This is a genomic window from Saprospiraceae bacterium (assembly GCA_016713025.1).
GTDB lineage: Bacteria > Bacteroidota > Bacteroidia > Chitinophagales > Saprospiraceae > OLB9.
In genome coordinates this window covers 576,713-681,478 of sequence record JADJPZ010000002.1, presented here as the reverse complement: position 1 = coordinate 681,478, position 104,766 = coordinate 576,713, and the positions used below count along the sequence as shown (strand labels likewise).

The following is a 104,766-nucleotide window of genomic DNA, read 5'->3' as shown; positions in this document are numbered from 1 at the left end:
CGTAGCTAAAGCAATTTTTTTATCTCGACCTGCTCGACCTGCTTCTTGAATAAAGCTTTCAAGCGAGCTGGAATAGTTCATATTTACAGTAAAACGAACATTAGGTTTGTCAATCCCCATTCCGAAGGCCTTTGTAGCAACCATTATTGGTAATTTGTTATCCCTAAATAATTCTAAATTTTCAAATGAAGCTCTGTCTATTTCGTCAGCATCTTCATCATCTCCACTTCCCATAAAAGTGCCAATCTTAGGAGTGTATTCTTTTAAAGAACTTGCATTTTCATTTACCGAAATGCCTGTATTGTTTTTATGAGGACAAAAAACTATGCCTGCTTGTTGATATTCATTACTCGTAGTGTAAAAGTCAATAGGAAAGTCAACCTTTAAATCCTTTAAATTTATTCCGTCATTATTTTCTTGTGTGTTTTGCCTTTCGTTGAATTGTGTTTTTACTCTTTTTATTGATGTTTCTGTTTGTAATTCATTTGCATACGAGGAAACTAAATAAACATATTTTTTTAAAAATTCCTTCTTGAAATTATATACAGCCCATTTATCGCTGATATTTACAGCTTTGCCTAAAGAAGTATCTAGCAAGCCATTTTTGTCGAAGAATTTGTCGGGTTCATATTCGATTGGTACTTTTTCAATCTTATATTGAAGTTCCAATCTGTTTGTATTTTCATATCTCACAATTGTATCAGAATCCAAAGCAAAAGCACCGTTACCTGACAATTCACGTTCAACATCAGCAAGTACGTCAAAGGAAGCTGTTGCAGTTAATCCAAACAATGTTAATCGCTTATCCTTGTTTTTAGGCAACACATAATTATATAGGTTACGCCCTAAATGTAAATATGAAAACGGAAATCGTGCCCCCCATTCTGAAACGCAATGAACTTCGTCTATAACTCCGTATGCGAAGTATACATTCATATCTCGCATTGTTTTCAATCGTTCACGAAACTTGTAAATACATAAACGTTCTGGCGAGAGAAAAACAAATTGCATTTGAGAAGATTCCATTTGCCTTTCTCGTTCGTCTTTTTCTTGCAGGGTCAACGTTGAGTTTATGAAAGCACAAGTATCGATTCCTATATTTACAAGGCCGTCATATTGGTCTTTCATCAATGACCTTAACGGGTCAATAATAAGCGTTACACCTGGTTGCAACATTGCAGCCAACTGATAAGTTAGAGATTTGCCACCGCCTGTTGGTAAAAGTCCAATTACACTCTTGTTTTGTAACGCTCTGTTTAAAATGGGAAGCTGACCTTGTCGAAAATCTTCTTTGCGAAAAAGTAATTGAACGAAGTACTTTAGGTGTAACTTGTTAGTTTCAATATCTTCATAATTACCTTGCGTATCTCTTGTAACTAATGGTTTATATTGAATTGTATCTGATGTATAAATATGCCTTTGATTTCTTCTTGTTTTTGCTGAGCGGATATTGAAATAACAATGATTTTTGCACTTGAACTCGCTAAAAGTCGGCTCTTTTTTATCTTCTATTATAGCTATTGAAATATCTATGACTAAATCATAAACTTTGCTTTTTTGTTGAGATGTCGCATTAGTAACGGGTTTTGTATTTAAGTGTAATGGTGAATTCAAATATTCCTGCGAACCAATTATTTCTAGGTTCACCTGTGGAAATTTCATTGTTTCAAAGTCAAGACTTAATGATGTTAGATTCTCGAACATTTGCTTTAAGTCTTCAAAAGCCATTGCGGCACAAGGAACATCATTTTCTTTAACTAGAACATTCCATTGACTTTGTTGAATATCTAATTTATCAGTAAGAATTGCTTCAATAATTGTTTTCTGAAGACGGGCAATTGCAATGGGCGATTGCGTTAATTGTAAATTGTTTGGGTCAACATTTTTGTTTTCAAAAATGATTGACCCAAAATCGTTATGTTGAAGTTGGTTACCAAAGCTCTGAAATTGATTTTCAATAAATGGGCTGGCTTTGGTAGGTAAACCCCTTGTAATAATATTGTTGAGAGCTGCTAAAATTGGATTAACATCTTCATAAACGCTTGCTCCAATGTCAAACGGTGCAGAAACTTCAAAGTCAGATAATAGGGATAAATTAGCCCGTTTGTCTTTAAAGCAATCTAAATAATATCCTGCGTGAAATTGTACCGCTGGATAATAGTCGATAGGAATATAGTAAATCTTGCCTTTTTCAAATTTGAAAACTTTTAGCTTTAGAGTATATTTTCTAAAAACATCTTTACCGTGTGCATCTTCGGCTAAAAGATTTAATTTGTTTTCACTTTGCTCAAAATCAGAAAATACTGGTGGCAAATCGAAATAATTGTAGAAAGCATCTAATCTGTGGCTTCGTCCTTCAATCAATGGACTTACACAGAAAAAATAATGTTCTCCGCTAACGTTTTCGCCTACAAGTTGAGCTAATTTCTTTAAGTCAATTTGCGGGACATCAAGAATATTTGAGAAAAAATGAATCGTAATTGATTGATTCGTTTCTATATCTGTTTTTTCAACATCGTCTAAGTATTTGTTTACGAGTTGAATTTTAGTTTCGTCTTTGATGTAAACGTTTGTGTGCAGTTTTGCTCGTTCTAACGCTTTTTCAGATGGCTCAATTAAAATAACTTTTTTTGTGTTGTTAGGTATTGCTTGACTTTTTAGAAAATCAAAAAAGCAAACAGTTGCCAAACCTTGGCCACAACCCCAATCTACAATGGCTATATCAGTATTAAAAACTTCCTTTGGATTGCGAATTGAAGATAAGGCCTTTTGGATTTTAGCTTCGTGCATATTTCCATATGAGAAAATATATTGACACATTAGTTCGTGTGAATCCAATAAATCAACTCCTTGATTTAGATTCTGCCAAAAACTATCTCTCTCACTTTTTGAAAAGTGCGACAATGCATCATTAGAAATTTTTCTAATTTGCTGAAAAGTCGGATTTTGTAATGACTTTATTTTATTTGCGTATTCTCTCATAAAGTCATTGCAACTTAATCACTCTAAAAGTTAGGTTTATTCTTTCGTTTACAACTTTACTTGTTTTAGGTACTTGGTGTTGCCAAAAGTGTTGCAGTTCTCCTTGCATTATTAAAAGACTTCCGTGTGTTAATTCAATTTCTAACTTTTCTTTGGTTTTAATGTGTCTTAGTTGAAACTTTCTTGTTGCTCCAAAATTTACAGAAGCAATAACTGGATTTATTCCAAGTTCCTTTTCAGCGTCAGTATGCCAAGAAATAGAATCGTTTCCACTTCTATAACGGTTAAGCAAAACGCTATTAAATTGAACTTTTGACAAAGGTTCAATCTTGTCTTTTATTTCAAGAAGCTCTCTTGTCCAAACTTTTGGTGCTAATGTTATACCTGAAAATGAATAAGGTTTGTCATTATCACCATACCACGCTGTCAAACGATGGAAGTTCACTTGTTTCCCATACATATTCATTGATTCTTGTTTCCAATCAATGTTTTCTTTTAGATTTTGTAAGTACAAATCACTTTCTTTTTTTGAAAAAAAATCTTGATAGAATAAGTATTCCCCGTTTTCAATCTTTGTTAAACCAGACTTTATTTTATCGTTAGTCAAAGAAGGTATAATATTGCCAAATAGGTCTCTTTGTTCCATATTCGTTATTGTTTTACTATGAGATTTGTGCGTTGGGGCAAAAGCAAATGTGCTGCATTGCGTTGGCTTTGTGCGTGGGGATGCAGCTCTTTTGATTTTGCTGAAGCGTTGGCATTTCGTCTTTCATTTTTTATGTTCGTTTATTGTTGGTCGTGTCGTTTTTTAGGGTGAGGCATAACGGTCAAGTATAAGCGTAGTGCGGGATTTCGGAGCAATTCACTGTCCGCCCACCACAAAGTTTCTTAGGAGCAAAAATGCTCAAATTTAGCAGTTCAGCCCGCATTACGCTTATACAATGTTGGCGGTAGTTTTTTTTATTCAATTCTCCTTAATACCCCCTTTAATTTTGCTTCAACTCCAAGATTATCAAAAAGTTTTTCAGTCAATGTTAATGTCTTCTTGAAAGCTGTTTTAATATCTGTCGGATCTAATTCTGATGTTGTCTCCTGAAATAACGAATACCAATCTGGGTCTATGTCTTTTTCCAAGCTTTTTGTTGGACTTTCCCAATGTTTGGTTTGGTATGTTTCAATTCTTATTAACCAAAGTAAATATTTTTGAACATTTGATAAGCTTTGGTAAGCGTGAGCAAATTCCTGTCGTTTAATTAAGTTGCTTGTTGTAAGTAAAACATTCAACAATGATTGGCTCAACCACAGGATATTTTCATTTGTTGTTCGATCAGGTACTTTAGTTTTTATTTCTTTGAGCGTGTTAGTCAATAAATCTTCTTTATCTACTAAAATCATCTTGTCAAAGTCGCTAAACTCTACCAAACCGTCCCACGATTTGATAACTTCCATTTGGTCGTTTGTCAAAAAATGAAACTCCCCCCTTATCATATTTTCAAAAATGGCAACTTCACTTCCATACTCGTTGGTAAAATATAATGCCAAAGGATGAATTTGGCTTACCCAATTTTCAGCGGAAAATTTTTCTTTATCCTTCAAGAAGATGTAGAATTCAATATCTGAATATTTGTCCCCTTCATTTTTGGTAAATGACCCGTACATAAATACGGCAGAAATATTTTTATCATTTTGAGCTATTGACTTTGTTTTGTCAATCATTTGTAACTGTGTCATTTTCTAATTTTTTAATATTAACAATCGCCCTTTCTACTTTGCGTATTAAAGGATATTTCAATTCTTATTCTATCTTACAGTTACTTATAGCTTCATTTTCTTGAATGTTTTTCGTTGTTAATTGTTTCTTCAAATTACCGCCAACTTATTAATCTGCGTCATAAAAATATATTTTTTTATCAAAACGAACTAATTTTTGTAATTTTTTATCTAAAAAGGTATAGCTACGCCCGCCAAATCTATGATTTGATGGTAGTAGCTCATGTCTTTTTTAAAAATTTTCTCCTGCTGTATTGACTCATATCTATATACTTGTCCGGCATATATGCCGTATGTCCTGTGCCACGCATACCACATGGGGCTTGATTAGGAAACAAAAAATATCATCAGCTTAGTATTGCCTCCTTCTTTGTCTATAGATATGTGGGTCTGACCCTGCTTTCAGGGCTTTTTTACAGATAGATTTAAACTATCTAAAGGGCTCTGCACATTGGCTACACTTTGTGTGGTGACATGAGTGTAGATCATGGTCGTTTTTATACTGGCATGCCCCAACAATGCCTGTATATAAGGTAACTGCACACCAGTGTCCATCAGGTGCGTCGCAAAACAGTGCCTCAGCGTGTGTGGACTTACTTTTTTAGTGATTCCCGCTTTTTTAAGAGCATTTTTTACAACATTTTGTACACTTCTGGAAGAATACTGTGTCCTTCTGTCCTGGCCTTCTATGAGCCACATTTGTGGCATATATTCATCGCAATATATACGCAATAGTTGTTTTAAGGTTTGGGAAAGCATCACGATCCTGTCTTTATCTCCCTTACCGCTACGTATGATGATTTGATTTCTATCCCACCACACATCATTCATTTGTATATAGAGCAACTCATTAAGCCGTACTCCGCCTCCATACAGTAAATAAAGTAAGCATATATGCTTGACATTTGCAAGACTTTGTAGGATGTTATTCGTTTCTTCAGTGCTTAGTATTTCGGGCAGATGAAATCCTTTTTTAGGTCTTACCAGTTGTTCTATCTTTAAGTCTTGACGGTATATGACCTTTTGATAATAATATTTGATGGCATTTATCGCTGTGTGGATAGTGCTTACAGCTATTTTTTTACCGGACAGGTGGCTTAGATATTGATTGATAGATGATTCATTTGCTTTTGCAATATTTTGTTCTCCGTGATATTTTGCAAATTTTACAATTTCAGGTGTGTATGTATAGATCGTGCTCCAGCTATTGTTTCTCCTGATCATGGCATCGGTATATTGTTGTAGCAATGTGGAGTATTCTTGAGGATATTTCGCTATCAGGCAAGATTGTTTTTCCTGATTACACAGATCCTTTTTTTTATATTTTTCCCATTTTTGATATAGACGATTGATCACTTTTACTCCTTTATTTGTATAATGGTTTTGTATCGACGAGATGAGTAATTCAGTATTTGGCAATAACCATCTTTTAAATTCCGGATCATAGCTGGTCTCTGGTATTTGAGTGATAAAATGAGTATCATTGGCATATCCCTTCAACTTTACACATATTTTGTCTTTGTATTCAGGGGTACTATATATTTCTATTATCTTGGGATCAGCAGTAGTCATTATAAGTCCATATATGTGTGTATAAGTATCAGGTGACCAATAGTTAAAGTAAGTTTGTAACTTACAAAGGTTTTCAGCGTTGCCACCGACACTCCACAGTTTTTGATTTTTGTTCCAATATGTACCTGAAAGAGATTTTACCAAAGCAATATCATCGATTTGATAGCGCATTTTGATCCAAAATCGTTGATTGCTATACCTTATCTCAACGGGATTGGCAGATAAAGTTTCTTTTTTTTCGGGTACTTCAGGTTTTTGATGATTGGAAGAAGAAGATACTTGTTGTATTACATCAAGATTCATTTGATTTCCTGAGGCATTAATATTTTTTGGTATACCACTTGATATAAAGGCCTTGTAAGCTTCATGTGTATAGGGTATATACCAGCATCGATGGGTTTTAGTATATTTCACTTCAGGCAATTGGCGAATGGCAGCATATATAGTGGCATCCCGTTCAAAATCGATACGTATTTTTTTTTCGCCTCTATGAATCAAAGGTGATAATGTGATCATATCTACATTAAATTTTGGGCAAAAGTCAGCACGTTATTTTCATTTATTCGTTTAATTAACGTGTATATACGTTTGTAGACGAATAATTTTATCCTATATATTGTTAACAATCATTTTTGAAATTCTTTTTTCAATTTTTACCTGAAGCCCAAAAATCTAATTAAAAAAAGTGGGCAGGTGGAAATAAAAACATTCGAATTATTGGACCATAACACAGGATGGTTGTCTTATGCCTTTTTGTCTTTAGCTTAAAAGTCACTGGAGACGGTAAAAATATAAGTGAGTGGTTTTGCATAGCAAAAAATGATTGAAAGATTTCAATCTTTATCAAAGGAACCGACCACCAATTTGGTCGGCATGAAAGCCGTATTTTTGAAAATGAAAATAGCAAATCTAAAATAACACATAAACATATTTAAAGCAATGATGTCTATGGCGAGCCTGCCTACGTAGTCAGGAAGGGGTAGCAAGGAAGAAAATTTGAATTTGTACAGTTTGTTATCCACATATAATCACAGTGTGTATAACAATTTGCACTTTTGTTGAAAAAAATTACTTGATAGCATTTGCCTCTACTACCCCCAACCCCTCAAGGGGTGAGCAGCGCTAATATTGAAAGCATTGGCGTGGGTCGTCCCTTCAGAGCCTGCCAAGCTATGCTTGGGAATGATGGTAGCGAGGGAATTTTAGTTATTTTGCAATTTGCTATCCACATATATTCACTAGTGTGTATAACAAATTGCACTTTTGTAAAAAAATTAACTAGTGGCATTTGCCTCTTCTTACCCCCAACCCCTTATATGTTTGCATTTTAAAAATTAATGGTTTCAAGATAAACAAATAATTTATAACTTGGCGGTTGAAGGGGAACACCCCTTGATACTTAGATATCGTCCTTTAGTGTCCCTTTCGCCAAGCTTAATCATGAGGTATAACTTGATACATTGATATCGTATAATATAAGGGAATGTAAGGCTGACATTTTTTAACACATTTTAAAGTAATTTATGTATGAAAGTTGGATTTGAGGACTGGACGCAAGTAAAGGTTATTGTGATTTCAGTTTAATTTCGAAGGGTAATGAATTTACTAATCGCAGGATGAATTTTATTGATAATCAATCCGGTCTTGATGAACTCAAAAAGTCTTATCACAGGCACTTTTGTCTATTGATAAAATTTATTTGGCTATTGAAAGTACCGGTGGGTATGAAAACAATTGGTATAATCAATTGGTAAGTTTTGATAAGCGAATCATCATGTTCAGGATTAATCCGTTGCGGACACATCATGAGTCAAAAAGAATATGCATCGCAATATTAATGACGCCATCAGTAGTGAAATTATAGCTAGGCATGTATCTGAAAATTATGAGGAACTAGAGAAAGCCAAGCCTAGATCCTTACATTTTTATACTGCGAAACAGATGCACAAAACTATACAAGGATTTATTAAACAAAAGACGAGAAATATCAACCAACTTGAGAAAGTAGTGTATAGTTGTATTCCTGGTCTTTTAACTTTTAGTAAAAATGGCATGCCAAAATACATGTATAAATTACTTCAAAAGTATCCATCAAAGGCAAAGATATTAAATGCGAAAACAGCTTCTTTGGCTAAAATCAAAGGGTTAACCATGGAGAAGGCTGAGGCCATCCAAAAAGCGGTGAAGCTAGATTCAGGGTCGGGTAATACGATACTTACTGAGCTAAATATTAAAACATTGGCCCAAACTATTAACTTATTCTCCACCCAGATCAAAGAACTTCAATCAGAACTTGCTAAACACGGAGCCAACGACTTAGCGGATTTATTAGTCACAATTCCTGGTTGCGGCATCGAGTCAGCAGTGTCATTAAGCATAGAAATAGAAGATATAAATCGATTTAACAGTGCCGCATCACTTTGTTGCTATTTTGGAGTACACCCAGAAAACCATACAAGTGGTGATATATCAAAGAAACCTAAAATGAGCAAAAAGGAAGTAGTTCATATAGGGGTACAATATACATGGTAGCTAAAAATGCGATTATGTATGACCCTTATTTTAAAGAGATATATTCAAATCAAAGAGCGAAAGGTAAGACCTATAACGATGCTTTAGGTGTAATAATGAACAAGTTAACAAGAGTGATCTATGGTATGCTTACAAACAAAGAGGCATACGATTCATCAAAACCTAAAACACAAAAAAACAAACCAGTAGACGCAGATCAGCAAATAGAGAAGTTGGAAAAAAGAAACCGCAGATTATAAGGCAGAGCTAGAAAAGATGCAAAACGCACCAGTTTCTCGAAGAGCAGAAAATAAAATAAAAAAGGCAATGGAAGAGTCTCAAAACTCAATTGAAGAGTTGCGCACGAGATCAAAACCATTACCAAGTGCAAACATATAAATTTGTTTGAACTTGGTAATAAAAAACACCGCCAAATATTATAAAATCAACGGTATAACTAAAGGGGAGACCAGCCCAATATTGAAAGAATTTGGCGTGGGTCGTCCCTTCAGAGCCTGCCAAGCTATGCTTGGGATTGAGGGTAAGGAGGGAATTTAAGTATTTGTGCAGTTTGTTATCCACATATATTCACTACCTCTCAGGGAGCTTCAAAAAAATAGTAGTACATTTGCAAATACTAATGCTCTAATCAATGAACGAAGCCCAAACATATATACCGACAAACAAAATTCGCATTGTTACAGCAGGTTCGCTCTTCGACGGGCATGACGCAGCGATCAATATCATGCGACGTGTCATGCAGCGATCAGGTGCTGAAATCATCCATCTTGGGCACAACCGTTCTGCTCAGGAAATAGTGGAGACAGCCATTCAGGAAGACGTGCAGGGCATAGCCATCACATCTTATCAGGGAGGTCACAATGAATTTTTTAAATATATCTATGACTTGCTGAAAGAAAGAAATTGCCGACACATCAAAATTTTTGGCGGTGGTGGCGGCACTATATTGCCGGATGAAATGAAAACATTACATCAGTACGGTATTACCAGAATTTACTCTCCTGACGATGGCCGATCTATGGGTTTGCAGGGTATGATCAATGATTTGCTCCAAAAATGTGATTTCCCTCTTGGTGAAAAACTGGACTTTGACATTTCTGACCTTAATACCAAAAATTACTTTTATACGGCCAGGATGATTTCCGCACTCGAAAATTATGCCGATAGCTATCAGGGGATAACAGACTCATTGTCACACTCCAATACCCATATACCTGTCATTGGCATCACAGGCACAGGAGGCGCAGGCAAGTCCAGCATGGTAGACGAGATAGTGAGACGATTTTTGCTTGACTTTCCGGACAAAACCCTGGGAATCATCTCTGTAGACCCTTCCAAAAGAAAAACAGGAGGAGCACTCCTGGGTGATCGCATACGTATGAACGCCATCAACAATGATCGGGTGTATATGCGGTCCTTAGCCACAAGACAATCCAATCTTGCCCTTTCCAAATATGTACAAGGTGCCGTAAATATCCTTAAAAAAGCCGGCTATGACCTGATCATCCTTGAAACATCAGGCATCGGCCAGTCGGATACAGAGATAGTGGACCATTCTGATTTGGCTATGTACATCATGACACCCGAGTACGGTGCGGCGAGTCAGCTTGAAAAGATTGATATGCTGGATTTTGCAGATATCATTGCTATCAATAAATTTGACAAAAAAGGAGCTTTGGATGCTATGAGAGATGTCCGTAAGCAATATCAGCGCAACCACAATCTTTGGGATGTTGATCCGGAAAAATTGCCTGTCTTCGGCACTATCGCATCTCAGTTTAATGACCCGGGTACCAACACACTTTATAAGGCATTAATAAAGATCATCAATAATAAAACAAATGCCGGCTTAAACTCCACCTTAGACTTGCTGGAAGGTGAAAGTGAAAAAGTATATATCATCCCACCCAACAGGATAAGGTATCTGTCCGAGATCACAGAAAACAATAAAGCTTACGACAGGACAGTTTCAGATCAAAGTGATGCAGCCTCAAAAGCATACAGCCTTAAATCTTCCGCAGACATCATCATAGAAGAAAGTACAAAAAAGGCGTTACAAGAGGCATATCAGGAAGTGTGGGATGACCTTACCGGCGAAAACAAACGTATCCTTGAAAATTGGGAAAATAAAAAAGGACAATACGCTGCTCAGGAATTTATCTTCAAAGTGAGAAACAAAGAAGTAAAAATAATCCCGTATACGGAATCACTGTCCAAAACCAGAATATCAAAAGTATGTCTGCCGCAATATAGAGATTGGGGAGACATCCTCAAGTGGAATCTTCAGGAAAATGTACCCGGAGAGTTTCCATATACGGCCGGCGTATTTCCTTTCAAAAGAGAGGGTGAAGATCCCACACGTATGTTTGCTGGAGAAGGTGGTCCCGAAAGGACCAATAAAAGATTTCATTACGTGTCTTTGGACTTGCCTGCTAAAAGATTGTCTACGGCATTTGACTCTGTGACATTGTACGGTGAAGACCCAGACTACAGACCTGACATCTATGGGAAAATCGGCAATTCGGGCGTGAGTATATGTTGTCTGGATGATGCCAAAATTCTGTACTCAGGTTTTGACCTTTGTAATCCCGCCACATCAGTATCCATGACGATCAATGGTCCGGCTGCAACCATTTGTGCATTTTTTATGAATGCAGCGATAGATCAGCAATGCGAAAAGTATATCAGATCACATGGTCTAGAACAGGTAGTAGATCAAAAACTCACAGAAAAATATGAATCAAAAGGTATCACAAGACCGGTTTACAAAGGAAAAACTCCTTTGGGCAATGATGGTTTGGGTACACTATTATTAGGTATAACAGGTGACGAAGTCCTTCCTGAAGATGTATATGCTGCCCTCAAAGCCAATGCACTGAGTGCTGTCAGGGGTACAGTGCAGGCTGATATACTCAAAGAAGACCAGGCTCAGAATACCTGTATCTTCAGTACAGAGTTTTCACTTCGCCTGATGGGTGATGTGCAGGAATATTTTATCCGGCATCAGGTTCGCAACTTTTATTCGGTATCCATATCCGGGTATCATATTGCAGAAGCAGGCGCTAATCCTATCTCACAACTTGCTTTTACACTTTCCAATGGATTTACATTTGTGGAGTATTACCTGAGTCGGGGCATGCATATTGATGACTTTGCCCCCAATCTTTCATTTTTCTTCAGCAATGGTATCGATCCTGAATACGCTGTAATAGGTCGTGTAGCCAGACGCATATGGGCCAAAGCCATGAAGTACAAGTATGGTGGCAACGCCCGGTCACAAATGCTGAAATATCACATTCAGACATCCGGACGTTCGCTTCACGCCCAGGAAATAGCCTTCAATGATATCAGGACTACTTTGCAGGCTTTGTACGCCATATACGACAACTGCAATTCTCTGCATACCAATGCCTATGACGAAGCCATCACTACCCCGACAGAAGAAAGTGTTCGTCGGGCTATGGCCATCCAGTTGATCATCAACAAAGAGCTGGGCCTTTCAAAAAATGAAAACCCATTGCAGGGATCATTTATCATTGAGGAGTTAACAGACCTGGTCGAGGAGGCTGTTTTGTCGGAGTTTGACCGCATTACAGAAAGAGGTGGCGTACTTGGTGCCATGGAAACCATGTATCAGCGATCAAAAATACAGGAAGAATCCCTCTACTATGAGACCCTAAAACACAACGGAGAGTACCCTATCATTGGAGTCAATACATTTTTGTCAAAAGATGGCTCGCCTACGATTTTACCAGGTGAAGTGATACGTGCCACAGAAGAAGAAAAAGTCGAGCAAATCCATACTGTCGGGAATGTTCACAAGACTAATGCACCAAATGCTTCAAAAGCGCTGGATCAACTAAAAAGAAAGGCCATTACCAATGACAATTTATTTGATAGCCTGATGGAAACCGTAAAAACCTGTACACTCGGGCAGATCACCAATGCGCTGTATGAAGTCGGAGGAAAGTATAGGAGGAATATGTAAGTTGATACTTTTAAATTTGTAACTACTCAGGTACAAAGTTAAGCATTAGCTAATACTTGGAGAACGTTTAGATTTCTTTTTATAGCAGTATCAATAACTGATCTTAGGACTGCATAATATGAAGCACCTTGGTCTGACCTAAACTGACCGCTAACCTTGAGTTTTACCTTTACGTTTCTGATGGCTTGTTCGCTAAAGTTGTTGTCTGGTGGTACTTCCATTACTTTTAGAAAAGTAAGTAGATATTGTTGGTGTTTGTTTAGTCTTTTTTGTAAAGTATGTAGTTTTTTATCTTTGGAATGTATCTCTTTATTCAGTATGTGGTTTAGTGTTTTTCAATTTGGTTGATTTGTGTTTCATAGTTGGCTTCAGCATTTGTAAGCATTATTTTTTTAGAGCCAAGGCTTTCCATATTAATTTAGTCAACTCGTAAGCCCATTTATTTCTCTTTTCAATAAAGTATTGTAATTCTCTAAGTATATGGCTTAGGCATATCTGACGTCCTTTGCCCCTATGATGAAGTGTGCCTTCCAGCAATCATGGACCAATATAGTATTAACAAATCCTTCGCCAAAGTACTTCTCAATAGTTTCAAAGCCTCTATTTGATGAAACTACTATAAAGGTGACTAATCTTGTTTGCCATGCCCACAACCATCGCAACTTACCGTTTACCTTGCCTCCTGTTTCATCTGTTCCCACACAGCTACTTTGTTGTACCTCTTTTTGTATTTCTTCATACTGTGGCATACATCTTTGTGCCAAAGACTTTATTTTATTGACAATTGTTCCTTCGCTGATGTTTAGATTGAATACGTCTGCAAACATCTCTCGTATTCTGGATACGCTCACATACTGTCTGGCTGAAAAGTATCCACATAATGTCTCAATGTTTCGACCATAACTTATCGGACTCTTTACATGGTCAGGAAAAGAACTGACACAACAAGCTCCACAACTACAACGTCTTTCGTACACCCTATGCTCATATGCTTGTATGGCAATGGGCGGTATGTCTAAGACTTGTCGCCTTTCTTTCAATGTTGGAACATCGATATAAATTGTTCCGCATACTGGACACGTCTGGTCAATGTGATCAATTACCTCGGGTTCAGAGTGAAATTCTAATGTAGTTCCTTCGTGACCAGTTTGGCCTCCTGTTTTCTTGCCACTTTTTGTCTGAGACTTTTTGTTGTTCTTTGTATATCCGTTGAGGGAGGAAGTGAACTGTTTGAGCTATTCTTTTTATGACTCAATTCTATTATCCTTGCCTTTAATTTTTCGTTATCTTCTTTGGTAAGACGTAATTCTTCTTTTACCTCGACCAATTCTTGGCGAAGCTGCTCAACTAAAACTAATATGGAAGATAAATTTTCGATATTTTCTTGATTTTAAATCAAGTTCTATATCAATACTTTAAGGTTGGTCGTACAAAGTTATAACTCTTTTTGTATTTTTACAACTTTATTTTTATGCTTTTATACCTGAGTAGTTACTTAAATTTGAATTAATATGAAAACATTTTTTGTGACAATTGCCACCATATTATCTGCTTTTTCAGGCATAATGTCTCAAAGTTTTGTACCCATCCTACCCACAGACAGTCATCAGGATATCATCACAAAAGCAGCCAATGTCACACCCTCACCCCGTCAGTTGAAATGGCAACAATTGGAGTTAACGGCTTTTTTCCATTTCGGCATCAATACCTTTACTGATCGCGAGTGGGGTCACGGGCACGAAGACAAAAACCTCTTTAATCCGAGTGAACTGGATGCTGATCAGTGGGTGAAGGTAGCAGGTGAGTCCGGAATTAAATTGGTCATCCTGACTGCTAAGCATCATGATGGATTCTGCTTGTGGCCTAGTAAATATACCGAACATTCAGTAAAAAACACTCCCTGGAAAGGAGGCAAAGGTGATGTGGTGAAAGAAGTGGCCGATGCTTGCCGCAAATACAAGATTGGCTTCGGAGTGTACTTATCACCTTGGGACAGGACCGAAGCTAGTTATGGTACCGACGCTTACAATGATTTTTTTATCCGGCAGCTTACAGAACTATTGACAGAATACGGGCAGGTAGATGAAGTCTGGTTTGATGGTGCCAATGGCGAAGGTCCCAATGGTAAAAGGCAAGTGTATGATTTTGAGCGGTACTATACATTGATACGGAAACTTCAGCCGGAAGCCACCATAGCCATCATGGGACCAGACGTGAGATGGGTAGGTACAGAATCGGGTTATGGCCGCGAAACGGAGTGGAGTGTCATGCCTGTAGATGCGAGAATACAGGAAAGTATTCAGAAAAACTCTCAGTCTGATGCTACATTTGCCCCGGTAGGTGATATGACAGAATCAGATTTGGCAAGCAGACCCAAGATTATGAATGCCAGTGGTTTGATTTGGTATCCGTCTGAGACCGATGTATCCATTCGTCCGGGATGGTTTTACCATAAAGAAGAAGACGACAGGGTCAAAACACCGGAAAAGCTCTTTGATATATACTTTAGTTCTATAGGTCGCAATGGTGTGCTACTGCTCAATATTCCACCCGACAAAAGAGGCTTAATCCATGAAAACGATGTAAAAAACCTGAAGGAATGGAAAAGACTCATCGACCTTACTTTTTCAATCAATCTCGCCAAAGACGCTTCTGTCACATCAAACAACGGTTTGGGTCAAAACAATATCCTGGATGGAAATAATAGTACTCACTTTATTACCAAATCGGCTGATACAACTACAACAGTAGAATTTCAACTCAAAGGGAAAAAGACCTTTGATGTCTTACTTTTACAGGAAAATATTCGTATTGGGCAGCGCATAGAGCATTTTGCACTCGATATATGGAAAGATAATCAATGGAAACAAATCACCAGCGGGACTACGGTAGGATACAAACGGCTGCTAAGATTTGAACCGGTGAGTTCAGCTAAAGTCAGATTGCGGATTCTTTCCTCAAGACTGAACCCAACAATAGCAGAATTTGGTCTGTTCAAACTTCCAAAAAATCTTCAGTTTAAACCAGATAAAGTGAAAGAACTCAGAAAGGGAGAAAATTGGCATAAAGCAACCGGAAAACAATCTTCCCTTACCACACCTCCTGACCCGAAATACAATAAATCCGGCAACAATGGATGGAACAACGGCATTTTTGGCAGTAATACAGCTTTCAATGACGGCGAATGGTTGGGTTGGAATGGTGCAGATTTTGAAGGCACTATAGATCTGGAACAAAAACAAAAAATAAGTTATGTTAGCCTTGACGTCATGAATCAGCCGCAAAGCTGGATATTTATGCCTTCGAAGGTTACTGTTTTCACCTCTGATGACAATATCAACTTCAAAGAAACAAGCAGCAAATCAAAATTTAACATCGGCGAAGATGGTGTCACCAGGATAGAGTTCAGGACAAATGTAAATGCCAGATATATCAGGATCAAAGCAAAAAATTTTGGCCAGATACCAAAAGGATACGCGGGAGCAGGATCACGGGCTTGGATTTTTGTAGATGAGGTGATAGTAAAATAATAAATAATATTACATTTGCAGCTTCCATCTTACAACAAGGATGGATCAACAATTTAAATGAAAATAGTTATAGCAGGGGCAGGAGGTATAGGTTTCCATCTTGCAAAGTTGCTCTCGTCTGCCCAACATGACATCATCATCATTGATTCTGACAGAGATGTTTTGGAATATGCTCAGAGTCACCTTGATGTACAGACAATCTATGGTGACGCTTCCAATATCGGTATCCTGAGTCAGATAAACCTTGACTTGGTTTCAATTTTTCTTGCTGTGACGACAAGAGAAAACGACAACCTGATGGCATGCAGCATTGCAAAAAAAATGGGAACCAAACAGACCATTGCCAGGATAAACAATATCGCCAATCTCGAAAAAAGAGCTAAAGGTATATTCAGAGAGCTGGGAGTTGATAAGGTAATATCCCCGTCTCTCCTGGCTGCTCAGGAGATTATGAGATTGCTTGAGTTCAGCCAGGTTACAGATAGTTTTGATTTTGAAAACGGAAGGGTTTCTTTAATTGGATTAAAAATAGAAGAGGACTCATTTTATAATGGACGGTCTGTTGAAGAAATTAAAAGGCTGAAAAATACAAATTACTCACCCGTAGCAGTGCTCAGAGGTCATGAAACTATCCTGCCAAGGGCAAGTACGGTACTCAGACGAGGAGACCATATATACTTTATCATAGAAAAAACAGAAGTAGATGGATTAATAGAGATGATCGGCAAATCGGCCCGAAAAATAAAAAGTATAATGATGGTCGGTGGTAATATCATTTCTATGACCGTCGCAAAACATCTTGAAAATGATTACAATATTTCTATTGTGGAGGCAGATGAAAATCAGTGTAAAAAACTACTGGACGAACTCAATAATACAATGGTAATAAAAGGAGACCCTTCCAATTTTGATCTTCTCAAAGAAGAGGGACTCGAAAGGATAGATGCATTTATTGCCGTAACTCCCAATAGCGAAACCAATATCATCACATCCCTGATGGCTGAAAACGCCGGCGTTTATAAGACCATTGCATTGGTTGAAAACCTGGATTATACCCATATTTCACAGAACATAGGTGTGGATACGATGATCAATAAAAAGATCATTGCTGCCAATAATATATTCCGGTATGTGAGAAAAGGTAGGGTTGAAGCCATTGCAAGCTTGCATGGAGTAGATGCAGAAATTATTGAGTACCTGATTCATAAGGAAGGGCGACTGACACGAACTCCGTTAAAAGATCTGAAACTTCCTTCTCAAGCAATTGTAGGCGCTGTAATCAGAGGCAAAGAAACTATCATCCCTACAGGAGAATTTATATTTCAGATCCATGATAAAGTCATCATTCTTTCATTACCGGGAGCCATTGGCAGAATAGAAGACATGTTCAGGTAACCATGCGAATAAATTATCAACCCATATCCAATGTCACAGGTGTATTGATGGTACTTCTTGGACTATCTATGTTTCTTACGGCCGCAGTATCGTACTATAATGCAGGTAGCGATTTTAAAGATTTTTTAATCTCCGGCGGGATCACAATTGTCACAGGTGCGTTATTATGGTTTTCAAAATTCAGCTCGAGTACTATAGTCAATAAAAGAGAAGGATACCTCATAGTAGCTATGGGATGGGTTTTTCTCGGGTTTTTCGGAGCCTTACCCTTTATGCTTTCCGGTGTGACCACCAATTTTGCTGATGCTTTTTTTGAATCGGTATCAGGATTTACAACTACAGGAGCTTCTATTTTTACCGACATTGAATCTTTGCCACCAGGCATATTATTTTGGAGAAGTATGACCCACTGGATCGGTGGCATGGGTATTATAGTGCTGACAGTGGCACTTTTTCCATTACTTGGAATAGCTGGTATAGAATTATTTGTTGCCGAATCTCCCGGTCCGACTGCCGATAAAGTGCATCCAAGAATAAAAGAGACCGCCAAAAGACTTTGGTTTATTTATTTTGGTCTGACCATGACACTCTTCTTTTTGCTATGGTGGCATGGCATGTCTCTTTTTGACGCTATCAACCACGCTTTCGCCACCATGGGAACCGGTGGTTTTTCCACCAAAAATGCGAGTATTGCCCATTTTACTTCACCAGGTATCCACTACACGATTATCTTATTTATGTTTATCGCAGGGTGCAATTATGCCGTATTATACTATCTTTTTAAAGGTAGATTCAGTAAAGTTTGGATCAATGAAGAGTTCAGATATTATACACTATTCATACTTTTAACATCATTAGTCTTAGGCCTTTGGATTAATTATATGACTGGCGGCTCATATGAAGAGAACTTCCGAAACGGACTCTTTATGTTGGTAAGTTTGATTACCACTACCGGTTTTGTTACAGCAGATTATACCCAATGGAGTCCCGGACTGACGATGTTTTTCTTCCTTACCCTGTTTTTGGGTGCATGTGCGGGAAGCACTGCCGGAGGAATTAAATTTATCAGGCATATGGTATTTGTAAAAAATATGTATCTGGAGTTTAAAAGAATCCTTCACCCAAGAGCGTTGATACGGATTAAAATCAACAAAGAGATAGTGGCACCGAGGATTCTGACTCATATCCTTGTATTTTTATTGGTATATCTGATGACATTTATTATGGGTTCACTTTTTATTACCCTCACAGGTATAGACTTCATAACAGCTATTGGTGGCTGCGCCACAACACTCGGCAATGTAGGTCCGGCTATAGGAAAATTAGGACCGGTGGACAATTTCGGATGGGTTCCGGATTCAGCCAAGTGGATTTTTTCTGTATTGATGTTATTGGGAAGGTTAGAACTTTTCACAATCCTGATCATTTTCACCCCTTTTTTCTGGAGATCCAATTGATGATCGGGAGTTTGTCGTTCGTTTGTACGACATTTACAAGTTACCGGGCCATAGAATACAAGTAATAATTCTCTTTTTTATAAATCATCTGTTGTCCAAAGTCTCTGACTTTTGGACTTTTATCTATCGGTCTCATGACCGGAGTAAATTGTCCACAACCGGTCAAAGACCGTAAGATAGGTTCCGTCAAAGTCAGGTAAGACTTTGACAAACGAAGTTGATGTTGCAGCTAATGAAGACATAATTTTTCTCAAAAAAAAAATCATCGGTATACAAGCTACCTGGCCATAGAATACAAGTAATAATTCTCTTTTTTATAATTCTCCTGATCAAACTTTTGCCATAATGTTGCAGAGGGAAACCTGTCTGCATCCAGAGGTTTTGGAGAGATAATAACTATGCCTCCCACACCTTTGAATTGAGCAAAAATCTTTAATTCTCCTTCTGTCGGCAGATAGATTTTGTCCACCCATCTGAAATAGCTGAATTCGACACCGTCCGGAAGTTCATAAAATTTTCTGCCTGCATATCCGATCACAGGAGTTGCCTCAAATTTATTGATGGCTACTACAGGTACTTTGGGCGGCACTTTTTCCTTTATAAATCGTCCCGCAGCCTCAGCATTGGTAAAGGGCAATCTCATGTCTTCTTTTGCCGCTTTGATATTATGGATGATTCCAAAAAGACAAAATACACCAATAATAACACCGGTTAACTTATCTTTTTTCCAGTCAAAGCCTCGAATACCAAGCAACGTAAATAAAAATAAAAAACCTACACCCCACTGTCGGACTCCACCTGTAAAAAAGAAAATACTGAAGACAAGCATCATCGCCAAAAAAGTAAAAAATGGGATTAGCAGCCTTTTTTGCCCATAAAAAATAAAAATCAAGCCAGCCAAAGCAAAAATGGAGAACGCCACACCAGCTATCGACCACCCATAGGCAAAAGTGTCCGGCGTAGACCCGATGAGATAGGTATTGCTGAGATTTCCTTGCAAAGAAGTCAATATATTGTCAACAAATGACATCTCCTTGCCACGGGTTTTGGCGACATGGCCTGCAGTCCTGGGAAAAACAGAGATAATAAAAAATAAGACACCCAAACCCAATCCTATGATATCACGAGAATTAGCCCTTTTGATCAGGTCTTTATGCTGTGATAACAACCACACTCCAATGGAAAGTGCAACAAAAACACCATATACTTCCGTTTGACAAAGAAAAAATAAGACAAAACCAAGTTGTGTTTTATTGAATGCCTCATGACTCAAAAGTGATGAAGCCCAAAATGAAAGTAAAACCACCAGGAAGTAACCACGATTGACAATGCCATATTCAAAAAACAGAAAGTAAGACAATGCTCCAAAAACACACAAAATCAATGGTAACCGGAGTTTGCAAAACAAAAAGTACAAACCACAGGCCACTGTAATCCAATGAGCAGTGTTTATCAGCATTTCAGGGCTTGAAATCCCGGAAAACAGGGTAAAAATTTTCAGATAAAGATACCATAGTGCAGGATGGCCTTCATAGTATAGAAATGAAAATATCTCAGAAATACTTTTATCTTTGGCTACAAACCAGGCCTGCCACTCATCTTTCCATAGCTCATGATGTGCCACTTTGAAATAGGCAATGATCATGATGAAAAGGAGCCAAACAAATAGTCTGAGTTTTTTTTCTGACATAACCAAAGTATTGGATCTTTTAAGTTTTGGATTTTACTACTTTGATCCGTATGGAATGGATACCTTCGAGATTTTCATTTCGGGAATACTGCTCAAAAGAAAGTGTATATGTTCCCGGTATTTTAAAGTATGCTCCAGATGACATTTCTATATCTGTGATACATTTTGATCCATCGCAATCTCCGGCCCAATCCCCTTTGTCGTCTGCCAGCTGAAGGGAAACAGGAGATATTGTCGCATGTCCATCAGGAAATATGGTCTTAGTATTGAGATACAAATTTTCAAAAGAAAAGCCTGAACTGTGTTCCAACGAGATGATCAGATCATATGCGATGGTCGTGTCAGAGATTTCATAAGTAAAATCTTTTTTGTCGTCATATTTCCATGGAGAAGGTACATCTTGTTTTTGATCGTAGATCACATCCTGATTACAAGATATCATGAGCAGACTCATGCAGACAAAAAAAGGTATAATTTTCAAAATCAAGATTTTTTAAAATGCAAAAGTAATGACAATTCCGGAAGAGTAGCCTTTTTATTATAAAGTACTTGTCTTTTAAGAAAAAAGACACTGAGATGTATCACTCTTCAAATTTGACTTGAGCTTTGATGATTTCTATTATTTCCGACTTAGTGCTACCATCTTTGCTTACGAATGTACCGTTTATCCACGTGTTGTCATATGGTTTTGGTCCTCCTCTTTAAAGGGAGACAATAAGAATTTTATAAAGATTAATTTAAAAAAACGGACACCCCGTTATTTTGACTTCACACCTTTACAATAATACCCTTTCTGTCTAAGATATATGCAAAGACCCATATCAGCATCACAAAGGATAAAGCAAACATAAACGACCCAAAATAGTCACCAAATACCGGTTGGAATACGGCAGAATAAAGCCATCCATACAGCTTCTGATCCCCGATTTTTATCAGCAGCATCGTTTTGACAAATAGTCCGGAAAGCGCATATGAAACTAAAGGATTCTGACCAAAAGCCTTAAAAACATAGGTCCATTTTTGAAATCCATGAATGTCAATGACCCAGATCATCAGTGCCAGAAACAACATCGCCAACCCACCGGTAAAGAGTACGTAACTGCTACTCCAGATAGGTTTGTTGATAGGAAATCCCATGATGGACCAAAGATACCCTGCAGCACCGCATACGATTCCAAAAATAAAAAGCCATTGGATTTTTTTATTAATATCAGGAGTGGAAAGCAGGTTTTTTCCGGTAATATATCCGAGAATCACTGTTCCGACCGCTGGTAGCGTACTCAGCAGTCCTTCAGGATCAAAAGGAATACCGTACCCTTTATAAATATGATTTTCGCCGAAAAGTGCCAGATCGATGGTCCTGACCAAGTTGCCTTCCAATGTTAATGCCTGGTCACCGGCACTCAGAAGAATAAGGTAGTAGGAGACCAGAATACTTCCCAAAAGTATCCACAGGTACTTACGTTGCACAAAACTTATTAGCACTCCTGCTATCAAAAATGACAAACCGATTCTTTGCAAAACTCCCCATAGTCTCAAATCCGCAATATTTTTAGTAAAAAAAGGAAACCAATTCAAAAGTAGTCCTATTAATATAATTTTCAGACCTCGTGTGATGGCCTTGTTGATCCAGTCTTTTTGTGGTCCACCTTCAAACTTGGCATAAGAGATAGCCATAGACACACCCACTATAAACATAAAAAACGGGAAAACCAGATCAGTGGGCGTACATCCGTCCCACTTGGCATGTAATAATGGTGCGTACACATAATTCCAGCTTCCGGGAGTATTGACGATGATCATAAAAAAGATCGTCATTCCCCTGAAGACATCGAGTGATAATAAACGCTGTTTCATTCCTTAAATTGATTTATGGGATAAATCTAAGAAATGATGCGCACGTTTAAATGATTTTTACAGTATTTTTGTTTTACAATGCCTTAGAGTATATTTTACAACCGGTCAGAGACCGTAAGATAGGTTCCGTCAAAGTCAGATAAGACTTTGACAAACGAAGATACTGTTTTATAGTCCCAAAGTCTCTGACATTGGACTATATCACCTTCGCTCGTCAAAGACGAGACCATTCAGTCACCTTATCTGAAATTAAATTTCCTCACTTTCGCTCAAACATAAAAATTTAAACATACTCCTAACTAAACAAATAATTGATATCATCCCTTGTCAGACTCTTGAAGAATGCGGTGTCTTCCTGAACGATTTCTTTGGAGATGAGTAATTTTTTTTCCTGGAGTTGGATGATTTTCTCTTCGACACTGTCTTTGCAGATCATCTTATATGCAAATATTTTGTTTTTCTGCCCAATTCGATGTGTACGGTCTATGGCTTGTTGTTCGACAGCTGGATTCCACCATGGATCAACGATATAGACATAGTCTGCTTCTGTGAGGTTAAGTCCCACACCACCGGCCTTGAGCGAGATCAGAAATACATTGATATCTTCTCTGGATTGGAACGTTTCTACTTGTTCTTGTCTTCCTATAGCAGAAGTGCTTCCATCCAGATAGCAATATTTGATTTTACTTTTATCCATTTCTTCTCTGATGAGGGCAAGCATTTCAGTAAACTGAGAAAACACAAGCATTTTGTGCTCTCCCATATTTTCTTCTATTTCTCTTACCAGCTCCAGAATTTTAATACCTTTGATTGTTATATCTTTATCTTTCAGCAATCGCGGATCGTCACATATTTGTCTGAGTCTCAGCAATCCTTCGAGGATATACATACCTGATTTTGCTATGCCTTCGGTCTCTATTTTTTGCATTAATGCATGCCGGTAGTAATCTTTATATTCGTCATAAATGACTTTTTGAGCTTTTTCCATCTGGCACCACAAGATCATTTCTGTTTTTTCAGGCAGATCGGGTGCAACTTCTGTTTTAGTTCTTCTCAGCATAAATGGTTTTATCAGCCTTCTTAACATTACTCCAGCGTCTTTGTCACCATCTTTATCTATGGGATTTGCAAATTCATGCCTGAAAAACTCCCGTCCTCCGAGCAATCCGGGATTTAGAAAGTTGAACTGGGCATATATGTCATAAGTATTGTTCTGAAGAGGTGTACCACTGAGGATAAACCTATTTCTGGCTTTAAGCAACTGTACCGCTTTGGTAGATATGGCATCAGGATTTTTTATGGCCTGACTTTCATCGAGAATGACGTATTCCCACTCAAAATTGAGTAAAGTCTCAATATCGTTGCGTACGATACCATACGATGAGATGACGATATCGTAGTCATTAAAATGTTCGTCACTGAAGGTTCTGCCCAGTCCATAAAACAGATGATACTTCAGGCCGGGTGCAAATTTTTTCAATTCATTTTCCCAGTTGTAGATCAATGAAGTTGGGCATATGATCAGGCTTGTAGGATTGTTGTACTTTTGTTTTATATAAGACAAAAACGTGATGGTCTGGAGGGTTTTGCCCAATCCCATATCATCCGCAAGACATCCTCCCCATGAAACTTCATCCAGGACCTGCATCCATTGATAGCCTGTCTCCTGATATGGCCTTAAGGTGGCATTGATATTGGAAGGAATGGGCGCTGCTTTAACATTTTCGATATGAAGAAGCTTTCGTTTTTTTTCTTCAATCTCATCAATGATATCCTGATCATCAATCTGATCAAAGAGCATTTCTACAATATTGAAGTGCTTTTTACTAATCTTCAATCCCGATTTTTCGTCTACAGCAAACTTAAACAGACTGCTGTATTTTTTGAGCCACTCTTCAGGTAACATGCCGAAAGATCCATCACCAAGAACGACAAAATCCTGACCGTTCATGATGGCTTTTTTAATATCGCGGAAACTGATCTCCTGATCTCCCCAGGAAGCAGATACCTGAACATCAAACCAGTCGATACCGCTGGATACTTTCATATCCCACTTTGGAGTGGACGTGTTATACTTAAATTTTTTAAGGTCATTGAATCCCACCATTTTGATATCTTCGGCCATCAATTGTTTTGAGAACTGTAAAAACCATTGGTTTTTCATCACTTCATCAAAAGATAGGAGAAAATATGGCTGAAAATTCTGATTTTTGAATTGAGGGTGCATAGAACGGATATATTCAACAAATCCTGTCTCTTCGGGTATGTTTCTGATCAACAGTTGTTGATCGGCTCCTTCCTTAAAATAATGATCCGCGGAATCATTCATATCGATCGTAAGATCGTCATAACAAAACTTGGGACCAACCTGAAGGAACTTATCCTGAAACTCTTTGAGATGAATCGAAGGAATCATTGTAGCTTCTCTCACCTGCAGTCTGAACATATCCGGAATCTCGATTCCAAACTTCTGAGAAAGCGGAAAAAGAACATTTTTTACAACTTTGTCGGCGATATGTACCGGAAAGACAAGCTTTCCCTGAGGCATTGATTCCAGAAAAGGTACGAGATCTTTGCGTCTGTTGAGGTACAAAACACCTTTTGAAAGTATTACATTACCGAAATATATCTCACAACCTTCCTCATCACCAATGACGATTCTACCTTCCTCATCACGAAAAATAGTTTGTACCGTTATGAACTTTTCATTAGAACTCACCTTCAAGTCGGCATACACCGGTTGTGGGGATAGTTGAATATCTTTCAGATTGGATTTAGAAAAATTTTCATTGTCCGTAATCATTTTTACGTGATTCCATCGACAAAGTTGCTGCCAGTGATCTTCGAGTTTAGAGTTGAAATATTTAAGATATTGCCTTCGTGTGGCATCGTATGGTTGAGTAGAAAAAATATTGTAACTACTTGTATAATATCCTGAACCTAAAAGGTCTTTATAATTGATATAACTGAAATCCATGAGCATGCCGTACTTATCATCATCAAGCACTGAGAGCAAAGGAATGTTTTCTTCTTTATTGATGATAATACGGGAAAGCTTATCTTCCCCTTTTTTGGATGGCTCTATCTTAAGGGCTTCTATCCTTAGCGGAATATTGGACTGCAATGAGTGAGACAACTGAAACAGAAGTCCGATATCATGCATATCTCTGGCTACTCTGAATTTTTTAGTTTTTTCCTGAGAGACTATCAGGCTGCTTATCTTCAAAAGCTTACCGGCACTCACAAAATGAGGCGGTACATATGATAATGATAATCTACCTGAAAAATCACTGGCAAATCGGAACTCTGCCGCCTCAGGGTCATTTAATGTCAGCCCATAATCAGCAAGTATTATATTTTTTTCTTTATCCTGATTGCAGAATGGCACAAACAAAAAGTAATTGCCTATGTCAGAAAGATAGGAGATGCTGTCTAGTGCATGTGAGCATATATTGTTTTCATAAGTCTGACTACAAGTGCACTTTACTTCCAGGTCATTATTTTTGTTTACCCGGAAGGAAATGGTCTTTCGATCAGTATGAAACTGATAAGCAATATCTATCCCATTGCCAGATGTAGTTAACTTTTTAAAGATTTTATTTCGTCGCGAAACATTTTTTAAATCCGGTATGGCTGATGCCAAGCGATAAAAATTGAAATCTTTGGCATCTTTTATTACGTACGGTTTTGATGGGTCTCCCGGATTTTTATCCACAGATTTTAAATAATGGCCTTCACTCAAAGACGAACCCATATGTACAATTTTATTAAGACGGCTCAATAAATTCTTTTTGGTTTGGATTTCTTTGGATTTATTTTTTTCGTTTTCCTCTTCTATTTTTCTATTATGTTCTTCTCTACGCAGCGCTTCTATTTTTTTAAAATTTTCTTCCTGAAAGCATTGGTTTTTTGCTGAAATAAGAACTTTAGCGATATGAAGGCATTTTCCACTGTGGTTGTAAGTATTACAGTCGCACTGTATAGCATAGGGACTTTTTCCTTTATTGACCATCACGGAGTGTGTGTCATTGCCATCAGTGACAAGGTAGGTGATATAGTTGCCCAGGATTCGTCTGGGATACATATTTTCTGAGGATAATTCTAACGACCCAATAACCGGATTTACGTAATCCTCAAATAATTCTTGTATCTGATCTGCAACCAGATGGTCAGAAATGATGATTTTATTGGACTGATTGTCGATACTCAATGTTAGTTAAAATTAAACCAAACCGCAAAAGTCAGGATTTAATCATACTTTGAATAATTTCGGGCAGTTTTTTTGTTTCGTTTTGATTTATAATATAGTATTTAGAATCATTTTTGATTACATCGGCGATATATTCCTGTTCTGTCTGTCCGGGAGTAGGTATCAAAATGGCTTTTATGTCCAAATGATGGATGTCCATTATTGTTGAGTACCCTGATCTGGAAATCAGTAATTTTGATGTATTTAATAAAGATTCTATCTGTAAGGAGGTCATTACATCTGAACAAAGAATATGATCTTCAAACCGAACACCTAAGTATTTATTGATTGTTCCTCTTACAAAACTTATTTTAAAAGACGTCATTAAATTTAAAACAGGAACCAGTAATGTTTCGATTTTTGATCTTTGGGGTTCCGGCCCTGATAAAACGATACAAATGTCAGTTGTTTTAGGTAAATTCAAATGTCTTATACGGGTTAATGGGCCGAGATATTCAGCTTTTAGATTTTTACCGAATGACAATGCAGGACAAATGGCCCTTTTCCCTTTATAATCGGGCACAAAACAAGTATCAAATTTTCTGATATACCATTGGTGGAGGGCAGAACCCAGAGATGCTATTAGTTTGTTTGTATGGGGAATGTTGATCTGATGGGTGATGTAATAATTGCGTAGATTCTTTGTTCTGCATCCGAGTCTATTGTCAGAAAGAATTACATTGGCGTTATATTTTTGAGATAACTTTTTTACTTTCGACTTTTCTTTGCTGATAGCACGAATCATAGAAGGTAAAGCCATCAGCATGTTTACTACAATATTTTCATACTTATATCTGATATTGTAACCAGGACATGATTCAAATGTCAATTGAGGAAATTCCTTTTTCAACAGTTCCAAAGATTCGCCATCTGATGCCACAATGACTTGTGCACAATGTTGGGTCAACCAATGTATGACCGGAACACACCTTGAAGCATGACCCAAACCCCAATTAAGCGCCGCGACAATGACGATATCCTCATTTTGAAAATAATTTTTTAAAATTTTCTGAGCCTCAGTCGAAAATTCATTCATTTTTTTATTGTTTCCGGAGGTTGAAAATCTGAAATTTCAGCGACGATGAGCCATTCAGGGATCAGATTATTATTTATCAAGGCATCAAGGATTTGCTGCTGAGCACTATAAGAAATCCTGCCATCTTCATCCCATATCTCCGGACTGCAGAGACAACCTAATGATGGTGTACATGGATAAAACTTTTGGCCACGATAAAACTCAGGATCTATAGTGGTGCCGTGTGCAATAATTTCAGACCTCCCCAATTTTCCGGCGTAAAAAGCTTCGTACAAAGCATCTACCTTACTGAGCTTTTCCCCCAACAAGGTTTTGTAATACACCTCATAATCTTTGCTTCCCTGAAAAAACTGATGATCATTTTCAAAAGGCAACACCATCTGAATATTGGTAGTGGGTCCTATCCATTTATTCTCAGATATATCAGTACCGGTGACCCTAAACAGTCCTTGTGGTGTATTACCGTTAGTAAGGTAATATGGTAAATTGGAAATTGAGCGGGCAAGTTGCGGGATTTTTACCGGGAGATTATTAATGTCGGTAAGCCAGGTACCATCTTGCTTCCTGATCATAGCATATCCCGGAGTATTTCTGTCAGATGACTGAAAGCTGCAGATGATTACTTTGCCGGGCAAAAAAGTAAAATCTTTAAAGTCTTTTTCCATTACTTCCACTGAAGTGATTTTATTCCTTCTGTTGATGTAAGATTCGTACCATCCGGTTTGGAAGATTTTATCAGTTCTTTTAATGTTGGGTTGGATGCTATTTAGTGCAAGATATTCCAAAGCCATAGCCTGATTTTTAGCATTGCTGAGTCTCCTCCATTCCTTGTTTATATTTTTTTTAAAATCATTGGGGTATAGTGTATAGAGCATTTCGAGAAAGCTTCTTTGATATTCATCACTTCCGGATGATAAGTTTTGTATAAAAGAAGGTATCAATTTAAGGAATTTTTCAGGCTTGTACAGCATCAGCTGCATCGCCCAAAAGGCACCTTGCCAAGATGCACTATCCTGAGATGGATCAACTTTTGTTTCTATAAGGCTATCTATGGTGTTTTTTAAATAAGTTGCTTTCAACGATCTTTCTGGTGTGGAATCAAATAAAAATTGCTTTTTGTCCAGCGAAAAATCATTACTTAGCTGCCCGTCAGCATATGTTACCCTCAGTAATAAAATAATAAAACCGATGTAAAAGCCACATTTTTTTCTCATCATAGAGGATTGAAATGACAAATATAGCTTAATTTATAACTACTATAATTTTATCAGAATCAAATAAAATAAATATGTCATCATAATAAAGTAAAGACGATGTGATACATATATCTATATGTTTTTGCAATGATTGATGCTCATGACCTTTAATGTGCTGAGTTTTGCTACCTCCTTAATCAGTATGATGATCAGGTATTCAATATAGTCTGGTATAACTTTTTGGTTTCCGGTAGTGGTTTGACTCCCATCTCTTCATCGAGTACTTTTTCGCAGACGCGATAAGTTTTGATAGCCATAGGCCGGTTGCCCTTGGCAAAAAATGCTGCCATCTGTAACCTGTAAGCGTCCTCCCAGGTGATGTCAGTAAGTAATGCATCCTGGCACAACTGAATACATTCTGTCGGATTGGATACTAGCACCAGTTCTGCTAGCGCTGTGCTTGCATTCAGAAAAGAAAGCTGTAATCTTTCTCTTTCGTCAGCTGACCAGTCTTCATAGATTCTGTCAGGGAGAAAAACTCCCGAATATAATATGATCGCTTCCCTGAGCAATTGTTCGGCATGCGCAGGATCAGTATGAATCATCCGGTTGCCCGAGGCGATGAGCGCATCAAAAGTATAAACATCCACCCAAATATCATCAGTAATCAAGGAGTAAGTATGCGTATTTCTCTCAATATAGGCAGAAGTGGCATGACTCTTCTTATCGGGCTCTATGACTTTACTGATACCATGAAGCGCCACTTTAAATCCCTGATCATCCATCTCGTCTTCCCAAAGCCGATCGATGATTTGCTCCTTATGCAATGCCTTTCGATGGCATGCGATGATCATAAACTGAAATAATTGAAGGGATTTATCGCGTTTCCATGCTTGTGCCTGTATTTTTTGACCGTCGACATATACTTCAAATTTGCCCATAGTATATACCTGTAATTTGGCGGTATATTTTTTTTGGGTGATATCCTGAAGCGTCGGTGGATTCATGTTAGTTATCTGTAATTACTTCCTTTTGAACATTGCTTGTTCAGGATTTATTAGTTTTTTTTGATGGTGTTAAGTTTGTCCAGTTTTTTTTCTATCGCTTCAAGCCTTTTGTTGAGTAAGTCCAGCTTTTCGACGATTTCGGCTTTGGATGCGGGCAGAATATTGTCTAGTTCTATTTTGGATCCTATGGTGTTCTCTATTTTCTGGCCTATGGCATCTGATATGTGATGGATTTGTTCCTGTATCTGATCCTGGATGTTTTCTGCTTGTTTTTTGGGGTCTTTTATGGAGTCCATCACCAATTTTGGGGTAGCAGAAGCTACTTTTTTCCAGAATTCAAAACTCTGTGCCAATATGCCTTTTTGTGTATCATCGGGTTTGTCCTCCACAGCCTTAATGGTCATGGAAGTGATGATATTCTGAACAAATGACTTTGCATCTTCAAAATTGGTAAACCGTGCTTCTTCACCGGACTGCACATGACGGATATTGCCTCGCCACTCCACCTGGTGGTCACCATCTTCTTTTTCAAAAATCTTCTGTGATAATCTCAATACAAATGATGCCGTTTCTTCTTTTTTATTTGCCATATTCAATCATTTATGCTTACTATCTCTGCAGGGTTAGGGTAAAATTAGTCTTTTTTATTAACACCTGAAAACAAATTCTTAAAAATTATATCATGGTTTCAAAAATCGAATAGATAATAAAAAACAAAAATATACATTTTTATTATCCTGACAATTGAAAAAGACCGGAACAATTGCGGTTTTTTCAAAGCATTCTATATTACCTAAATATCTAAAATGAGATTCGTAGTGAGAGCTTCAAATATAATAAAATCAGCATTTTTAGCGACAAATCATAGTAACTCCTATGGTGCATGACTGAACGTTGCGACAGCAAAATTGAGTGGGAGCTCAATTTAGTGAAGGAACCGTCAGCACACCTGACGGCATGGTCATGTTGTTTCAAAGGTCATAATATAGTATTTGGAGGTCGTAATAGATTATCATTTTAGATTTTTAGGTATTACTAAAATGTGTTTCGAAAAATCATTTTATGGATATTCTGACTGATTTTCTGAGATTTTAATGTTGTGTGAGTAACCTATGTTACCTATAGGCACTTTCAGAACTTTGATCATACTTATATATGACAAAAGTCACTTTTTGAATAGATTATAGCACCTACTTTTGAGTCATAATCATATTTGAAGATGAAAAAAGTAGTAATAATCGGAGCAGGTACAGGAGGTACCATTATGGCTCAGCAACTCAACAAAGAGCTCGATAATAAAAATTGGAGTATCACTATCATAGATGAACGCAAAGAACATTATTATCAGCCTGGATTTTTGTTTTTGCCATTTGATCAGTACAAACCTGAAGATGTAGTCAAACCGATCAAAGATTTTATACCCAAAGGCGTTGATTTTCTCAATGTATCTGCTGCAAAGATTTTACCTGAAGACCATCAAGTCATCCTGTCTAATGGCAATACTTTGCAGTATGATATACTTATAGTAGCCACAGGAACAGAAGTAGCTCCGGAAGAAATAGAGGGTATGCAAAGTGACGAATGGGGCAAAAGTGTATTTACATTTTATACCTACGAAGGAGCTGTATCATTGAGAGATAAATTGCGCGACTGGAAAGGTGGAAAGCTGGTAGTACACATCACAGAAATGCCGATCAAATGCCCCGTTGCTCCACTGGAGTTTGCTTTCCTTGCAGATAGTTTTTTTAAGGATAAAAAGATGCGTGACAAAGTAGAAATCACCTATGTGACGCCATTGAGTGGTGCATTTACCAAACCAAAAGCAACCGAAACACTGGAATACTTGCTCAAAGAGAAAAATATTCATATCGAATCCGATTTTGCCATTGAATCTGTAGATAATGAAAATAAAACCATCAATGATTATGGTGGCAAATCTATTCCTTTTGACCTATTAGTTACTGTACCCACCAACAAAGGAAGAGAAGTAGTCGAAATATCGGGCATGGGAGATGACCTTAACTTTATACCTACAGACAAAGGTACATTACAGTCCAAAAAATATCCGGATGTCTTCGTCATAGGTGATGCTACCAATGTACCCACATCCAAAGCAGGCTCTGTAGTCCACTTTGAAGCAGAGATCCTAACGGAAAACATACTTAGTTATATCAAAGGTAAAGAAATGACAGAACAGTTTGATGGACATGCCAATTGCTTTATAGAAACAGGCGGTGGCAAAGCACTTCTGATTGATTTTAACTATGATCATGAACCGGTGACCGGAACATTTCCGATAGCTGGTATAGGACCACTCAGACTATTGAAAGAATCGCGATTCAATCATTTTGGAAAGCTGGCATTCAGGTGGGTTTACTGGAATATGTTGCTCAAAGCAAGGCCCATTCCATTTGTAACTGCCCGAATGAATGAAGCAGGAAAAGATTTTTAATTTTTTATAAAACAATAAATTTTTAACACAATATGGACAAATTATTAGCAGGCAAAACCGTCTCTGTAACAGAGGAAGGTTTTATGACTGAATTCAGTCAATGGGATAAAAGTATAGCAGATGCAATAGCTGCTGAAAATGATGTAACACTCTCAGCCAGACACTGGGAAGTGATCGATTATATCCAAACAGAATACAAAAATGAGGTACCTCTCAGCATCAGAAAAATCGGAAAAAGTGGTGTAGTAGATATCAAAGAATTTTACCAGCTATTTCCTGTTGCACCTCTGAAGACAGCAACAAAAATAGCAGGCATACCTAAACCTGTAAGCTGTATTTAATCAAATTCATTCACAATAAAAAGAAACAAAAATGGAAAATGATGGAAGAATAAATAAGATGATGATCATCTTGTCCAAAGCAACACTTGAAAATGTGTATGCATGTTTTGTTCTGGCCAATGGTGCAAGAATGGAAGGTATTCAGGCAGAAATATTTTTTACTTTCTTTGGCCTCGAAGCCATACATAACAAAAAACTGGACCACCTTCATATAGCCACAGTAGGAAACCCTGCCATGCATATGCCTACTATGCTCGGAGGTTTACCAGGTATGGAAGCACTGGCCACTTCCATGATGAAAAAAGAAATGGAAAAAATAGATATGCCGGATGTAAGAGAATTTCTCGAAATACTGACAGCCTCAGGTGTAAAACTTTGGGCATGTAAGCTTGCCATGGATATGTTTCATTACAAAGAAGAAGACATGTTTGAAGACCTTGATGGTGTCCTTACAGTTGGTGATTTTTACAAACAAGGATCAGGTGTAGGCACACATATGCTATTTATCTGATAAGTACATAAAGATATTTGAGTATTTGACTCACGGGAAAGATAGAAAAGTGTTCTTATAAGCTCTTATTTCTGATTTCTAAACCCTGAAAGGGTAGAATTCTTAACATGCTAATATTCAAACCTTTAAAGGTTGAGCATTTCTATTGATTGCGCTGTGGGTTGCACCCACAGCTATTCATATTGAGTTCTTTTTGACTGGTTTTTTTCTTGCCCACATCGGAGAAAGCTGGTAGTTTCCGCTTTTTAGAGTGGACTCATAGCTTCGCTACACACCTTGTACTCAGCGGCATGGATCTCAGGCAAGTACAAGAATATCTAGGCTTTACTCATAACTTGTCCCGTCTTTAGCGGGATCACCGATAGAATGAAATCCGAAACAAAAAGTCCAATAGACGACATGGATATTTGAAGAAAAGAGATTACATTTGTATCCGGGATATACGCCATTTGGCGTCAATCCTCTCGTTACTGATGATTAAAAAAAACGAATATGCCAATTATAACAGAAGATAAAGATAATCCGAATGTCAAACATGTACAATTCTCTGATGAAGAATTAGACGAAATGCCAGCAATTGCAGTAAACGACACTCCAATTATTAGGTATCTAACAATTCCAAAGTTACTCGGCATGCTTGTGAACAAGTCAATTTGGTTTGTGAGACCAGACAAGTTTTCTGATGAATATGAGGGATTCTCGGTAATCAATATAGATGATGAAAATGCGAAAGAAACAGCTGACTTTTTTAGAAAAACAGGATATGTAAATTGCTGGAACTGGTTTAGAAGGGAATCTTTTCACTTATGGCATATATATGGTGGACTAGACAAATATGGTTTAGCTATAACCTCGACAGTAGAAAAGTTTAAAAACTCAATTGTAGACGAGAACATAAAGTCTACTACTCATGCATGTGTAGTTAATTATGTTGAACCGTATCGAACATATGATGGAATAAACGGTCTAATTTGCAATACGAGGAAGAAAAATTGGTATGATTATGAAGAAGAAATTCGATTTATTAATTACCAAGGGTATGAGGTGCCAAATGCAGGTGAAAACGTTGAATTAGATATAGTGTCAATGATAGATAGTATAATCCTTTCGCCATATGTAGATAATTGGTTTATACCAGCTTTTAAAGATTTAATTCATAAATATGGATTGAATCCGGACATAGTGAAGAAATCAGAAATTAGAGACTCGATGCTAAATAAGTAACCATCAGTAACAATGTACACCATGACCATACTCCCTATCGGTAGTACGGCAGGTGTACCAACCGTTCTATGCCAGAAATAAATAAATGATAAAGCAAATTAAAAAAAAATGGTTCAATCTAAAATCTACTATCAAATATTGGATAGAATATGAATTGGTTAATTATTCAGCAATCGTATTTTTTCTTTTAGCTGCAATTTTTTTCTCTGTATTAATATTTTATTTAGACTTTAAAGATCCACAATTTTCGTGGCACGACATATTGGTTGAAGCTCATGGTCTGATCTTTGACTTATTAATATTTGGACTATTGTGGACTGTTTTTGAATTCAATAAAAGTAAGAAGGAAAAAATAAAAGCACTAACAGATGAAATTAATGATCTAATACAATTAAAAACAGAAGAAGCAAGAGTAGGTATCATATCTAAGATGAACTCTTTATACTATTTAGGAGTCTGTAAATTCTATATTAGTGGTGCTTTTTTAAAGAACGGAAGTCTGCAAGAAATGGATTTGACTGAGTCAATTATGGTTCTAATCAACTTCGAGAACGGTTCTTTTATACGATCAACTCTTAAGAATGTTGATTTAAGGGCATCAAATCTAAAGAATGTCTATTTTACTGATGCAGACCTTGAAAATGCCAAATTAAGTAGATCAAACCTTTCTAAAAGTAAATTCACCATTACTAATTTTACTAATTCCGATTTAACTGATTGTGATCTAGATGAAGCAGAATTTGCGGGATGTTCGTATGAAAATGCAAATTTTTCAGGGGTAAAATTAACAAATGTTTTAGTTGATAATAAAGATTGGTTTGGAGAATTAAAGAGCCAGAATGTAATTGGGATAGATGAACTTGAACAATTATATACTGTTTCAGAAAAACCGATTGAAAAACATGAAGGACTTAAGTTTTACATTATTAAAAAAAGAAAGAAAATTCCAGCATAGAACACAGGCTACCTCGGACATCTCGCCCTATCGGGACGAGACGTCGGGTAGCCAAACCGTTCTTTGCTCATGAAAAGAAGACAGTCAGTCAAATTAATTGAACATGAACATCTTATGATCCAAACACTATGAATCTATCAGAAATACCATCGGGAATTTACCACGTAGGAATCAACAACTATTTTACAAAGCTGATAAAGTTATAAATTTTCCAACGTGGTGAATATCTTTGTGGTCAGAGACCAGAGATTTAAGTACGTAGGATTTGATTTAATTCCAATAAATCTTCACTTTTGATATTTTGAATCCAACGTACTAAAGCTATTGAAGGAGTAAATATGGAAAAACAAAAAAATATTGATGTTTGGATAGATAAATTGACTAATAGTATTGTCAACACAATATCAGGCGACAGTTTGCCTACTGAAGTAATTGAGGTCACGGCACAAGACCTAAAATTAGTAACAAAATCTAGGGGTTGGAACTTCAATTGGAAAGGGGAACTGAAGAAAGTAGGAGCGGAAGTCTATAAGTTGACTGTTGTGAATAACACAGAAATCATTCAAGGTCTTATAAGCATAGAAGATAAAGGAGATCACATTTTCGTGAACCTAATAGAAAATGCCCCATTTAATATTGGCAAACAAAAACTATATGAAGGTGTTCCTGGAAATCTCTTCGCCTTTGCTTGTAAACTAAGCTGGGACAAAGGAAATCAAGGCTTCGTGTCCTTTGTTTCTAAAACAAAACTAATGGAACACTATAATAAAACATTGGGTGCAGTGAACGTATTTGATCAAAGAATGGTTATAGAACCTAGAGAAGCGTTAAAATTAATTAAGAAATATTTCCCATATTTAAAATAAGTAAAATCATGAAACTAGCCTTAGAGCCTAAAGGAATAGATTTGGTTGTAGAACCACATAAATATACAAAATCTGATGCTGAACTTATGACCAAAATAATAAGTCATTATAAAGAAACGGGTGAATTATTGAAACTAACCAAGCCTAAAGTAGTATCAAAAGCAAAGAAAAAGTTAATCACGAAGCCATAACAAGTGCTTTGACGCCAGTTTTGGTTATCGCAAAAAACCGTCGTAAAGCACAGCCGTTTCTTGCTCATGAAAAGAAGACAGTCAGTCAAATTAATTGAACATGAACATCTTATGATCCAAACACTATGAATCTATCAGAAATACCATCGGGAATTTACCACGTAGGAATCAACAACTATTTTACAAAGCTGATAAAGTTATAAATATTCCAACGTGGTGAATATCTTTGCGGTCGGAGACCAGAGATTTTAGTACGTAGGATTTGATATAATCCCAATAAATCTTCACTTTTGATATTTTGAATCCAACGTACTTAAGGTTTTGAAGGAGTAAAATGGAGTTACCAAGATATATAACACAAACAGGTAGAAGTCGAAAAGTTTATCAATTTATTAGTGAAGGCCCTAAAGGTAACATCACAAAAAGAGTATATTTTCAAGAAACAACCAGAGAAAACTATGTTAGTCTTTTAATGGGAGGTTATGATAAACAAACAGATGAAACTGATTTCTTTAATGTTTCAAATAATGGCGATAGAGACAAGGTGTTGGCTACGATAGTTGATATATGTTACAACTATTTTGAGTTATATCCAAATCATGTGATAACCTTTACGGGTGCTAATGATGCAAGAACGAGACTTTATCAAATGGCTATTAACACATATTTTGATGAATTATCTTTAGATTTCCATATTTATGGGGAACTTAATAAGGCTACAGAACCGTTTAGAAATAATATCAATTATTCAGCATTTTATATACTATTAAAATAAGTAAACATGCATACTCAGAATAACATCATGGAATTGGATTTAAAAAGGAATCCAATTATGATAATCAATGAAGAATTGGACAATGTCAAACCTACAAATATACCTCAAGTAAAAATCGATAGTTTTGAAAATGCAGTTAAGTATACCAACCTTCTTGAAGTCATTGAAAAAGTTAAAAGGGAAAGAATCACGAAGCCATAACAAGTGCTTTGACGACAGATTTGGCTATCGCCAAAAACCGATAACATTTGGAAATCTAAAAGTGCGAAAGACGACGAACTTCTGAAGAAGCTCGAAGATGACATTTGGGAAACCTAACGAAGTGGTTCGACAGAGTCAATTCAGAACTTTGTATAACAAAATTGCTTATCGATTATTTGCATTTTGGGATGAAACTGAAAAATCAATGATAATTGCAACCCATGGAATAGTTAAAAAAACAGGTAAGACACCAAAAAAAAGAGATTGAAAAAGCCAAACAATTGAGAGTCGAATATTATAAATCTAAAAAGAAATGAAACTATATACCCGTTGCGCAGTTAAGCAGCAAGAGCCGTTTTGAGTTTGTTTAATGATTTTTGTTTGGAAAAATTATTTAATTGTAGCGTAGCAACTGCTGCCACTTTACAAGTCAATCTAGCGATAAGCCCGTCTGATGTTTTGGCATAATTTCTTTTCACCATAAATTGATCATCTAGTTGGGAAATTTTCGTTTCTATCTTTTTCCTATGATACGCAGAAGCTTTCGTCCACATCGTTTGACCTTTCATGTTAGCTCTTAAAGGCGTAACTAATTGGATTGATTTTGTCTCAAATAAGGACAACTGAACGGACTCAGATATATAACCTTTATCTCCAAGTAGTTGACAATCAGATATATCTATGATTTCATCAAGTTTTAAAAAATCAATATCAGCTACATTGGCTGGTGTTATGGCTACTGTGACTGGTATACCTTCGACAGAAGAAATGATGTGCATTTTATATCCATAATAAAATGCTTTAGAAATAGCATGGTACCCGGTTGCAGGTAAGCAATTAGGGTCATCCATACAGATTGTTGATCTGTTTTTTCTTGCATTTTTAGATATTGGGAGCGGCATACTGTCAACAATAAACTTATCACATTTAGGGTTGATAATATTACAAACCTTTGTACCCATCAGAGAAATATAGCTAGATAATTTTTTTCGCCGTCTATTGTAATTTCTTCTATCAATAAGGACGAACAAATCGTCATGATATTCTTCTTTTAGCTTATTAAAGAGATGATTTTCAGAATCAATACTCAAGGACTCCGCTGTCAGAGACAAGGCAACTAATTGAATATCAGACATTTTAGGTTTATTCGGGTATTTAAAGAAGTTACCATCATCAATGATTTCATCATTAAAAATAGATTTGCATATGTCGAAAATAATATCGAAATTTGTCTTTATGTTGTGCATTGCGAAAAAGTTTGAATGTTTCCGCTAAGTTACTGAATTTCAGTAATATGCACAACATATTTTTTATTATATATTATGATTACTTAACTGAGCAACGGGTAGATATTTTGGAGCTAACCAAATTGACAGATTTGTCTAGAATCAAATGGGTTGGAGTTACTTATGCACGAATGCTTTATGATTTAGGTGTTGATAATGTAGAGAAGGTTTCAAAATCTGACCCGAAAGATTTGCATACAAGGATTAATCTGATTATAAAAGAAAAGAATATTTTCAAAGGGGCTATAGGACTAAATGACGTGAAAATATTGATTGAGTCGGCTAGTGAATTGCCTTTAGATATTGAGTTTTAACTTTTAAATAATTAGTAATGGAAATCAAAACATTAATATGTCAAAGTTGTGGTATGCCACTAGATAAAGACCCTCAAAAGGGAGGAACAAATTTTGATAAAAGTATAAGTGATAAATATTGTAGTTTTTGTTTTCAAGACGGTAAATTTGTTGATGATGGAATAACACTTGAACAAAAGATTGCAAAAAATATTCAAATGGCTGTTAATATGGGAATGACAAAGGATTATGCAAAACAAATATCAGAAAGCATATTACCAAAGCTTGAAAGATGGAAATAACACCAGTTACAACAGCGGGTCATAGCCAATTGCGGGTTTTGTGAGTTATTTAGCAGTTCGTCTCGCAGGTAGTTTCTACAAAAACGAAGGTTTTACATTATATTTGTGTGATTTACAAACAGGAAGAGTCCGCCAATGGCGGAGAGACTTTCACCCGCGGTTCTCCCACAAAGCGGGACAAGTTGTGAGAACTTAGGGGTGTATTTCCCTTTTCTGACTAGATTATCTGTGATAAAAAATAAAAATCATGAACAATAAACTGATTAAAACCTCTGACATATTGTTGCTGAAACTAATTGTTTGCTTTGTAGCATTGCAATCATGCAATCTTTTACTAAACGGTAAAACAGAGAAAATTTTATCGCTCGAAAATGAAGATGCCATATTTGCTGTATGGCAGAGAATGAAGGTAAAACATAACTATTTGGATAAAGCACATGAGGAAATGATGAAAAAGCATGCAGTAGATCCAAAAGATTATGATAAAGATTACTATATCTCACTTTTTCCGGATGGAAGAGGTTCGATTAGTTTCAGAACAGAACTCGATTCATTAGTTTGGGTATATAACAAAAGCGATCAGATCATTATGCCTACACCAGGAAAATCCAACTTTGGTGGAGAAACTATTCAACTCATTGAAAGTGAAAATGATACACTTCTCAAATTAATTGACAAATCCGGCGTAGAGGAAATGTATTTTGAAAAACGCTCCAATCTTACAACTAACTACAAAGAAGATCCAAACTATCCAATCAACAATTTATGGCGAATAAGAGCATATAACAATAGCAGTGATTCGCAGATCGAATTTAAGGTCAACAACTACTTAAAACATTACGAATTGCTTTTTAAAGCATCTTTGGATAAACAAAGCAAAAGAAGCTTCACAAATGCACATTCCATGGGGATCTTGAAGATTTATAAAAGTGCATTTGGTATTGTAAATAAAGATCAAATCAGTGAAGATTGGTATAGTTACTTTTATACAAAAGAAGAAGCACTTAAGGCGTATGAAATTTTGAAGAAAAAACTAAAGGGTAACCACAAAATAATAAAAAAGACTAAAAACTGGGTAAAAGACAACTATGACATTTTGCATAACTTGAATGAGGCTGTAAAATATTTTGTGTAAACAAAACTTCAAAGAATTATGGCTGAATCAAATTATCCTCAAAGATAATTAAAATTTCATTATGAGTAATATGCCAGTTATGAATTGGCATTGTCCATTTAACTTGAATTTGCTGAATAGCAAGATATACAGATTTCAAGGCTGCCTGATCATTTGGAAAAAGTGTTTTGGTTTTGGTAAATTTTCTGATGGCTCTGTTGAGGCCTTCAATGGTATTAGTGGTATACATAATTTTACGAATGTTAGTAGGATACTGAAACATGGGAGATAGATTTGACCAGTTTGCTTCCCAACTTTTAATGGCATAGGCATATTTAGACCCCCATTTTGCTTTAAAAGCTTCAAAAGCAATGAGAGCAGTTTCCATATTTAAAGCGGCATAAACAGTTTTTAAATCAGCCAGGAAGGCCCTTCTATCTTTCCATGGGACAAACTTCATAGAGTTTCTGATTTGATGAACGATACAAAGCTGGGATACGGTATCGGGGAAAGCAGTTTGAATGGCCTGAGTGAATCCTGTAAGATTGTCAGTGCATGCAATGAGCATCTTTTAACGCCCCTGTCTTTGAGCTCATTTAAGACAGAAAGCCAAAACGCGGCAGACTCGTTGGCGCTCATCCAGATGCCCAAAACTTCTTTGATCCCATTGGTTTTCAGTCCTATAACGATATAAATACTCTTGTTGATGATTTTATTATCCTGCCGGATTTTAAAACAAATACAATCCATCCAAACGATGTAATAAGTATTATCCAAAGGTCTGTTTTGCCATTCCTGGATAGCCGGAATCATTTTGTTTGTAATATCTGAAACAAAGGTTTTAGAAACGTCTAAGCCATAAATTTCCTGAATTTGAGCTGTTATGTCATCAGTGCTCATACCTCTACTGTAAAGAGATGTAATGACAGATTCTACTTTCTCAGTGGTAGTTTGGCCCTTGGGAACAATGATAGGCTCAAATTCACCGTTACGATCCCGTGGAATATCCAACTCTACCTGTCCTTGTGTAGTGCGTATCTTTTCTTATAAGACCCATTCCGGGAATTACCTGAATTAATCCCATCGGGCGAGTGTTTTGAATAGCCTAAATGATGACTTAGTTCAGCTTTTAAAAGTTCTTGAATGCCATCTTTGTAAAGACCATTCATAACATTGTCAAAATCATTAAGAGACTTGACATCCTGAAGAAATTCAGAGAGATTAAGATTAAATTTGTTACTTTGCATAACTATTAAATTTGTTAGGTTAAAAAATGTGTCTGTACTTGGTCGCACAAACATATTAAAAAATTTTCCATCTGTGGGGGGTACCCCCCACAGATGGAAGCCTAACTCCTTGATACTAGTTTACACAATCTTTCTTACACTCCCACTTGAATGAAACTAAAAACTAAAGAATGAAATTTCAAGCCGATCAAAATGTGTCTGATTTCTGTTTATTCATTCATCTTGAATACCACAAACTCGGTCCTGCGGTTCTTTTGTCTTCCTGCTTCAGTATCATTGGTATCAATCGGCATAGATTCTCCCTTTCCTTCCGCCTTTAGTTTTTCTTTCGGTATCCCTTTATTCACAAGTGCTGCTACTACTGCCTGGGCACGGGCCGTTGACAGTTTCAGGTTATCGGTATCGCTTCCTACATTGTCTGTATGACCTGTGATTCGGATACCTACTGTTGGATTTTTTAATAATAATTGATACAACAGATCGATTTCAGTGGATGACTCAGGTAAAAGTTCTGAAGACCCCGTCTTAAAAAATATATTCTGGAGTATCACCGGTTGGGTATCCGTCATTTTTGATTCAGGTGTCAGTTGAACATCCAGGATAAATGGTTCGGTAAAGTTGGTAATTTGCCTAAGATCAAAGTTTCGAGTATAATACCTGTAGCCTTCTTTTTGTACGATACATGCGTACATTTTTTTTGCCGAAACAGAAGTCAAAAACGTTCCGTCTATATCTGTTTTGAGCATAAATGTCTTTTCTCCGGAGACCATTTCGATGATGCTCACCAATCCATCTATTGCCGTACCGCTGATGGCATCCTTGATAGATCCTTTTACAAATACCGATGGTTGGGGCCGCGCTTTTTCATACAGGTCAAAACTGTAGATATCCAGATTTCCCGTACTTTTTCCGGTGTGGGGATCTATGTCTGATGCATAATAAGCTTTCTGGCCATCAAGAGAGACCACCAATCCTCCTTCCTGATTTTCAGTATTGATGGGATATCCTATATTGACAGGGGTTTGCCATTGACCTTTCAGACTGTCTTTTCTGCTATAGTAAATATCAAAACTACCCATACCGGGTCTGCCATCTGTCCTGAAGTAGAGAGTTTGGCCATCAGGATGCAAAAACGGGGTTTCATCATTTCCTTCAGTATTGATGTTTGGGCCGAGATTGACAGGCTTGACCCAGGCATTTTTTTCATCTCTCCATGTCATCCATATATCTGCTCCTCCGATATTCTCTTTTCGTTTGCTGGAAAAATACAGTGTTCTGCCGTCCGGTGTCAGTTGTGGTTGAGAGTCCCAGCCTGCATTATTGACCTTTTGTCCCATATTGACAGGTTTCGTCCATTTTCCATCCAGGATAGTAGCAGAATACAGATCACAACTTCCATAAGAATCTCTTCTGTCGCAAGCTGTGAATACCAAAAATTTTCCATCAGCAGACATGGTGTGAGCCCCTTCATTCTGTGTGGTGTTTAGTCCGATCAAGGGAGTTGACACCATGTACTTACCCACACTGTCTTTTTTGACAAAATAGAGATCTTCCTGCCCGTTGTTACGTGTAAATATCATACCACTATCATCCAGACTTAAGCTCGGCGAATACTCCGATTGTTTGGTGTTGATATTTTCGTCCAATCTTTTTGATATAAATGGAACAGGGTTTTTGTAGGCATATTCTCTGAACTTCAGCTCTTCACTGATAAATTTTGCTTTTTTTACCTTCAGTGGATTTTTTTTATCTTTCTCGATATAGCTTTCCAATTGATTGACGGCCTCGCTGTTCTTTTGCTGATCCCGTAAAACCATCGCTAATGAATAGTACATTTCTGAATCAAAATCCGGGGCTTTTTTGATAGCCTCCTTAAATAATGTCTCTGATTTCTTGTATTCCTTGACTGAATGATAATTTGTAGCAAGCCTGAGGATTCCTTCGATAAAAAAAGGGTTGGCTTTTAACAATTCCTCATATTTTTTATTGCTCTTATTTAATTCTCCTTTTAGGGTTAGTTTTTTAGCTTCTATGTACAGCTTATTATCTTTTGTACTTAGCTGACCTGAGGTTGTCACCTGACTATGCAGCATTTCAGCCGCTAAAAGCAGCAACAGGAGCAATGGATTGTACATTTTTTTGGTCATCGATGAACTAGTTTAAAGGCGCAGGGCGGTTTTTTACGACCAGTTGCCAACCACCACTTTTGAGGGCCATTTCCATCATCTTGATGTATTCTGACTTTTGTTTTTCTGCCTCAGCCAGCAGTGGAGTGTTTTTGGCTTTAGTAGCGATGAGCTGTTTGGCCCTTTTATTGATCATATTGTATTCATCTGCGGTAAAGGAATTGAAAGTACCTTGGCTGATATCATAGTAGTCGAGATCGTGATCTATGGAAAGTATTTCCGGAAGGGGCATTTCGTTGAGTGTGATTGTTTTTGTCAGGCTGTCAACAGTGAGATTGACTTTTTCAAAATCATAGCCCACAGAAACTTTTGCTGTCACCCTTAGTATGATTTTTTTGCTGAAAAGGTTAAAAAAGTCATATTCATACGATTCTTTATAGTTATACAACTCTGAAAACTGTCCTTCTACGGTGATAAGTTTGGTGACTGTTTTGATTTTTTCAAGTACCAATGTAGAACTTTCAGCCTCTTGTACTTTAAAGATATGATTTTTCATGTAGTACCACATGGCAAATCCCAGTCCTAATATTAGGAAGGCAGATATTAATATTTGTTTTATACCAGGTCTGATCATTTCACTTTATTTTACATTCAGTCTTTTATTTCAGAATCAAGATGATACTTCAACCCTTTGTATGACTTCAATACCGCTTTTACACTTCCTACCGATACCGGAGATTCTATCAGCAATGGGAGTTTATTGGCGTCATCAGAGATCCAGATGGTCATTTTGTCTCCGTCCTTAAACACGTTACCTGCCACCAGATCAGGGTGTATTTTTATGGTCTTAAACTGGCCGAGATCTTTTATATCCTTTTTCTCACTTCCGTGATATCTGATATTGATAGGATATATCTCCTTGTCAAAAAGCATCTTTACAGCCATTTTATCGCCTTTTTTCATTCCATCTGTATTGATGTTTCTCATGTAATAAATGTTTGATACAATATCCTGCATACATTGATCCAGCTGATGCACTCGCGGTTTTGCATCTTCTCTCTTAGTCCCGTGAAAACTTACCGCAACATTTCTGTTCTGGTCAAAAGCAATACTATCAAATATTCTGTAACTACCTTCTTCGATGATTCGAACGAAATTTTTAGGGAAAAGTGTCTCTTTGCTCACACTGGAACAAAAGTAGTCGTTCACCCTGAATATTTTGTCATAACTTTTGTACGTTTTTCCGATGGCTTTCATTTCATAGGTGGCTGGTTTTTCTTCTACCGTAAATACTACCTCTCCGGCAGGCATCCATATAAAGCCAAGGTTATAATACATTTTGTATACTAAATGTTCCCCTCCGGCAAAAGCTTCATTCTGAATGCTGCAATTAGCATTTGAAAATGACTTTGTACTTTCAGAAAAGGAAAAAAATATCGCTGACAATGTCACCAGCAATACTACCAAAGTTATAGTTCTGAATTGATTCATTTAAAATATTTTTTTACATCTGCAAAGTATAAAACGGCCAATCCCGCTAATGACGGCAATATAAGATTGATAATCCAAAGTGCAAATGTAGCTGCCAGAGCTATAGCACTACTGATACCCAAGCCTGACCAGACCAGAACGGCCAGTTCTCCACGTGCCATGATACTAAGAAATGCCGGCAAAGGTATTCCTGTTTGTATCATATAAATACCCGCTACATTTCCGGCAATATCCAAAAGATGCCCATCTGCATTCAAAAAGTAAATAATCATAATATATTGCAAAAAGTAAACCATATACCTCAAAAACGACAATCCCAGCACGCTGTGTAAAAGATTTGTTTTGTACATATCCAATGTTTTAAGTCTTGCACTGATTTTTGATACGATCTTGTAGGGCAACATTTTTTCTATCATATGAGCCAATGGTGGCAAATGATAATATAGCACTATCAATATGGCTATTTGTATCATCACTCCAGCTACAAACGCAAAAGTGTTGTAGTAAGTAACATTAAAAACAGATTTAAGAAAAAAATAACTAAACGACAATCCTCCGCCAATATTACAGATATTCTGGGCAATACTTCCAAGTAATGTGGCGGATATGACTTCTGTTTTATGTTCAGGATCAGTGGTGATCAGTCTTCCTGCGTATTCGCCGATTCTTCCCGGAGTAACGATGCCTGCAGCAAGCCCTCCGATGACCGATATTATTGATGCCTTAAGCGTAAGTGTGATATGGGGCGCCATCAGTTTTTGAAATTTCAGGGCTTCAAGATACCAGTTGACTGGCATCAGGCATATACATAACAATAAATATCCAGACCTTAACTCTTTCCTGTTATTTAACCATATTGACTTTATTGATGTTTGTCCCTCGCCTGTCGTAAGTTGATAATACATTAACGCCAGAATACTGGCGATGATAATCAACTTAATTACGGCTGAGTATCTGTAAAAATAGCCTGAAAACTTCAAATTACAATGTTTTCTTTCCACAAAGAAAATGATTTTCTAAGTGAAAAATCAGAAAGTGTACGATAAAAGGTAATTCGGTCAAATAATTCGGTAGTTCCGATATGAAAAATCTTTTCCAAGATATTTTTTGGCGAGGTGTTTTAATCTATCCTTTACTGAGATTTTGTTTCTGGAAATATCGTGAGAGAATCTCCAATTCAGTCTTTTTATTCTCTCTTGCATGACTTTGGGATGACTCCCTTTAAATACTTCCAACCTATCAATTTCTGAATAATCAAACTCATCTCCGGAAGAAACATGCTCCCTGACCCACTCATCATTATGCCACAATTTCTGAAAATATTTTTGTTTCAATTGCATATTGACCGGAGGTTTTACCCAACCATAATGATGAATAACAGCTTTTACGGGTTTTACATTCAGGACTTCATTATTGTTTTTTCTGAAACCCTGAGCATCCCTGTAAGAATATATGCTTTTGTTATTCCTAATGACGCGAACCTCATGTTTATACCAAGCCGAAGACGTGGCAATATAATCATATGAGCCATAAAAATGCAGGTAGTCAAATAAAAGACCGTCTACTCTGTCATCTTTAGCATACTGCTCCATAGCCGATTTTACACTATCGTGATACTTTTCGTGCAGCACTTCGTCTCCCTGAATATATATACACCAATCCGCTTTTTCAGAAATAGCCTGAAAAGCTTTATCCGTTTCGACTGCCAGCACCTTTCCTTCTTTGCGAAGTGTATCATCCCATATTGTTTGGATGATCTTAATCTTTTGATGATCCAAGCTTTCGATAAGTTGTAGAGTTTCATCATCCGAATTTCCTACAGCTACTACAAAGTCATCACACAATGGCAATATCGATTGTATCGCCTCTACGACGGGATAGTCATATTTGATAGCATTTCTTATAAAGCTAAATCCTGTTACATGCATGTTTTTGCAACACAATTTGAAAAAGGATTGTTGTAAAATACCATAACTAATTGGATTGACGCACAAATAATATACGAACATCATGAACTGGTCTTTAATAAATAAGTTTCTAAATATTGTCCTGATAGTTTTGGTAGTAGGATACATTATCAATTACTTCTATCGCCTCCCGAAGTACGAAAGTGGCGAAAAAGCGTTGGATTTTACATCTACCTTGCTTTCCGGAGACACTTTTACATTATCTCAGTTGAGAGGGTCATACGTTTTGTTGGACTTTTGGGGCTCGTGGTGTGGTCCATGCAGAAGAGAAAACCCTGAATTGGTAAGTTTGTACAATGAGATGAAAGAAAAAAAGTTTAATGTTGCCGGAAGTTTTCATATTGTAAGTGTAGGCATTGAAACCAAAAAAGCAAGTTGGGAGAAAGCAATTCAAAATGATGGCTTGATATGGCCATATCATATTGGTGAAATGGATCGGTTTTCCGGTAAAGTAGCCAAATTGTACGGTGTAAGAGAAATTCCAACCAAATATCTCATAAATCCGGAAGGTATGATACTATCAGTAAATGAAGATATTTCCGAAATAAGAAGCTATCTATTAGAACAGACTGAAAAATAAGTGCCATTTTTGCAGCGATTTTCTAATATTTCTGTCATTTTGACCCAAAAAACAAAATGGCAATAAAATTGATAACGTAGTTATTGTCACAATTGTATGATCAATAAAATTAAAGAATTTATGTCCAATCAGGTTGAAGAAGCTTCCGAAAAAAAATCCAAAAAGAAAAAGGAAGTTGAAAATATTGAATTGCAAAAAGAAATAGAAACACTAAAAGCCGAACTGGATGAGTCGAAGGATAAGTATCTCAGGCTTTTTGCAGAGTTTGACAACTTCAAAAAAAGAAGTGTCAAGGAGCGTTTTGAACTTATGAAGACCGCGGCTCAGGAGACCATCACGGCATTGCTTCCCGTCCTTGACGATTTTGACAGAGCCAAAAAGAGCGCCGAAAGTGGGGCAGAGACATTTAGTGAGGGTGTTCAGTTGGTATATCAAAAACTATACAGTACTCTCGAGCATAAAGGTCTGAAAAGTATGGAATCTACCGGTGCGGACTTTGATCCTGAGTGGCATGAAGCTATCACAGATATTCCGGCTCCAAGTGAAGAAATGAAGGGCAAGATCATCGATACCGTGGAGAAAGGATATGTGCTCAGTGATAAAATCATCAGATACGCAAAGGTCGTTGTGGCCAAGTAAACATCAAGAGAATGAAACACCCACGACCTGGTGCCGGACACAAAGGAGAATGATTATTGGGTGTTCCATCTGACATTAATAACAGGCACTCAGAGAGTGTAAAGCTAAAAATAAAGATGAAAAGGGATTATTACGAAATATTGGGTGTCGACAAAAACGCAGATGAAGGCACGATAAAAAAAGCATATCGCAAGGTCGCCATGCAATTCCATCCGGACAGAAATCCCGGAGATAAAGCCGCTGAAGACAAGTTTAAGGAAGCAGCAGAAGCTTACGAAGTGCTCAGCGATGCCAACAAAAAAGCCAGATATGACAGATATGGCCATGCCGGAGTAGAAAATATGGGTGGAGGATTTTCAGGTGGTAGCATGAATATGGAAGATATTTTTTCACATTTTGGCGATATATTTGGTGACGGAGGAAGCCCCTTTGAAGGATTTTTTGGTCAGGGAGGTAGCAGAAGCAGAAGTGGCGGCGGTCAAAAAGGTAGTAATCTCAGAATAAAAGTGGCACTCACCCTGGAAGAAATCGAGGCAGGAGTCACCAAAAAGATAAAAGTAAAAAAACAAGTCACCTGCAAATCTTGTAATGGTTCAGGAGCCAAAGATCGCAACAGTGTGTCTACTTGTGGTACCTGTCAGGGTTCAGGATATGTGAGACAAGTAAAAAATACATTTCTCGGTCAGATGCAGACCACAGTAGTCTGTCCTACTTGCAATGGAACAGGTAAAAAGATCACTTCAGTCTGTACTGTCTGTCGAGGTGATGGGCGTACCATGGACGAAGAACTCATAGAAATAGAAATACCGGCAGGCGTACAGGAAGGAATGCAGCTTTCTATGCGAGGAAAAGGCAATGCAGGTCAGGGTGGCGGTCCTGCCGGAGACCTTCTCATCAATATCGAAGAAAAAGCTCATGATCTCTTCAGCAGAGACAATATGAACATCGTATATGATCTGTTTTTAAATTTTGCTGATGCTGCCTTGGGTACCAATGCTGAAGTGCCCACTCTTTCAGGCAATGTAAAAGTAAAAATACCTGCAGGAACACAGGCTGGTAAAATCTTCAGGCTGAAAGGTAAGGGTTTGCCTTCATTACAACAATATGGCAAAGGTGATCAACTGATCAATGTAAATATCTGGACACCTAAGGTACTTACTCACGAAGAGACCCAGATCCTTGAAAAAATGAGAGAAATGCCCAATTTTAATCCTAAACCCAATAGTGGCGAAAAAGGATTTTTTGAGCGCATGAAAGAGTATTTTAATTAATTATTTCTTTTCAAAAGCAACTTTTTGGCACGTAAAAAGAAATCCATTTCTGATCTCCTGATCACGGGAATAGCAGACAAAGGAAAAGCTGTTGGCCGCACTGAAAGTGGCGAAGTTATATTTGTGGAAAACGCCGTCCCCGGTGATATCGTGGATGTACTGGTATACCGAAAGAAAAAATCCATGAGTCAGGCCGCAGTTACTGCTTATAAAAAGTATTCAGAAGATCGTATAGAAGCTGCCTGTACACACTTTGGTGTATGCGGTGGCTGCAAATGGCAACACCTGGGTTATCAGGCTCAATTAAAACACAAATTTCAAACAGTCAGAGACTCCATAAAACGTATCGCAAAACTGGACGATTCCATAGTACTTCCTATCATTGGGTGCGATGACAACTTTCACTACAGAAACAAACTAGAATATAGTTTCTCTTCCAAACGATGGATTACTGAAAAAGAAGCATCATCTGATCATGTTATAGAGCAAAATGGAGCGCTTGGCTTCCATAAGGCCGGATATTTTGAAAAAATAGTGGAAATCAATCAATGCTTGCTTCAAGATGATCTGACCAACAAAATCAGAAACTTTGTCCGTGATTTTACGATAAAGCACGAGTACAGATACTACGATTTTCGCACACATGAAGGTATCATGAGGAATATGATCGTACGCAATACAGCCGATGGTCAATGGATGGTGATCGTTTCGTTTTCTAAAAAAGATAAAACGAAGATCACAGCTTTGATGGATGCCTTAAAAAATGAATTTCCACAAATCACCAGTCTCAATTATGTAGTCAATACAAAACTGAACGATACCATATTTGATCTCGATATTGTAAATTATTGCGGAAATCCTTACATCGTTGAGTCACTCGGACCCGTAAAATACAAGATAGGCCAGAAGTCTTTTTTTCAGACCAATACCGGTCAAGCCATTAAATTGTTTGATATAGCGGCAAGGTTTGCTGATTTTTCTCCGGATGACAATGTGTATGATTTGTATACCGGACTTGGAAGTATAGCTCTCTATATTTCAAACTTAGTACGACATGTGACGGGAATAGAAGAAATCCCTGAAGCTATTGCAGATGCCAATATCAATAAAGAATTTAATGGTATCACCAATGCAACTTTTTATGCAGGTGATGTCAGGGATATACTCAATGATGATTTTGTAAAAAAACATGGTAAAGCGGATGTCGTAATCACAGACCCGCCACGTGCTGGTATGCACGAAGATGTCATCGACACATTATTGCAACTTGCAGTGCCTAAAATAGTTTATATCAGTTGTAATCCCGCTACTCAAGCCAGAGACCTGGCATTGTTATCAAAAAAATACGATGTTTTGGCTATCCAGCCGGTAGATATGTTTCCACATACCCATCATATAGAAAGTGTAGCAAAACTTTCCCTTAAATCAGATATATGAGCCAGATCGATAAATTTTTAGAGCTCGAAAAAGAGTTACAACCATACAAAAAGATATTGTCCCAGGCATCTGATGTCATCCTAAATGAAAATGTATCAAAATACCCGATTTTTGTGGTACATCAGCAGGAAGTTGAAATGGGGATTTCGCTGATTGAAGCCGGTTCCAAACTCAAATGGTCTGTCAATGCTTCTACTCTTGAAGAGTTTGTGAGTAAAGAGATTATTTTTATGGACAAAGCAAGGGAGTTTATTGAAACATATAAAGATCCGGAAACCCATCTTTGCCTTTTTATACTCAGTGAGTTGGGAGCACAGTTTGTTTTTATACCCCGGGAATGAAATAAAAAAAGCCGAAGGAACTAACTACTTCGGCTTTTTTAAGGTGTGTTCAAATTTTCATGTTTGAGAAAAAATTATGAAATTTTAAACATGTTCTAAATTGAAATATAGAATTACTCGATTCTTAACATCTTGATTACTTTACTCACTTCATTATTCTTAATCTTACAGTAAAAAATGCCTGTTTGATTTCCAAGGTGCTTTGATCCTATGATGATAGACTGATTTCCTGATGATAGATTTTCAACACCGCTATACACAGCACTACCTTTAGCATCGTAGATGGTGATTTGTGTCGTGGATGGTTTTTTGAGCGACATCTGAATCACTGTTTCACCTCTGAACGGGTTTGGTTGATTTTGATTGATAAATGCTTCATCAGGCACTTTGGTTGTGAAAGAAAATCCTATTGACTTCTCTTCCAAACCCTTGGTGATAGCCAACGCCGGGGTAATATCACCTGAAAACTTCAATAGACTGCTTAGATCTGCATTTTTATTGGCTACAAATACCAGATTAAAAAGCTCTTTCCTCGTAGTATTGTCTATATCATTGGTATGGTGATATGCGATGGTGATATATTGTTTTCCATTTTTTTCCAGAATTCCTATATTTTCATCTTTGACACCGTAAGCTGCTGCTTCCACACCTGTATATACCAATCCTGGTTTTACTTCCATGGTCCATTGTACACCTGAGAGTTGATCCATCATGTCACTATATACAGGTACTACTACTATTTCTCCTGTTGATACTCTCACATCTTCTATATTCATCAGCCATTTGTCTGCTGTACGGTTGGCTGTTTGTTGTGTTAGTTTCTCACTTATACTGCCATTGACATCTCCGATTTTAATTGCAATAAAATCTGATTTTTTCATATTTTGATCAAGATTATTATACTGCATTTTACTGGAAAATATCCAAGGCTCTTTTGTATCAGCAAATTTGTGTGCTGCATCTACAAACCTCCATGAGGTATTGAATCTAAATTCGCTTTCTACTCCAAGTACCACTTTGCGTAGCTCCACAAGATCAGCAGCGGTCACTGATTTAGAATTATTGATATCCGCTGCTATCAGTTTGTAAGGAGAATCCAGTGTTTTTAATCCTAAGATATGCCTCTGCATGATGACAAGGTCAAGAGTGGTTATGCCATCTAAATGACCTGTATTTTTTTCCGGTTTGATCTCATAATCATTGAGCTTTGCAAGATTACTAAAGGTATACTTTCCGGATTGATCCGTCATCACTTCTCTCTCGGTCTCTCCGCCATCTATTTTTACTTTTGTATCAGAAACAAATTTACCATTTTCAGTGTAAATCGATCCTGAGATATCTAATAAAGCTGTAGGGCCACATGTCTTATGGTTATCCTGGATATCTATAGTGGTGGCTGTTTGGGTTTGATTTCTAGCAAGATCTGTGACCCAAATGTGTACTGTTCTGGTACCAAGACTGTCACAGTTGAATATTCTGAGTGTATCATTTAAATCACGGGAATACGAAAACTTCAACTGTTGTGCCGGAGTACAATTGTCACTGCTGAAATTGTCAAAAAACTTCGCTTTTACAGAAACCATATTCATTACCGGCATCAAAGTGGTTGCAAGCCCTTTCATGACTACGGCATTTGGACCTTTACAATCTCTTACTTTTACTAAATAAGTAGTAGTAGCAGTATTTCCACATAAATCACGTACTTCCCAGATAAATTTATGATCACCTATGGGAAAGCTTCGCGTTATAATTTCATCTTTTCCTGAAAATTCAGGTGTACCTCCATCATTAAATAAATCAAGTTTATAAGACCAAAGTAATTGGTTATTAGGTGTACAATTATCTGTAGCCTGAGTTCTTCTAAATCCCATTGGAGCAGATATACACTCATCATTAGATGTACACAGTGTAAAATCAGGTAAATGGGAAGTGATTTGAGGCGCCACAGTATCCCTTATCACTATTATCTGGTCAAAGGTCCACTTTCCTGGACTGCCAGGAGTATTGGTCTTATACTGGCACCAGTCGATGACTGTCCATGTCCTGAGGATTGCTTTACAATATGCTGGATTATTGAATGGCTGATCCACAAAAGTTGCAGCAGCCTGACTGCATCTGTCATTTCTTAAGACAGGTGACTTGGTGACTGCTGTATCCGGTACTGCTCTCTGACAGTCATAATAATCCACTTGCGCCGGTGGCCATGTGATGTTGCTTTCATTAAACTTGTGAAAATCTACGATATAAATAAATTGAGTATCAGTTTCTATATTGTTTGCACCATCCAGGATATAAAAATTCCGCTCTATTCTTCCGATATTACACATATTGAGTCCTCTAGTTTCAACTAATTCAAACTGTCGTATATCCGGACAATTTTCATTGAATACCCCATTTTGATAAATGGTTGGTGATGAAGGATTGGATGGATCGGTAATCGTAATTGTTTTTCTGACCGAATCCTGATGTTCATATGTCCCAAATTGACTTAGGTTGCGGATATCATATGGATATTCACAACTGATGGTAACATCCGGTAATTTGTGAATGATCGTCGGTTTAACCAGATCCCTTACTATCACAGTATCCATACATTCTGTAAAATTACCTCTCAGATCACTCACTCTTACTACTACCATAATGGTATCATTGACGTCATCGCAGCAGAAATCGACTGTCGGGCCAAAATCATCATCTACATTGGATCCGCATATTTTACCCATCCTTCTTGCTTGGTAAGAAAGAGTACCACCACATTTATCAATTGCACTTGTGATGAAGGACTGTGCGGTTACTGTAGCCTGATTAGTACTTAAGGAAATGATACGTTTAGGTATACATACAATGTCCGGCCCCAGTTTATCTTTCGCTGTTACTAATGTGGTGCATACTGCAGTCAGACCGCTCGTATCGGTTACTGTAAAAATAAAGGTATGTACACTGTCATGTCTGGAAGGTATGACAGATCCTGCCAAAGGAGTTTGGGTGAGCGTTATGTTTCCACCACAATTATCACCGTATGTTACTTTTGGTCTCAGGTCAGGGACAGTCATATAACAACTATCATTGAGTCCTACACTATCTACTGCTATACAGGAAATGGTAGGATTAATCATATCCATCACTGTTATGGTAAATGAACATGTAGCAGAATTTCCTGATGGATCAGTCGCTGTATGGGTAATTGTATGTATTCCCACCGGAAATGATGAACCAGAAGCCATACCAGCCGTTCTTACTGGTGTGATCGGACCACAATTATCCATCGCTGTGACGTTATAATTGACCACTGATGCACAAGTTGCTCCTGAAGTACTTGCTGTTATATTGATAGGGCAATTGATGGTCGGTTTGATGGTATCTCTTACAGTTACAGTGGCAGTACAGGTAGCCATATTACCACATGTATCTCTTACTGTAATTGTGATGGGTACTCTTCCATTATTGACGGCAGCATGCGTACAATTAAAGTTTACTATATCAGGATGTGGGGTAATAATTCTGACTATTCCTCCACAGTTATCCGTAGTACTGGATACCAATGTCCACAAATGAAAACCTGCTACCGTGCCCGTGTTTCCCAAGTAAATTGTTGAATCTTTACAAATAAGGGTGGGTGGGATGGTATCACGGATAGAAATCACCTGATAGCAGGTATCTGCATTTCCGGAGGTATCTCTAATGGTATAGTGTCTTCTTATCAGTTTCCTATTAGCACAAGTACTGTCTCTGGTTTCATCTCGTACCCATCTGAATGACGTGGAGTCAAGTCTCACATCATCAGTAGCACTGCCTCCTGCTGCTCTGAAAGCCATAAAAGTGGAGTAAGGGGAAGGGAGTGGAGTAGGACATTGAACTTTTATGGTATCGGACGGACAAGTGATGACAGGTGGTACATTATCTATTACTGTTACTGTGTGACAACATTCTTTTGCTAAATTACCATATCTGTCTTTTGCTTTCCAACATACCATTGTTGTACCTAACGGAAAATTTGCTATCGTGTCGCTATTACCAGTATAATTATTAACAATATCGGAAATACTGAAACTGCAATTTTCAGTGACAGTTGGCGGTCCAAAATCTACCCTGACAGTCGGCATCCTTTGAGCAATTAATCTTCCGTTGAGATCTGTTCCTACAGTAATATTTCCAGGACAAGTCAAAACTGGAGGAGTAGTATCTCTGATCATAATTAGATGATTACAAATATTATTGGGAGTTTCACAATCATCTACCACCCATCTTATGATAAAAGTATCCACTGATCTTGGCCCTATATCAATAGTTAAAGGATAATTACCTCCTATGTCTGGGGTTACCACAATCTCTGGACCTCCATCAATTGTATATGCAAGTCGCGAAATCGGGCAACTTACAGGAGGAGGTGGTATACTTGCTGTTGGTCTATTTGCAATCACATTGACCGTACAATTACTTCCTACATAAAAAGTTTGTGTACTAGGACATGTAACTGCATCAGGAATGGTGAGGTCGACGTTTTTGGGATGGTTCCCCTCATTTGAAAATAAAATACTGTTCAGATTTAATAGGTTTGCTGTGGGAATCAGCAAAGAAGCCATACTCACAATATATGTCAGATGCTTCAGGAATACATGCTTTTGCTTCATAATAAAATGGTTTATTCAATGAAAAATGGTCACGTTTTTGGGAAGGGACCTTGAATAAATCAAATCTTACTTTTAACATAAAACAAAGATTGTGCCAGATTTATAAATAATGTATTTTAATAATGTGAGTTGATTTATCCTTTATATCGATAGTAATTTTATTTTGATAAAAATTATGTATTCACTAAGCTCAAAATCATAATGTTGTTTACACCATTTTTCACAAACCAATTTAGAATATGTTTAAAATTTTTCTTAGTTGTAAATCAAGAGATTATGGTTCTGGCAATAAAAATTTAAACATATTCTTAGTTTGGGCATAACTTTACATTACAAATTTTATAATACTTGCTGGATAAGAGCAATAAATCCAAAAAAGTGTTGAACTTTGTTACTCGCATAATACTTTATATATCTGCCTTTACTATTTGTGCAACTCGGATGCATCATACCAATTTTTATCCTTTATGATTACTGATACTATTATCGCTACTGACAACATAGACGACAAACAAATCCTCCGCAACTTCATACACATCAAAGGTGCGAGGTCCAATAATTTAAAAAACATAGAGCTAAATATTCCAAAAAATAAACTAGTAGTCGTTACCGGAGTTTCCGGCTCAGGTAAATCTTCTCTCATCATTGATACGCTCTATGCTGAAGGTCAAAGGCGCTATGTAGAGAGTCTATCATCATATGCCCGCCAGTTTCTCGATAGGATGAAAAAACCGGAAGTAGATTACATCAAAGGAATCTGCCCCGCCATAGCTGTAGAACAAAAAGTCAGTACATCCAATGCAAGGTCAACAGTGGGATCAATGACAGAAGTGTATGACTACTTGAGATTGTTGTATGCACGAATTGGTAAAACCATTTCGCCGGTCTCCGGAGACATTGTCAAAAAACACGATGTTACAGAAGTAGTTAACTATATCTGTTCATTGCCGCCAGACACAAAAGTACAGCTATTGATTCCTCTTCAGTATCGCCATGAACGAACTTTGGGTCAGGAATTGAATTTGTTACTTCAGAAGGGATACAGCCGATTGTTAAAAAAAGGTGAAATAATTTCCATTGAAGATGTGCTGTCTGATACATCGATAGACTTATCAAAATCCGTGTTAAACCAAGATAAAAGTGGTCTTAGAGTATTGATAGATCGATTTGTAGTTGATGATAAAGAAGATAACAAAAAACGAATTGCAGATTCGGTGCAGATCGCTTTTTCTGAATCTGAGGGTGAGTGTTTTATTTTTACACCCGATGCAGAAGAAAAATATTTCAACAACAGATTTGAGCTTGATGGCATAATCTTTCTTGAACCGACACACCAACTTTTCAATTTTAACAATCCGTATGGCGCATGTCCCAAATGTGAAGGTTATGGTAAAATGCTGGGTATTGATCCTGATAAAGTTATCCCTGATGAAGACTTGTCAATCTATCAGGAAGCCATTGCTTGCTGGAGAGGCGAAAAGGGAAAAATGTGGTGGAATCAATTGATCATGAATGCGGACAAATTTGTTTTTCCTGTACACAAAGCATATAAAGAACTCACAGACACTCAAAAAGATTTACTATGGAAAGGAAATGATTATTTTGATGGAATAGATGCATTTTTTCAGGAACTCGAAGATGGAGCATATAAAATTCAAAATCGGGTCATGTTGTCCAGATACAGAGGGAAAACAGTGTGCAATGTATGCAAGGGAGGTCGTTTGAGAAAAGAAGCCACTTATGTAAAAATAAATGATACTGATATTACGAAACTCATACATATACCGATAGATGACCTTCTATCTTTTATTGACTCGATAAAACTCAGTGATTATGATCAAAAGATCGCTGAAAGAATTCTTTCTGAAATAAAAAGCAGGCTGAATACAATGGTACAAATTGGATTGGGATACCTTACGCTTGACAGGCTTGCAGCCACTTTGAGTGGTGGTGAAACCCAACGTATCAACCTCACACGAACTTTAGGAAGTAACCTTACAAACTCTTTATACATACTTGACGAACCAAGTGTAGGACTTCATCCAAAGGATACTGAAAAGTTAGTAGCTGTTCTCAAGAAATTAAGGGATCTGGGCAATACTGTAGTGGTAATAGAACATGAAGAAGCTGTAATACGCAACGCTGATTACATCGTTGATATAGGCCCTGAAGCAGGAGTACATGGAGGTAATTTAGTCTATCCCGGCAATTATTCTGATTTTATCAAAGGCATTAAAGATAATCTTACATCGGACTATCTTACAGGTATCAGAAAGATATATGTACCTGAGGCGAAAAGAAAAATACTTCAGAAACTGATCATTAAAGGCGCACGGCAACATAATCTCAAAAACATTGATGTGACTATACCATTACAGACAATGACAGTTGTTACGGGTGTGTCTGGCTCAGGTAAAACAAGTTTGGTAAAACATATACTGTATCCGGGTCTTAAGTTACTTATAAATGATCCTGTCGCATATGCTCCTGGCAAACATGATCAAATATCCGGAGATGTCCGCAATATCAAAATGGTAGAGATGGTAAGCCAAAGTCCTATCGGGAAATCATCCAGATCCAATCCTGTAACCTACGTTAAGGCTTATGATGACATCAGAAAACTATACGCTGATCAACAGCTCTCCAAGATCAAAGGCTTTGAACCTAAACATTTTTCATTCAATGTAGAAGGTGGTAGGTGTGAAACATGCAAGGGAGACGGATATCTTACAGTAGAGATGCAGTTCCTGGCAGATGTCACTTTGACTTGTGATGAATGTGGTGGTAAAAGATTCAAAAGAGAAGTACTGGAAGTGACTTATCAGGAAAAGAATATTTTTGAATTGCTTGACATGACTATTGAAGAGTCATTGGATTTTTTCAAATCCAAAAAGAATATTTTAGCCCGGCTTCAACCGTTGTTTGATGTAGGACTGGGATATATTAAGTTAGGCCAATCAAGTAATACGCTCTCTGGTGGCGAGGCACAGAGGGTAAAACTAGCTAGTTTTCTTACGAAAGAATATTTGTCAAAGAATATATTTTTTATTTTCGATGAACCTACCACGGGTCTTCACTTTCACGATATCAATAAACTCATGGATGCCTTTAATTCATTGGTTGAAAATGGTCATACTGTACTCATAGTGGAGCACAATATGGAAGTCATCCGAGCTGCAGACTGGGTTATAGATTTGGGTCCTGAAGGAGGAAAAGGCGGAGGAAATCTGATTTTCGAAGGGAGACCTGAAGAACTCAAAAATATAGAAGGATCATATACCGGTCAGTTTTTATAGGATAATAGCCAGTTTATATTGTGTTTTTTCCAATATTTTATTGTAAAGTAGGTGCATCGGTTTCGATCAAATATAGACTGTTTCAGAGCATATTGTTAGGAGTTATTAAAATAATCTGTTTTTAAAAAGTTCTTTTCATCGTAGCGATTTTGAGTAAAGACTGAGCAAAGCTTGTTATGAAAAGATTTATAGTATCTTGTTGGTAAAATTAATGTTTCACGTGGAATATTGGAATTATGTTCCACGTGAAACATCCATCCAGTATACTGTATCATATAAATCACTTAACAGGGCAGTGAAGGACAGTTAAATTATTTCTATTAATTTAAAGAATATTTTATTATTCTAAATACAATGTTAATCCAAAAACATTTATATTTGCAACGATAAATAAGTTAGCAAAAAGGTAGGTGAGCAATCGCCTGCCTTTTTTTGTTTATATCTGACCTACTTCCAAAAATATTTTACTACATTCTCTTATCTCAGAAGTTTATTACTTTCATACCACTCCATTTTTAGATCTAATGCTATTCTGACTTTTTAACAAGTGAGAGCAATAAACCTTATGAATGGACAATAAAACGCAATTCTTGAAATTTAGGTATTCCAAAAAATAACATAATAAAACAATAAAAGGTAAGTTGTGATTAGAAGAACAATCCCTCAATAAGAAGTGTATATAACATTAACCTTAATAGACGATAAAAACGTGGTTGGATTGGGTGGATCGTCTCAAGCGTAGCTTGACAGGCTCTTTAGGGAATCAGGGTAGCGGGGAAGAAAATATGAACTTGTGAATTTATTATACGCACTAATAAGAATATTTTCTAAGAAATGATAGTAGCTTGTTTTTCGTTCACGACAAAAGTATCACTCTCTACTCTTTTTACAAACGATCCTAATGCCTTATTAAATGCATCCGGGCGTTCCATCATAGGGGCATGCCCACATTTGTCTACTTTAACCAATTCAGAATTTGGGATTAATTCGTTAAATTTTTCACCAACCCAAATAGGAGTAACATTATCCTGTATACCCCAAACCAAGAATGTAGGCACTTTAATATTATCCAATCTATCCTCCAGATTGTGTCTAACAGCAGATTTTGCAAGTGCCACAACACACATAGCTCTCTTTAAATCATTTACGGTTTCATATATTTGATCAACCAATTCCTTTGTAGCTATAGCAGGATCATAAAATACGCTCTCTGCCTTTTGTTTCATATATTCATAATTTCCTCTCTTGGGAAATGTGGTACCCATAGCACTTTCAAAAAGTCCACTGCTTCCAGTCAAAATCATACTCCTTACTCTATCAGGGTTCTTCAAAGTATAGAGTTGAGCGATATGACCACCTAAAGAATTACCAAGTAAATGCACTTCTTTGTAACCCTTATATTCTATAAATTCTTCCACGTACTCTACCAATTTCATGACAGACAAGCTTCTCAAGGAAATTTCAAAAATTGGAAGAATAGGTACTAATACATTATGGCTCTCAGAAAAGTGTTTAACTATACCATCAAAATTACTTAAAGCTCCTAATAATCCATGTAACAATATAAAAGGAGTACCACCTTTATCTCCCGATTCTGCATATCGGAATCTACCTTCTTCAATTATATTATGCGTTGCCATAGTCTATAAAATAATGCCCCAATATAAGTTGTATTTCTATAATTTTTTAATCCTAAGTACAAATATTGTAAAAACAGTTACAGTCATAAGACCTAAGGCACCAGCCTGATGCATTACACCCCAAGAAACAGGGATAGCACCTTTACTGTTGATAACTGTAAATATTCCAAGAAGTATTTGTAATAAAATCGCTCCTAAAATAAAATATGGGAGCCATTTTATATATGTATATCTTGATTCCGAACAGGTTTTATACAATTTAAAACTCAAATAAACTCCAAATAGTAAAATTAAATATGCTGTATTTCTATGCAAAAAATGAATCAATGCCGGCATAAAAGTATTCCTGTCATAATTGTAAAAATTACTTAGCTTCCATTCTACCTTACTAAAAAGAATATCAGGAAGGTATGAACCGTTCATATCCGGCCAAGTGGGATAAATGACGGCTGCTTTCATGCCTGAAAGTATTCCGCCAAGTAAAAGTTGAAAAAGAATTATTCCCAAAAATACATAGGATGTCCTCAAAATATTTGATCCTGTAAATACCATATCAGGATTTATGTCCAATACCTTCAAATACGTCCACAATAGTGCAACAAAAACACAAACTGCAATCAATAAGTGGATAGATAATTTATAAGCATTCACCCAAGGTCGATCTACCAAACCACTGGCCACCATAATCCAACCGAAAATAGCAGCAAGAAAAGCAAAAAATACAACAACGGCAAGATGACGAATCAGAGGTTTATCCATCATACCTTTGCTATAAAAATAAATAAATGGTATCAGAAAAACAAACCCCATGACTCTTGCCCACAATCTATGTATATACTCCCAGAAATATATGAATTTAAAATCATCTAAACTCATCCCTTCGTTTACTTCCAGATATTGAGGTGTTTGTTTATATTTCAAAAATTCATCATTCCATGTCCCCTCTGACAATGGCGGAAGTGTACCAGTCACTACTTCCCATTTGGTAATCGATAATCCTGACTCTGTCAATCGTGTTATTCCTCCGACGATAACCTGGATAAATACCATAACAATCCCTATAAAAAGCCAGATTTTAATACTCTTTGAATATTTCATATTTTGGGTTTCATTTGTATAGCAAACAAAAAATTGATTCCGAAAAATTTAAAATCATAATTATTTAATTTACAATATATTATGATTTAAATTAATTGCAGAATATTTTCTGTTCACTATAACTGTCAAATGATAAAACTATCAAATAACAGCAAATCTTACATCTCGTTCCCAATATTGGGCATCTAGATATCGATGCAAAGGTAGCTATACATTTTATGATTTTAAAAGTTAAAAAGTCATTGAGCCAAATTTACTATTAATAATTATTTTTTTAAGTTAAAAATAGAACTATCATTATAAGGCTTGTGGAAATGTTGATAATACATACTTTCAATAAAAATACATTCTTATTCACATGTTATAAACATATATTTGCAAATTAAATTATTGAATATTAATCAATTAACATTTTACCATTTTGAAATATAAACATACACACATTTATTTTGGAGTGTATATAATATGTTGATAGTATGGTTAAAATCTCATCATAAATGTACATATCTTTTTTTTTAAAATATATAGTTTTATTTTATGATAATGATATACTATTTTTACAATTATTTATACAAAATGTGTGTGGATAAACAATAATATAAAATATTATAAAATCAAATATTTATACATATTAAATTATTAAAATGTTAATAAGATATAATGAGAGTAGTCATACAGAGGGTTTTAAAAGCAAGCGTAACCATTGACGATACTATCCACTCAGAAATCAATAAAGGATTATTGGTTCTTTTGGGTATTGAAAAAGAAGATACATTAGATGATGCAACATGGCTGGCATTAAAATTGTCTGCTATGCGCATATTTAGTGATCAAGATGGTAAAATGAATCTATCTATAAGTGAAGTAGAAAATGGGGAATTTCTTGTTGTAAGTCAATTTACATTGTATGCAAGTACAAAAAAAGGTAACAGACCATCATTTATAAAGTCAGGTCATCCGGATATTGCAATACCTTTGTATGAATATTTTTGTAAAAAATTAAAAGATGTTGCTTCTGTAAATGTAAAAACTGGAGTTTTTGCAGCAGATATGAAAGTTTCTTTGATAAATGATGGTCCTGTGACTATTATTATGGATTCAAAAACAAGAGAATAGTGAATATAAAAAAGTACCAAAAGGATGTAGACCACTGGATCAATACTGTGGGAGTAAGATACTTTTCAGAACTGACAAATATGGCCATCCTTACCGAAGAGGTAGGAGAGGTAGCCAGATTGATGGCAAGAATATATGGTGAACAATCATTTAGAGATCAAATAAGTATCGAAGAGCAAAAGGACAAACTGGCAGATGAACTGGCGGATGTCATATGGGTTATCACTTGTCTTGCAAACCAAACAGGTATAGATTTGGAAGATAGTTTGATAAAAAATTTCGCGAAAAAAAATATGCGTGATTATGAAAGACATAAGGAAAATGATAAGCTAAAGTAAGAAAATATATTTATATAAAGGATACTATCAACTTCAATCATTTTTCACCACATAAAAGCTATTTATTTTCAATGCAATGGTTATAAAACAATATATAATTGAAAGAAATTGAACAATTTCATATTTTTTTTTAAAAATTCATATTATATTGAATTAAAAGATATATTTTTGTTACGTAGTTATGTATAAAATTATTCTTTAATATAAATTTTGGAATCTTAAAAAGCGAATTGCATGAAGTGGATTGTATTATTTAGTATTATCTGTAATATTTATGTGGTATTTCATCACGATGTAGTACAGTCGTTTTTATACAATAAAAATGATGATAATAGTAACAAGATCATTACCGTAACTAACATTATCACGGAAAAAAAACTGGAGGTCAAGGATGATTTAAAACCCTTTAAATCAGGTATTAAGCCAAAATTACACCAAAAACCTAAACAAGTAACACCTAAAGAAGTCAAACACTTTCTATCAACAAATAAAAATAGTAATGCTGATTTACTATCGGAAATTGTAAGAATTGAAGACAATACAGAACCTGAATATAATATAAAAGTAAAAGTCCGAACTATAGATTCATTTGATATGACAAATATGGAGGTTATTGACTTAACTTCATCAATGGAAAATAATAAACTAAATAGAGAAGCCACATCATTGACCAAAGTTTCAGAGGGAACCACTCAAACGGTAGATGCATCTGTTTCTATTGGATCAACGGATGAGTCGGATAATGGTGAATTGAAAAAAATTACAGAACTTGCAATATCGATCCCAACAATTGGAGTATCTGAGATTATCCATTCGGAAAATACTTCATCATCTGATGCATCACTCGAAAAACCAGATAAAGGTGTATTAAAAAAAGATGCAGAACTTGTAACACCGACATCATCAATTTCAGAAACAACCCAAGTTAGTGGCTCGTCAATTTCTGATAAAACAGTAAATGATGTGGAGCACCAAGTGGCTGTAAAAACGAATTTAGAGAACAAGGTTATTTCTGACGCAGAGAGCCAAATAAAAGAATTGTCTGAAGCTAATGCAGATGAAGACGATAAAAAAATTAAACAGTATGAAAAAAGCCTGACCATCAACAGAAACTTTGAAATGGCTCTGCAATATAATATGAATGGCAATCATACTAAGGCAATTCCTTTATATTTAAATATACTTGAAGTAGACCCAAACCATAAAGAAGCAAATTATAATCTTGCATTAACAAAAATAGAACTCAATGACCTAAAAGAAGGGTGTAAACTTCTTCAAAAATCATACAATCTCGGAATTAATCAAGCAAAGGAAATGATTGACCAACATTGCAGATGGTAAACCTCTAAATATTAATCATTTTATCACATCATTATGTGATTGGTTATACTCTGAAAATTTCGCAAAATCAACTTAGATTTGTGAAATGAAATATAAAATAAATCAAAAAGCTTTTTTATACCTCCTTGTATTATTGAGCATTCAAACCAATGCTTTCAATCAATCTCTTTCAAATGTAGTATGGTCAACTTATCATGGAGGTTCCGGAATGGATGCATTCAGAGACATGGTGATAGATGAACTTGGTTTCGTCTATGTAGTAGGAACCACATCAAGTACTTCAAATATATCTACGCCATCTGCATACAAAACAACAAATTCGGGACAGAATGATGTTTATCTGGCGAAATATACAACATCCGGACAAAAAGTTTGGTCTACATATTATGGTGGCTCGGGAGATGATATCGGACAAAGTATCGACTTAGATCCACAGGGCAATGTCGTCATCACAGGATTGACTTTTTCAGCTTCAGAAATAAGCAGTCCGGGCACTCATAAGGCAAATATATCTGCAAGTGGCGACATTTTTGTAGCAAAATTTACCAATTCAGGGATATTGATTTGGGGTACCTACTATGGAGGTGACCGTTTTGATTTTGCCAATGATATAGCCGCTGACAATAACGGAAATGTCATTATCACGGGATGGACAGAGTCAGGAAATGGTATTGCATCAACTGGAGCATACAAGTCTATCAAAAGTGATACTACAGATATTTGTATCGCAAAATTTTCTCCAAGTGGACAAATAATTTGGTCTACATATTATGGGCATAATGGTGCTGAATTAGGCTTACAGGTAGAAAGTGATGCACAAAATAATATTTATTTTTCAGGTTGGACATCGTCAACCGCTCAATTTGCTACAGTAGGAACGCACCAAAGCATATATGGAGGTGAATCTGCCGATGCATTTATAGGAAAATTTAATCCAAATGGTACCCTACTTTGGGTTACATATTTTGGAGGTTCTGGGAGGGATTATGCGGACGCCCTATTTGTCACACCTGCCGGAGATGTTTATGCCGGTGGGTATACTACATCTGACAATAATATATCAACTCCAGGGGTACATCAGACCACCAGAGGTGGTGATGCTGACGTATTTTTAACCAGATTTAATACCTTTGGTACCAGAATGTTTTCAACATACATGGGAGGAAACGGATTTGACGCAGCTTTCAGAATCGGACAAAATGCGGATGGTAATATCGTAGTGACTGGTCACACATTATCAACGACTAATATCTCTACAGTAAATGTATTTCAACCAAATAATAATGGTTCATCAGACGCGTTTGTATCTGTATTTACTCCTGCTGGATTACGGATTCAGTCGACTTATTTTGGTGGATCCGGTATAGAAGAAAGTAAAGCAATAGTCACAGACAGAAGTAATGCAATATACATCGCTGGAAAAACTACAAGTAGCAGTAATATTAGTTCAGGTAATCCTTCACAATCTAACTATGGCGGAGGACCAGAAGATGGGTTTATTACGAAATTTTTATGTACACCACCCGTAATAAACACCAATAACAGGAATATTTGCGAGGGTGCAACATTACAACTTTCCACAACCTCCGGCTCGAATTATGTGTGGGAAGGTCCCGGAGGTTTTACATCATCGATCCAAAATCCACAAACTACAAACCTAAATCAATCACATGCCGGTATTTACACGGTTACAGTGACTGATGTAAGCGGTTGCAGGGCTACAGATTCTATCCAAATTAATGTTTTGAATGCTCCAATTGTATTGCCGGGATCGAATAGCCCACTATGTCTTGGAGGAACTCTCACTCTTTCATCATCAGGAGGTGTATCATACCAATGGTCTGGCCCATCTGGTTTTTCATCATCACTACAAAATCCTGTGATCAACAATGTTTTAAGTACCAATACAGGAATTTATAAAGTTACCGTGACAGGATCCAATGGCTGTCTGAAAACAGATTCTGTCAATGTGAACGTGTCAGGACAACTAAATGCTGCAATCACATCAAATAGTCCGGTCTGCGACGGAGATACTATACGACTCTCGGTAACAGGAGGAAGTACAGTAATATGGTCTGGCCCTGCAGGATATACCTCAAACCAAAGATCAATAAAAATACCGGCGGCAGCGCAGGTGGCGGGTACTTATACTCTAACTGTAACAGATAATAGCGGATGTAGCCTCAGACGAGATACTATGATCAGTGTCATACCCAGACCATCTGCAAGAATTACTGGTAGGGATACAATATGTCAAAATGAAAATACAACGCTGACCGCTGTCGGTACAGGCAGTTATTTATGGAGTACAGGGGGTACAACGGGACAAATTACTGTAAATCCAACCCAAAATACTGTCTATTCTTTGCGACTTACACACAATGGGTGTAGTGATTCTGCAAGATACAATATTATAGTCAATAAAACACCACAAATCAACATATTGACTTCCGTTACGAATATAAGTCCTGACCAGATGCTAAATCTTACCGCTACAGGTGCAGATAGGTATTTTTGGTCTCCTGCAGCCATACTTTCATGTACAGACTGTCCAAATCCTGTAGCTAAACTGCAAAATACTACTGAAATCTGTGTTGCTGGATTTAATGGTTTTGGTTGTCGTGCAGAAAAATGTATAACAGTAGAAGTCAACGATCCATGTGACGTGACCTTACCCAATATTTTTTCTCCAAATGGAGACAGTAGAAATGATCATTGGTGCAGTCTCGCCAAAGATTGTATCAAGGAACAACATCTTACAATTTATGATAGATGGGGAAATAATATTTATTCATCTACGGGGACAGAAGTTTGCTGGAATCCGGAAAATGAATCTGTAAAACTGCAAAATCAGGTGTTTACATATATACTAATACTAAACTTGATTGATGGTATGGTAAAAACACTTACAGGAAGTATCACATTGATAAAATAAAAATCATTTTCTATCATTTGATTTGATCCAAATACACTTACCAAGGTCACTGACATGTTTACTATCGTATATAACAGATATTTTATCAATAATATCTAAGAAGTTTATGGTCAATAGTTCAAATATTTTGCAAATTCTTCAAATTATTGTCAAAAAAATCTAAATTTTCACATGATCATGTGATATGAGGCTTTAGTTTTTTGATTTTTTTCATTATAATTTTGTGCGGGAAACTTTTTTAACACAAAATACTTATAAAATGAAAAGAAAATACTTTTTACTACTGCTAATCATATTGATTTTGTTGGCACGAAATCAGTTGGTCATAAGTCAGTGCCCTACACTGAAAGTGTATGCTGTCAGTTATTTTTCCGGAGAGTGTGGTGGAAGAAATCATCAATCTCTGGTAGGTACCAATATACCAATCTATGGTAACAATGGACTATGGTACTTTACATCAGTATTGACAAATGACATACAAAAAACAGTATCAGCAGAAGATACATACACGACCGGCTTTGTAATATATCCCAATCCTGTCCTCTATGGATTGAACATAGAGTGGGAACATGAAGAAAGCGCAGAGGTAAGTATATGGAATCAACTGGGGCAAAAACTATTTAAAACAGAAATCTCACCGCATAGCCTAAGCACTGTGGATGTAAGTGAACTGAAAACAGGATACTACATCCTAAAAGCAAAAACCAAAGACAACAAACAATTTTATCAAAAATTTATAAAACAATAAAAATGAAAAAGTTAATACTGGCGACCATAATTATTTTGATTTCGCTAATGGTGAAATCTCAGAACCTCAATTACCAGACGGTGGTTAGAAATAGTAGTGGAGATATACAAAAAAATACAACGGTCTATCTTCGATTTACCATATTGGAGACAGAAACAAGTGGCGTATTGTATAGGGAGTCTCAGAGCCCCGTGACAGATCAATATGGTTGGTTGAGCACCACCGTAGGTAAAGGAACACCACTCAGTGGAGTATTTGCAAATATTAATTGGTCAAATCAAAGGTATCTGTTGGTAGAATGTTCAAATACCTCCGGAGGTACCTACCAACAAATAGGTATAAGCCCGATAAGCGGAGGATCTGCCGGTGCACAAGGCCCAAAAGGTGATCAAGGTATCCAAGGAGTAACTGGTCCTGCAGGACCCACCGGCCCAAAAGGCGATAAAGGTGATGCGGGCAGTGGTGTAAAAATTGTAGGTTCTCTTGCAAGCGCCACTGCGCTACCGTCAGCATATACAGGTGCCGTAGGCGATATGTACATCACACAAGATAATGGCAATGGTCACGTTTGGACAGGTGCTGCCTGGACAAATATTGGGCAAATCAGAGGTCCACAGGGTATAGAAGGTGAAGCTGGACCAACTGGGCCAGCAGGTGCTGCCGGACCAAAGGGAGATAAAGGAGATCGTGGAGATCAGGGACCTCAGGGAGTCGCAGGCCCTGCTGGCGCTGCCGGTCCAAAAGGTGATAAAGGTGATGCGGGCAGTGGTGTAAAAATAGTAGGTTCTCTTGCAAGTGCCTCTGCACTACCGTCTGCGTACACAGGTGCCGTAGGCGATATGTACATCACACAAGATAATGGCAATGGTCACGTTTGGACAGGTACCACCTGGACCAATGTAGGGCAAATCAGAGGTCCACAGGGGCCACAAGGTATAGAAGGTGTTGCTGGTCTAGCTGGACCAACTGGCCCAGCAGGTGCTGCGGGACCAAAAGGCGATCGTGGAGATCAGGGACCTCAGGGAGTCGCAGGCCCTGCTGGCGCTGCCGGTCCAAAAGGTGATAAAGGTGATGCGGGCAGTGGTGTAAAAATAGTAGGTTCTCTTGCAAGTGCCTCTGCACTACCGTCTGCGTACACAGGTGCCGTAGGCGATATGTACATCACACAAGATAATGGCAATGGTCACGTTTGGACAGGTACCACCTGGACCAATGTAGGGCAAATCAGAGGTCCACAGGGACCACAAGGTACAGAAGGTGCTGCTGGTGTAGCTGGACCAACTGGTCCAGCAGGTGCTGCCGGACCAAAGGGAGATAAAGGAGATCGTGGTGATGTGGGTCCAAAAGGAGACAAAGGAGATCCCAGTGATGGCTCCAACGGATGGTCTTTGACAGGTAACTCTGGCACCAATCCCAATACAAATTTTATCGGCACCACAGACAACCAGGCTCTGAATCTGAAGACAAACAACTCGACAAGAATTGAAGTAAAAGCCAATGGTTTGGTTGGTATCACGGGCACAGGAAATCTCACCGGGTTAGAGATAGGTAGCGGAAATACTGCTAAGCAAGTTGACAATGGAAAAATCCAATATGGTGGTTTCGGAGGTGGTAATCACGATTTAAATATCGTAGGTGGCGGTACAGCCGATGATGGTAGCGATCGTTATTTAAGAATTTTTTCTAACAGAGGAACGGAAATAGTTGGCCCGCTTGACGTCATTAACACTTTAAGAATAAGAGGAGGTTCGCCCGGAGCCGGTAAGGTGCTTACCTCTGATGCCAACGGTAATGCATCATGGCAGACACCGGGATCAGGTACCGCTGCCAATGCATGGTCATTGTCCGGTAATGCAGGTACAAATAGTGAAACTAATTTTATTGGTACAACGGATGATCGAGATCTGATATTGAAACGAAACAATGAAATAATTGGTGCACTAAAAGGGAACAGTATAGCATTCGGCACCAAAGCTTTAGAAAATAATACCAATTTGAGCACCGGGAATATAGGAATAGGAAATGGTGCATTAGAAAAAACTACTACTAATTCTAATAATGTAGGAATTGGGCACCTAGCACTTAATAAAAACAGAAACCATAACAATATTGCTGTTGGCGCATTTAGTTTGACAAATGATACTTCCGGAACCAATAATGTGGCTATAGGATTTGGCGCTATGTTCAATAAAGCAAATGGTGCCAATAACGTTGCCGTAGGTTATGAAGCTTTAAGAGCAAATAATATGCACAGCAATATAGCAATTGGAGCAGATGCATTAAAAAACAATATAGGTGGAGCTAATAATACCGCAATTGGCTTTAAATCATTAGAATTTAATAAAAACAATCACTCAAATGTTACTTTAGGAGCATTTACATTGACAAATGATACGATGGGAGCAAATAATGTCGCCATAGGTTATGGTGCTATGTATAATAAATATAGCGGAGATAACAATGTGGCTATAGGATATGATGCATTGTGGGACAATACACACGGTGTGGGAAATGTCGCTATCGGAACCTTTGCAGGAAGAAATAGCAAGTCATCAAACAAATTGTATATCGAAAATAGCAATGCAGACTCAACACGTGCCCTTATATACGGTGATTTTGCAGCAGATAGCCTCCTTCTGAATGGAAAAGTAGTTGTAAGAAATCTGCTTGGAATAAAAGGTAATGGTATTCCTTCAGGCATAAGCTTTGCATATGACAATAGCCAAAAAGCATCGGGCTCTGGTAAGATTCAATATGGAGGTTTCGATGGACAGGACCACACTTTAAACATTGTGGGAGGAGGTATAAATCCGGATGGTAGCGACAGAAAGGTTAAATTATGGTCACTTGGTGGTACTGAAATAGAAGGAAACCTGGATATGACAGGGTCATTGAGAATGAGAGGTGGTGCGCCAGGAGTAGGTAAAGTATTGACTTCTGATGCTAATGGGAATGGAACATGGCAAATACCGGTTGACAATTCAGTGACAAATGAAATTCAGACATTGTCACTCACAGGAAGTACGCTTTCTTTATCCAATGGAGGTGGAAGTGTCACTTTACCTTCATCTGGTGGTGGCGGAACGACTTATACTTCTGGTACAGGTATCAATATTAATGCTTCTAATCAGATCATCAACACAGGTGATACAAACGCATCTGATGATGTCACTACATCTACGATGGCAGGAGGCGATCTGACTGGAACATATCCCAATCCCCTCGTGGCAAATAATGCCATCTCCGGTGCAAAAATAGCTGATAATGCGGTGACAACATCTAAACTGGCAGACAATGCAGTAAATACATCAAAATTAGCAAGTTCTTCAGTCACAACTGATAAAATAGCAAATAACGCCATAACTATTGATAAACTCCCTTCCGGAGGCAGCAATACTACTTTTCTAAGAGGTGATGGTACATGGACATTACCGCCTTCAAATCTTAGTCAGTGGACAACCTCTGGAACAAATATATACAATAACAATAGCGGAACTGTCTCAATAGGTACGAGTAGTCCATCTACTCTGTATAAACTCGATGTAAGAGGAAATACAAGGATAACAGGAGATTTGATTATTGACGGTGAAGATGCCTTAAGCTATATTGGTATTAAAGGTTTTGGAGAAATTGGTTCTAGTATAAGTAACTCCAAATTAAATTTAATGAGCGCACCGGATCAAAAAGTAATGATCGGCAGTAGTACTCCAACTCAAAAATTAGATATTGATGGACAAATTCGTATCCGAGGGGGAAATCCTGCTTTAGGAAAGGTATTAACCTCTAGTGCTGATGGTACTGCAACCTGGGAACAAAAGGCATGGACAATAAGTAGTGGGCATATCATTGCAAATACTTCTGGTAATGTAGGTATAGGAAATATCAGTACAAGCGACAAACTTCTTGTAGCAGGCAATGCAAAATTTGAAGTTAATTCTACTACAACAAAACCAACTCTGGCACTGGTAGAGACAGAGGACGATTATTCTCGCTTAAGTTTTCAAAATAATATTAATGGCGGTCAATGGCACATCGCAGGACGTAGTTATGATGGAGCATCTGGTGCAAATAATTCAAGATTAAATTTCTATTTTCAAAACAACCAGGGAGCTGCTGATAGGATGACTATCCTAGGTAATGGCAATGTTGGGATTAATGACGCTAATCCAACTCATAAGCTTCAAGTCAATGGTTCCACCTACCTTAAAGGAGAGTTAAGAATTAGTGGGACAAACCCATTAGACGCTACAATTACGAATGGTTTTAATACCATGTTATTTACTGCACCAAGCCTGACAACAGATTTATATCAAATAGGATTTGCAGGAAACCAAGCCAGTGGACTTCCTCAAACAAGCTTTTATCCCCTTGGAAGTAATAAAATCGATCTTGGCAATGCCACAAATAGATGGAGGACTCTATTTTCTGTAAATCCTATTAATTCCTCTTCAGACATGCGATTAAAAAAGGATATAGCTGATATAAATAACTCATTGGATTTAGTAATGAAGATGAGACCTGTTTCTTATACCTGGAAAAATGGCGACCCTGACACACACCTTGGATTTATAGCACAAGAAATGGAAAAAGTTTTGCCAGAAGTGGTAAGCAAACCAACTTCTGAAAACGATCATTATGGCATGAAATATACCGAATTACTACCAGTACTGACCAAAGCTATTCAAGAACAACAAAGCATGATAGAAAATCAAAATAAAGAATTGGCAAATTTGAAATCAGAACTTGAACAATTAAAAAAATTGGTTTATAGTTATGCAGAGAATAAATAAATAGTAATTACATTGGTATATTCAAAACAACTCGTCTCGTCAAATTATTTTTTACTGAAACGAGTTGTTTTGATTTATTGAGATACTTGTAGGTCAATTGGCGGAGGAAAAAGCAGGGACATTTTTCTAGATTTACATTATTTTATTTCAAGAGTAAATATTAAACAAATGAACACATCTAAAATATCACTTATTATCCATTTCATCTTGGGCATTATTTCCATTGTTTTTGGATTAAAATACTTATTTAGTACGGAATTTTTACCCTATCATCGTGAGGCCATTCAAATGGATTGGACCGAGTTAGACTCAAATTTGCAGACCATATTGTTGGGCTTCATGAGGGCTACCGCTGGAGGATTATTATGCTCTGGAGTGCTGGTCATCGTATTGCAGTATAGATTTTACAAACAGAAATTATGTTGGCTACCCGTGCCTATTTTATTGGCAGGATTGATTACCTCATTGGGTGCAGTATATGCTACTGCCCTGGTAAAATTTAATACAACTGCTTCTCCACCATTTTTACTGTCTGTTTTAGTTGTATTGGTTTATATTTTGGGATACTTTACAAATAAAAGGTCAATAAATGAAAATAATTAATTTGCTAACTTGCCTGATATGCCTGCATATATACGTTTCGGGCCAAAACCCCTACTATGTTGGTCACAGCCTCATCAACCTCAATATACCTTTTATGGTCAAAGAGCTGAGGACAGCTGCCGGCCACTCAACCCAATACCGTAACCACATCAACAATGGAGCTTCCTTAAAAACCCAATGGTCAGATCCTACACACTGGAATTACAACCCTATCTGGACACCATCACTCGGTATGGATGTAGATCATGGTACCAATTTTATGTCTGCGCTGTCACCATCAGCAGCACTTAAATTTGATCATGTTATCATCACAGAGAGTGTTCCACTTTTGCACAATCCGGCCGACACCACCATCAAATATGGCAAACTATTTCATAATCTCGCATTAACTCACAAAAACCCCATTACTTCATCGATGATGCAAACATGGGAGTATGTGGCAGGGAGTAATTATGCTAATTGGCGTAATACTTTTAATACCTATATCACTCATTGGGAAAACAGGGTGAACGGGATTCAAAATAGTACATCGCAACAAATGAAGATCATACCTTGTGGTTTGGCATTGGCTGCGTTGTACGATACACTTCAGCTGGGCCCGATAGGCTCACTCACATCGATGTCACAACTATTCAGTGATGATATTCATCTCAATCATACAGGCAATGCATTTATGGCTTATATATTGTATGCCTGCATCTACAGGATGAGCCCGGATGGATTGCCGGCAGTAAAAGCCGGTCCTTATACCAATGATATGACTATCACGGATGCTACAGTAAGATCCAGGTTACAGAAAATAGCCTGGCGAGTAGCGAGTACATATCCTCATTCACCAGCTTACAGCATCCCGTTGGCAATCAGGGATGTCGGCTGTTTTGATGTACAAGAATTGAAATGGAATACAGTCAAAATCCACTTTTGCCTACAGCCAGGTTTTGAAGGGTCAGATATCAGGATTCAAAAGAGTAAAGATGGCACCAACTTTGTGGATGTTCAAACCATCAAAAACCCCAAATCGACATCTATACAGATTGTGGAAAATTGGATAGGTATTATTTATTACAGACTGGCTTCGGGTAGCAACTATTCAGAAGTTAAGACCCTAAATAGGAATAAAAAACAGATCACACCAAACATTGTAACAGAATACATCATGCTGGAAGGATTAAAAGGAGAGCATATCAGCTTGATCAACACATCAGGACAAGTGATGATGCACATTGTGCCACAATCAGATCAAATAGATGTAAGTGGTTTACCCTCAGGATTTTATTATGTGAAATTGGAAAATCAGACTATACCCTTTGTTAAGTTGTAAATTTCGGTAAAAAAATATTTATTGTTACATTTGATTACCACTATTGAAAATAAGTTTTAGCTGTGTGTATAACAAACTGCACAAATTCAAATTTCTTCCTCGCTACCCTCATTCCCTTAAGAGCCTGTCAAGCTACGCTTGAGACGACCTGCCCAATTCAACCACGTTTTTACCGTATATTAAAAAGAACACTGAAAAAGTGCAATTTGGTATACACATATGGGTTAGCTCGCATTTTGAGGAATCATTTCACCCCGGGCGTCCTCTCCAGAAACTCATCATAAAACAGCGTATGTCTGCTTTCCAAAGGTATTTTCCAGCCTTTTATAAACAAGTGGTCGATTTGTGATTTTGTCTCAAATGGATCACCTGTAGATACAAATAGATTAGCCACCTTGTTTTTTTCCAGACTACCGTACTTCGCTGTCACACCAAAAATTTCTGCAGGATGAATGGTTACCGCTTTGAGAGCCTCTTCCACTCCCATACCATAAGCTGCGGCAAAACCTGCGTTGAATGGCAAATTTCTGGTGTTTTCTGCGCCATCTGTACGAATAGCGACTTTAACTCCTGCTTTTGCCATTTTACCTGCATTCGCATAAGAAGCGTCATACCTGTCATTATCACGACCGGGAACAGCAAGAACGGGACCTGTTATAACCGGAATTTTGGCTTTGGCAATTTTATCCGCCACTCTCCATCCTTCTGATACACCGGTCAATACAGCTTTAATCTTTTTTTCTGATATCCATGTCAAGGCTCCTTCAATATCACCCATTGAATTGACTTCGATAAAAAGCGGGGCATTTCCCCTGTATATGGGCATTAGGGCGTCCATTTGTGGATTGTTGTTGAGCCATTTTTGATTTTCTACTTTTGCCAGTGAATCCATTTTATGATATTGAGCAACACTTTCCCAAACATCATTGATATTTTTCATGGCTTTTTCCGCGTCTTTTTTAATGTCCTCATCTGTTCTTCTATCCCATCGGCCCCTTCTTCCTGTAGATGGAAAATTCATGACCACATGCTCAGCACCTGTCGTCATTTGTTCAGGGCTGTAACCGAACAAGTCGATCAAAGCTCCTGTGCCCGGAAATGTACCACCTGATGGTTTGGCAAATACGGTAGTAACGCCATTTACACGGGTGACGGGTATAGCCACCGCATTGGGATTGACAGCTGTCAATGCCTTCATGTGTGGGATAAAATCTCCCAGTTCGCTGTAGTCATTAGTGACAGATACTGATGAAACTTCTGAAAGACCAACCCTGCTGCCGCCGTCTATCATCCCGGGATAAATGTGTTTACCTGTACAATCCACCACTTTATAATTTGGCGATACAGAAAGATCTTTACCAATATCCGATATCATGCCATCTTTCAGGAGTATATCTCCGATGAAAGTCCCGGAAGTGACAGTATGTATTGTACCGTTTTTGAGCAAAAACACACCTGACTCCGCTTTTTTTACCTGCTGAGCATAAACCGTTAAATTAAAGCAAATTAATATTAAAACCGTTGGGATGATATTAAATTTATACATTTTGTAATGATTATGGAGATTAATGGGAGTGATTTTGAGAATATTTAAATCGCATATATCTGGCATAGCTGTCAGAGAGCAGAATTTCAGAAATACCTCTGAGGCAGCTTTTGTCCTCTGAGTTGATATCGTTTTCATAAAATGATGAGTATTTTTCTGATGGATTGATATCTACCCGAACATCATCAGGATCTTTAGTGATATCAAATCTGACCTGACCATCAACAACAGTCATCTGAGGAATTGCGTAAACGGACAAAGGGTGACCTTTGAAAATAGCTATATCGGCATCTTTTCCTACTTCCAGAGATCCTGTTCTTTTGTCGATACCAAGCTGTATTGCGGGATTGATGGTGATCATGGCCAAAGCCTGATCATCGGTAAGATGGCCGTATTTTTGTGTTTTTGCGGCTTCGTGATAGAGGTGTCTTATCAGTTATTCTGAATCAGAGTTAATAGATGTGACCACGCCATTTTTTGCAAGAATAGCCGCATTATACGCTGTAGAATAATATACCTCAAATTTGTAGGCCCACCAATCAGCAAATACAGAAGCTGTTGCACCAAATGCTGCCAATTCAGGAGCTACTTTAAATCCTTCATTGACATGCTGAAAACAGATCTTATTGACACCAAAGTCTTTGAGTACACGCATGAGCATCAAAATCTCATCTGCCCGGTAAGAGTGGCAATGAATCAGGATATTTCCCCGTAAAATGTCAGCCACTGTTTCGTTTCTAAGGTTGTAAGACGGGGACGTTTTCCTTATTCCTTTTTTGTATTCGTCCCATTCTTTCATATATATCTGAGCTTCAGAAAAAGCATTTCTGAATACTTGTTCCACACCCATACGCGTATTGGGCATAATTCTGTTACCTTCACCATGTACCCGAATAGGATTTTCGCCCAAAGCAAATTTTATCGTGCGGGGAGCACCATCCATGCGGAGGTCGTCGGGATTGACCGTACCATATCGGTGTTTTATTGTTTCGCATTGCCCACCTATGGCATTGGCAGAGCCATGCATAGCATGTGAAACAGTAACACCACCCGCAAGAGCTCTGTAAATAGATACATCCAAAGGATCGAGCGCATCACCGACATTGACTTCGGCTGTGACGGGATTTGTAGCCTCATTGACTACATCAAGTGCAATATGCGAATGACAGTCGATGATACCAGGCATTACATAAAGCCCGGTTGCATCTACCACCTGAACACCTGTCGGTGCTATGATATTTTTATCTATTCGGGCGATTTTTCCATTGGTGATCAGGATGTCGGTATTTTCTTTTGTACCCTGAGTCACGGTCAACACCGTTCCGTTTTTAATTAATACATTTTGTGCCTGTGTTAATAATGACAGGAAGCACATCATGATAACTATATATTTTGTCATGGTTGTTTTTTTTTGATTAAATATTAAAGTTTTGGATCACTTTCGAGGTCGCCTTTTATAGGAAAAGAGCCGAATTGGCCAACAGAGACAGAACCTTTGTAGGATTTATCTTCGAATTCAAGGGCGAAATCTACTTTTACAGGCTGACCCAGGTTTGTCATAATGTTGAAGGACACCTTGGTTCCGTCTACATTTACATCAGACGCTGGATCATTTTTGTCAGGAGAAGAATCATCGGTGACAGTGATTTTGTATTCATCCTGATTTTTTGATATTTTGATTTTACCTTTCTGTACAGAGCCGGGTACTTCAACCGTATAGGACCAAAGGCCTGCAATTTTTGAGGATTCAGAAGATTTTGACTCTTGTTTTTTAGGTTTTTCAGAATAATCATACTTTTTACCATCTACAAAGACATATTTGATTACTGATTTTTCTTGAAAATATGGTTTATCAGATACAACTAAGTTTGCGATTTTTCCTTTCTCAACGGTACCAGAAAGGTTTGAAATTCCGAGCATCTGTGCAGGGTGGGTCGTCAGGGCAGCGAGAGCGTAATTTTCAGACAGACCATTTTCAATCAGACGCCTAAGGCTCTTTTTGATTTCTGATGGTTTTGCATTCAGAAAAGAGAAACTAAACTTAATTCCATTCTTTTCAAAAACGGAGCCTTGCGAGAGATACTCTTTAATAGATTCCAGCTTCTTTTTATCAAACTGATCTTTTTCCGGGTTTTGCTCTTTTTTGATTTCTTTTTTTACTTCTTTGGCAGCGGCTGTGTCTTTTTTGCTTTCAGCTTTTTCTTCCTCAGGAAGTTCAAGCGATAGAAGCACCTGAACATTGGATTTTTTTATTCTGTCTATATAATGCCAACCTTGTTTGACCTCCGTCAGGACCAAATCAAATCCCAGTTCATCTTTCAGAGAAAGAGCCTTGTGTACGTCTTTCGTACGGGGAGCGATAAAATGAAGGGGCATTTTTTTAACAGTCACAGGATAAAGCGAGGTCAATTCCTTTGCATAATTTGGTCTGGTGAGACCACCCGAAGGCATACTTTTAAATTTTTCTTCATGGGCGCCTGCGATAGCGGCATTTTTGTATAGATCCCGGAATTTTGCGATAGCCGCAATGGATGTGGAAGGATATACACCACGATTGACCTCAAGCTGAAAAGTCTGGGCAACCGGTGACTTCAGCAACATTTTATCATTGCTGCCATCTCCCAAAAGATAAATCCCGCTTTGACCAGGTAATAGAAGACCTCTGGGAGCCACATGTGATATGACAAAACCTGCAGCCCTCATATCGCTCACAGACTTATCTGAAGATTTAAATACATCCGAAGCCTGAATCTGGGGAGTGATACCGGCGACATCATTGGGTGGATTACCTGGGTCCTGAACTCTGGGTCTTTCTCCTCTACCTTCCGGTCTTGCATTTCCGGTTTCGAGTCTGGCTACGCCAACATTGGAATATGCATCGATAAATCCCGCATACACATAAAAAGAATCTGCTTTGATGATCTGGGCATCAAACGGTGGTTTTATAGCAGGGCCTATGTCCGCTACAATCCCATCTTTAATCAATACATGTTGATTAGAGAGAATTGTTCCCGGTTGTTTAACCACAAAACAATTCTGAAGGAAGTAAGTGTTGCTCAATAATTTTGGGGCATCACTGTTTTGGGCAAAGAGTGATTGCGGGCAAAAACTCAAAATAATTGCAGACAAAAGTGCCCAAAGGATTTTTAATTTCAGCATTTTAATGATTTAAAAATTATAAGTTGACTTCAGGAATTATTGACACTAAATATTACTATCCTGAAAAAGTGCACAAATTATAATTCTGTCAGAAATAATGGATATTTAGCAGGTAAAATCTTTTTTAGTTTTTGAATTTTGAAAGGTTCCCTTCTTGATTTATGTAAACACTGTATCCTTGTTCGATCAGGTGCTGCAATACTTTAGATTCAGGAGTGTATGGGTAAGCCAGATAATCATGATAAAACATAATTTCAATGTATGATTCAGTATTAAAAATTATAGCATTTTTGTCTTCAATTACATTTTTGATTTCTTTCACCCATGTTGATTTCTTTTTGACAGCATCAATGTCTAAAGCTAACTGGACTCTCTCAAAACTTCGTCTTAATGAAAGGGAAATAATTAAAATTAATATGAAAGTATTTAAACTTTTAATATGAATAGGATTTGCCTTCAGATGATACCAAAACATTGCAAGTATAATAAAGATCGCCGGAGCTGTGATAAGTGGATATGCCACCATCTTGGTAGCAACTAAAGAAAATATAATATATGGTATAAGTACCCAAAGAGCCAAAGTCAGCGTTTTAGACCTAAGTGGTTTGGTTTTTATACTGAACAAAAACCAGATAAAAGAAATAACTATCAACTCATTCCAGTATTTTGAAGCATACAAGATATGCCACCACCAAGCCCCGTCATGTCCTTCCAGTACTTCTGTGATATGCCTCCAGTTATAATCACTCTCCCATCTTGCTTCAGCTGGAAAATAACTAAAAATATACCATTGCCAGGGCATCACAATGATAGCTGCTATAAGTAATATCATGAAAGTATCAATGATTACTTTCCTAAAGCCTTGGATTGGAAATAAAAGTGTAATGAACAATGGCAAGACTATCAATGCAGTCAGCCATTTAGTCAATATAGCCATACCTAATGCCACACCTAAAAGCAATAAATACCATATATGCGATTTTTTGATGTAAATAATGATGATAAAAACACATAGCTCTACAAAAAACAGGAAAATAGTGTCAACATGATCTGTTGCCTGAGCGCCAAAAGTAAGTTCCAGCAATAATCCATTGATCGATTGAAAAAAAGCTGCTAAAAGAGCAATTTTTTTTTCACTGAAAAAGAGTGCGATCCTGAATGTCAGATAAATGGATATTGTAGAAAGAATTATTGATGGTAGCTTCACAGCAATTTCATTTGCACCAAAAGATTTTATACTCAAAGCCATAATCCAAAGGGCCATTGGCGGCTTGTGAAGCCATATATGATTGGATGCCCAATGTTCGATGTGATAAGGTAACGGAACTGTTTTGTACAAAAGCGGTAGCAGAGGGTTTTCAGCAAGATGTTTAGCAACCAACGCGTGATATCTTTCATCCCATTCATACAAATATGGATAAAAAAGTCCCAGGCATCGGAGCAGAAAACCAAAGGTCAATATTAAAATTAATGTTTTTGTTTCAATAAAATTTTTATAAAAATCCGAAATATTCAATATAAATTTGTTTTTGCATTAAATTGACCATAAACATACTCAAAATCACATTAATTCTGAAAATCATGGCAAAAAGATTTTTAATCATCAGCATCCTAATAGTCCAATTTGGTTGTGGAGTAAAAAAAGAATCAGCTAAAAAATACCATGTAGAAGGTATTACTGAAAATTTGAAATCCGGAGAAGTGGTATTGGAAAAGCTTGATCTGGTAACAAATGAAAGAGCTTTTGTCGCTAAAAAAAAGATTGTTGACGGACGGTTTTCTTTTACTGATACTTTGTCGGCCTGGGGATTACATTCGCTGGTCATTCATGATTCGGTCAGAATACCATTTTTTATTGAACCTGGCAAAATACATGTGAATATACCAGATCACAGATCCAATAAAGCTGATGTAAAGGCAGGTATCAATAATGACTTACTAAAAAAACACATGTTTGCTTTTAATAAGGCAGAAGGAGTCAAACTGATAGAAAAGTATCCGAATACCATTTTTGGTGCATTTACTACATACTATGTGATGATGAATAATACCTTTGAAGGAGACACACTGGAGCAACTGATCTCCAAATTATCCGGTGATGCCCTGGAATCGGTGTATATTCCACATATCAAAAAAGTATCAAAGGCAATAATATCTACAGCAATCGGGAAAAAAGCACCTGACTTTGCAGTATTGGATTCTGCGGGAAAAGAAATCAGACTTTATGACCTTAAAGGCAAATATGTATTATTGGATTTCTGGACATCGTGGTGTAAACCTTGCAGGGAAGCAAATCCTCAGTGGAAAATAATGTATGACAAGTATAAAAACAGTAATCTTGAATTTATGGGAGTTTCTTTTGATGTAAAATGTGAGTCATGGAAAAAAGCTTTAATAAAAGATGAGCTACCCTGGCCAAGTGGATGCAACTGTGCGGGTTGGGATGATATATCAGATATGTATGGAGTAAAGTCGGTACCTCAGACTTTTTTGATTCATCCCGACGGCACTATTTTGGACAAAAACATTAAACCAGCAGACTTTGAAATAATATTTAAAAAGCACCTAAAAAATTAGAAAGTTTTAAGACTGGTATAAAAAATCTCTAAAATGGTACCACTGTTGAAATGAAAGAATATATTTGCTAGACAAAGTGTTTAAATAATTTACTTTGAGTTCAATTTTATTATTAATATTCTGAAAATAAGACAAATAGCAAACTTTATGGAAATGCGAAAAATAAAATGTTTAATCGTATCAGTATGTATCTTATTTACATTGGTACTACCACAAGCTCAAAAAGTGATGATATATACTTCTGCGGGAAATATAGAAGTTGAATTGTATGGAGATAAAGCTCCGGTGACCACCACAAATTTTCTTCAGTATGTAAAAGATGGAGTTTATAATGGTGGCTCGTTTTATCGGGCAGTAAGACCGAACAATCAAAGGAAAGATCAACCACATATCGAGGTCATACAAGGGGGTATTGACGCAGATTCATTAAAAAGGAGAGCACCAATAGAGTTGGAACGCACTTCGGTCACAGGTTTAAAACATGAGCACGGTACAATATCAATGGGCAGAACAGGACCCAATAGTGCGTCCTCAGAATTTTTTATCTGTATCAATGCACAGCCCTCTCTTGATTTTGGGGGTAATCGAAATCCCGACGGACAGGGATTTGCTGCTTTTGGCAAAGTTACCAAAGGTATGAAAGTGGTCAGAAAAATTCAGCAAAGAAAAACTACATTGTATCCTGCATTAGGATTGAATCAAAGACTGGTCAACCCTGTAAAAATCATCAAAATTGAAATCATCAATTAATTTAATAATCTTAATAAAAAACAAGAAAGCATGAGGAGATTTTTTACTTTACTAATTTTTGGCGTATTACCTTTATTTATTTGGGCACAGAATCGGACGATTACGGGTACGGTAGTATCTTCTGCCACTGAACCACTAATCGGAGTTACCGTATTGGTGAAGGGTACAAATGTGGGTACTGTTACGGACATAGATGGGAATTATTCAGTAAATGTACCGGAAACGGCAAAATCGCTGGTATTTAGTTCAATAGGATATATAAGTACTGAAATACCTATCGGGTCAGGAAACAGACTGGATGTAATTATGAACGAGGATCAGATAAGTCTCAGTGAGATAGTCGTAACGGCTAATGCTATTGCCCGTGAAAAGAAAGAACTCGGCTATTCTGTTGCCACTTTAAAGGGAGATGAGTTTCTCAAAGCGAGAGAAACCAACATTGTCAACTCCATGGCAGGAAAGATAGCCGGCGTAAGGATTTCACAGCAATCCGGAACTGTCGGTGGGTCTTCAAGAGTAATGATCAGAGGAGCCAACTCGATATCATCTTCCAGCGAACCATTATTTGTAATCGATGGTGTTCCTATTTCCAATTCTTCTTTCAATAACTCGGAGACGGATATCGTCACAGGAGGTTTTGATGTAGGTAACAGAGCCGGAGACATCAATCCGGATGATATCGAAAGTATGTCTGTACTAAAAGGCGCTGCAGCATCAGCCTTATACGGATCAAGAGCCAGAAATGGCGTTATCGTTCTTACCACAAAAAGAGGAAAAGCAAATGCAGAACGAAAAACAAATATCACACTTAACTCTTCATTTCGTACAGATAACGTCTTCAGATTGCCTGAAATACAAAGTGAGTATGCTCAAGGCAATTTAGGTGTTTATAATCCGCAATTGGCCAATGGATGGGGTCCTAAAATCAGTAGTATGACCAGCGAGGTTACCGATTATAAAGGAGAGAAGGCCATACTCAAGAGTCATCCTGACAACTGGAAAGACTTTTATGTTAGAGGAAGCACTTATATCAATTCCATTTCTTTTGACGGGGCTAATGAAAAGACGGACTATAGAGTTAGTTTTACCAATCTTGCCCAGACAGGTATCATTCCTGAATCCAAAATGGGAAGAAATACATTGTCATTTAACGGGGGTACAAAAGTGACTGACAAACTTACATCCAGAATTTGGTTGAATTATGTCAGAACTACCAGTGATGGTCGTCCGGCTCAGGGTTCAAACACAACCAATATTATACCAACCATCATGACAAGCCTTCCGGCTACCATTGATATCAAGGAATTGAGAGACAACTTATTTGCACCTGCAACACAAGCTTTTCCGGCTGGTTTTACGGGAGATGTGGCTCGAGCCATCGATCTTAACGGGGTGCAAAACAATCCATACTTTGTTTTAAAGTACAATCGTTTTTCCAATGCCGTGGACAGAGTATATGGAGGAACAAGTTTAGGGTATGATGTCACACCATGGTTTAACATCATGGGTAGGGTAGGAACAGACTTCTTTACAGAAAACAGAAGGGCTGTAACCAGAAAAGGTACCAGAGGAAGGTTAAACGGACAGTTTGAGACTAACGATATGTTTGAGAAAGAACTCCAGACGGACTTGATCGGATCTTTTACATTTGATCTGACTGATGACATAGGACTGAAAGCTATTGTTGGACACCAGTTCAACCAAAGAACACTGAGAAGATCAAGGGTATTATCTGAAGGGTTGAACATAGATCAGTTATATACATTTGCCAATGCACAGTCCAATGTACCTTCCAACTTTACCAGCAGAAGAGAAATTTTTGGTGCTTATGGTGATATCAGCTTAAATTATAAAAATTATCTCTTTTTAAACGTTACGGGAAGAAATGACTGGAGTTCAACACTACCTGTTGAAAACAATTCATATTTTTATCCATCCACCAGTCTTTCATTTTTACTTACTGAGGCATTTCCTGATTTAAGGAAGAATGGTATATTAAATTATGCAAAAATCAGAGCCAATGTCGCCAATGTGGGTAGTGATGAGGATCCTTATCAGTTGTCATTCACTTACAACCCGTTGACTCAGGCGACTGATATCTATACATTCAACATCCTGTATCCGATAGGCGGAGCATCCGCTTTTGGTGCTACGAATGTTTTACCTCCTACCAATCTTTTACCTCAAAGACAAAACTCCTGGGAAGCGGGAGGAGAATTCAGCTTCTTTGATAGCAGGGTCAATCTTGATCTCACCTATTACAGGACTATAAATTATGACCAGATCATTTCTATTGCTATTCCACAGACTACAGGATATTCTGCGAGAAGACTTAATGTAGGTCAAATTTCTAATAGAGGTTTTGAAGCGTTATTGGCAGTTCAGCCTATCAGAACAAAATCAGGATTTAAGTGGGATGTAGCGTTCAATTTCAACAGAAATATAAACAGAGTAGACAAGCTGGCAGACAACCTTCAGGAATTTATTATCACTTCGGGTGATGGATTTGGAATCTTTATATCAGCAAGACCTGGAGAAACATTCAATATTCAAGGGGTAGGATGGCTCAGGGACGATAAAGGAAATTTAGTCATCAATCCTTCAACAGGGTTGAGAACTCCCGGACCAAGAAAACTTTTGGGAAATATTTATCCTGACTGGACAATGGGAATCAACAACTCTTTCTCCTTTAAAAATCTGAATTTCAGTTTCCTTATTGATATCAGAGAGGGTGGCGTCATCAATTCACAGACAGTAAGTATTTTGAGAGGCTCGGGTATGGCACTGGAGACAACAGAAAACAACAGAACACCGTTTGTGGACAAAGGGGTAAACAGAAATGCTGACGGTACTTTTACTGAAAATACGAAAGCTGTAGCTTCGGTACAACAATACTATGGCACCTTAGATAACTCTACCAGCCCGGAAGATAATACTTTTGATGCATCATATATCAAGTTGAGAGAGATAAGACTTTCATATACACTTCCGGACAAATTAATGGCAAAGACACCTTTTGGAGGAGCGTCTTTGGCTCTTGAGGGAAGAAACCTTGCTTTGTTAAAGTCTCATGTACCTCATATCGATCCTGAAAGTAATGTTTTGGGCCCGGGACTTATAGGCGAAGGCCTTGAAAGAGGTTCTGTACCGAGCAGCAGAACAATTGGAGTAAATTTACGTTTATCATTCTAAATCAACAATTTATCAATCTATTAAAAATTATTGAATCATGAAAAATTTAATTCTTTTAATCATCATTTCACTTTCCATTCCATCATGTTTTCAGGATAGTGATATCAATATTGATCCCAACAGATCTACGACGGTAGATCCGGCGTTATTATTTTCAGGAGCAGCAACACAGTTTTCATTGTTGAGAGTAGCTGAATTGACATGGCCTGTTGCCTTGGGTAGCCAAATGTGGGCTTCAGGTGGCAGATGGGGACTGCAACAAGCCCAATATGATCAAACCAGGGTAAGAAGTGCCTGGGGACGAACCTATACAGATGTCCTTAAAAATCTTAATGTAGCTTTGGATAACATACAGGCAAACCCAAATCCAAATAAAAATTCCATAGCTCAGATAAAAATTCTTATGGCTTTTGTCTATTCACAAACCAGCTTTTTGTGGGGAGATATACCGTTTTCAGAAGCTGCAACAGGAAAGGTGGACTTACCTAAGTTTGACCTTCAGAAAGATGTACTTGAAGGTTGTATCAAAATGCTTGATGAGTCCATCGCCAATTTAGATAATGCCGGCAAAGGTATACAGGCCCCTAGTGACCTTTATTATGGAGGAAACTTGGCTCGGTGGAAAAAATTCGCCAATTCTCTAAAACTGAGAATACTGTTCAGTATGGTAGACGCAGATCCTTCAAAAGGTGCGGAAATCGGTAAATTGATGGCGGTCAACAACTTTATCAGTTCTGTGGACGATGCCATGCAATTTAAATACTTTAATCAGCCGGGAAGACAAAACCCCAGATTTTCTTTCACTGCAATATTCCGTGGAGGAGTGCAGTCTGACTGGTATTGCTCCAAGCCCGTTTATGACCTTCTGGTAGAGTTGAAAGATCCGAGAATCCCGTTCTTTTTCCAAAAAGGAGTAGATGCTGCGCCAAATGAATTTATTGCTCTAAATTCTACCGAGACATTTAATACTAAATCAGCATTGGTCAATATGAATCTGCTGAGAGCTGATTTACCGGAAGTTTCATTTTCTTACAGTGAACAATTACTGTTTGAAGCCGAGGCGATTGCAAGAGGATTTGCGCCGGGAGGAATGGATGCTGCTACTGCAAGAATGAGAAAGGGCGTGGAAGAGTCTTTAAAATCTTTTGGTGTTGCAGCCGCCGATGCTACAAAATATGCCAATGATCTGCCAGCATTAACCAGTGCAAACTTTGTCAAACAATTGGCAGAACAACAATATCTTGACCTATTTATGCGTCCTGTGGAAGGCTGGACTCAAAACAGAAGATCAGGAGCTATTGGCAAGGAAATTCCTGCTTTAAAAACACCAGCAGCGGCACCGGTGCCAGGTTTGTTCAGAAGATTACTTTACAGAAGTGAAGAAATAAATTCCAATCCCAACACACCAAAAGGACTTAATATAGATAGTCCTATGTGGTTTGATAAATAAAGGGAATAATTTTTGAAACATATAATTTTAAGTCCTGCATCCTGAAAAAGTGCGGGACTTTTTTTAGTATTGCAGTCCATTAGGCTCATATGAACAGATATATCCTTTGCCTTTTTTATTTTTTTCCGCTTTTGGCATCCGGCCAAAATAGGCCTAATGTAATCATTATTTATACAGACGACATTGGGTACGGTGATTTATCCTGCTACGGAGCATCAAAGGTCCAAACTAAAAATATTGACAAACTTGCCGCCGAGGGCTTACGATTTACACAAGCTCATTGTCCTGCGGCTACCTGTACTCCATCAAGATATGCGCTTTTGACAGGCGAATATTCGTGGAGAAAACCGGGGACAGGTGTAGCTCGCGGAGATGCACCTATGATCATCACTCCTGAAAGATATACGCTTGCAGATATGTTTAAATCTGCCGGGTACACTACCGCCGTTACAGGCAAATGGCATCTGGGGTTAGGAGCAAAAGACCGGCAGGATTGGAATGGGTTGATGACACCGGGGCTAAGGGATATTGGGTTTGACTATTCTTACATCATGGCGGCCACCGGTGACAGAGTACCATGCGTGTTTATGGAAAATGACAAGATCAGAAATCTCGACCCCACAGACCCCATTCAAGTCAGTTATACTACACCATTTGAAGGACTTCCTACCGGAAAAAATAATCCCGAATTGTTAAAGGTACACCCAAGCCACGGGCATGATCAGGCTTTGATCAACGGGATATCAAGAATAGGGTATATGAAAGGAGGAAATAAAGCTTTATGGGTTGACGAAAATATAGCTGACTCGATCACGACAAAAGCTGTGAAATTCATCGAAAATAATCACAACAACCCCTTTTTCCTGTATTATGCGACTAACGATATTCACGTGCCGAGAGTACCGCATCCGAGATTTGTGGGCACTACAGATATGGGACCCCGAGGAGATGCTATAGTTCAGATGGATTGGTGTGTAGGACAGATTTTGTCCACTCTGGACAAATTCCATTTGCGTGATAATACGATAATCATTTTAACAAGTGACAATGGTCCGGTGGTCGACGACGGATATAAAGATGATGCAGTTGAAAAGCTGGGTGGTCATACACCTTCTGGAGGACTCCGTGGTGGTAAGTATAGCAAATTTGAAGCTGGTACCAGAGTGCCTTTTATCATCAGATATCCCGGAAAAGTAAAAAAAGGAGTATCTCATGCTTTGGTCAGCCAGATAGATATGATCTCCAGCCTGGCTTCTTTGCTGAAAATATCCATACCTGAAAATAGCGCACCTGATAGTTTTGATGCGTGGAAGACTTGGTCGGGCAAAGAAACGAAGGGAAGAAAGTATGTCATAGAAGCTACCAACTCTGCATCTCTATCAATCAGAACAAACCAATGGAAGTACATTGAGCCAGGTAGTAACGCACATAAATATGATAAATACACCAATATTGAGCTTGGAAATGATACCATAGATCAGCTTTATGATCTAAAATCAGATCCCGGAGAAACCAAAAATCTGGCAATTCATAGAACTGATATCCTCAAAGAAATGAAGGCACTACTGAAAACAATAAAAGAATCTGAGGCCACACGATTTAAAGAAAAAATGAGAAAATGAAACGTATAAAAACAATTGTATTTTTTGGTATAGCAATATTGTTGGTACAATGCTCAATATTAGCTCAATCACAGAACAAGAGACCGAACATCATCATGATTTTTTCGGACGATCACGCGTTGCAAGCGATTAGTGCATACGGGAGTCCGCATATAAAGACTCCTAATATAGACAGAATAGCATCAGAAGGTGCCATTTTCAAAAATACATTTGTTACCAACTCTATCTGTGCCCCTAGTCGGGCAGTATTGCTTACAGGTAAGTATAATCACATCAATGGTCAATACGACAATCGTAACGAAACCAAAATAAATACCGGTCAGGATATGTATCCTAAGCACATGCAACAACACGGATATCAGACAGCCTGGATCGGAAAATGGCATATCAATAACCTGCCACAATATTTTGATTACTGGAAGATCCTCCCGGGACAAGGGTTGTATTATAATCCTGATTTTATCCAAATGGATTCATCAAGGGTCAGAATAGATGGATATACAACGGATATCATAACGGAGCAAGCTATCGAATGGCTTGATAATGGAAGGGATAAAACCAAACCATTCAGCTTGGTCATCGGACACAAGGCGCCTCACAGAGAGTGGCAACCGGATACAAAAGATCTCCATGCTTTTTATGGCAAACCCTTTGCTGTTCCGGATAACTTTTTTGATGGCTATAAGGGAAGAAACGCCGCAGCGCATCAGGATATGGAGATTAAAAACCTTCGGTGGGACTGGGATTCTAAAGTAAACTCTCAGGATCTGCCATTTGTAAAAAGAATGACTCCCGAACAAAGACAAGCCTGGAATCAATATTATGATGCTGAGAATGCAAAGTTGGATACCAGCCGTATGACATCAAAAGAAATAGCGTTGTGGAAATATCAAAGATATATGCATGATTATTTGGCATGTATATTATCACTGGACAGAAATATCGGGAAAGTACTCGACTATCTGACCAAAAAGGGCTTGGACAAAAACACCATTGTCATGTATTCATCAGATCAGGGATTTTATCTTGGTGAACATGGCTGGTACGACAAAAGATTTATGTATGAGCAGTCACTTCGTGCACCATTTGTCATGAAATATCCGGGAGTGATTACACCCAAAACAGTGATTGAGGATATGGTGGTCAACATTGATTTTGCCCCAACATTACTGGATATAGCCGGAATAAAAGCGCCATCAGATATGCAGGGGAAATCAGTGTTGCCATTGACACAAAAGGCTCAACCGGTTAAAAATTGGCGCAAGAGCATGTATTACCATTATTATGAATATCCTGATCCGCACAGAGTGCTGCCTCACCTCGGTATCAGGACAGAAAGATATAAATTGATCTTGTTTTATGGAGGCGGCAATCATTCATGGGAATTATTTGATATGAAAAATGACCCTGATGAAATGCATAACATCTATGGGCAATCGTCCAATAGAAAATTGACCAATAAGTTAAAAAAAGAATTAAACCAACTGATGATCCAATACAAGGACAATGAGGGATTGAAGATTTTGGCAAAAGCCGAGTAAAAGTCAAGAAATACCCGGAAAAAAGGCATCTTTGAAATGGGTGATGGCTGGATTTCTTTTTTTATCAAAAACGATAGAAATAATATCAAATCTAATGGCCCAATCATGGCCTACCTTTTCCATATATCTGTTGGCGGCATCAATAATCAGATTTTCTTTATAGGCGGAAACGCTATCTTCGGGTTCACCAAAATAAGTATAGGATTTGGATTTGACTTCTACGAAAACGAGCACGTCCTGATCTTTACAAATGATGTCAATTTCTGCCTTACTGTATCGCCAGTTTCGTTCCAGAATAGTATATCCCAATCCCTGAAGAAAAGCCGTAGCAGTATCTTCGCCCAAGAGACCTATAGTTTGTTGTCGTGCCATAAAGTGTTACAAAATTAACATTTATCGATTAGTTTTGTATTTAAGTCAAAAATAAAGTACATAGTTACAGAGATAATTGGCATCTTTGTGGATACAATTTCCAATTGATATGGTACACAACCTGTCTTTAAAAAACTCCATTGCCAATACATATCTTGCTCAGTTAAGAGATGTCAATATTCAGAATAATCGGCTTCTTTTCAGGAAAAACATGCAAAGATTAGGTAATATTTTTGCTTATGAAATCAGTAAACATCTGACATATCATGAAATAGAGACCGAAACACCTCTCGGAATAGCCAAGTGTAAAGTACCTAACAATAAGATAGTATTAGGGACAATACTCAGGGCAGGCCTTCCATTACACGAAGGATTGTTGGAATATTTTGATGATGCAAATAATGCTTTTGTGGCGGCATACCGCAAAAACCATAAAGACGGTACCTTTGAGATACATATGGAATATATCACTTGTCCTGATCTGACCGGGGCAACAGTGATACTGACCGATCCAATGCTGGCCACCGGAGCATCCATACAAAAGACAATCGAACATATGCAGGAATACGGAAAATGGGATCAACTGCATATTGTATCTATTATAGCATCGTCTTTCGGCGTAGATTATGTACGAAGATTGTATCCTGAGGCACACCTTTGGATGGCTGCTGAAGATGAAGAACTTACTGCCAAGTCGTATATTGTACCCGGTCTTGGAGATGCTGGAGATCTTGCTTTCGGTAAAAAACTCCAGGAATAAAAAACCAGCCGTATTATGAAAATAAAATGGAATGCTCCGGTTGTATTGACTTTTGCGCTTATCTGTACAGGAGTATACATTGCTAATAAATTTATGTTGGGTAAACTCATGCCACTGTTTACGGTGTACCCATCTGTGGATTGGACAAATCCTTTTTCTATCTTTAGCTTGGTGAGTCATGTAGCCGGGCATGCATCTTTGGAACACCTACTCGGAAATCTGACTTTCATTCTACTTTTGGGTCCCATCATTGAGGAGAAATATGGCTCATCGCGTTTGTTTTATATGATATTGATCACAGCCTTAATTACAGGCTTAATCAATATTTTCTTTTTTAATACAGGCCTAATGGGAGCAAGTGGTGTCGTGTTCATGATGATTCTCCTGGTTTCATTTACCAATGTCAATGCAGGAGAAATACCCGTTACATTTATATTGGTGGCATTACTATTTGTGGGGAAAGAACTGCTGCAAAGCGTTGAAGTCAACCAAATTGCCGAATCAGCACACATCATTGGTGGTTTATGCGGAAGTTTTTTTGGTTTTAAAGGAAGAACATAAGACTCCTGAATGTTCATAATCTGAAAAAAGCGCGCATCGTTTTTTTAAAATTCCAACATTATTACCATTACCGGGGTGTGATTTAACTTTTTGGAGATTTTACATTAAGTAAAACAATTTTGGTTTCATTTAGTTAGGGTTTGGATAATACTTCTTTGTGTTACCTCATTTTTTTACCCTTCAATATCTGATAAAACAAAAACAATGATTAAAGAAGCGTGCGTGGAAACATATGAAGAAAGTCTGAGTGCCATAAAAAATGGAGCAGACCAGCTTGAAGTTTGTAGCCACATGGAGCTTGACGGTTTGACTCCTGATAAAAATCTCATTAAAAAACTTATCTCTACATCTGACATTCCCATAAAAGTGATGATACGGTCACGTGGAGGAAGTTTCATCTATTCCAAACACGAAATTTCTGAAATGGTGAAGACAATAAAATGGTTTAAGAAGCTACCAATATCAGGTTTTGTATTCGGTGCTTTGAAACTGGATGCTCAAGGAAATAGTATTATTGATACACATGCCTTAAAAAAGATTTGCAATACAGCGGCTCCTTTTCCTGTAACATTTCATAAAGCTATTGATCTTTGTGCAAATATCACAGAGGAAGCAGAGAAACTTAAGGTATTTTCAAATATCAGATTTATCCTCACCTCCGGCGGCCAAAGTACAGCTGAAGAAGGAGCAAATACATTAATAAAAATGAAGCATACTGTCTCCCCGAATATACATATCATTGCTGCTGGAAAAGTGACAACTCAAAACCTTGAAGGTCTCAGGGAAAGACTTGGATTTGAGTATTTTCATGGAAGAAGTATAGTTTGATCATTTGAATCTACAATCGATTGTGCATTCGATTTCGCACGAAGTTAACCAGTATAGCTTGCAAACCAGACTTGGTTGCAGGGATTTCATTTTTTGATTTTCGGTCTGTTTACACAAGATTATTTGGGTGTATCACCAAACAAAAGGAATTTTTATTAATGTGCAATTGTGGGACACAGCAATATATAGTGGACAGAAAATATTCTGCGAAAAATTTGAATCATAATGTATTGTAAATTAAATAATTATGATTGCAAATTTTCGCAATCAATTTTCTGTTTGGTATAAACAAAAACCGGGTGAGAGTGTAATATCCCAACCGGTTCTGTTTATGGTAATTTGTTTGTTAATACTTATGCTTTAGGTCTAAGGCTTCTCACCACCTTACCTGCTTGCCACATTTCTGAATCTCTTAGTTCTTTCAATTCAGCATCAAGTTTTACTCTATAGTCTGTCTGTGAATTGGTATCGATAGATCTTTGAGCTTCATTTCCTGATGCTACACTTGAGTATAAGTCTTCAAATACAGGTGATACTGCATCTCTGAATTTGTTTTTCCAGTCAAGTGCACCTCTCTGAGCTGTGGTACTGCAGTTGGCATACATCCAGTCCATACCGTTTTCGGCTACTAAGGGCATAAGTGATTCAGTCAGCTCTTCCACAGTTTCATTAAATGCTTCTGAAGGGCTGTGACCATTCTTTCTGAGTACATTGTACTGAGCTTCAAAGATACCCTGAATAGCGCCCATCAGCGTACCACGCTCTCCTGTAAGATCACTGAACACTTCTTTTCTGAAGTCAGTCTCAAAGAGATAACCGGATCCTATACCGATACCAAGAGCAATGACTCTTTCCTTTGCCCTACCTGTAGCATCCTGGAAGATAGCATAGCTGGAGTTGAGTCCTTTGCCTGCAAGGAATAATCTGCGCAGACTGGTACCCGAACCTTTAGGAGCGGCGAGAATCACATCAATATCTGTTGGTGGGATAATGCCTGTTCTTTCCTTGTACGTCACACCAAAGCCGTGAGAAAAGTACAATGCTTTGCCTGTAGTCAGATATGGTTTTAATACTGGCCAGACCGCAATCTGTGCCGCATCTGACAATAAGTACTGAATAATGGTACCTCTTTGTGCTGCTTCTTCAATTGAGAACAATGTTTCTCCCGGAACCCAACCATCTCTGACGGCTTTATCCCAGGTAGAAGAGTCTTTTCTCTGACCGATGATTACATTGATGCCATTATCTCTGAGATTCATAGCTTGTCCCGGACCTTGTACTCCATAGCCGATGATGGCAACGGTTTCATTTTTTAGAATTTCTCTTGCTTTTTCAAGTGGAAATTCATCACGGGTGACTACATTTTCTAATGTTCCTCCAAAATTTAATTGAGCCATTTTTTTATTAATTACGTATTTAAAATTAAGAATTACAAATGATGTTATTTATACCTAAAAATCCAAAATGATAATCTATTACGACCTCCAAATACTGTACTCCGACCTATAAAACAACATGACCATGAAGTCAGATGTGCTGACGGTTCCTTCACTAAATTGAGCTCCCACTCAATTTTGCTGTTGCACCGTTCAGTCATGCACACAGCATGATTTGTCGCTAAAAGTGCTTCCGCCGCGGCGGATTTTATTTGAAGCTCTCACTACGAATCTCATTTTAGATATTTAGGTTTTCAAAGTTTTTAGGCGGAAATACAACTTACTCCAGCCCTTCTATGGATTTCAGATAATTTTTCAATCTTTCCATCGGTTTTACGATTGCTACACGTCCGGAACGTACAAACTCATAAATGCCTACTTCCCGTAGCTCATTGAGCAGTGCTTCTGTTTCGGTTCTGTGTCCTGTTTTTTCTATGACGATATATTCTTTTTCTATTGACAGTATTCTTGCGTTGTGCCTTCGGATCATCTTTTCTACACTATCTCCATCATAAAAAGCTTCTGTAGGTACTTTATACAGTGCTATTTCCTGATGTATAATCTGACTATTGTCATAGTAAAATGCCTTCAGCACGTCCACTTGTTTTTCAATCTGATCAGTAAGTTTTCGGACTTGGTCTTCTTCCAGGACGACCATGATAGTAAACCTATATATTCCTTCCATCGAAGAAGGAGACACCGTGATACTTTTGATATCAAAGTGCCGTCTGGTGATGATCGCAATGACACGACTCAGGATGCCTGTTTTATCTTCAGTAAATACTGTAAGTGTATATTCCTGCATTTTTGATATAAATTTGGTTATTCCAATACAATTTCGTCTACAGCTTTTCCTGCAGCTATCATTGGAAATACATTATCTTCTTTTTCGACCATGACATGTAACAGAAACGCACCATCATAGTCGAGCATTTCTTTTACCGATGATTCGAGTTCTGATGCCTTGCTGATTTTTTTGGCCTTTACACCAAAACCTTCGGAAATCATGCAGAAATTGGGGTTTTTAAGTTCAACTGATGAATATCTCCGTTCGAAAAACAACTCTTGCCATTGTCTTACCATACCTAAAAATTCATTATCAAGGATGATAATCTTTACCTGCACATCCCACTGGGAACATACCCCCAATTCCTGAAGGGTCATTTGAAATCCGCCATCTCCTACAAAAGCAAGTACCGTTCTGTCCGGTGCTCCGAATTTGGCGCCTATTGCTGCCGGCAAGCCATAACCCATGGTACCGGCACCTCCTGATGATACCCACTGGTCATGACCGAGCCATTCATAGTATCTTGCTGTGGCCATCTGATGCTGTCCCACATCGGTAGCAACAATTGCCTTGCCTTGTGTTTGCCTTGATATTTCTCTGATCACTCTGGCCATAGTGAGTGACTTGCCTTCTGATGTATCCAAATCCCTTTTGATGACTTTTTCAAATTCTTTATGGTAAAGTGCATCAAATTCTGCATACCATTCCGGGTATTCTTTTTTATTGACCAATGGCAATAAAGCTTCGAGGGCATCATTGGCATCAGCGTGAAGGGCGACATGGGAGATGACATTTTTGTTGATCTCTGCCGGATCAATCTCTATGTGTATCACTTTGGCCTGCTTTGCATATTTTGAAAGATTTCCAGTGACTCTGTCATCAAAACGCATACCTATAGCTATGAGAAGATCGCAGGAATTGGTCAGCATATTGGGTGCAAGGTTGCCATGCATGCCGAGCATACCTTTGTTCAGTTTGTGATCTGATGGTAGTGCTGACAATCCGTGTACTGTACTTGCTGATGGTATCCCTGTTTTTTCGACAAACGCTTTGAATGTTTCCTGAGCATGAGCGATATGAATTCCATGACCGGCCAGAATAAGTGGTTTTTTCGCCTTGTTGATCAGTTCGGCTGCCTCTGCTACACTTTTCTGATTGATCACAGGTTTGGGATGATATGATCTTAAGAGAGGCTTTTTGTTATATTCAAAATAACTCTCTTCTACTTGTGCATTTTTTGTAATATCGATCAGTACGGGACCGGGTCTTCCTGAATTGGCTACATAAAATGCTTTTGCAATTGCATCACTGATTTCAGATGCACTTGTGACCCGACAATTCCATTTTGTGACTGCATTGCTACATGCTACCACATCTACTTCCTGAAAAGCATCAGAACCAAGAAGATGAGCAAAAACCTGACCAGTGATACAGACCAAAGGAGTAGAATCCATCAATGCATCAGCCAGTCCGGTGATAAGATTGGTGGCTCCGGGACCTGAAGTGGCAAAAACTACTCCCGGTTTTCTGGTTACTCTTGCCATCCCTTCAGCTGCGTGTATGGCTCCCTGTTCATGACGGGTAAGAATGTGGGTTAACTTGTCTTCAAAATGAAACAAAGCATCATAGATAGGCATAATAGCTCCACCCGGATATCCAAATATGGTATGAACATCTTCTTCAAGGAGGCATCTCATCACAATTTCTGATCCTGTGATTTTGATTTTCTGTTTTATAATCTCTGCATTTGACTTAACTTCTAAAACTTCCATAGTAATAATAAATTTATGGAGATAAATAAATCAACAAGTGATACATCCATCACTGGCTGAAGCAACAGTTTGTCTGTATTTTTTAAGAAATCCTTTTAAAACTGCGTCAGGTTTTTGCCAGGCAGCCCTTCTTGTTGCAAACTCCTCTTCTGAAATGTCTGCAGAAAGGATGTTATTTACCGAGTCAATGGTGATAATATCTCCATCTTGAACCAATGCGATATTGCCTCCGTCATAAGCTTCAGGAGTGATGTGTCCCACTACAAACCCATGAGTTCCGCCGGAAAACCGGCCGTCAGTAATTAATGCAACATTTTTTCCTAAACCCGCTCCCATGATCAGAGATGTAGGTTTGAGCATCTCGGGCATACCCGGTCCGCCTTTAGGACCACAGTATCTTATCACAATGACATGACCTTCAGTGATTTCCTTGTTCTGAATACCTCTGTTTGCGGCTTCTTCGGAGTCATATACCTTGGCTGTACCTGTGAATAATTCTCCTTCTTTTCCGGTGATTTTTGCCACAGACCCTTTAGAAGCCAGATTTCCGTATAAGATTTGAATATGACCGGTGGGTTTGACGGGTTGTGATACCGGAAATATTACGGATTGTTCGCTTCCGAGTGGCTGTACATTTTCAAGATTTTCTGCTATACTCTTTCCTGTGACAGTCATCTGCGAACCATCCATCATACCTTCCTGAAGCATCATTTTCATTACACCCGGTATGCCACCTACATTATGCAGATCCTGCATGACATATTTGCCACTTGGTTTCAGATCAGCAAGAAAAGGGGTGTCATTACTCCATCTTTGAAAATCATCTATACTGAACGGAATTTCAAAAGCATGGGCTACAGCCACAAGGTGCAGAACAGCATTGGTACTACCACCAAGAACCGTGATCAGTCTTACTGCATTTTCTATTGACTTTATATTGACAATATCCCTTGGTTTCAGGTCTATTTCAAGCAAATGCCTGATAGCTTTTCCGAGATGCGCACATTCGTCTGTTTTATTTTTACTGATAGCAGGATTGGAAGAGCCATATGGTAGTGACATGCCCAGTGCTTCTATAGCAGATGCCATAGTATTGGCAGTGTACATACCGCCGCAGGCTCCCGGACCCGGGCAAGCTTTCAGAACCACTTGCTCAAAAGTTTCCTGATTTATTTCACCGCTCAGTTTTTGACCCAATGCTTCGAATGCAGAAACAATATCCAGATTTTTACCTGCATGACATCCCGGAGCTATGGTGCCACCATATACAAGTATACCTGGTCTGTTGAGTCTTCCGAGGGCCATCAATGCACCGGGCATATTTTTATCACATCCTACCACTGCGATCAGTCCGTCATACCATTGGGCAGATACAACAGTCTCAATAGAATCAGCTATAATGTCTCTGGATGGCAATGAAAAACGCATTCCGGCAGTTCCCATAGAAATACCATCACTCACACCTATAGTATGAAATATGAGACCTATCAAATCTGTGGCATTGACACTTTTTTTGATGTCTTTTGCCAGATCATTGAGATGCATATTGCATGGATTACCATCCCAACCGGTACTGGCAATACCAATCTGTGGCTTCTTCAGATCCTCAACAGTAAGTCCGATAGCATGAAGCATCGCCTGAGCTGCCGGTTGTGTAGGGTCCTGAGTTACATGTTTGCTGAATTTATTAAGCATAAAACGGTAAATGGTTTTTTTAGTATTTCTTATTTTGGAGTGTAAAGATAGCCTTACAATGCCCATACTATGATCAATTTTGTAAAATCGTTACAACTTTCAAAAAGCATCAACGGGTTTTATAACATTGATAATCAATTATATAGATACTTTGTCTTTACTATCTATATAGTGTATTAGTTGTGATCATACGTCTTTGACAAATCTTAGTTGTCAGCATTCATGTCACTACTATCTCTTAAAAGCGACTCATAATAGCGTTCGATTTTTGTTTTTTCAAATATATCTCTGGGGAGAAAATAACTTTTCGAAGACGGATCATTTGACCAGGGTGATTCGTGAAACTGCTTTTCATCATCTTCTACCACACTCTTGAGCAGAAAGGCAGTCATAAGCCCTACAATAGCACCAAATAAATGACTCTCCCAAGAGATATTTTTTTCCACACCAGGAAAGATACTTTCCACGCTACCTGCATATAAGACCAGGACAATCAAAGATAGCACTATTGATTTTGTGTTTTTCTTGAATACACCCGTCCAGAACACAAAAGCTATCAACCCATATACTACACCACTGGCCCCGATATGGTATGAAGGTCTGGCAAATAGCCACACCAATATGCCTTCTCCCAACATGATCATCACCAGACTTTTTAAAAATGCCTTTCTGTAAAATAGTGCCATGATAGATGTCAAGATGAGTAATGGTAATGTATTGGACGCCAGATGACCCCATGTACCATGCACAAACGGGGAAGTAAATATACCTAAGAAACCCGACCACTCTCTGGGATAAACACCAAAAAAGTAAAGCCTTATACCAGAAATGACTTCAAACAGTTTTACAGACCATAAAATCAATATTAACATCAATGGAATCAATATTGAATTCAGGAATTTCTTATAGTCTTGATGCATCAAATATATTTTCTCTTGATATGGCGAACAAAAGTAGCCGCTTTTTTAACCTTATTTTCAGCAGTCCATCCATATTTGTACATAACATGATCGGTCAGATATTGTTTTGCATCGTCAAAGTTTTTGAACTGATTGAGCGTGCCCATGATTTCATTAAAAGCTGACTGATCATTTCCGAATAACTCCTGTTGGGTAAAAACTCTCTCATTGATACCCATAGACTTTGTAAGGTCTGCAATCGGAGATAAGCTAAGTTTGTCTGACAAGTCGGCGATCCTTTCATCTGCAAAGATTTCAGCGGCAGCATCCTCACTATTGGGTGACAATACGACAGGAATCTTATCGTGTACTTTAGCAGGCTCGGGGATTTTTACTTCAGGGATAACTGGTTTTGGTGCTGTTGCAATTTGTTGAATTTCAACAGGAGTAGCTACAGTAACCTGTGGATGATGTACAAGTTTTTCTTCTGCTTGTGCAGGCAAAACCACTTCTTCCTGAATGACTTTAACTACAGGTTTTATCCGTGCTGGTTTGTCATCCAGAGCGATATCGTAAAGTTCTCTGATATACCCTAAGAGCAAATCTCTTTCTAATGTGGATAGCGAACTTTCAGGTGATACACTGTCAGTCAATGCAGCAATTTTTTGAAGAATTTTATTAAAACCCTGAATATTCATTTGATAATATATTATAAATTTATTTAATGTGTGCAAAAATTATACCAAATATGCTTTTCCAGATAACAATTTTAGATCTTATTGCATACTTAAAATTTCATATGTTGTTTCGTCCTGATTTGAAAAGCAAAGTATGGACTAAGCTCTCATCAAACGTATAATATGAATTCTAAGTATGTTTTTAGTTACCCACTTTACCTTTTGAACTGTGGATACGATTATACTTGAAAATTTTGCCATGTCAAAACCAAAAATTCCTATTTCAATTTTGTACATTTTATATCTATAATGAGTTCCGTGATGAAGGCCAAAAGCACAATAAAATCAGCACTTTTTGCGACAAATCATACTGTGTGCAGCTATGCTGTAGTCACTACTTTGGTGCGAAGCAAAAAGTGATCCGCAGCGGCGGAGACTGATTTTGAAGTGATTTTGGGCTGTAATAGGAAATTCATTCTAGATATTTAGGTAGTAACAAAACCCTAAGCAATCTGTCTCCATCCTTTCCAATAAAATATATAAACTAAACATCTTCTCAATCTCTTGAATAATTTTTTACTTTGTGGCAAATTGAGTAATATGTTTTTGGAGCCAAGTTTCAGAGGTCAGCGTAGCGGATGGATTGAAGTCATTTGTGGCTCCATGTTTTCGGGAAAGACGGAAGAGTTGATCAGAAGACTGAAGAGAGCAAAAATAGCCAATCAGAAAGTGCAAATATTCAAACCATCAAGAGATACAAGATATGATATAATAAAAGTGGTTTCTCATGACGAAAACGCTGTAGATTCTATTCCTGTAAAATCCAGTGTAGATATATTTGACCATGTAAGGGATGTAAATGTAATTGGAATAGATGAAGCACAGTTTTTTGACGAAAACTTAACTGAAGTGTGTCAGAAATTGGCGATAAAAGGTGTTAGGGTCATCATTGCCGGATTGGATATGGACTTTAAGGGTAGGCCGTTTGGTCCCATCCCATCACTTCTTGCTGTAGCTGAATATATCACAAAGGTACACGCCATCTGTCCACACTGCGGAAACCTTGCTACCCACTCTTACAGACTTAGCAATGAACAGGATACCGTATTGCTCGGCGAAAAAGATCATTATGAGCCTCGATGCAGAGTGTGTTATGAAATGGGAAATATCCTAAATCTCCGCTTAGGTTGATTTATCTTAACTGATAAACATGTCCTAAGAAAATTTTTAAATATACTCATAATAATAAATTATTTTTATAGTATGATATTCGATAACGGTGATTAAAACTTATCTTTAGCCGCAATTTGATTAAAATATTTTGTATGTCACCTTTGATGCTTTTTTCTTTTGTATTTGGATATTTCCTTTTGCTGCTGGCAGTAGCTTGGTATACATCCAAAAACTCTGATAATGAATCATTTTTCATAGGAAATCGCAACAGTAACTGGCTATTGGTGGCTTTTGGTATGGTGGGAACTTCACTCAGTGGAGTCACTTTTGTAAGCGTACCTGGTACTGTGGGCACTGCCGGTTTTGGTTATTATCAGGTAGTTTTGGGATATTTTATTGGATATTTTGCTATCGCATTTATATTACTACCCTTGTATTACAGGATGAATCTTACTTCTATATACAGGTTTCTTGAGGAGCGGTTTGGTCCGGTTTCTTACAAGACAGGCGCCTTGTTTTTTATTGTTTCCAGGACTTTGGGAGCCACGGCCCGTATGTATTTGGTAGTAAACATTTTACAGATTTTTATCTTGGATGCTATGGGAGTTCCCTTTATCCTGACGGCTTTTGTGATGTTGCTGTTGATATTGCTTTATACATTTGAGGGTGGTGTAAAGACCATTGTCTATACGGATACATTACAGACAACTTTTATGTTGTTGGGCCTTGTGGTATGTATTTTTGCCATCATGAATAAGATGGATTATTCTATAGGACAAACTTTTTCAGCATTAACAGAAGGTGGTTTTATGAAAATCTTTAACACTGATGTCAATTCTTCAGGATTTTTTCTGAAACAAATCCTTGGAGGTGCATTTATCACCATCGCCATGACGGGACTTGATCAGGAAATGATGCAAAAGAATATAAGTGTCAAAACACTGGGAGGCTCACAAAAAAACGTGATCACACTGGCTACGGTTTTGCTTGTAGTCAATATGCTCTTTTTAATCCTTGGTGGTCTTTTATATCTTTATGCTGCGCAAAACAACATTGCAGCCAAAGGTGATGATATATTTCCATCTGTGGCGTTGGGTGGTTATCTTGCACCTGCCATCGGAGTAATTTTTATTATAGGACTGGTATCTGCATTATTTCCAAGTGCGGATGGAGCATTGACTGCAATGACATCATCCTTTTGTATTGATATTTTGGGAATGCAAAAAGATGCCATAAGTACGGATAAGGCAAAAAAGAAAACACGTCTCACGGTTCACCTCAGTTTTACAGTATTGTTTTTTCTGTGTGTTCTCATATTTAAATGGATCGATGATAAGTCCATTATAGATGTGATACTCAAGCTTGCAGGATATACGTATGGCCCGTTGTTGGGATTATTTACTTTTGGCATTTTTACAACAAGAGTACTGAATGATAAAAAATCATTATGGGTATGTCTGGCATCACCGGTTGTTATATTTATACTTGATCTGATCAATAATGCAGAATGGTTTGCCAAAAAACTGGCGTTAAGTCCGGAGACAACTGCAACTATAACTCAATATTCTGACTCAATTTTTTCAGGATATAAGATAGGAATAGAAATTCTCATACTTAATGGAATCATCACTTTCCTCGGACTTTGGATGGTATCAGACAAAAAATCAAACTAAAATAAATGGAAAGGATCACAGAATCTCCGTCACTTTACAGGCATCTGGAGCAAAAATCCACCTTGGAATTGCTTTCAGATATCAATACAGAAGATCAAAAAGTAGCATTAGCGGTACAGAAATCCATGCGTCAGATTGTGCCCCTTATAGATGCTATTTATAATAAAATGAAAAATGGTGGCAGGTTGTTTTACATCGGAGCAGGTACCAGCGGCCGATTGGGAGTGCTAGATGCATCTGAATGTCCACCCACCTACGGTGTACCTAAAGACTGGGTAATCGGTCTGATAGCGGGAGGCGATACTGCTTTGCGCAACCCAGTGGAGAGAGCAGAAGATGATCCGCAGCAAGCCTGGAAAGATCTGAGCGTATATGAAATTGATCAGAACGATGTTTTGGTGGGTATTGCCGCATCAGGAACTACTCCATATGTCATCAACGGGCTAAAAACTGCCAATGAGCACGGCATCATTACAGGAAGTATCTCTTGTAATCCAGGAGCTCCGGTTTCGTTGGTGGCCAATTTTCCTATAGAAGTGATCGTGGGCCCTGAGTATGTCACCGGCAG

80 protein-coding genes and 3 pseudogenes (1 of these 83 running past the window's edge) are annotated in these 104,766 nt (G+C 37.7%); 46 read left to right on the top strand and 37 right to left on the bottom strand.

Annotated features, from left to right (window positions below; translation table 11 throughout):
• The 5 genes from IPK35_03045 to IPK35_03025 form a co-directional block, all read right to left on the bottom strand.
• On the bottom strand, nucleotides 1-2,982 hold a 2,982-nt coding region (locus IPK35_03045), incomplete at its 3' end, for an ATP-dependent DNA helicase RecQ (protein MBK8052273.1).
• A gap of 4 nt (nucleotides 2,983-2,986) precedes the next feature.
• Nucleotides 2,987-3,628, bottom strand: a complete 642-nt coding sequence (locus IPK35_03040) for an alpha-ketoglutarate-dependent dioxygenase AlkB (GenBank protein ID MBK8052272.1) — start codon at nucleotides 3,626-3,628, stop codon at nucleotides 2,987-2,989.
• A 314-nt stretch (nucleotides 3,629-3,942) separates the two neighbouring features.
• The gene (locus IPK35_03035) at nucleotides 3,943-4,713 is read right to left on the bottom strand and encodes an aminoglycoside 6-adenylyltransferase (protein ID MBK8052271.1); all 771 of its coding nucleotides are present in this window, start codon (nucleotides 4,711-4,713) and stop codon (nucleotides 3,943-3,945) included.
• Between the two features lie 210 nt (nucleotides 4,714-4,923).
• A complete protein-coding gene (locus tag IPK35_03030; GenBank protein ID MBK8052270.1) occupies nucleotides 4,924-5,070 on the bottom strand; it encodes a hypothetical protein in 147 nt (48 codons plus the stop codon).
• 84 nt (nucleotides 5,071-5,154) lie between these two features.
• The gene (locus IPK35_03025; protein MBK8052269.1) at nucleotides 5,155-6,840 is read right to left on the bottom strand and encodes a tyrosine-type recombinase/integrase; all 1,686 of its coding nucleotides are present in this window, start codon (nucleotides 6,838-6,840) and stop codon (nucleotides 5,155-5,157) included.
• A gap of 1,305 nt (nucleotides 6,841-8,145) precedes the next feature.
• Between IPK35_03025 and IPK35_03020 the strand changes: the two genes are divergently transcribed.
• From IPK35_03020 to IPK35_03010, 3 genes are all read left to right on the top strand, one after another.
• Complete coding sequence (locus IPK35_03020; GenBank protein MBK8052268.1) at nucleotides 8,146-8,856, top strand: transposase; 711 nt, start codon at nucleotides 8,146-8,148, stop codon at nucleotides 8,854-8,856.
• 14 nt (nucleotides 8,857-8,870) lie between these two features.
• Complete coding sequence (locus IPK35_03015) at nucleotides 8,871-9,095, top strand: hypothetical protein (protein MBK8052267.1); 225 nt, start codon at nucleotides 8,871-8,873, stop codon at nucleotides 9,093-9,095.
• Between the two features lie 392 nt (nucleotides 9,096-9,487).
• Nucleotides 9,488-12,844 carry a methylmalonyl-CoA mutase family protein gene (locus IPK35_03010; GenBank protein MBK8052266.1) on the top strand — a complete coding sequence of 1,119 codons (3,357 nt, stop codon included), beginning with the start codon at nucleotides 9,488-9,490 and terminating at the stop codon, nucleotides 12,842-12,844.
• 38 nt (nucleotides 12,845-12,882) lie between these two features.
• On the opposite strand, the gene IPK35_03005 is transcribed toward IPK35_03010, so the two are convergent.
• Together IPK35_03005 and IPK35_03000 are read right to left on the bottom strand one after the other, a co-directional pair.
• The gene (locus IPK35_03005) at nucleotides 12,883-13,164 is read right to left on the bottom strand and encodes a transposase (GenBank protein ID MBK8052265.1); all 282 of its coding nucleotides are present in this window, start codon (nucleotides 13,162-13,164) and stop codon (nucleotides 12,883-12,885) included.
• A gap of 165 nt (nucleotides 13,165-13,329) precedes the next feature.
• Entirely contained in the window at nucleotides 13,330-13,884 is a 555-nt protein-coding gene (locus IPK35_03000) for a transposase (GenBank protein MBK8052264.1), read from the bottom strand.
• A gap of 471 nt (nucleotides 13,885-14,355) precedes the next feature.
• Between IPK35_03000 and IPK35_02995 the strand changes: the two genes are divergently transcribed.
• From IPK35_02995 to IPK35_02985, 3 genes are read left to right on the top strand one after another with little or no spacing between them, the layout of a single operon-like run.
• On the top strand, nucleotides 14,356-16,374 hold the full coding sequence (locus IPK35_02995) for an alpha-L-fucosidase (protein MBK8052263.1): 2,019 nt from the start codon (nucleotides 14,356-14,358) through the stop codon (nucleotides 16,372-16,374).
• A gap of 57 nt (nucleotides 16,375-16,431) precedes the next feature.
• Nucleotides 16,432-17,769, top strand: coding sequence for a Trk system potassium transporter TrkA (trkA, locus tag IPK35_02990; protein MBK8052262.1), 1,338 nt, complete (start codon nucleotides 16,432-16,434; stop codon nucleotides 17,767-17,769).
• A 2-nt stretch (nucleotides 17,770-17,771) separates the two neighbouring features.
• Nucleotides 17,772-19,226, top strand: a complete 1,455-nt coding sequence (locus tag IPK35_02985) for a TrkH family potassium uptake protein (protein ID MBK8052261.1) — start codon at nucleotides 17,772-17,774, stop codon at nucleotides 19,224-19,226.
• 277 nt (nucleotides 19,227-19,503) lie between these two features.
• Here IPK35_02985 and IPK35_02980 read toward each other — a convergent pair whose 3' ends face one another.
• From IPK35_02980 to IPK35_02945, 8 genes are all read right to left on the bottom strand, one after another.
• Complete coding sequence (locus IPK35_02980) at nucleotides 19,504-20,916, bottom strand: hypothetical protein (protein ID MBK8052260.1); 1,413 nt, start codon at nucleotides 20,914-20,916, stop codon at nucleotides 19,504-19,506.
• A 19-nt stretch (nucleotides 20,917-20,935) separates the two neighbouring features.
• Entirely contained in the window at nucleotides 20,936-21,397 is a 462-nt protein-coding gene (locus tag IPK35_02975; protein ID MBK8052259.1) for a gliding motility lipoprotein GldH, read from the bottom strand.
• Between the two features lie 287 nt (nucleotides 21,398-21,684).
• Nucleotides 21,685-22,773: a DUF1624 domain-containing protein gene (locus tag IPK35_02970; protein MBK8052258.1), complete on the bottom strand. Its 1,089-nt coding sequence runs from the start codon at nucleotides 22,771-22,773 to the stop codon at nucleotides 21,685-21,687.
• A 295-nt stretch (nucleotides 22,774-23,068) separates the two neighbouring features.
• Nucleotides 23,069-26,983 carry a DEAD/DEAH box helicase family protein gene (locus IPK35_02965; GenBank protein ID MBK8052257.1) on the bottom strand — a complete coding sequence of 1,305 codons (3,915 nt, stop codon included), beginning with the start codon at nucleotides 26,981-26,983 and terminating at the stop codon, nucleotides 23,069-23,071.
• A gap of 31 nt (nucleotides 26,984-27,014) precedes the next feature.
• A complete protein-coding gene (locus tag IPK35_02960; protein MBK8052256.1) occupies nucleotides 27,015-28,058 on the bottom strand; it encodes a glycosyltransferase in 1,044 nt (347 codons plus the stop codon).
• On the bottom strand, nucleotides 28,055-29,293 hold the full coding sequence (locus tag IPK35_02955; protein ID MBK8052255.1) for a hypothetical protein: 1,239 nt from the start codon (nucleotides 29,291-29,293) through the stop codon (nucleotides 28,055-28,057). The genes IPK35_02960 and IPK35_02955 overlap by 4 nt, the downstream gene beginning before the upstream one ends.
• A 170-nt stretch (nucleotides 29,294-29,463) precedes the next feature.
• Nucleotides 29,464-30,261: a transcriptional regulator gene (locus IPK35_02950; GenBank protein ID MBK8052254.1), complete on the bottom strand. Its 798-nt coding sequence runs from the start codon at nucleotides 30,259-30,261 to the stop codon at nucleotides 29,464-29,466.
• 50 nt (nucleotides 30,262-30,311) lie between these two features.
• Nucleotides 30,312-30,851, bottom strand: a complete 540-nt coding sequence (locus IPK35_02945; GenBank protein ID MBK8052253.1) for a hypothetical protein — start codon at nucleotides 30,849-30,851, stop codon at nucleotides 30,312-30,314.
• A 293-nt stretch (nucleotides 30,852-31,144) separates the two neighbouring features.
• On the opposite strand from IPK35_02945, the gene IPK35_02940 reads away from it, so the two are divergent.
• From IPK35_02940 to IPK35_02890, 11 genes and pseudogenes are all read left to right on the top strand, one after another.
• Complete coding sequence (locus tag IPK35_02940; protein ID MBK8052252.1) at nucleotides 31,145-31,282, top strand: hypothetical protein; 138 nt, start codon at nucleotides 31,145-31,147, stop codon at nucleotides 31,280-31,282.
• A gap of 198 nt (nucleotides 31,283-31,480) precedes the next feature.
• Nucleotides 31,481-32,713 (top strand): NAD(P)/FAD-dependent oxidoreductase, encoded by a 1,233-nt coding sequence (locus tag IPK35_02935; GenBank protein ID MBK8052251.1) that lies wholly within the window; start codon nucleotides 31,481-31,483, stop codon nucleotides 32,711-32,713.
• A gap of 32 nt (nucleotides 32,714-32,745) precedes the next feature.
• Entirely contained in the window at nucleotides 32,746-33,054 is a 309-nt protein-coding gene (locus tag IPK35_02930; protein ID MBK8052250.1) for a TusE/DsrC/DsvC family sulfur relay protein, read from the top strand.
• A gap of 31 nt (nucleotides 33,055-33,085) precedes the next feature.
• Nucleotides 33,086-33,565 (top strand): DsrE/DsrF/DrsH-like family protein, encoded by a 480-nt coding sequence (locus IPK35_02925; protein ID MBK8052249.1) that lies wholly within the window; start codon nucleotides 33,086-33,088, stop codon nucleotides 33,563-33,565.
• A 492-nt stretch (nucleotides 33,566-34,057) separates the two neighbouring features.
• A complete protein-coding gene (locus IPK35_02920; GenBank protein ID MBK8052248.1) occupies nucleotides 34,058-34,789 on the top strand; it encodes a hypothetical protein in 732 nt (243 codons plus the stop codon).
• An 85-nt stretch (nucleotides 34,790-34,874) separates the two neighbouring features.
• Complete coding sequence (locus IPK35_02915; protein MBK8052247.1) at nucleotides 34,875-35,744, top strand: pentapeptide repeat-containing protein; 870 nt, start codon at nucleotides 34,875-34,877, stop codon at nucleotides 35,742-35,744.
• A gap of 338 nt (nucleotides 35,745-36,082) precedes the next feature.
• Nucleotides 36,083-36,610 carry a hypothetical protein gene (locus tag IPK35_02910; GenBank protein MBK8052246.1) on the top strand — a complete coding sequence of 176 codons (528 nt, stop codon included), beginning with the start codon at nucleotides 36,083-36,085 and terminating at the stop codon, nucleotides 36,608-36,610.
• A gap of 8 nt (nucleotides 36,611-36,618) precedes the next feature.
• The gene (locus IPK35_02905) at nucleotides 36,619-36,801 is read left to right on the top strand and encodes a hypothetical protein (protein MBK8052245.1); all 183 of its coding nucleotides are present in this window, start codon (nucleotides 36,619-36,621) and stop codon (nucleotides 36,799-36,801) included.
• A 334-nt stretch (nucleotides 36,802-37,135) separates the two neighbouring features.
• Nucleotides 37,136-37,576 carry a hypothetical protein gene (locus tag IPK35_02900; GenBank protein MBK8052244.1) on the top strand — a complete coding sequence of 147 codons (441 nt, stop codon included), beginning with the start codon at nucleotides 37,136-37,138 and terminating at the stop codon, nucleotides 37,574-37,576.
• A 6-nt stretch (nucleotides 37,577-37,582) separates the two neighbouring features.
• Nucleotides 37,583-37,777: a hypothetical protein gene (locus IPK35_02895; GenBank protein ID MBK8052243.1), complete on the top strand. Its 195-nt coding sequence runs from the start codon at nucleotides 37,583-37,585 to the stop codon at nucleotides 37,775-37,777.
• 18 nt (nucleotides 37,778-37,795) lie between these two features.
• Nucleotides 37,796-38,094: pseudogene (locus IPK35_02890) on the top strand (type II toxin-antitoxin system RelE/ParE family toxin).
• Between the two features lie 21 nt (nucleotides 38,095-38,115).
• Here IPK35_02890 and IPK35_02885 read toward each other — a convergent pair.
• Complete coding sequence (locus IPK35_02885) at nucleotides 38,116-39,024, bottom strand: IS982 family transposase (protein ID MBK8052242.1); 909 nt, start codon at nucleotides 39,022-39,024, stop codon at nucleotides 38,116-38,118.
• 47 nt (nucleotides 39,025-39,071) lie between these two features.
• On the opposite strand from IPK35_02885, the gene IPK35_02880 reads away from it, so the two are divergent.
• The 3 genes from IPK35_02880 (at nucleotide 39,072) to IPK35_02870 (ending at nucleotide 40,793) form a co-directional block, all read left to right on the top strand.
• Nucleotides 39,072-39,377 (top strand): DUF4332 domain-containing protein, encoded by a 306-nt coding sequence (locus IPK35_02880; GenBank protein ID MBK8052241.1) that lies wholly within the window; start codon nucleotides 39,072-39,074, stop codon nucleotides 39,375-39,377.
• A 17-nt stretch (nucleotides 39,378-39,394) separates the two neighbouring features.
• Nucleotides 39,395-39,658: a zinc ribbon domain-containing protein gene (locus IPK35_02875; protein MBK8052240.1), complete on the top strand. Its 264-nt coding sequence runs from the start codon at nucleotides 39,395-39,397 to the stop codon at nucleotides 39,656-39,658.
• Nucleotides 39,659-39,905: 247 nt separating this feature from the next.
• On the top strand, nucleotides 39,906-40,793 hold the full coding sequence (locus IPK35_02870; protein ID MBK8052239.1) for a hypothetical protein: 888 nt from the start codon (nucleotides 39,906-39,908) through the stop codon (nucleotides 40,791-40,793).
• 16 nt (nucleotides 40,794-40,809) lie between these two features.
• Here IPK35_02870 and IPK35_02865 read toward each other — a convergent pair.
• The 6 genes and pseudogenes from IPK35_02865 to IPK35_02840 all read right to left on the bottom strand — a co-directional run bounded on the left by IPK35_02865 (nucleotide 40,810) and on the right by IPK35_02840 (nucleotide 47,564).
• Nucleotides 40,810-42,019 (bottom strand): annotated as a pseudogene (locus IPK35_02865) (IS256 family transposase).
• A gap of 209 nt (nucleotides 42,020-42,228) precedes the next feature.
• Nucleotides 42,229-44,166, bottom strand: a complete 1,938-nt coding sequence (locus IPK35_02860; protein ID MBK8052238.1) for a PD40 domain-containing protein — start codon at nucleotides 44,164-44,166, stop codon at nucleotides 42,229-42,231.
• 7 nt (nucleotides 44,167-44,173) lie between these two features.
• On the bottom strand, nucleotides 44,174-44,779 hold the full coding sequence (locus tag IPK35_02855; GenBank protein ID MBK8052237.1) for a DUF4230 domain-containing protein: 606 nt from the start codon (nucleotides 44,777-44,779) through the stop codon (nucleotides 44,174-44,176).
• A gap of 17 nt (nucleotides 44,780-44,796) precedes the next feature.
• Nucleotides 44,797-45,636 carry a DUF3108 domain-containing protein gene (locus IPK35_02850; protein ID MBK8052236.1) on the bottom strand — a complete coding sequence of 280 codons (840 nt, stop codon included), beginning with the start codon at nucleotides 45,634-45,636 and terminating at the stop codon, nucleotides 44,797-44,799.
• Nucleotides 45,633-46,637, bottom strand: a complete 1,005-nt coding sequence (locus tag IPK35_02845) for a flippase-like domain-containing protein (protein ID MBK8052235.1) — start codon at nucleotides 46,635-46,637, stop codon at nucleotides 45,633-45,635. The genes IPK35_02850 and IPK35_02845 overlap by 4 nt, the downstream gene beginning before the upstream one ends.
• A gap of 57 nt (nucleotides 46,638-46,694) precedes the next feature.
• Nucleotides 46,695-47,564 (bottom strand): glycosyltransferase family 2 protein, encoded by an 870-nt coding sequence (locus tag IPK35_02840; GenBank protein MBK8052234.1) that lies wholly within the window; start codon nucleotides 47,562-47,564, stop codon nucleotides 46,695-46,697.
• An 82-nt stretch (nucleotides 47,565-47,646) separates the two neighbouring features.
• Between IPK35_02840 and IPK35_02835 the strand changes: the two genes are divergently transcribed.
• From IPK35_02835 to IPK35_02815, 5 genes are all read left to right on the top strand, one after another.
• Nucleotides 47,647-48,183 (top strand): TlpA family protein disulfide reductase, encoded by a 537-nt coding sequence (locus IPK35_02835; protein ID MBK8052233.1) that lies wholly within the window; start codon nucleotides 47,647-47,649, stop codon nucleotides 48,181-48,183.
• Nucleotides 48,184-48,279: 96 nt separating this feature from the next.
• On the top strand, nucleotides 48,280-48,822 hold the full coding sequence (locus IPK35_02830) for a nucleotide exchange factor GrpE (GenBank protein ID MBK8052232.1): 543 nt from the start codon (nucleotides 48,280-48,282) through the stop codon (nucleotides 48,820-48,822).
• Nucleotides 48,823-48,938: 116 nt separating this feature from the next.
• Complete coding sequence (dnaJ, locus tag IPK35_02825) at nucleotides 48,939-50,093, top strand: molecular chaperone DnaJ (GenBank protein MBK8052231.1); 1,155 nt, start codon at nucleotides 48,939-48,941, stop codon at nucleotides 50,091-50,093.
• A gap of 24 nt (nucleotides 50,094-50,117) precedes the next feature.
• Nucleotides 50,118-51,530, top strand: coding sequence for a 23S rRNA (uracil(1939)-C(5))-methyltransferase RlmD (gene rlmD / locus IPK35_02820; GenBank protein MBK8052230.1), 1,413 nt, complete (start codon nucleotides 50,118-50,120; stop codon nucleotides 51,528-51,530).
• Nucleotides 51,527-51,871, top strand: coding sequence for a hypothetical protein (locus IPK35_02815; protein MBK8052229.1), 345 nt, complete (start codon nucleotides 51,527-51,529; stop codon nucleotides 51,869-51,871). Before rlmD ends, IPK35_02815 begins: the two co-directional genes overlap by 4 nt.
• Nucleotides 51,872-51,984: 113 nt before the next feature.
• Here the strand turns inward: IPK35_02815 and IPK35_02810 are convergent, their stop codons facing one another.
• Nucleotides 51,985-56,502 (bottom strand): HYR domain-containing protein, encoded by a 4,518-nt coding sequence (locus IPK35_02810; GenBank protein MBK8052228.1) that lies wholly within the window; start codon nucleotides 56,500-56,502, stop codon nucleotides 51,985-51,987.
• A gap of 467 nt (nucleotides 56,503-56,969) precedes the next feature.
• On the opposite strand from IPK35_02810, the gene uvrA reads away from it, so the two are divergent.
• Entirely contained in the window at nucleotides 56,970-59,798 is a 2,829-nt protein-coding gene (uvrA, locus tag IPK35_02805) for an excinuclease ABC subunit UvrA (protein ID MBK8052227.1), read from the top strand.
• An 827-nt stretch (nucleotides 59,799-60,625) separates the two neighbouring features.
• Here uvrA and IPK35_02800 read toward each other — a convergent pair.
• Both IPK35_02800 and IPK35_02795 read right to left on the bottom strand, forming a co-directional pair.
• The gene (locus IPK35_02800) at nucleotides 60,626-61,438 is read right to left on the bottom strand and encodes an alpha/beta hydrolase (GenBank protein ID MBK8052226.1); all 813 of its coding nucleotides are present in this window, start codon (nucleotides 61,436-61,438) and stop codon (nucleotides 60,626-60,628) included.
• A gap of 36 nt (nucleotides 61,439-61,474) precedes the next feature.
• Entirely contained in the window at nucleotides 61,475-62,536 is a 1,062-nt protein-coding gene (locus tag IPK35_02795) for a COX15/CtaA family protein (GenBank protein MBK8052225.1), read from the bottom strand.
• 660 nt (nucleotides 62,537-63,196) lie between these two features.
• Between IPK35_02795 and IPK35_02790 the strand changes: the two genes are divergently transcribed.
• The 8 genes from IPK35_02790 to IPK35_02755 all read left to right on the top strand — a co-directional run bounded on the left by IPK35_02790 (nucleotide 63,197) and on the right by IPK35_02755 (nucleotide 75,728).
• A complete protein-coding gene (locus tag IPK35_02790) occupies nucleotides 63,197-63,652 on the top strand; it encodes a D-tyrosyl-tRNA(Tyr) deacylase (protein ID MBK8052224.1) in 456 nt (151 codons plus the stop codon).
• On the top strand, nucleotides 63,652-63,990 hold the full coding sequence (locus IPK35_02785) for a nucleotide pyrophosphohydrolase (GenBank protein ID MBK8052223.1): 339 nt from the start codon (nucleotides 63,652-63,654) through the stop codon (nucleotides 63,988-63,990). The genes IPK35_02790 and IPK35_02785 overlap by 1 nt, the downstream gene beginning before the upstream one ends.
• 234 nt (nucleotides 63,991-64,224) lie before the next feature.
• The gene (locus tag IPK35_02780) at nucleotides 64,225-65,331 is read left to right on the top strand and encodes a tetratricopeptide repeat protein (protein MBK8052222.1); all 1,107 of its coding nucleotides are present in this window, start codon (nucleotides 64,225-64,227) and stop codon (nucleotides 65,329-65,331) included.
• An 85-nt stretch (nucleotides 65,332-65,416) separates the two neighbouring features.
• A complete protein-coding gene (locus IPK35_02775; GenBank protein ID MBK8052221.1) occupies nucleotides 65,417-68,266 on the top strand; it encodes a gliding motility-associated C-terminal domain-containing protein in 2,850 nt (949 codons plus the stop codon).
• 259 nt (nucleotides 68,267-68,525) lie between these two features.
• A complete protein-coding gene (locus IPK35_02770; protein ID MBK8052220.1) occupies nucleotides 68,526-69,014 on the top strand; it encodes a T9SS type A sorting domain-containing protein in 489 nt (162 codons plus the stop codon).
• A 2-nt stretch (nucleotides 69,015-69,016) separates the two neighbouring features.
• A complete protein-coding gene (locus IPK35_02765) occupies nucleotides 69,017-73,804 on the top strand; it encodes a tail fiber domain-containing protein (protein MBK8052219.1) in 4,788 nt (1,595 codons plus the stop codon).
• A gap of 168 nt (nucleotides 73,805-73,972) precedes the next feature.
• Complete coding sequence (locus IPK35_02760) at nucleotides 73,973-74,407, top strand: hypothetical protein (GenBank protein MBK8052218.1); 435 nt, start codon at nucleotides 73,973-73,975, stop codon at nucleotides 74,405-74,407.
• A complete protein-coding gene (locus IPK35_02755; protein MBK8052217.1) occupies nucleotides 74,394-75,728 on the top strand; it encodes a T9SS type A sorting domain-containing protein in 1,335 nt (444 codons plus the stop codon). Before IPK35_02760 ends, IPK35_02755 begins: the two co-directional genes overlap by 14 nt.
• Nucleotides 75,729-75,972: 244 nt before the next feature.
• Here IPK35_02755 and IPK35_02750 read toward each other — a convergent pair whose 3' ends face one another.
• The 4 genes and pseudogenes from IPK35_02750 to IPK35_02735 all read right to left on the bottom strand — a co-directional run bounded on the left by IPK35_02750 (nucleotide 75,973) and on the right by IPK35_02735 (nucleotide 81,892).
• Nucleotides 75,973-77,274: an amidohydrolase family protein gene (locus IPK35_02750; protein MBK8052216.1), complete on the bottom strand. Its 1,302-nt coding sequence runs from the start codon at nucleotides 77,272-77,274 to the stop codon at nucleotides 75,973-75,975.
• A gap of 19 nt (nucleotides 77,275-77,293) precedes the next feature.
• A pseudogene (locus IPK35_02745) lies at nucleotides 77,294-78,673 on the bottom strand (amidohydrolase family protein).
• 23 nt (nucleotides 78,674-78,696) lie between these two features.
• The gene (locus IPK35_02740) at nucleotides 78,697-80,433 is read right to left on the bottom strand and encodes an amidohydrolase family protein (protein ID MBK8052215.1); all 1,737 of its coding nucleotides are present in this window, start codon (nucleotides 80,431-80,433) and stop codon (nucleotides 78,697-78,699) included.
• A 124-nt stretch (nucleotides 80,434-80,557) separates the two neighbouring features.
• The gene (locus tag IPK35_02735) at nucleotides 80,558-81,892 is read right to left on the bottom strand and encodes a glycosyltransferase family 39 protein (protein MBK8052214.1); all 1,335 of its coding nucleotides are present in this window, start codon (nucleotides 81,890-81,892) and stop codon (nucleotides 80,558-80,560) included.
• A gap of 122 nt (nucleotides 81,893-82,014) precedes the next feature.
• On the opposite strand from IPK35_02735, the gene IPK35_02730 reads away from it, so the two are divergent.
• The 6 genes from IPK35_02730 to IPK35_02705 all read left to right on the top strand — a co-directional run bounded on the left by IPK35_02730 (nucleotide 82,015) and on the right by IPK35_02705 (nucleotide 91,565).
• Nucleotides 82,015-83,010 (top strand): AhpC/TSA family protein, encoded by a 996-nt coding sequence (locus IPK35_02730; protein MBK8052213.1) that lies wholly within the window; start codon nucleotides 82,015-82,017, stop codon nucleotides 83,008-83,010.
• A gap of 147 nt (nucleotides 83,011-83,157) precedes the next feature.
• Complete coding sequence (locus IPK35_02725) at nucleotides 83,158-83,760, top strand: peptidylprolyl isomerase (GenBank protein MBK8052212.1); 603 nt, start codon at nucleotides 83,158-83,160, stop codon at nucleotides 83,758-83,760.
• A 30-nt stretch (nucleotides 83,761-83,790) separates the two neighbouring features.
• Nucleotides 83,791-86,952: a SusC/RagA family TonB-linked outer membrane protein gene (locus IPK35_02720; protein MBK8052211.1), complete on the top strand. Its 3,162-nt coding sequence runs from the start codon at nucleotides 83,791-83,793 to the stop codon at nucleotides 86,950-86,952.
• A 37-nt stretch (nucleotides 86,953-86,989) separates the two neighbouring features.
• Entirely contained in the window at nucleotides 86,990-88,402 is a 1,413-nt protein-coding gene (locus IPK35_02715; protein ID MBK8052210.1) for a SusD/RagB family nutrient-binding outer membrane lipoprotein, read from the top strand.
• A gap of 89 nt (nucleotides 88,403-88,491) precedes the next feature.
• Nucleotides 88,492-90,024, top strand: coding sequence for an arylsulfatase (locus IPK35_02710; GenBank protein MBK8052209.1), 1,533 nt, complete (start codon nucleotides 88,492-88,494; stop codon nucleotides 90,022-90,024).
• Nucleotides 90,021-91,565 carry a sulfatase gene (locus IPK35_02705; protein MBK8052208.1) on the top strand — a complete coding sequence of 515 codons (1,545 nt, stop codon included), beginning with the start codon at nucleotides 90,021-90,023 and terminating at the stop codon, nucleotides 91,563-91,565. The genes IPK35_02710 and IPK35_02705 overlap by 4 nt, the downstream gene beginning before the upstream one ends.
• 3 nt (nucleotides 91,566-91,568) lie before the next feature.
• Here IPK35_02705 and IPK35_02700 read toward each other — a convergent pair whose 3' ends face one another.
• Entirely contained in the window at nucleotides 91,569-91,937 is a 369-nt protein-coding gene (locus tag IPK35_02700) for a YraN family protein (GenBank protein MBK8052207.1), read from the bottom strand.
• 109 nt (nucleotides 91,938-92,046) lie between these two features.
• On the opposite strand from IPK35_02700, the gene upp reads away from it, so the two are divergent.
• The 3 genes from upp (at nucleotide 92,047) to IPK35_02685 (ending at nucleotide 94,086) form a co-directional block, all read left to right on the top strand.
• Nucleotides 92,047-92,697, top strand: a complete 651-nt coding sequence (gene upp / locus IPK35_02695) for a uracil phosphoribosyltransferase (protein MBK8052206.1) — start codon at nucleotides 92,047-92,049, stop codon at nucleotides 92,695-92,697.
• A 15-nt stretch (nucleotides 92,698-92,712) separates the two neighbouring features.
• On the top strand, nucleotides 92,713-93,258 hold the full coding sequence (locus IPK35_02690; GenBank protein MBK8052205.1) for a rhomboid family intramembrane serine protease: 546 nt from the start codon (nucleotides 92,713-92,715) through the stop codon (nucleotides 93,256-93,258).
• Nucleotides 93,259-93,462: 204 nt separating this feature from the next.
• Entirely contained in the window at nucleotides 93,463-94,086 is a 624-nt protein-coding gene (locus IPK35_02685) for a copper homeostasis protein CutC (GenBank protein MBK8052204.1), read from the top strand.
• Between the two features lie 353 nt (nucleotides 94,087-94,439).
• Here the strand turns inward: IPK35_02685 and ilvC are convergent, their stop codons facing one another.
• From ilvC to IPK35_02650, 7 genes are all read right to left on the bottom strand, one after another.
• Nucleotides 94,440-95,483: a ketol-acid reductoisomerase gene (gene ilvC, locus IPK35_02680; protein ID MBK8052203.1), complete on the bottom strand. Its 1,044-nt coding sequence runs from the start codon at nucleotides 95,481-95,483 to the stop codon at nucleotides 94,440-94,442.
• A gap of 44 nt (nucleotides 95,484-95,527) precedes the next feature.
• A complete protein-coding gene (locus tag IPK35_02675; protein MBK8052202.1) occupies nucleotides 95,528-95,683 on the bottom strand; it encodes a hypothetical protein in 156 nt (51 codons plus the stop codon).
• A 119-nt stretch (nucleotides 95,684-95,802) separates the two neighbouring features.
• A complete protein-coding gene (ilvN, locus tag IPK35_02670) occupies nucleotides 95,803-96,327 on the bottom strand; it encodes an acetolactate synthase small subunit (GenBank protein ID MBK8052201.1) in 525 nt (174 codons plus the stop codon).
• 17 nt (nucleotides 96,328-96,344) lie between these two features.
• Entirely contained in the window at nucleotides 96,345-98,081 is a 1,737-nt protein-coding gene (ilvB, locus tag IPK35_02665) for a biosynthetic-type acetolactate synthase large subunit (protein MBK8052200.1), read from the bottom strand.
• A 30-nt stretch (nucleotides 98,082-98,111) separates the two neighbouring features.
• A complete protein-coding gene (gene ilvD, locus IPK35_02660; protein ID MBK8052199.1) occupies nucleotides 98,112-99,776 on the bottom strand; it encodes a dihydroxy-acid dehydratase in 1,665 nt (554 codons plus the stop codon).
• 206 nt (nucleotides 99,777-99,982) lie between these two features.
• Nucleotides 99,983-100,651, bottom strand: coding sequence for a rhomboid family intramembrane serine protease (locus IPK35_02655; protein ID MBK8052198.1), 669 nt, complete (start codon nucleotides 100,649-100,651; stop codon nucleotides 99,983-99,985).
• Nucleotides 100,652-100,695: 44 nt separating this feature from the next.
• Complete coding sequence (locus IPK35_02650) at nucleotides 100,696-101,373, bottom strand: hypothetical protein (GenBank protein MBK8052197.1); 678 nt, start codon at nucleotides 101,371-101,373, stop codon at nucleotides 100,696-100,698.
• A gap of 579 nt (nucleotides 101,374-101,952) precedes the next feature.
• On the opposite strand from IPK35_02650, the gene IPK35_02645 reads away from it, so the two are divergent.
• From IPK35_02645 to murQ, 3 genes are all read left to right on the top strand, one after another.
• Nucleotides 101,953-102,543: a thymidine kinase gene (locus IPK35_02645; GenBank protein ID MBK8052196.1), complete on the top strand. Its 591-nt coding sequence runs from the start codon at nucleotides 101,953-101,955 to the stop codon at nucleotides 102,541-102,543.
• Nucleotides 102,544-102,677: 134 nt separating this feature from the next.
• On the top strand, nucleotides 102,678-104,198 hold the full coding sequence (locus IPK35_02640) for a sodium:solute symporter (GenBank protein MBK8052195.1): 1,521 nt from the start codon (nucleotides 102,678-102,680) through the stop codon (nucleotides 104,196-104,198).
• Between the two features lie 5 nt (nucleotides 104,199-104,203).
• A protein-coding gene (murQ, locus tag IPK35_02635; GenBank protein ID MBK8052194.1) for an N-acetylmuramic acid 6-phosphate etherase crosses the window boundary here: on the top strand, nucleotides 104,204-104,766 show its 5' portion. 247 nt of this gene lie beyond the right edge of the window; only the first 563 of its 810 coding nucleotides appear in the window; it begins with the start codon at nucleotides 104,204-104,206; its stop codon lies beyond the right edge, outside the window.

Coding starts and splice junctions, on each gene's coding strand:
- IPK35_02900 (MBK8052244.1), top strand. CDS start 37,136: ATGGAGTTACCAAGATATATAACACAAACAGGTAGAAGTCGAAAAGTT.
- IPK35_02985 (MBK8052261.1), top strand. CDS start 17,772: ATGCGAATAAATTATCAACCCATATCCAATGTCACAGGTGTATTGATG.
- IPK35_02905 (MBK8052245.1), top strand. CDS start 36,619: ATGAAACTAGCCTTAGAGCCTAAAGGAATAGATTTGGTTGTAGAACCA.
- IPK35_02720 (MBK8052211.1), top strand. CDS start 83,791: ATGAGGAGATTTTTTACTTTACTAATTTTTGGCGTATTACCTTTATTT.
- IPK35_03015 (MBK8052267.1), top strand. CDS start 8,871: ATGTATGACCCTTATTTTAAAGAGATATATTCAAATCAAAGAGCGAAA.
- IPK35_02960 (MBK8052256.1), bottom strand. CDS start 28,058: ATGAATGAATTTTCGACTGAGGCTCAGAAAATTTTAAAAAATTATTTT.
- IPK35_02945 (MBK8052253.1), bottom strand. CDS start 30,851: ATGGCAAATAAAAAAGAAGAAACGGCATCATTTGTATTGAGATTATCA.
- IPK35_02915 (MBK8052247.1), top strand. CDS start 34,875: ATGATAAAGCAAATTAAAAAAAAATGGTTCAATCTAAAATCTACTATC.
- IPK35_02765 (MBK8052219.1), top strand. CDS start 69,017: ATGAAAAAGTTAATACTGGCGACCATAATTATTTTGATTTCGCTAATG.
- trkA (MBK8052262.1), top strand. CDS start 16,432: ATGAAAATAGTTATAGCAGGGGCAGGAGGTATAGGTTTCCATCTTGCA.
- IPK35_02700 (MBK8052207.1), bottom strand. CDS start 91,937: ATGGCACGACAACAAACTATAGGTCTCTTGGGCGAAGATACTGCTACG.
- IPK35_02790 (MBK8052224.1), top strand. CDS start 63,197: ATGAGAGTAGTCATACAGAGGGTTTTAAAAGCAAGCGTAACCATTGAC.
- IPK35_02705 (MBK8052208.1), top strand. CDS start 90,021: ATGAAACGTATAAAAACAATTGTATTTTTTGGTATAGCAATATTGTTG.
- IPK35_02690 (MBK8052205.1), top strand. CDS start 92,713: ATGAAAATAAAATGGAATGCTCCGGTTGTATTGACTTTTGCGCTTATC.
- IPK35_02840 (MBK8052234.1), bottom strand. CDS start 47,564: ATGCATGTAACAGGATTTAGCTTTATAAGAAATGCTATCAAATATGAC.
- uvrA (MBK8052227.1), top strand. CDS start 56,970: ATGATTACTGATACTATTATCGCTACTGACAACATAGACGACAAACAA.
- IPK35_02880 (MBK8052241.1), top strand. CDS start 39,072: ATGCACAACATATTTTTTATTATATATTATGATTACTTAACTGAGCAA.
- IPK35_02685 (MBK8052204.1), top strand. CDS start 93,463: ATGATTAAAGAAGCGTGCGTGGAAACATATGAAGAAAGTCTGAGTGCC.
- IPK35_02980 (MBK8052260.1), bottom strand. CDS start 20,916: ATGTCAGAAAAAAAACTCAGACTATTTGTTTGGCTCCTTTTCATCATG.
- IPK35_03010 (MBK8052266.1), top strand. CDS start 9,488: ATGAACGAAGCCCAAACATATATACCGACAAACAAAATTCGCATTGTT.
- dnaJ (MBK8052231.1), top strand. CDS start 48,939: ATGAAAAGGGATTATTACGAAATATTGGGTGTCGACAAAAACGCAGAT.
- IPK35_02935 (MBK8052251.1), top strand. CDS start 31,481: ATGAAAAAAGTAGTAATAATCGGAGCAGGTACAGGAGGTACCATTATG.
- IPK35_02995 (MBK8052263.1), top strand. CDS start 14,356: ATGAAAACATTTTTTGTGACAATTGCCACCATATTATCTGCTTTTTCA.
- IPK35_02970 (MBK8052258.1), bottom strand. CDS start 22,773: ATGAAACAGCGTTTATTATCACTCGATGTCTTCAGGGGAATGACGATC.
- IPK35_03025 (MBK8052269.1), bottom strand. CDS start 6,840: ATGATCACATTATCACCTTTGATTCATAGAGGCGAAAAAAAAATACGT.
- IPK35_02640 (MBK8052195.1), top strand. CDS start 102,678: ATGTCACCTTTGATGCTTTTTTCTTTTGTATTTGGATATTTCCTTTTG.
- IPK35_02850 (MBK8052236.1), bottom strand. CDS start 45,636: ATGAATCAATTCAGAACTATAACTTTGGTAGTATTGCTGGTGACATTG.
- IPK35_03035 (MBK8052271.1), bottom strand. CDS start 4,713: ATGACACAGTTACAAATGATTGACAAAACAAAGTCAATAGCTCAAAAT.
- IPK35_02810 (MBK8052228.1), bottom strand. CDS start 56,502: ATGAAGCAAAAGCATGTATTCCTGAAGCATCTGACATATATTGTGAGT.
- IPK35_02725 (MBK8052212.1), top strand. CDS start 83,158: ATGGAAATGCGAAAAATAAAATGTTTAATCGTATCAGTATGTATCTTA.
- IPK35_02795 (MBK8052225.1), bottom strand. CDS start 62,536: ATGAAATATTCAAAGAGTATTAAAATCTGGCTTTTTATAGGGATTGTT.
- IPK35_02920 (MBK8052248.1), top strand. CDS start 34,058: ATGCCAATTATAACAGAAGATAAAGATAATCCGAATGTCAAACATGTA.
- IPK35_02710 (MBK8052209.1), top strand. CDS start 88,492: ATGAACAGATATATCCTTTGCCTTTTTTATTTTTTTCCGCTTTTGGCA.
- IPK35_03020 (MBK8052268.1), top strand. CDS start 8,146: ATGCATCGCAATATTAATGACGCCATCAGTAGTGAAATTATAGCTAGG.
- IPK35_02760 (MBK8052218.1), top strand. CDS start 73,973: ATGAACACATCTAAAATATCACTTATTATCCATTTCATCTTGGGCATT.
- IPK35_02755 (MBK8052217.1), top strand. CDS start 74,394: ATGAAAATAATTAATTTGCTAACTTGCCTGATATGCCTGCATATATAC.
- ilvB (MBK8052200.1), bottom strand. CDS start 98,081: ATGGAAGTTTTAGAAGTTAAGTCAAATGCAGAGATTATAAAACAGAAA.
- IPK35_02645 (MBK8052196.1), top strand. CDS start 101,953: ATGTTTTTGGAGCCAAGTTTCAGAGGTCAGCGTAGCGGATGGATTGAA.
- IPK35_02750 (MBK8052216.1), bottom strand. CDS start 77,274: ATGTATAAATTTAATATCATCCCAACGGTTTTAATATTAATTTGCTTT.
- IPK35_02895 (MBK8052243.1), top strand. CDS start 37,583: ATGCATACTCAGAATAACATCATGGAATTGGATTTAAAAAGGAATCCA.
- IPK35_02740 (MBK8052215.1), bottom strand. CDS start 80,433: ATGCTGAAATTAAAAATCCTTTGGGCACTTTTGTCTGCAATTATTTTG.
- IPK35_02775 (MBK8052221.1), top strand. CDS start 65,417: ATGAAATATAAAATAAATCAAAAAGCTTTTTTATACCTCCTTGTATTA.
- ilvN (MBK8052201.1), bottom strand. CDS start 96,327: ATGCAGGAATATACACTTACAGTATTTACTGAAGATAAAACAGGCATC.
- IPK35_02815 (MBK8052229.1), top strand. CDS start 51,527: ATGAGCCAGATCGATAAATTTTTAGAGCTCGAAAAAGAGTTACAACCA.
- IPK35_02715 (MBK8052210.1), top strand. CDS start 86,990: ATGAAAAATTTAATTCTTTTAATCATCATTTCACTTTCCATTCCATCA.
- IPK35_02950 (MBK8052254.1), bottom strand. CDS start 30,261: ATGAATCCACCGACGCTTCAGGATATCACCCAAAAAAAATATACCGCC.
- IPK35_02930 (MBK8052250.1), top strand. CDS start 32,746: ATGGACAAATTATTAGCAGGCAAAACCGTCTCTGTAACAGAGGAAGGT.
- IPK35_02780 (MBK8052222.1), top strand. CDS start 64,225: ATGAAGTGGATTGTATTATTTAGTATTATCTGTAATATTTATGTGGTA.
- IPK35_02800 (MBK8052226.1), bottom strand. CDS start 61,438: ATGGCAACGCATAATATAATTGAAGAAGGTAGATTCCGATATGCAGAA.
- IPK35_03040 (MBK8052272.1), bottom strand. CDS start 3,628: ATGGAACAAAGAGACCTATTTGGCAATATTATACCTTCTTTGACTAAC.
- IPK35_02650 (MBK8052197.1), bottom strand. CDS start 101,373: ATGAATATTCAGGGTTTTAATAAAATTCTTCAAAAAATTGCTGCATTG.
- IPK35_02910 (MBK8052246.1), top strand. CDS start 36,083: ATGGAAAAACAAAAAAATATTGATGTTTGGATAGATAAATTGACTAAT.
- IPK35_02860 (MBK8052238.1), bottom strand. CDS start 44,166: ATGACCAAAAAAATGTACAATCCATTGCTCCTGTTGCTGCTTTTAGCG.
- ilvC (MBK8052203.1), bottom strand. CDS start 95,483: ATGGCTCAATTAAATTTTGGAGGAACATTAGAAAATGTAGTCACCCGT.
- IPK35_02875 (MBK8052240.1), top strand. CDS start 39,395: ATGGAAATCAAAACATTAATATGTCAAAGTTGTGGTATGCCACTAGAT.
- IPK35_02730 (MBK8052213.1), top strand. CDS start 82,015: ATGGCAAAAAGATTTTTAATCATCAGCATCCTAATAGTCCAATTTGGT.
- IPK35_02835 (MBK8052233.1), top strand. CDS start 47,647: ATGAACTGGTCTTTAATAAATAAGTTTCTAAATATTGTCCTGATAGTT.
- IPK35_02870 (MBK8052239.1), top strand. CDS start 39,906: ATGAACAATAAACTGATTAAAACCTCTGACATATTGTTGCTGAAACTA.
- IPK35_02855 (MBK8052237.1), bottom strand. CDS start 44,779: ATGATCAGACCTGGTATAAAACAAATATTAATATCTGCCTTCCTAATA.
- IPK35_02830 (MBK8052232.1), top strand. CDS start 48,280: ATGATCAATAAAATTAAAGAATTTATGTCCAATCAGGTTGAAGAAGCT.
- upp (MBK8052206.1), top strand. CDS start 92,047: ATGGTACACAACCTGTCTTTAAAAAACTCCATTGCCAATACATATCTT.
- IPK35_03030 (MBK8052270.1), bottom strand. CDS start 5,070: ATGTGGTATGCGTGGCACAGGACATACGGCATATATGCCGGACAAGTA.
- IPK35_02770 (MBK8052220.1), top strand. CDS start 68,526: ATGAAAAGAAAATACTTTTTACTACTGCTAATCATATTGATTTTGTTG.
- IPK35_02885 (MBK8052242.1), bottom strand. CDS start 39,024: ATGCACAACATAAAGACAAATTTCGATATTATTTTCGACATATGCAAA.
- IPK35_02675 (MBK8052202.1), bottom strand. CDS start 95,683: ATGACTGAACGGTGCAACAGCAAAATTGAGTGGGAGCTCAATTTAGTG.
- ilvD (MBK8052199.1), bottom strand. CDS start 99,776: ATGCTTAATAAATTCAGCAAACATGTAACTCAGGACCCTACACAACCG.
- IPK35_02925 (MBK8052249.1), top strand. CDS start 33,086: ATGGAAAATGATGGAAGAATAAATAAGATGATGATCATCTTGTCCAAA.
- IPK35_02940 (MBK8052252.1), top strand. CDS start 31,145: ATGACTGAACGTTGCGACAGCAAAATTGAGTGGGAGCTCAATTTAGTG.